This window comes from Pelistega sp. MC2 (genome assembly GCF_900099475.1).
Lineage (GTDB): Bacteria > Pseudomonadota > Gammaproteobacteria > Burkholderiales > Burkholderiaceae_B > Taylorella > Taylorella indica.
In genome coordinates, this window is the sequence record NZ_LT628276.1 from 257,523 (window position 1) to 369,577 (window position 112,055).

Annotated in this window: 95 protein-coding genes, 4 tRNA genes and 1 pseudogene (1 of these 100 only partly in view); 66 read left to right on the forward strand and 34 right to left on the reverse strand. The window is 38.5% G+C overall.

Going from position 1 to position 112,055, the window contains the following annotated elements:
* From BQ4443_RS11555 to BQ4443_RS11570, 4 genes are all read left to right on the forward strand, one after another.
* Positions 1 to 1,861 carry the 3' portion of a phospholipase effector Tle1 domain-containing protein gene (locus BQ4443_RS11555; protein ID WP_071059189.1) on the forward strand. 1,616 nt of this gene lie to the left of the window's left edge, so only the last 1,861 of its 3,477 coding nucleotides appear in the window; its start codon lies off the left edge, out of view; it ends in the stop codon at positions 1,859 to 1,861.
* Between the two features lie 88 nt (positions 1,862 to 1,949).
* Positions 1,950 to 3,632, forward strand: a complete 1,683-nt coding sequence (gene argS, locus BQ4443_RS11560) for an arginine--tRNA ligase (protein WP_023951662.1) — start codon at positions 1,950 to 1,952, stop codon at positions 3,630 to 3,632.
* An 8-nt stretch (positions 3,633 to 3,640) separates the two neighbouring features.
* On the forward strand, positions 3,641 to 4,495 hold the full coding sequence (locus BQ4443_RS11565; RefSeq protein WP_071059191.1) for an SPOR domain-containing protein: 855 nt from the start codon (positions 3,641 to 3,643) through the stop codon (positions 4,493 to 4,495).
* 130 nt (positions 4,496 to 4,625) lie between these two features.
* On the forward strand, positions 4,626 to 5,246 hold the full coding sequence (locus BQ4443_RS11570; RefSeq protein WP_023951656.1) for a thiol:disulfide interchange protein DsbA/DsbL: 621 nt from the start codon (positions 4,626 to 4,628) through the stop codon (positions 5,244 to 5,246).
* Between the two features lie 147 nt (positions 5,247 to 5,393).
* Here the strand turns inward: BQ4443_RS11570 and BQ4443_RS11575 are convergent, their stop codons facing one another.
* A complete protein-coding gene (locus BQ4443_RS11575) occupies positions 5,394 to 6,590 on the reverse strand; it encodes a trans-sulfuration enzyme family protein (RefSeq protein WP_071059194.1) in 1,197 nt (398 codons plus the stop codon).
* 62 nt (positions 6,591 to 6,652) lie between these two features.
* Between BQ4443_RS11575 and BQ4443_RS11580 the strand changes: the two genes are divergently transcribed.
* Positions 6,653 to 7,276 carry a LysE family translocator gene (locus BQ4443_RS11580; RefSeq protein WP_023951652.1) on the forward strand — a complete coding sequence of 208 codons (624 nt, stop codon included), beginning with the start codon at positions 6,653 to 6,655 and terminating at the stop codon, positions 7,274 to 7,276.
* Between the two features lie 63 nt (positions 7,277 to 7,339).
* Here the strand turns inward: BQ4443_RS11580 and BQ4443_RS11585 are convergent, their stop codons facing one another.
* Positions 7,340 to 8,404, reverse strand: a complete 1,065-nt coding sequence (locus BQ4443_RS11585; protein WP_071059196.1) for an MBL fold metallo-hydrolase — start codon at positions 8,402 to 8,404, stop codon at positions 7,340 to 7,342.
* A gap of 84 nt (positions 8,405 to 8,488) precedes the next feature.
* Here BQ4443_RS11585 and BQ4443_RS11590 point away from each other — a divergent pair, with 84 nt between their 5' ends.
* The 5 genes from BQ4443_RS11590 (at position 8,489) to BQ4443_RS11610 (ending at position 15,118) form a co-directional block, all read left to right on the forward strand.
* Positions 8,489 to 8,869 carry a MerR family transcriptional regulator gene (locus BQ4443_RS11590; RefSeq protein WP_023951648.1) on the forward strand — a complete coding sequence of 127 codons (381 nt, stop codon included), beginning with the start codon at positions 8,489 to 8,491 and terminating at the stop codon, positions 8,867 to 8,869.
* Positions 8,870 to 9,062: 193 nt separating this feature from the next.
* Positions 9,063 to 10,241, forward strand: coding sequence for an isovaleryl-CoA dehydrogenase (locus BQ4443_RS11595; protein WP_023951646.1), 1,179 nt, complete (start codon positions 9,063 to 9,065; stop codon positions 10,239 to 10,241).
* A 36-nt stretch (positions 10,242 to 10,277) separates the two neighbouring features.
* Positions 10,278 to 11,459, forward strand: a complete 1,182-nt coding sequence (locus tag BQ4443_RS11600) for an acetyl-CoA C-acyltransferase (RefSeq protein WP_023951644.1) — start codon at positions 10,278 to 10,280, stop codon at positions 11,457 to 11,459.
* A gap of 25 nt (positions 11,460 to 11,484) precedes the next feature.
* Positions 11,485 to 13,092: a carboxyl transferase domain-containing protein gene (locus BQ4443_RS11605; RefSeq protein ID WP_023951642.1), complete on the forward strand. Its 1,608-nt coding sequence runs from the start codon at positions 11,485 to 11,487 to the stop codon at positions 13,090 to 13,092.
* Between the two features lie 13 nt (positions 13,093 to 13,105).
* Entirely contained in the window at positions 13,106 to 15,118 is a 2,013-nt protein-coding gene (locus BQ4443_RS11610) for an acetyl/propionyl/methylcrotonyl-CoA carboxylase subunit alpha (RefSeq protein WP_071059199.1), read from the forward strand.
* 122 nt (positions 15,119 to 15,240) lie between these two features.
* On the opposite strand, the gene BQ4443_RS11615 is transcribed toward BQ4443_RS11610, so the two are convergent.
* Genes BQ4443_RS11615 through BQ4443_RS11625 form a run of 3 tightly spaced genes read right to left on the reverse strand, consistent with a single transcriptional unit; the run spans position 15,241 to position 16,978 of the window.
* The gene (locus BQ4443_RS11615) at positions 15,241 to 15,483 is read right to left on the reverse strand and encodes a hypothetical protein (protein WP_023951638.1); all 243 of its coding nucleotides are present in this window, start codon (positions 15,481 to 15,483) and stop codon (positions 15,241 to 15,243) included.
* Positions 15,476 to 15,766, reverse strand: a complete 291-nt coding sequence (locus BQ4443_RS11620; RefSeq protein ID WP_023951635.1) for a hypothetical protein — start codon at positions 15,764 to 15,766, stop codon at positions 15,476 to 15,478. The genes BQ4443_RS11615 and BQ4443_RS11620 overlap by 8 nt, the downstream gene beginning before the upstream one ends.
* Before the next feature lie 18 nt (positions 15,767 to 15,784).
* Entirely contained in the window at positions 15,785 to 16,978 is a 1,194-nt protein-coding gene (locus BQ4443_RS11625; protein ID WP_071059201.1) for an acetylornithine transaminase, read from the reverse strand.
* Between the two features lie 180 nt (positions 16,979 to 17,158).
* Between BQ4443_RS11625 and gluQRS the strand changes: the two genes are divergently transcribed.
* From gluQRS to BQ4443_RS11645, 4 genes are all read left to right on the forward strand, one after another.
* Positions 17,159 to 18,037 (forward strand): tRNA glutamyl-Q(34) synthetase GluQRS, encoded by an 879-nt coding sequence (gluQRS, locus tag BQ4443_RS11630; RefSeq protein WP_071059203.1) that lies wholly within the window; start codon positions 17,159 to 17,161, stop codon positions 18,035 to 18,037.
* Between the two features lie 198 nt (positions 18,038 to 18,235).
* A complete protein-coding gene (locus tag BQ4443_RS11635; protein WP_071059205.1) occupies positions 18,236 to 20,854 on the forward strand; it encodes a DNA topoisomerase III in 2,619 nt (872 codons plus the stop codon).
* 153 nt (positions 20,855 to 21,007) lie between these two features.
* Positions 21,008 to 22,372: an oxygen-independent coproporphyrinogen III oxidase gene (gene hemN, locus BQ4443_RS11640; RefSeq protein WP_071059208.1), complete on the forward strand. Its 1,365-nt coding sequence runs from the start codon at positions 21,008 to 21,010 to the stop codon at positions 22,370 to 22,372.
* An 8-nt stretch (positions 22,373 to 22,380) separates the two neighbouring features.
* Entirely contained in the window at positions 22,381 to 23,220 is an 840-nt protein-coding gene (locus BQ4443_RS11645; RefSeq protein WP_071059210.1) for a class I SAM-dependent methyltransferase, read from the forward strand.
* A gap of 4 nt (positions 23,221 to 23,224) precedes the next feature.
* Here the strand turns inward: BQ4443_RS11645 and ilvB are convergent, their stop codons facing one another.
* Complete coding sequence (gene ilvB / locus BQ4443_RS11650) at positions 23,225 to 24,958, reverse strand: biosynthetic-type acetolactate synthase large subunit (RefSeq protein WP_071059212.1); 1,734 nt, start codon at positions 24,956 to 24,958, stop codon at positions 23,225 to 23,227.
* Between the two features lie 127 nt (positions 24,959 to 25,085).
* On the opposite strand from ilvB, the gene panB reads away from it, so the two are divergent.
* Positions 25,086 to 25,916 (forward strand): 3-methyl-2-oxobutanoate hydroxymethyltransferase, encoded by an 831-nt coding sequence (gene panB / locus BQ4443_RS11655; protein WP_071059214.1) that lies wholly within the window; start codon positions 25,086 to 25,088, stop codon positions 25,914 to 25,916.
* The gene (locus BQ4443_RS11660) at positions 25,909 to 26,400 is read left to right on the forward strand and encodes an SET domain-containing protein (RefSeq protein ID WP_071059216.1); all 492 of its coding nucleotides are present in this window, start codon (positions 25,909 to 25,911) and stop codon (positions 26,398 to 26,400) included. Before panB ends, BQ4443_RS11660 begins: the two co-directional genes overlap by 8 nt.
* 22 nt (positions 26,401 to 26,422) lie before the next feature.
* On the opposite strand, the gene BQ4443_RS11665 is transcribed toward BQ4443_RS11660, so the two are convergent.
* Positions 26,423 to 26,899: a nucleoside 2-deoxyribosyltransferase gene (locus BQ4443_RS11665; protein WP_023951625.1), complete on the reverse strand. Its 477-nt coding sequence runs from the start codon at positions 26,897 to 26,899 to the stop codon at positions 26,423 to 26,425.
* Between the two features lie 83 nt (positions 26,900 to 26,982).
* On the opposite strand from BQ4443_RS11665, the gene BQ4443_RS11670 reads away from it, so the two are divergent.
* Positions 26,983 to 28,581, forward strand: coding sequence for a DUF945 family protein (locus tag BQ4443_RS11670; protein WP_071059218.1), 1,599 nt, complete (start codon positions 26,983 to 26,985; stop codon positions 28,579 to 28,581).
* Between the two features lie 165 nt (positions 28,582 to 28,746).
* Here BQ4443_RS11670 and BQ4443_RS11675 read toward each other — a convergent pair whose 3' ends face one another.
* From BQ4443_RS11675 to BQ4443_RS11690, 4 genes are read right to left on the reverse strand one after another with little or no spacing between them, the layout of a single operon-like run.
* Positions 28,747 to 29,484: an ABC transporter ATP-binding protein gene (locus BQ4443_RS11675; RefSeq protein ID WP_023951621.1), complete on the reverse strand. Its 738-nt coding sequence runs from the start codon at positions 29,482 to 29,484 to the stop codon at positions 28,747 to 28,749.
* Between the two features lie 10 nt (positions 29,485 to 29,494).
* Complete coding sequence (locus tag BQ4443_RS11680) at positions 29,495 to 30,241, reverse strand: ABC transporter ATP-binding protein (protein WP_023951619.1); 747 nt, start codon at positions 30,239 to 30,241, stop codon at positions 29,495 to 29,497.
* 11 nt (positions 30,242 to 30,252) lie between these two features.
* A complete protein-coding gene (locus BQ4443_RS11685) occupies positions 30,253 to 32,154 on the reverse strand; it encodes an ABC transporter permease (protein WP_023951617.1) in 1,902 nt (633 codons plus the stop codon).
* The gene (locus BQ4443_RS11690) at positions 32,151 to 33,335 is read right to left on the reverse strand and encodes an ABC transporter substrate-binding protein (protein WP_023951615.1); all 1,185 of its coding nucleotides are present in this window, start codon (positions 33,333 to 33,335) and stop codon (positions 32,151 to 32,153) included. The genes BQ4443_RS11685 and BQ4443_RS11690 overlap by 4 nt, the downstream gene beginning before the upstream one ends.
* Before the next feature lie 148 nt (positions 33,336 to 33,483).
* Here BQ4443_RS11690 and BQ4443_RS11695 point away from each other — a divergent pair, with 148 nt between their 5' ends.
* A complete protein-coding gene (locus BQ4443_RS11695; RefSeq protein ID WP_071059220.1) occupies positions 33,484 to 34,260 on the forward strand; it encodes a ferredoxin--NADP reductase in 777 nt (258 codons plus the stop codon).
* Positions 34,261 to 34,421: 161 nt separating this feature from the next.
* Here the strand turns inward: BQ4443_RS11695 and BQ4443_RS11700 are convergent, their stop codons facing one another.
* Entirely contained in the window at positions 34,422 to 36,353 is a 1,932-nt protein-coding gene (locus tag BQ4443_RS11700; RefSeq protein ID WP_023951613.1) for a UvrD-helicase domain-containing protein, read from the reverse strand.
* Between the two features lie 103 nt (positions 36,354 to 36,456).
* Between BQ4443_RS11700 and BQ4443_RS11705 the strand changes: the two genes are divergently transcribed.
* On the forward strand, positions 36,457 to 37,224 hold the full coding sequence (locus BQ4443_RS11705; protein ID WP_071059222.1) for a phosphodiester glycosidase family protein: 768 nt from the start codon (positions 36,457 to 36,459) through the stop codon (positions 37,222 to 37,224).
* Between the two features lie 332 nt (positions 37,225 to 37,556).
* Here the strand turns inward: BQ4443_RS11705 and BQ4443_RS11710 are convergent, their stop codons facing one another.
* Genes BQ4443_RS11710 through BQ4443_RS11730 form a run of 5 tightly spaced genes read right to left on the reverse strand, consistent with a single transcriptional unit; the run spans position 37,557 to position 42,986 of the window.
* On the reverse strand, positions 37,557 to 39,137 hold the full coding sequence (locus tag BQ4443_RS11710; RefSeq protein WP_071059224.1) for a peptide ABC transporter substrate-binding protein: 1,581 nt from the start codon (positions 39,135 to 39,137) through the stop codon (positions 37,557 to 37,559).
* 34 nt (positions 39,138 to 39,171) lie between these two features.
* A complete protein-coding gene (locus BQ4443_RS11715) occupies positions 39,172 to 40,158 on the reverse strand; it encodes an ABC transporter ATP-binding protein (RefSeq protein ID WP_071059226.1) in 987 nt (328 codons plus the stop codon).
* Positions 40,159 to 40,160: 2 nt separating this feature from the next.
* Positions 40,161 to 41,084 (reverse strand): ABC transporter permease, encoded by a 924-nt coding sequence (locus tag BQ4443_RS11720; RefSeq protein WP_023951605.1) that lies wholly within the window; start codon positions 41,082 to 41,084, stop codon positions 40,161 to 40,163.
* Between the two features lies 1 nt (position 41,085).
* Positions 41,086 to 42,015 (reverse strand): ABC transporter permease, encoded by a 930-nt coding sequence (locus tag BQ4443_RS11725; protein ID WP_023951603.1) that lies wholly within the window; start codon positions 42,013 to 42,015, stop codon positions 41,086 to 41,088.
* 2 nt (positions 42,016 to 42,017) lie between these two features.
* Positions 42,018 to 42,986 carry an ABC transporter ATP-binding protein gene (locus BQ4443_RS11730; RefSeq protein WP_071059228.1) on the reverse strand — a complete coding sequence of 323 codons (969 nt, stop codon included), beginning with the start codon at positions 42,984 to 42,986 and terminating at the stop codon, positions 42,018 to 42,020.
* Positions 42,987 to 43,081: 95 nt separating this feature from the next.
* On the opposite strand from BQ4443_RS11730, the gene BQ4443_RS11735 reads away from it, so the two are divergent.
* Entirely contained in the window at positions 43,082 to 44,014 is a 933-nt protein-coding gene (locus BQ4443_RS11735; RefSeq protein ID WP_071059230.1) for a pseudouridine synthase, read from the forward strand.
* A gap of 22 nt (positions 44,015 to 44,036) precedes the next feature.
* Here the strand turns inward: BQ4443_RS11735 and BQ4443_RS11740 are convergent, their stop codons facing one another.
* Both BQ4443_RS11740 and BQ4443_RS11745 read right to left on the reverse strand, forming a co-directional pair.
* Positions 44,037 to 44,795, reverse strand: coding sequence for a metallophosphoesterase family protein (locus BQ4443_RS11740; RefSeq protein WP_023951599.1), 759 nt, complete (start codon positions 44,793 to 44,795; stop codon positions 44,037 to 44,039).
* 126 nt (positions 44,796 to 44,921) lie between these two features.
* On the reverse strand, positions 44,922 to 45,680 hold the full coding sequence (locus BQ4443_RS11745) for a Rossmann-fold NAD(P)-binding domain-containing protein (RefSeq protein ID WP_071059232.1): 759 nt from the start codon (positions 45,678 to 45,680) through the stop codon (positions 44,922 to 44,924).
* A 122-nt stretch (positions 45,681 to 45,802) separates the two neighbouring features.
* Here BQ4443_RS11745 and BQ4443_RS11750 point away from each other — a divergent pair, with 122 nt between their 5' ends.
* The gene (locus tag BQ4443_RS11750) at positions 45,803 to 46,666 is read left to right on the forward strand and encodes an NAD(P)H-hydrate dehydratase (protein ID WP_023951597.1); all 864 of its coding nucleotides are present in this window, start codon (positions 45,803 to 45,805) and stop codon (positions 46,664 to 46,666) included.
* On the opposite strand, the gene BQ4443_RS11755 is transcribed toward BQ4443_RS11750, so the two are convergent.
* From BQ4443_RS11755 to dnaA, 4 genes are all read right to left on the reverse strand, one after another.
* Positions 46,649 to 47,182, reverse strand: a complete 534-nt coding sequence (locus tag BQ4443_RS11755; RefSeq protein WP_023951595.1) for a gamma-glutamylcyclotransferase family protein — start codon at positions 47,180 to 47,182, stop codon at positions 46,649 to 46,651. The genes BQ4443_RS11750 and BQ4443_RS11755 overlap by 18 nt on opposite strands.
* A 90-nt stretch (positions 47,183 to 47,272) precedes the next feature.
* Complete coding sequence (gene gyrB, locus BQ4443_RS11760) at positions 47,273 to 49,717, reverse strand: DNA topoisomerase (ATP-hydrolyzing) subunit B (RefSeq protein ID WP_023951593.1); 2,445 nt, start codon at positions 49,715 to 49,717, stop codon at positions 47,273 to 47,275.
* Between the two features lie 96 nt (positions 49,718 to 49,813).
* Positions 49,814 to 50,926 carry a DNA polymerase III subunit beta gene (gene dnaN / locus BQ4443_RS11765; RefSeq protein WP_031274683.1) on the reverse strand — a complete coding sequence of 371 codons (1,113 nt, stop codon included), beginning with the start codon at positions 50,924 to 50,926 and terminating at the stop codon, positions 49,814 to 49,816.
* 2 nt (positions 50,927 to 50,928) lie between these two features.
* A complete protein-coding gene (dnaA, locus tag BQ4443_RS11770; RefSeq protein ID WP_071059234.1) occupies positions 50,929 to 52,518 on the reverse strand; it encodes a chromosomal replication initiator protein DnaA in 1,590 nt (529 codons plus the stop codon).
* Between the two features lie 436 nt (positions 52,519 to 52,954).
* Here dnaA and rpmH point away from each other — a divergent pair, with 436 nt between their 5' ends.
* The 6 genes from rpmH to BQ4443_RS11810 all read left to right on the forward strand — a co-directional run bounded on the left by rpmH (position 52,955) and on the right by BQ4443_RS11810 (position 57,778).
* A complete protein-coding gene (gene rpmH / locus BQ4443_RS11775; RefSeq protein WP_023951589.1) occupies positions 52,955 to 53,089 on the forward strand; it encodes a 50S ribosomal protein L34 in 135 nt (44 codons plus the stop codon).
* A gap of 42 nt (positions 53,090 to 53,131) precedes the next feature.
* Positions 53,132 to 53,491: a ribonuclease P protein component gene (gene rnpA, locus BQ4443_RS11780; protein ID WP_023951587.1), complete on the forward strand. Its 360-nt coding sequence runs from the start codon at positions 53,132 to 53,134 to the stop codon at positions 53,489 to 53,491.
* Positions 53,491 to 53,736, forward strand: coding sequence for a membrane protein insertion efficiency factor YidD (yidD, locus tag BQ4443_RS11785; protein ID WP_371128789.1), 246 nt, complete (start codon positions 53,491 to 53,493; stop codon positions 53,734 to 53,736). Before rnpA ends, yidD begins: the two co-directional genes overlap by 1 nt.
* Positions 53,737 to 53,807: 71 nt before the next feature.
* Positions 53,808 to 55,457: a membrane protein insertase YidC gene (gene yidC, locus BQ4443_RS11790; RefSeq protein ID WP_071059236.1), complete on the forward strand. Its 1,650-nt coding sequence runs from the start codon at positions 53,808 to 53,810 to the stop codon at positions 55,455 to 55,457.
* A gap of 955 nt (positions 55,458 to 56,412) precedes the next feature.
* Complete coding sequence (locus tag BQ4443_RS11800; RefSeq protein WP_071059238.1) at positions 56,413 to 56,625, forward strand: hypothetical protein; 213 nt, start codon at positions 56,413 to 56,415, stop codon at positions 56,623 to 56,625.
* 74 nt (positions 56,626 to 56,699) lie between these two features.
* A protein-coding gene (locus tag BQ4443_RS11810; protein ID WP_176752480.1) for an IS3 family transposase occupies positions 56,700 to 57,778 on the forward strand; the annotation gives its coding sequence in 2 pieces (ribosomal slippage) (positions 56,700 to 56,961 and positions 56,961 to 57,778; 1,080 coding nt in all).
* Positions 57,779 to 58,187: 409 nt separating this feature from the next.
* On the opposite strand, the gene BQ4443_RS11815 is transcribed toward BQ4443_RS11810, so the two are convergent.
* Positions 58,188 to 58,616, reverse strand: coding sequence for an HIT family protein (locus tag BQ4443_RS11815; RefSeq protein ID WP_023949573.1), 429 nt, complete (start codon positions 58,614 to 58,616; stop codon positions 58,188 to 58,190).
* A gap of 265 nt (positions 58,617 to 58,881) precedes the next feature.
* A complete protein-coding gene (locus BQ4443_RS11820; RefSeq protein ID WP_071059242.1) occupies positions 58,882 to 60,048 on the reverse strand; it encodes a methionine aminotransferase in 1,167 nt (388 codons plus the stop codon).
* A gap of 283 nt (positions 60,049 to 60,331) precedes the next feature.
* Between BQ4443_RS11820 and mnmG the strand changes: the two genes are divergently transcribed.
* From mnmG to BQ4443_RS11915, 19 genes are all read left to right on the forward strand, one after another.
* On the forward strand, positions 60,332 to 62,227 hold the full coding sequence (mnmG, locus tag BQ4443_RS11825; protein WP_071059244.1) for a tRNA uridine-5-carboxymethylaminomethyl(34) synthesis enzyme MnmG: 1,896 nt from the start codon (positions 60,332 to 60,334) through the stop codon (positions 62,225 to 62,227).
* 13 nt (positions 62,228 to 62,240) lie between these two features.
* Positions 62,241 to 62,900: a 16S rRNA (guanine(527)-N(7))-methyltransferase RsmG gene (gene rsmG, locus BQ4443_RS11830; RefSeq protein WP_071059245.1), complete on the forward strand. Its 660-nt coding sequence runs from the start codon at positions 62,241 to 62,243 to the stop codon at positions 62,898 to 62,900.
* Position 62,901: 1 nt separating this feature from the next.
* Positions 62,902 to 63,684, forward strand: a complete 783-nt coding sequence (locus BQ4443_RS11835) for a ParA family protein (protein ID WP_023953054.1) — start codon at positions 62,902 to 62,904, stop codon at positions 63,682 to 63,684.
* On the forward strand, positions 63,681 to 64,634 hold the full coding sequence (locus BQ4443_RS11840; RefSeq protein ID WP_071059246.1) for a ParB/RepB/Spo0J family partition protein: 954 nt from the start codon (positions 63,681 to 63,683) through the stop codon (positions 64,632 to 64,634). The genes BQ4443_RS11835 and BQ4443_RS11840 overlap by 4 nt, the downstream gene beginning before the upstream one ends.
* A gap of 452 nt (positions 64,635 to 65,086) precedes the next feature.
* Positions 65,087 to 65,172 (forward strand) — tRNA-Tyr (locus tag BQ4443_RS11845).
* Positions 65,173 to 65,237: 65 nt separating this feature from the next.
* A tRNA-Gly gene (locus BQ4443_RS11850) sits at positions 65,238 to 65,311 on the forward strand.
* A gap of 9 nt (positions 65,312 to 65,320) precedes the next feature.
* Positions 65,321 to 65,395: transfer RNA gene (locus BQ4443_RS11855), tRNA-Thr, on the forward strand.
* A 57-nt stretch (positions 65,396 to 65,452) separates the two neighbouring features.
* Positions 65,453 to 66,643: an elongation factor Tu gene (gene tuf / locus BQ4443_RS11860; protein ID WP_023950739.1), complete on the forward strand. Its 1,191-nt coding sequence runs from the start codon at positions 65,453 to 65,455 to the stop codon at positions 66,641 to 66,643.
* 72 nt (positions 66,644 to 66,715) lie between these two features.
* Positions 66,716 to 66,791: transfer RNA gene (locus BQ4443_RS11865), tRNA-Trp, on the forward strand.
* A 33-nt stretch (positions 66,792 to 66,824) separates the two neighbouring features.
* On the forward strand, positions 66,825 to 67,208 hold the full coding sequence (secE, locus tag BQ4443_RS11870; protein ID WP_023953112.1) for a preprotein translocase subunit SecE: 384 nt from the start codon (positions 66,825 to 66,827) through the stop codon (positions 67,206 to 67,208).
* A gap of 9 nt (positions 67,209 to 67,217) precedes the next feature.
* Positions 67,218 to 67,757 carry a transcription termination/antitermination protein NusG gene (gene nusG, locus BQ4443_RS11875; protein WP_023953114.1) on the forward strand — a complete coding sequence of 180 codons (540 nt, stop codon included), beginning with the start codon at positions 67,218 to 67,220 and terminating at the stop codon, positions 67,755 to 67,757.
* Between the two features lie 69 nt (positions 67,758 to 67,826).
* Positions 67,827 to 68,258: a 50S ribosomal protein L11 gene (rplK, locus tag BQ4443_RS11880; RefSeq protein WP_023953116.1), complete on the forward strand. Its 432-nt coding sequence runs from the start codon at positions 67,827 to 67,829 to the stop codon at positions 68,256 to 68,258.
* A 2-nt stretch (positions 68,259 to 68,260) separates the two neighbouring features.
* The gene (gene rplA / locus BQ4443_RS11885) at positions 68,261 to 68,959 is read left to right on the forward strand and encodes a 50S ribosomal protein L1 (RefSeq protein ID WP_023953118.1); all 699 of its coding nucleotides are present in this window, start codon (positions 68,261 to 68,263) and stop codon (positions 68,957 to 68,959) included.
* Between the two features lie 225 nt (positions 68,960 to 69,184).
* Complete coding sequence (gene rplJ / locus BQ4443_RS11890) at positions 69,185 to 69,685, forward strand: 50S ribosomal protein L10 (RefSeq protein ID WP_023953120.1); 501 nt, start codon at positions 69,185 to 69,187, stop codon at positions 69,683 to 69,685.
* A gap of 57 nt (positions 69,686 to 69,742) precedes the next feature.
* Positions 69,743 to 70,117 carry a 50S ribosomal protein L7/L12 gene (gene rplL / locus BQ4443_RS11895; protein ID WP_023953122.1) on the forward strand — a complete coding sequence of 125 codons (375 nt, stop codon included), beginning with the start codon at positions 69,743 to 69,745 and terminating at the stop codon, positions 70,115 to 70,117.
* Positions 70,118 to 70,308: 191 nt separating this feature from the next.
* Positions 70,309 to 74,424 (forward strand): DNA-directed RNA polymerase subunit beta, encoded by a 4,116-nt coding sequence (rpoB, locus tag BQ4443_RS11900; RefSeq protein WP_071059248.1) that lies wholly within the window; start codon positions 70,309 to 70,311, stop codon positions 74,422 to 74,424.
* Positions 74,424 to 78,683 carry a DNA-directed RNA polymerase subunit beta' gene (rpoC, locus tag BQ4443_RS11905; protein WP_023953124.1) on the forward strand — a complete coding sequence of 1,420 codons (4,260 nt, stop codon included), beginning with the start codon at positions 74,424 to 74,426 and terminating at the stop codon, positions 78,681 to 78,683. Before rpoB ends, rpoC begins: the two co-directional genes overlap by 1 nt.
* Positions 78,684 to 78,877: 194 nt before the next feature.
* Positions 78,878 to 79,270: an IS66 family insertion sequence element accessory protein TnpB gene (gene tnpB / locus BQ4443_RS11910; protein ID WP_083331814.1), complete on the forward strand. Its 393-nt coding sequence runs from the start codon at positions 78,878 to 78,880 to the stop codon at positions 79,268 to 79,270.
* Positions 79,271 to 79,356: 86 nt separating this feature from the next.
* Positions 79,357 to 80,970 carry an IS66 family transposase gene (locus tag BQ4443_RS11915; RefSeq protein ID WP_143000618.1) on the forward strand — a complete coding sequence of 538 codons (1,614 nt, stop codon included), beginning with the start codon at positions 79,357 to 79,359 and terminating at the stop codon, positions 80,968 to 80,970.
* Positions 80,971 to 81,100: 130 nt separating this feature from the next.
* Here BQ4443_RS11915 and ggt read toward each other — a convergent pair whose 3' ends face one another.
* Positions 81,101 to 82,870, reverse strand: coding sequence for a gamma-glutamyltransferase (gene ggt / locus BQ4443_RS11920; RefSeq protein WP_071059250.1), 1,770 nt, complete (start codon positions 82,868 to 82,870; stop codon positions 81,101 to 81,103).
* 547 nt (positions 82,871 to 83,417) lie between these two features.
* Between ggt and BQ4443_RS11925 the strand changes: the two genes are divergently transcribed.
* Genes BQ4443_RS11925 through BQ4443_RS11940 form a run of 4 tightly spaced genes read left to right on the forward strand, consistent with a single transcriptional unit; the run spans position 83,418 to position 86,980 of the window.
* Positions 83,418 to 84,323, forward strand: coding sequence for a siderophore ABC transporter substrate-binding protein (locus BQ4443_RS11925; protein ID WP_071059252.1), 906 nt, complete (start codon positions 83,418 to 83,420; stop codon positions 84,321 to 84,323).
* Between the two features lie 11 nt (positions 84,324 to 84,334).
* Positions 84,335 to 85,294, forward strand: coding sequence for an ABC transporter permease (locus BQ4443_RS11930; RefSeq protein WP_023951769.1), 960 nt, complete (start codon positions 84,335 to 84,337; stop codon positions 85,292 to 85,294).
* Entirely contained in the window at positions 85,281 to 86,225 is a 945-nt protein-coding gene (locus tag BQ4443_RS11935) for an iron chelate uptake ABC transporter family permease subunit (RefSeq protein ID WP_023951767.1), read from the forward strand. Before BQ4443_RS11930 ends, BQ4443_RS11935 begins: the two co-directional genes overlap by 14 nt.
* On the forward strand, positions 86,222 to 86,980 hold the full coding sequence (locus BQ4443_RS11940; RefSeq protein ID WP_023951765.1) for an iron ABC transporter ATP-binding protein: 759 nt from the start codon (positions 86,222 to 86,224) through the stop codon (positions 86,978 to 86,980). Before BQ4443_RS11935 ends, BQ4443_RS11940 begins: the two co-directional genes overlap by 4 nt.
* Positions 86,981 to 86,993: 13 nt before the next feature.
* Here BQ4443_RS11940 and BQ4443_RS11945 read toward each other — a convergent pair whose 3' ends face one another.
* On the reverse strand, positions 86,994 to 87,890 hold the full coding sequence (locus BQ4443_RS11945; RefSeq protein ID WP_023951763.1) for a helix-turn-helix domain-containing protein: 897 nt from the start codon (positions 87,888 to 87,890) through the stop codon (positions 86,994 to 86,996).
* Between the two features lie 160 nt (positions 87,891 to 88,050).
* Here BQ4443_RS11945 and BQ4443_RS11950 point away from each other — a divergent pair, with 160 nt between their 5' ends.
* The 6 genes from BQ4443_RS11950 to BQ4443_RS11975 all read left to right on the forward strand — a co-directional run bounded on the left by BQ4443_RS11950 (position 88,051) and on the right by BQ4443_RS11975 (position 94,556).
* Positions 88,051 to 90,171, forward strand: a complete 2,121-nt coding sequence (locus tag BQ4443_RS11950) for a TonB-dependent siderophore receptor (protein WP_023951761.1) — start codon at positions 88,051 to 88,053, stop codon at positions 90,169 to 90,171.
* Between the two features lie 131 nt (positions 90,172 to 90,302).
* The gene (locus BQ4443_RS11955; RefSeq protein ID WP_071059254.1) at positions 90,303 to 91,109 is read left to right on the forward strand and encodes an alpha/beta hydrolase; all 807 of its coding nucleotides are present in this window, start codon (positions 90,303 to 90,305) and stop codon (positions 91,107 to 91,109) included.
* A 125-nt stretch (positions 91,110 to 91,234) separates the two neighbouring features.
* Complete coding sequence (serA, locus tag BQ4443_RS11960) at positions 91,235 to 92,464, forward strand: phosphoglycerate dehydrogenase (RefSeq protein ID WP_023951759.1); 1,230 nt, start codon at positions 91,235 to 91,237, stop codon at positions 92,462 to 92,464.
* Positions 92,465 to 92,910: 446 nt separating this feature from the next.
* Positions 92,911 to 93,825, forward strand: a complete 915-nt coding sequence (gene rocF, locus BQ4443_RS11965) for an arginase (RefSeq protein WP_071059256.1) — start codon at positions 92,911 to 92,913, stop codon at positions 93,823 to 93,825.
* Positions 93,826 to 93,844: 19 nt separating this feature from the next.
* Positions 93,845 to 94,279 (forward strand): PACE efflux transporter, encoded by a 435-nt coding sequence (locus BQ4443_RS11970; protein ID WP_023951755.1) that lies wholly within the window; start codon positions 93,845 to 93,847, stop codon positions 94,277 to 94,279.
* Between the two features lie 16 nt (positions 94,280 to 94,295).
* Positions 94,296 to 94,556: a DUF1289 domain-containing protein gene (locus tag BQ4443_RS11975; protein ID WP_071059258.1), complete on the forward strand. Its 261-nt coding sequence runs from the start codon at positions 94,296 to 94,298 to the stop codon at positions 94,554 to 94,556.
* 14 nt (positions 94,557 to 94,570) lie between these two features.
* Here BQ4443_RS11975 and BQ4443_RS11980 read toward each other — a convergent pair whose 3' ends face one another.
* Positions 94,571 to 95,926, reverse strand: a complete 1,356-nt coding sequence (locus tag BQ4443_RS11980) for an MmgE/PrpD family protein (protein ID WP_071059260.1) — start codon at positions 95,924 to 95,926, stop codon at positions 94,571 to 94,573.
* Between the two features lie 8 nt (positions 95,927 to 95,934).
* Complete coding sequence (locus tag BQ4443_RS11985; protein WP_071059263.1) at positions 95,935 to 97,095, reverse strand: acyl-CoA dehydrogenase family protein; 1,161 nt, start codon at positions 97,093 to 97,095, stop codon at positions 95,935 to 95,937.
* Positions 97,096 to 97,216: 121 nt separating this feature from the next.
* On the opposite strand from BQ4443_RS11985, the gene BQ4443_RS11990 reads away from it, so the two are divergent.
* From BQ4443_RS11990 to BQ4443_RS12005, 4 genes are all read left to right on the forward strand, one after another.
* A complete protein-coding gene (locus BQ4443_RS11990; protein ID WP_071059265.1) occupies positions 97,217 to 98,152 on the forward strand; it encodes a LysR family transcriptional regulator in 936 nt (311 codons plus the stop codon).
* Positions 98,153 to 98,347: 195 nt separating this feature from the next.
* The gene (locus BQ4443_RS11995) at positions 98,348 to 99,178 is read left to right on the forward strand and encodes an HTD2 family dehydratase (RefSeq protein ID WP_371128790.1); all 831 of its coding nucleotides are present in this window, start codon (positions 98,348 to 98,350) and stop codon (positions 99,176 to 99,178) included.
* Between the two features lie 39 nt (positions 99,179 to 99,217).
* Positions 99,218 to 100,396, forward strand: coding sequence for a CaiB/BaiF CoA transferase family protein (locus BQ4443_RS12000; protein WP_023951743.1), 1,179 nt, complete (start codon positions 99,218 to 99,220; stop codon positions 100,394 to 100,396).
* Complete coding sequence (locus BQ4443_RS12005; RefSeq protein WP_071059267.1) at positions 100,396 to 101,208, forward strand: HpcH/HpaI aldolase/citrate lyase family protein; 813 nt, start codon at positions 100,396 to 100,398, stop codon at positions 101,206 to 101,208. Before BQ4443_RS12000 ends, BQ4443_RS12005 begins: the two co-directional genes overlap by 1 nt.
* On the opposite strand, the gene BQ4443_RS12010 is transcribed toward BQ4443_RS12005, so the two are convergent.
* From BQ4443_RS12010 to BQ4443_RS12020, 3 genes are read right to left on the reverse strand one after another with little or no spacing between them, the layout of a single operon-like run.
* Positions 101,174 to 103,501: a CHASE2 domain-containing protein gene (locus BQ4443_RS12010; RefSeq protein ID WP_071059269.1), complete on the reverse strand. Its 2,328-nt coding sequence runs from the start codon at positions 103,499 to 103,501 to the stop codon at positions 101,174 to 101,176. The two genes, BQ4443_RS12005 and BQ4443_RS12010, sit on opposite strands and share 35 nt — an antisense overlap.
* An 18-nt stretch (positions 103,502 to 103,519) precedes the next feature.
* Positions 103,520 to 104,599, reverse strand: a complete 1,080-nt coding sequence (locus BQ4443_RS12015) for a FecR family protein (RefSeq protein WP_071059272.1) — start codon at positions 104,597 to 104,599, stop codon at positions 103,520 to 103,522.
* A 32-nt stretch (positions 104,600 to 104,631) separates the two neighbouring features.
* Positions 104,632 to 105,327, reverse strand: coding sequence for a response regulator transcription factor (locus tag BQ4443_RS12020; RefSeq protein WP_071059274.1), 696 nt, complete (start codon positions 105,325 to 105,327; stop codon positions 104,632 to 104,634).
* 461 nt (positions 105,328 to 105,788) lie between these two features.
* On the opposite strand from BQ4443_RS12020, the gene rpsL reads away from it, so the two are divergent.
* The 5 genes from rpsL to rpsJ all read left to right on the forward strand — a co-directional run bounded on the left by rpsL (position 105,789) and on the right by rpsJ (position 110,653).
* Positions 105,789 to 106,166, forward strand: a complete 378-nt coding sequence (rpsL, locus tag BQ4443_RS12025) for a 30S ribosomal protein S12 (RefSeq protein WP_023950745.1) — start codon at positions 105,789 to 105,791, stop codon at positions 106,164 to 106,166.
* A 158-nt stretch (positions 106,167 to 106,324) separates the two neighbouring features.
* Positions 106,325 to 106,795: a 30S ribosomal protein S7 gene (gene rpsG / locus BQ4443_RS12030; protein ID WP_023950743.1), complete on the forward strand. Its 471-nt coding sequence runs from the start codon at positions 106,325 to 106,327 to the stop codon at positions 106,793 to 106,795.
* 15 nt (positions 106,796 to 106,810) lie between these two features.
* Positions 106,811 to 108,916, forward strand: a complete 2,106-nt coding sequence (gene fusA, locus BQ4443_RS12035) for an elongation factor G (RefSeq protein WP_071059277.1) — start codon at positions 106,811 to 106,813, stop codon at positions 108,914 to 108,916.
* A gap of 84 nt (positions 108,917 to 109,000) precedes the next feature.
* A complete protein-coding gene (tuf, locus tag BQ4443_RS12040; protein WP_023950739.1) occupies positions 109,001 to 110,191 on the forward strand; it encodes an elongation factor Tu in 1,191 nt (396 codons plus the stop codon).
* Between the two features lie 150 nt (positions 110,192 to 110,341).
* A complete protein-coding gene (gene rpsJ, locus BQ4443_RS12045; RefSeq protein WP_023950737.1) occupies positions 110,342 to 110,653 on the forward strand; it encodes a 30S ribosomal protein S10 in 312 nt (103 codons plus the stop codon).
* A 189-nt stretch (positions 110,654 to 110,842) separates the two neighbouring features.
* Here the strand turns inward: rpsJ and BQ4443_RS12280 are convergent.
* Positions 110,843 to 110,962, reverse strand: a pseudogene (locus tag BQ4443_RS12280) (transposase domain-containing protein); the annotation flags it as partial.
* Between the two features lie 79 nt (positions 110,963 to 111,041).
* Between BQ4443_RS12280 and tnpB (BQ4443_RS12050) the strand changes: the two are divergent.
* Positions 111,042 to 111,434 carry an IS66 family insertion sequence element accessory protein TnpB gene (gene tnpB / locus BQ4443_RS12050; protein WP_083331814.1) on the forward strand — a complete coding sequence of 131 codons (393 nt, stop codon included), beginning with the start codon at positions 111,042 to 111,044 and terminating at the stop codon, positions 111,432 to 111,434.
* A gap of 516 nt (positions 111,435 to 111,950) precedes the next feature.
* Here tnpB (BQ4443_RS12050) and BQ4443_RS12285 read toward each other — a convergent pair.
* Positions 111,951 to 112,055, reverse strand: a 105-nt coding sequence (locus BQ4443_RS12285; RefSeq protein ID WP_143000619.1) for a transposase domain-containing protein, incomplete at its 5' end; no start/stop codon positions are given.

Genomic DNA, 112,055 nt, shown 5'->3' on the forward strand with positions numbered 1-112,055 from the left:
CTATGCGATTGATAAACAAACAACAGTGCCAGTAATCATACGAGATAAGCAGGGTTTACCACTTGTTTATAATGATTGGCAGCTACGATATGGCAGTCATAAGCGTATTAGTGAAGTATCAAAAAATAATCAATTATATGCTCGTTATGACTATGATAAATTAGGGCGTCGTATTCAAAAAGAAACATCAAATACCACGACTACATTTAGCTATGCTAGCGGTAAACTTGTAAGCGAAAAACAAATCAATCATTGTTCTACTCATAATAAGCAACCTTGCTCCACACTCACACGACAAAGAGACTATATTTATTCAGGACTAATGCTTGTTGCTTTTACAGATACAGTCATCGATAAAGAAGGTAAACGTACACAGCAACTGTTTTATGTGCACAATGATCATCTTGGACAAGTGAATTTAATCACAGACAAGCAGCAACACATAGTTTGGGCAGCCCATTATTCACCGACTGGAGAAGCAACAATTTTTGTGAACAAAATTGTCTTTAACCTTCGCCAGCCTGGGCAATATTTTGATCAAGAAACAGGGTGGCACGATAATTATTTACGTACCTATGACCCCAAAGCTGGGCACTATTTAGAGCCAGATCCCATGGGTCCTACTTATGCCAATGATCCTTTTGGTTATGTCAGACAACAACCACGCCATTTTATTGATCCACTAGGATTGCTATTATTTGCCTTTGATGGCACCACTAATAGTATTGCATCCAATACCAATGTATGGAAATTCTATCAACTTTATAATGGCCCAAAGTTTTATAAAGAAGGTCCGGGAGGCATTCCTGGAGAAAGCTTTTTAGACAAAGTAGGTGGTGCATTATTTTCAACGACTACAGAAAAAATTCTAGATGAACATAAGCAGAATTTAATTAACTATATGCGTAGCAAAAACCAGCAGTTTGATGACCCAATTCCAATTGATATTGTGGGGTTTTCAAGAGGTGCCGCTATTGGCATGATATTTTCCAATTATGTGAAAGGCTTAGTGAAAAATGGACTTTTTCACTACCGACAACAATATGAAGTCAATGGACTTGAATATATCCAAGATATACAAACCTGTGTAGATCTACGTTTTATTGGACTATTTGATACTGTTGCTCAATTTGGTGCCAATGGACTTGGCAATTTTAACTATAACTACACAGCTGCTCCTGAATGGGAATTGATTAGCCATGCCGTAGCACTTAATGAATACCGCTATCTATTACCATTAACTAGCTATGCTCCTCTAATCTCTGAAAAAAACAATAACAATACAAATGTCATTGAACAAGGTTTTTTAGGTAGTCATACCGAAGCAGGAGGTGTTCATGTTGAAGGTGATGCAGCAAGCCCCAAAAACCCTCATAAAAATAAACTCTATGGTGATCTAAGTCATATTCCTCTTGCATGGACATACACTCAAGCAAAAAATCTAGGCATTGACTTAAAACCTCTTTCTTCCATTACAAACAAAAACAATATGCCATTAGATGAAATCCATAATGCCCTTATGCATAACACTTATGGCGAATACTATACACAGTCTCCAATTCGTCAAAAAGGTATAGATATTGGGGGATTAAGCTCAACACAAGCTATTCGAACTCGTGATAGAAATATAGAAACGGCTGGATCAATTACTACCCAAGAAAAACAAGGTACAACGGTACATATTGGCGATGATGTTCGAAAAAAACATCTAACCGCTGGTGAAGTTAAATTTATTGACACCAAAAATTCTGAATTACATATGGGTAGTGTTGGCATCTATGGCATTGTCAATGCACAGAAATATTTATCCTGGTTAGAAAACACCCTAAACTGGACTGCTTCTATTAAAAGCTCCCCTTAGCAAGACCAATAATATGGTATTATTTAGCTTATTTCTTTTTAAAAACAACCCCCTATATACGATAGGGCTTAATAGGTAATATCAACGTATGCTCCCAGAGCTCCAGAATAAACTCAGTCAGCTATTAGCTGATGCTGTAAAAACTCTTCTACCAGAACAAGAGCCAGTCATCAAACTTGAACGTCCAAAACAAGCAGAACATGGGGATGTCGCAAGCAATATTGCTATGCAATTAGCTAAGCCAAATAAACGTAATCCCAGAGAGCTAGCTCAAGACATTGTAGATACACTAATGAGCAATCCCTTGGCAAAAGAGCTTCTCGCTTCAGCTGAGATTGCTGGCCCAGGTTTTATTAACCTTCGATGCACCCCTGCCGTACACCAAGAAGTAATTAATTACATTCAAGAATCAAATAAAGATTTTGCTAAATCACCAAGTAATGGTGAGTCATTAATGGTTGAGTTTGTTTCTGCAAACCCTACAGGTCCATTACACGTAGGTCATGCAAGACAAGCGGCATTAGGTGATTGTATCTGTCGTTTATTCTCTGCTGCAGGTTATAAGGTACACCGTGAGTTTTACTATAACGATGCTGGTAATCAAATTAACAATTTAGCCATTAGCGTACAAGCTCGTGCCAAAGGAATAGATCCCGATGACCCCTCATACCCAGCTGATGGTTACCGTGGTGATTATATTGTTGATATTGCAAATGACTTTATTGCTCAAAAAACAGTTTTTGCCGATGGTAAAAATGTACAAGCGAATGGTAATCTTGATGATTTAGAGAATATTCGCCGTTTTGCTGTTGCCTACTTACGCAATGAACAAGATTTAGACCTTAAAGCCTTTAATCTCGTTTTTGACCAATATTATCTAGAAAGCTCTCTTTATACAGATGGTAAAGTTGAAGAAGCTGTATCTTTATTAACTAAAAATGGTCACACCTACGAAGAAGATGGCGCCCTTTGGTTACGCACGACAGAATTAGGTACTGGTGATGATAAAGACCGTGTTATGCGTAAAACCGATGGTAGTTATACCTATTTTGTTCCTGATGTGGCTTATCACCTGAGCAAATGGAACCGTGGTTTTAAACATGCAATTGATATTCAAGGAAGCGACCACCATGGGACTATCGCACGTGTCCGTGCCGGTTTACAGGGCTTAGAATTAGGTATTCCAAAAGACTTCCCCTCTTATGTCTTACATAAAATGGTCCGAGTAACTCGTAATGGCGAAGAAGTCAAAATTTCTAAGCGTGCAGGTTCTTATGTAACTATGCGTGACTTGATTGACTGGGTAGGACAAGATGCCACCCGTTTTTTCCTTATCCAACGTAAAGCCGATACAGAGTTTACGTTTGATATTGACTTAGCTCTATCAAAAGGCGAAGAAAACCCTGTTTATTATGTGCAATATGCTCATGCTCGTATCTGTAAAATACTGCGTGATGCCGCAGAATTAGCACATCAAGTGGAGCAAGCAGACATTAGTTTATTAACGGCTCCAAGTGAAATTACGCTGTTAAAGCGTCTTGCTGAACTACCAAGTATGATTCAGTTAGCAGCAAAAGATTTAGCACCTCACTATATTGCTTTCTGGGTTCTGGACTTAGCTAAAGACTTCCACTCTTGGTATAACGCTGAACGTATTATGATTGACGATGAAGCATTAAAATTAGCTCGCCTAGCCTTGGCTGACAGCACTAGACAAGTGATTGTTAATGCACTGGATTTATTAGGTGTTTCTGCACCCGAACAAATGTAGTAAAACTTATGGCAACAACAAAACGTAAACCAGCTACTCGACGCTCAACCAAGACAAATTCTCAATCAGCTACAACCCCATTCGGCTATATCATTTTTGGTATTGTAATGGGGTTGGGGCTTGCTGCTGCTCTCGCATACTATTTGCGTGAAAAAAACCATACAACCACACCACCACAAGAGCCTGCTCAAAAGCTAACTAGTCCTGCAGCAACCTCCGTGGAAAAAACACCACCAAAAGTTATTGTCACTGAGCAAAAACCTAGTGTATCCACTCTCCAAAATCAACCGGCTCAACCCACTCAACCTATAAATAACACAACGAGTCAAACTAGCTCAAACATACCTTTAAGAACAGAGGAAATTCCTCAAAGTATTGCTCAGTCAACTGGTACAAAACCCACTACGGAACCAACCACTCCAGTTGTGCCCAAGGAGCCTACTCAGCCTCAAAAAACAGCTGAACCTAAAAACTCAGTCACACCAAACACAAAACCTGAGCACCCCAAAAAAGATGATGCTATCGGTAATTTAATTCAATCAATGAATAACTCGCAAAGCAGTAGTACTGCTAAAGCGGCACCTAAAATACAAGCCATCACTTCGCAGGCAACCACAGAAATCAATAAAAAACCATCAGCGACATTCTTACAAATTGGTTCCTTTAAAGATGCTAATGAGGCTGATGCAAAACGTGCTGAGCTATTAATGCACGGCATTTCCAATGTAACTATCAGCCAAACAACTATTAATAATACCGAGTTTACTAGAGTAAGAATTGGGCCTTTCACTAGTGAAAGTGAGCTTAAAAAAATGCAAAATTTATTGAAATCTAAAAATATTAATTCAACGCTTATTCGCTAAAACCCAACAAGCCTTTTCATCCGTAACAATTTGAAGTACAAAACATATCCCTGTGATGTAGGTTGCATTACAGGGATAATTTTTTATGTCATCATAGAGGAATCAATAAAAAATTTCCTAAGGATAAAAGATGTTAACCCTAAAAACCCTAAAGACTTTAATCCCAGCTCTTGGTTTTGTCGCTTTATCTACATTTTCTACAGCACAGGCTCAAGAAAAATACATTACATTTAATCCAGCTTTTGCTTCTCAAACACCAGCAAAAACAGAAGTATTAGAGTTTTTTTCCTATGCATGTTCCCACTGTGCGGCTATGGAACCAATGGTTGAAAACTTAAGCAAGGAGTTACCTGCATCCGCTGAATTATTGCCAGTACCTGTTGCTTTTAATGCCTCTATGGAACCGATGCAACGTTTGTTCTATACCCTAATGGCACTTGATCGCAAAGACTTACATCCCAAAGTATTTGAGGCTATACATAAGGACAAAAAGCGTTTATTTACTCGTGATGTGATTGTAGATTGGGCTGTATCGCAAGGTATTGACAAAAAAACATTTGAAGAAACATATGACTCTTTTGGGGTAAACACCAAAGTTCGCCGAGCAACTGAAATGACAGATCAATACAAAGTGGATGCCACCCCATCTTTTGCTGTAGCGGGTAAATATCTAACATCTCCTGGTATGACAGGTGATTATGAAAGTGCTATTGTTTTAGTCAAACAACTTGTAGAAAAAGAAGCTAAATAAATCCTCAACATAAGCACTGTAGATAGTGGAAGGCTCTCTAGCAAAACGACTAGCCTTCACCTTCACTTTAATTCTGTACATACAAATAAGCTCCCTTTCTATCAATTTCAATGATAAAGGGAGCTTATATTTTTGACACTGTATTTTTTACACCTTGTGGTGGCGAGCCTTATCTAACGCTTGTGATAAGTCAGCAATCAAGTCCTCCACTGACTCTAAACCAATATGTAATCTGACCAGACTAGGGTAAGAAGCGTTCCAGTAGGCATGATTTTTAAGGAAACTCACATCAACCATATCTACCAGACTTTCATATCCTCCCCAAGAATAACCAATACTAAATAACTCTAGTGTCTCCACAAAAACCTTTGTTTGTTCGGGAGTGAAATTCAAGGCAACAGACATCATGCCATTTGACCCCCGGGCATCTCTTTTCCATAATGCATGATGACTATCTTTCTCATAAGCCGGATGGAAAATTTGCAAGGTTTCTGGCTGTTGATCAAAAAACTCACATACTTTTAAAGCATTTTCTGCATGACGTTTCATGCGAACATCAATTGTTCTCACCCCTCTAATTGCTAACCATACATCATCTGCACTGGTTGAGAAACCTAAAGCATATTGATTAATATCTAATGTTTTAATAACTTTCTCATCCTTGGCAACTACAGCACCCATTAATAAATCTGAATGTCCACCAATATATTTGGTGACAGCAACCACTGAAATATCAGCTCCAAGCTCTAAAGGACGATAAGCAATCCCTGATCCCCATGTATTATCCGTAACTAGCAAAATATTATGTTTTTTAGCAATAGCTGCAATAGATGGTAAATCTAACATTTCAAACAATAACGATCCGGGTGACTCGATATACAATACTTTGGTATTAGGCTTGGTTTGAGCTTCTATTTCATCAGCATTACGCATAGAGCAAAAAGTGCTTTCAATATTCATCCGTTGTAAAACGGTTTTATCCATTTGACGAACTGGTCCATACACACAATCAGCAACTAGCATATGATCGCCAGCACTTAAGAAACTTAACAGTACCATTGCAATCGCATTTAACCCTGAGGGCGCTAAAAAGGCTCTTTGTCCTCCCTCAAGCTCGCACATAATTTCTTCGAATGCAGCATGGGTATCCATCCCCATTCGTCCATATCCTACAATTCTTTCACCACTAGATTGGCGTTTATATGTATCATATAAGTCATGAATGGTATTGAACCGAACTGTGCTCGTTCTAATAGCAGGTAATGCAACTGGAGCACGAGGATGTTGTTCATCACAAGGGGCGGTACCAAGATGAGAAAGTTTGGTGAATAAGGATTTAGACATAATTATTTGCTTAATTTAATCAAAACAGTAACACTACTCAGTATACTAGCAAAAGAGTTTTTATGCCTTTAGATATTCTTATAAGCTTTTTCGGTGTCAGCATATTGCTGGCTCTTTCTCCCGGCCCAGACAATATTTTTGTATTATTACAAAGTGCTCTGTATGGTGCTAAAGTGGGGTTTTTTATTATCCTAGGCTTATGTACTGGGTTAATCTTTCACACATTATTAGTGACTTTTGGTGTTGCTACACTTATTAAAACTTCTCCAACAGCCTTTTTAATACTAAAAATTATTGGTGCAACCTATCTGTTGTACCTTGCTTATTTAACAGCAAAATCTAAACCGATGACACTAGATAGTTCATCCCAGAAAACAAATTCTCCACTGTCTTATGGGCAATATTATCGTCGTGGTATTTTGATGAATGTGACTAATCCCAAAGTAACCCTATTTTTCTTAGCTTTTTTACCCCAATTCCTATATTCATCCAGTATTACTGCTACTCAACAATTAATATCACTAAGTGCCCTCTTTATGTTAGCAACCTTTATTACATTTAATACGATTGCTTACTTCAGTGGCACGTTTGGACGCATCATTAAACAATCACCAAAAGCACAATATATATTAAATATTGTTACCGTGATTGTGTTTGTAGGATTAGCTATAAAGTTATTTTTCTAATAATTATCAGATTTCCTATTACTACAAGATAAGAAATCTGATTTCCCCATACGATAAAATAAGTCAATTAATCTGTTGGAATCTGTAAATGCCTTGTTCATCAACCAAACGTTTTAACTTACCTTCAAAATAAAGTGCATTTAAATGAGCAAGCGCCTCACCCATAGCAAATGTCAATTGATGTAAATCCAATTCACGTTTAAACATTTTTGGTACGATTTCACTGACGGTCGCAGGTGTCTCACACATACTCCATACCTCTTCCAAACGCTCTTTATGATGCTCATGTTGCTGACGAATACGCTCATGGATGCCTCTAAAGGGACGACCATGTGAAGGCAACACCAACACATCTTCAGGTATATGGTCATATTTATTTAGTGATTCCAAATAAAGTGGTAATGGATTTGCTTCAGGCTCATAATCAAATACACTCACATTAGTAGATATTTTCGGTAAGATCATATCACCAGAAATCAATAAATTGAGTGATGGACAAAATAACGCTATATGCTCTGGTGCATGGCCATAACCCGAAATCAACTCCCATACAAAATCACCTAATTTAATCTGCTGACCATCCATCAACCGACAATAAGAGCTTGGCGGTTTTGATACTAATCCTGGGTAATAATTTGCACGCTGCCTAATTTTTTCCTGAGCCTCTTTATCTATAAGACCATGTCTAGCAAAATGCTCAACAGCCATCTCTCCACCAGTCCCTGCACCTGCTGTTGAGTTTGCCGTCCAAAGCTTGGATACCATATAATCCGTCATGCTCATAAATAGAGGCACTTGCCATTTCTCACATAACCACCCAGCAAGTCCAACATGATCTGGGTGCATATGAGTCACAATAACTCGTGTGACAGGCAAGCCTTCTAGTTCTTGCTCAAATATTTTTTCCCATAATTCCTTTACAGGATCTTTGGCTATACCACAGTCAACTATGGCCCAACCCTTTTTCCCTTGAAACTCATCCTTGACTAACCAAAGATTAATATGGTTTAAAGCAAAAGGGAGTGGCATTTTAATCCATTTCACCCCCGGCAAAATTTCAAATGCATTGCCTGGACTAGGTTCAATTCCATCGAATGGATAACTAAGTTTTAATTCATTCTGATTCATTATCACTAACATCCTCTATTGACAATATGACCATAATAATGGAAACTTTACGCAAACGTAAACTAGTATTTTCGATAGGCTACTATGAGCAACAAAACTTGGAGCATTTCAGAACTGGCGCAGGAATTTGGTGTGACACCTCGTACGCTGCGCTTTTATGAAGACCACCATATTCTTAATCCTATTCGAGAAGGTCAAAAACGTATCTATACTCATAGGGATCGCACCAGACTTAAGCTAGCCCTAAGAGGAAAACGTTTAGGGTTTCCTTTGAGTGAGATTTGCTCGCTCATTGATATGTATGACGGACCTGGTAGCACCGATACGCAATTAAAAACCTATCTGGATGCCTTACAAAAACACAAATCACAACTACTCCAACAAAAAGCGGATATAGAGCAAACATTAGCGGAAATTGATTACCAAGAAAAGCAGTGTTTCGCTCTGCTTCAGCATCATTCGTAAATTATCTTCATTAGCTAATTTCGTTCAAACAACATTATTCACATTATTCCATAAGCAAGCTTAAGGAAAAATATATAAGTACTAAGGAAAACCCTAGGTTTACGTTAACGTAAACTAACCGTTACAATACTGTTATATTCATTTGCTATATTTATCATTTGCAGATATACCCTATTTTTCTGAGGAGAATACTATGACTCTGCCCGGTTTAAACTTTGATTTAGGTGAAGATTTAGACACCCTTCGTGATGCTATTTACCAATTTGCTCAGGCGGAAATTGCTCCTCGAGCTCAAGAGATTGACCATTCTGACCAATTCCCTATGGATTTATGGAAAAAATTTGGTGAAATGGGACTCTTAGGTCTAACGGTTGCAGAAGAATATGGTGGCACTAATTTAGGCTACCTAGCTCATATGATTGCCATGGAAGAAATTTCTCGTGCAAGTGCTTCAGTAGGTTTATCTTATGGGGCACATTCTAACCTTTGTGTTAACCAACTCCACCGTAATGGCACAGAAGCTCAAAAGCAAAAATATTTACCCAAACTCGTTTCTGGTGAGCATATAGGTGCTTTAGCCATGTCAGAGCCAGGTGCTGGTTCTGACGTTGTGAGCATGAAACTTCGAGCAGAGAAAAAAGGTGATAAATATATTTTGAACGGCAGCAAAATGTGGATTACTAATGGTCCTGACGCTGACACGTTAGTCGTCTATGCAAAAACTAATCCAGAAGCCCATTCAAAAGGCATCACTGCTTTTATTATTGAGAAAGGATTTAAAGGATTTTCAATTGCACAAAAACTAGACAAAATGGGTATGCGAGGTAGCCATACAGGTGAGCTAGTATTCCAAGATTGTGAAGTTCCTGAAGAAAATATTCTAGGTGAATTAAACGGTGGTGTTAAGGTATTAATGAGTGGACTTGACTACGAACGCGCTGTTTTATCTGGTGGACCATTAGGCATTATGCAAGCAGTTATGGACGTAACAGTTCCTTACATCCATGATCGCAAGCAATTTGGTCAATCAATTGGCGAATTCCAGTTAATTCAAGGTAAGATAGCAGATATGTATACAGCGCTTCAAGCGTGTCGTGCATTCTGCTATACCGTAGGGAAAAACCTAGATCGTGCTGGCGCAGCTCATGTCCGCGAAGTTCGTAAAGATTGTGCAGCCGTGATTCTATATTGTGCAGAAAAAGCGACTTGGATGGCGGGTGAAGGCATCCAAATTCTAGGTGGTAATGGTTATATCAATGAATTCCCTGTTGGACGTCTATGGCGTGATGCTAAATTGTATGAAATTGGTGCCGGCACTAGCGAAATCCGCCGTATGCTTATTGGTCGTGAATTATTCAACGAAACCAAATAATTCTCCTCGTTAATTTTAAACTTAAAGGAATTTACTATGTCAGATCCAATCGTAATCGTATCCGCTGTACGTACTCCAATGGGAGCTATGTTAGGTAGTTTGTCGGGTCTAGCAGCACATGAATTAGGCGCCATTGCGATTAAAGCTGCTGTGGAACGTGCAGGTCTTAAAGCTGAAGATGTTAACGATGTTATCATGGGTAATGTTTTACAAGCAGGTCAAGGTCAGGCGCCTGCTCGTCAGGCTACTCTTGGTGCTGGTCTTCCCAAAAGCGTTGCTTCTTTAACTATCCATAAAGTATGTGGTTCTGGTTTAAAAGCCGTGATGTTAGCCCATGATATGTTACTTGCCGGTAGCACTGATGTGGTGGTTGCAGGTGGACAAGAAAGCATGTCAAACGCCCCTTACCTATTATTAAAAGGTCGCCAAGGTTATCGCTATGGCAATTCTACTGTTTATGACCATATGGCTTTAGACGGTCTAGAAGATGCTTACCAACGTGGCACGGCAATGGGTGTATTTGCTGAACAATGTGTAGATAAATACAAATTTACTCGTGAAGAGCAAGACGCATATGCTATTGAATCATTACGCCGAGCTAACCAAGCAATTGCTGATGGTAGTTTTAAATGGGAAATTGCTCCTGTGACAATCAGTGGTCGTTCAGGTGATACCGTTGTAGATACTGACGAAGCACCAACAAAAGCAAAACCAGAGAAAATCCCATCATTACGTCCTGCCTTCAAAAAAGACGGTTCAGTCACTGCAGCAAACTCATCTTCAATTTCTGACGGTGCTTCTGCTTTAGTATTAATGCGTGCCTCTACAGCTGAAAAATTAGGTGTTAAACCTTTAGCCAAAGTAGTTGCCCACACTCAACACTCACACGAACCAGAATGGTTTACAACAGCTCCAGTTGGTGCTATTCAAAAATGTGCCGATAAAGCAGGTTGGGCACTTAACGATGTTGACTTATTCGAAATTAACGAAGCCTTCGCTGTTGTGACTATGGCAGCAATGAAAGACCTTTCTCTTGACCATGCCAAAGTAAATATCCATGGTGGTGCTACAGCATTAGGTCATCCAATCGGTGCCTCAGGTGCTCGTATCCTAACAACATTAATTGGTGCATTACGCAAAACAAGTGGTAAAAAAGGCATTGCTTCACTATGTATTGGTGGTGGTGAAGCCGTTGCACTTGCTGTAGAAATGTACTAAAACATTCAATAACTAGGAAAGACCTATGCCAGTAATTACGTCAAAAATTAATACTCGCTCGCAAACATTTCTTGAAAATGTGGCAAGTATGCAGGCACAAGTTGATGACCTCAAACAACAACTACACAAAACATCTCTAGGTGGCAGTCAAGCATCTCGTGATAAACATACGGCTCGTGGCAAACTCTTACCTCGTGACCGTGTTGAACGTTTACTTGACCCTGGTAGTGCTTTTTTAGAGCTATCTCCTCTTGCTGCCCATGGAATGTATGATAATGAGGCACCCGGTGCGGGTATTATCACTGGTATAGGTCGTGTTTCTGGTGTTGAATGCATGATTGTATGTAACGACCCTACAGTCAAAGGTGGGACTTATTACCCAATGACTGTAAAAAAACACCTTCGAGCACAAGAGATTGCTCAACAAAACCGTTTACCATGTATTTACTTAGTTGACTCTGGTGGTGCTAATCTTCCTCGTCAAGATGAAGTATTCCCCGATAGAGATCACTTTGGGCGTATTTTCTTTAACCAAGCGCAAATGTCAGCATTAGGAATTGCTCAAATTGCAGTGGTAATGGGGTCATGTACGGCTGGTGGTGCTTATGTTCCAGCCATGAGTGATGAATCTATTATCGTTAAAAATCAAGGTACTATCTTTTTAGGGGGACCTCCTCTTGTAAAAGCCGCAACAGGTGAAGTTGTTACCGCAGAGGACCTTGGTGGGGGTGATGTACATACGCGCTTATCAGGTGTTGCAGACCATCTTGCCAACAATGATTTACACGCCTTAGAACTAGCAAGAGAAGCTGTTGCACGTCTTAATCTTAAAAAAAATAATCCTCTCAGAGTAATTCCTGTACGAGAGCCTCTATATAATCCTGAGGAGCTCAATGGCATTATCCCTGTAGATACTCGTAAACCATTTGATGTTCGCGAAGTCATTGCTCGTATTGTAGATGGCTCTGAATTCGAAGAATTTAAAGCGCGTTTCGGGACCACACTTGTTACAGGTTTTGCTCATATTCACGGTATGCCAGTCGGTATTATTGCTAATAACGGTATTTTATTCTCTGAAGCTGCCCAAAAAGGTACACACTTTATTGAATTATGTTGCCAACGAAAGATCCCTCTTGTATTTTTACAAAACATTACTGGTTTTATGGTTGGTCGTAAATACGAAAATGAAGGTATCGCACGTCATGGTGCAAAAATGGTAACTGCTGTTTCTACGGCGTCTGTACCTAAGTTTACCGTTCTGATTGGCGGCTCTTTTGGTGCAGGAAACTATGGGATGTGTGGTCGAGCATTCGGTCCAAGAATGCTATATATGTGGCCAAATGCCCGCATTTCAGTTATGGGTGGTGAACAAGCAGCAAGCGTTCTGTCTACGATTAAACGAGACCAATTTGAAGCCAAAGGCGAACAATGGTCTACTGAAGACGAAGAAGCATTTAAAGCACCTATCCGTGATAAATATGAGGTTGAAGGTCATCCTTACTATGCTTCGGCGCGCCTATGGGATGATGGCATTATCCAACCAGCCGATACTCGTCGTGTGCTCGCTTTAAGCCTATCAGCAGCCTTAAATGCCCCAATCGAAGATACTAAATTCGGTGTATTCCGTATCTAAAGGAGACCACGTAATGTTTACAAAAATTCTTATTGCTAATCGTGGTGAAATTGCTTGCCGAGTAGCGTCTACAGCCAGAAAAATGGGCATTCGTACAGTGGCCGTATACTCCGATGCTGATGCCAACTCAGCTCATGTTGCCGCATGTGATGAGTCTGTCTATATTGGAGGATCAGAGCCTCGTCAAAGTTATTTACGAGCTGATGCGATTTTAGAGGCCGCCAAAAAAACAGGCGCTCAAGCTATACACCCAGGTTACGGATTCCTATCAGAAAATGAATCTTTTGCTAATGCCTGTGCTAGTCAAAATATCGTGTTTATTGGCCCTCCAGCTTCATCGATTGCAGCGATGGGAAGTAAATCAGCGGCCAAAGCCCTAATGGAAAAAGCTGGTGTTCCTCTAGTTCCTGGTTATCATGGTGATAATCAACACCCTGATTTTCTCCAACAAGAAGCTAACCGAATTGGTTACCCTGTCTTAATCAAAGCCAGTGCTGGTGGCGGTGGTAAGGGGATGCGTATTGTACAATCTGAGGCTGACTTTAAAGAAGCACTCAGCTCATGCAAACGTGAAGCTATCAGTAGCTTCGGTGACGATAAAGTTCTAGTTGAGCGCTACCTTAGTAAACCTCGCCATATCGAAATTCAAGTTTTTGCAGATAGTTTAGGCAATACTGTTTATCTATTCGAACGCGATTGTTCTGTGCAACGTCGTCATCAAAAAGTCATTGAAGAAGCACCTGCTCCGGGTATGACACCTGAACGTCGTGCTGAAATGGGTGAGGCTGCAGTTGCTGCTGCCAAAGCTGTTGGCTATGTAGGTGCAGGAACAGTAGAGTTTATCGCTGAACCTGACGGTCGTTTCTATTTTATGGAAATGAATACTCGACTACAAGTAGAGCACCCTGTAACAGAAATGATTACTGGATTTGACCTAGTAGAGTGGCAACTACGTGTTGCCGCAGGAGAACCTTTACCAGCAAAACAAGACGATCTAACGATTAAAGGGCATGCCATTGAATCACGCATTTACGCAGAAAATCCTGACAATGGTTTCTTGCCATCAATCGGGCAATTACAGTATTTCCACTTACCTGACCATGTCAAATTTGAGTTAGGAGATATTCGTGTTGATGGCGGAGTAAGACAAGGTGATACGATTTCTCCTTTCTATGACCCAATGATTGCTAAATTGATTGTATGGGGCAATAATCGTGAACAAGCTATTGCGAGAATGAAACAAGCTTTAGCTAATACACAAGTAGTAGGTGTTAGTACAAATATTGATTTCTTAGGTCGTTTATATAGTAATAATGCATTCACCACTGCTGACCTAGATACAGGCTTAATTGAGAAAAATCAAGCTCAGTTACTACCTCCTATACAGGCAGCTAGCACCGATAAACTTGCTCATTTAGTCGCAGCACTCTTAGCTAAACGAGGACAAGTTTCCTCTACAGCACACTCTCAGCAAGCATCTGTTGATCCTTGGGACTTAACAGATGCATGGCGCATAGCCTCTCAGTATGCTGAAAACATCCATCTCATAGACGGAGAAGAAACACGAGAGATTAAACTAAGCCGAGAAAATAAACAATGGACAATGACTATTGGCGAGCAACACCAATCATTTACATGGTCTGTTAAAGAGGAAGATGGTCGCTACTTGACTAAGATTAGCCTAGATCAAGTTAACTCTAGTGCTGTGGTTGTCCTCAATAAGGAAGAAGCTTATATCTTTGACCAAGGGAAAGTGACTACATTACGCCTACCTGACGACTTACACCATGCAGGCGATGATCAAGGTCATGGCGGAGGCTTAGTCGCACCTATGCCCGGTAAAATCATTTCTTTAGCCGTTAATACTGGAGATGTAGTCAAGGCTGGTCAAGCATTGCTTGTTATGGAAGCAATGAAAATGGAACATACCATTACAGCACCCAAGGATGGCAAAGTAGAAGAAGTTTTCTATGCTGTAGGTGACCAAGTCACTGAAGGTGCTGAGTTGATTAAACTCGGGGAATAAGCACCTAAAATACAAAAAAGCCGAGATATCACTCTCGGCTTTTTTATACCCAATTCGCTAGGAACATTCTCTTTAGATATCTTCCTAAGAATATAGCCTATCATATTTCATCAAGAACTCTTTTAATTTAAACCTAAAAAATGCTCTTGAGCCTGTTGTGCTAGTTTAGCTAATAGTTTTTGTGCTTGTGTTGCTTGCACGCCTTCTTTTTTTAAGTTTTGAATAAATGTTCCTAAGGTTTCACTAACAATTTCTACATCACCATTGAGAATTTTTTTGAACATCAATCCACTGATATGCTCTAAGCGACCATCTGGTAACCTTCTCCAGCCATTGGCTGAAAAAGACACTGTTATATTAGTCATTCGTATCTCCTAGTATATCAAGATACTCATCAATACTTTCTTGATAGTAGTCTGTTAATTCAGTGTCCTGGTCTATGTCCTGAGCATAAGCCAAATAAGCAGAAGCACATTTCTCCACATAGTACTTCACCTCGTCTTTACTCTCAATTGTTTGCAGCAAACTCATCAACACGTGTTGAGTAGCATTTAGCTGCATAGTTAGACGATTATTCGCAGCGACTAAACTCAACAGTAACTCCTGTTGATCATCATCTGCACTATGTTCAAAAAATGTGTCTGCCATTACTGCTCACCTCTTTAATTATTTACGAACTTCAGCAATTAGTGCATCCAACCATACCAGCATAGTATTCATATCATCTTCTGAGATATTTAGAGCAGGCATAAAGCGTAGTAAATTAGCTCGTGGAGCATTTAATAATAAGCCTTCTGGTGCTCTCTCACGTGCTGCTAGTACTAAATCATTGCCATAGTCACCATCAAGTATTAAAGCACGTAATAAACCTAAACCTCGTTCACCTTTGAGCCCATACTTAGCCGAAAGAGTTAATAAGCCTTGTGATAATTGTTCTGCACGTGCATTAACACTCTCTAAAAAGCCTGGTGCAGTTAAGGCATCAAATATCGCCACACCAACAGCCGTCATCAATGGATTACCATTATAAGTACCCCCTTGATCACCATACTCAAATACTGATACTTCTTCTGTTGAGAGTAATGCTGCTAACGGTACACCTCCACCAATCCCTTTACCCAAGGTCATAATATCTGGAGCGATTCCATAGTGTTGGTGAGCAAATAAAGTACCACAACGCCCGTAACCTGTTTGCACCTCATCAACAATCAGTAAAAGACCTTTTTCTTTGGTTAAAGCACGTAACCCCTGCATAAACTCAGGTGTAGCAGGAATAACGCCTCCTTCACCTTGTACTGGCTCTAACATCACGGCAACTGTTTGCTCATCAATTAAAGCCTTAACAGAGTCCAAATCATTCATAATCGCCTTAGGGAATCCATCTACTTGTGGTGGAAATTTTTTATCCCACCCCTCTTTACCTGACGCTGACATAGTTGCAATAGTACGTCCATGAAAACTATTTTGCATCGTGATAATTTTGTAAGCCCCTTGGCGTTTCTTTTGACCCCATTTACGGGCTAATTTAATCGCTCCCTCATTTGCTTCTGCCCCACTATTGGCAAAAAACACTCGATTAAAAACACTTGAATTAACAAGACAATTTGCCAAATCAAGCGAAGGTTGATTATAAAAAGCTGGAGATGGATTAATTAATAACTGACTTTGCTTACTGAGTGCATCAAGCATAACCTTAGGATTATGCCCTAAACAATTTACTGCCCAGCCTTGAATCACATCTAAATAACGCTTACCAGCATGATCTTCCAACCATGATCCTTCGCCTTTAACAAAGACAAGTTCTGGACGAGCCGTAATATCCATTAAGGCTTTTGTTGATTGCACATTAAATGATGACATAAAAACTCCTAAGCGTAAGAAAGTAGCTAATGATGATTGAATAACTTATTTTAAAGTGTTTTAAGCCTTAAGCTAATATTTGTGCGTTTTCTATCTATAAAAACTCTATCCTATCAATAGTACCCGTTATTTATTTGGTAACTGTTAAAATAATTTATCTTTTCTTGCCTATACCCCACTATGCAAACACTTTCAGCGTACACTGGCCGCTTTGCTCCTAGTCCTAGTGGTCCGTTACACGACGGTTCATTAGTAGCAGCAATGGCTAGCTATCTTGATGCCAAAGCCCATCATGGTCGTTGGTTACTACGCATTGAAGATATTGATACTCCTCGCACTGTTACAGGAGCGGATAAGGTTATCATGCAACAATTACAAGCTCTCGGTATGCATTGGGATGGAGAAGTGATTTATCAATCACAGCGCCTTAATCGGTATCAAGAATGCTTTGATTTACTCAATCAACAAGGTTTGATCTACGGCTGTTCTTGTACACGTAAAATCATTACTGACAATGCTATAGCACTTGGCATACATAAATCAGGACAATATCCCTACCTTGGTACCTGTCGGCAAGGAGCTAAAGGCATACCTCGTGCATGGCGACTTATTATGCCAGAGGGTCTATTTAGCTTTGAAGATAGGTGGTTAGGTCGACAAGAACAAAATATCCAACAAGAGATTGGTGATATTATTATTAAACGTGCTGATAAGCTTTTTGCTTACCAATTTGTCGTTGTTATTGATGATTTTGATCAAGGTGTAACCGATATTGTTCGAGGACAAGACATTTTAGACTCAACATTACGTCAGCAATGCATTGGACACTATCTAGGCTTTTCTTCTATTCGTTATTTGCATGTACCCTTAGTAATGGATAGTGAGGGTCGAAAATTATCTAAACAAAATCACGCCAATCCTATTAATTTATCCAACGCCTTACAAAGCTTAGACAAAGCATGGAGAATCTTAGGGTTTAACTCTTTTCACCCCAAAAATATTGAGGCATTCTGGTCTGAAGCAGTCGTTCACTGGGCACAACGATTTGTAAAACACTAATATTTCATAGAAAAAATTTTTTTCCTATTTATTAATGTAAAATCAAATAGTTAGAATGTTATTTGCTTGCTTTAATCTTAAAATTAACAAAAGAATATTAAGGCATTTATGGATTTTCACTTGCAAAATACATTTTCCCTCTCTTATTATCCAAAATTATTGTTTATTTAATTTGGCTTTTACTAACACGAGAAAAGAATGACTAAGACTTTAATTATTGCCGAAAAACCTTCTGTTGCCCAAGATATTTCTCGGGCTCTCGGTGGCTTTGAGCGACACGATGGTTATTTTGAAAATAATCAATATGTCTTATCGTCCAGTGTTGGACATTTATTAACTCTGTTTAACCCTGACGATGTGGTGCGTGGTAAATGGTCTTTTACTCATTTACCTGCCATTCCTAAAAATGGTTTTGATATTCAGCCAGCTGACAAAAAGTCAATGGAGCGTTTAAAACTCTTAGTCAAATTACTCAAACGAAAAGATGTATCCGCCGTAATTAATGCCTGTGATGCGGGAAGAGAAGGTGAATTAATCTTTCGTTATATTATTCAATATGCCAAAGTAAATAAACCCATCCAACGGTTATGGCTCCAATCCATGACAAAGCAAGCCATACTGGATGCATTTAATAATCTTCGTTCAGATGAAAGCATGAAACCTCTAGAGGCGGCTGCACGCTCTCGTGCCGAAGCTGATTGGCTTGTTGGCATTAATGGTACTCGTGCCATGACTGCCTTCAATAGTAAAGACGGTGGTTTCTTTAAAACGCCTATTGGTCGAGTACAAACACCAACACTAGCTATTGTTTTTGATCGTGAGCAAAAAATTCGTCAATTTGAATCCAAAGACTACTGGGAAGTCATTGCTACTTTTGTCGCTGCAGCAGGTATCTATGAAGGCCGTTGGATTGATAAAGACTTCAAAAAAGATGCCAACAATCCAGAGAAAAAAGAAAATCGTTTATGGTCTGAATCTGAAGCACGAACCATTATTATGGCGTGCAAAAATAAAACAGGTACAGTCTCTGAAGAGTCTAAACCCCTCTCACAATCCTCTCCTGCTTTGTATGATTTAACTTCTTTACAACGTGAAGCTAACTCCCGATTTGGCTATTCGGCAAAAACAACACTGGCTCTAGCACAAGCACTTTATGAGCGCCATAAGGTCATCACTTACCCACGTACTGATTCACGTTATTTACCTGAAGACTATGTCAACACTGTCAAACAAACATTAGGTGAGATTAGCGAAAGTAGCTCTGCTATCAATAAATCACATGTACCGTTTGCTAAAAATATCTTAACTAAGTCATGGATAAAACCAAATAAACGCATTTTTGATAATAAGAAAGTATCTGATCACTTTGCAATTATCCCAACCTCGCAAGTACCTAAAGAATTAAGTGAAGCTGAAGCAAAGATTTATGATTTGATTACAAAACGCTTTATGGCAATCTTTTATCCAGCGGCAGAATACCTAGTAACAACTAGACTAACTCAAGTCTCAGGGCATTACTTTAAAACAGAAGGTAAAGTACTTGTTTCTGCTGGTTGGCTAGAAGTCTATGGTCGAACCACCCAAGAAGGCGATGATCATTTAGTACCCATTGCCCCAAATGAAAAGGTTCATACTGAAGATATTCGTATGGAAACTCATGCTACCAAGCCTCCTCCACATTACACTGAGGCAACATTACTCAGTGCCATGGAGGGAGCAGGTAAGCTTGTTGAAGATGATGAATTACGCGTAGCAATGTCTGAACGTGGTTTGGGTACGCCTGCTACTAGATCAACTATTATTGAAGGTTTAATCACTGATCAATACCTACGTCGTGAAAACCGTGACCTTATCCCAACCACAAAAACACGTCAATTAATGACGCTATTAAATGGTTTAAATATAAAAGAATTAACCTCGCCTGAATTAACAGGCGAATGGGAGCATAAACTCAAACAAATTGAGCAAGGGTCACTGGATAGAAACCTATTTATGCAAGAGATTGCACAAAACACTCAAGTCATTGTAAAACGTGCCAAAGAATATGAACATGACACAATACCAGGGGACTATGTTACTTTAACAGCACCTTGCCCTGTTTGTGGTAATCAAGTAAAAGAAAACTATCGCCGTTTTGCTTGTACTCACTGTGACTTTTCAATTACGAAAAACCCTGGTGGTCGTAATCTCGAAACAGAAGAGGCTGAAGAACTACTACGCAATAGATCTATTGGACCATTAACAGGCTTTATTAGTAAATTAGGACGTCCTTTCTCGGCTATTTTACGCCTGACAGATGAAAATAAACTTGAATTTGATTTTGGTCAGAATAATGATGAAGATAAAGAGGAGATTGATTTCTCTACCTTAAAAGCATTAGGCAAATGTCCAAAATGTGCCACTGGTCATATTTATGATGTAGGCATGAACTATATCTGTGATCAGTCTAACAATCAAGATAAGCCTTGTGATTTTAAATCTGGTAAAGTCATTCTGCAGCAGGAAATTTCATCTGAACAAATGCAAAAACTACTGGAAACTGGCAAAACTGATTTACTTGAAAACTTTGTCTCTAATCGGACAAATCGTAAATTTAAAGCTTATTTGGTGTTAGATAATAAAGGTAAAATCGGTTTTGAGTTTGAAGAAAGAGGGGCAGCAAGCAAAACAGCTACCAAAACAAGCTCAAAAGCAGCGACTAAAACAGCAGCTAAAAAAGCGACAAAATCGGTAACAAAAACAGGGCGTAAAGTTGCTACTAAATCAGCAGCAAAAACAACTACTACAGCTACTAAGAAAAAAACTAAGAAAGAATAAGCCCTTGTATTTTTGAACTCTAGCCACCCTGATAATATGCCATTATCAGGGTATTTTTATGTCTTATGCCATTCCTCATGAACAAAAGAAAACAGCTAAACTAGACTATCTGCTAAACTATCCCTATTAGTTGTTACCTTAGGTTTTTACCTTATGAAAAACACATTGATCAATAAATATAATATTCCTGGCCCTCGTTACACAAGTTATCCTACTGTGCCATATTGGGATGAAGAAAGTTTCAGCAAAGACAGATATATTGAGACGCTTAAGCGCAGTTTTGAAGAATCAAATGATAATGAAGGCATTAGTCTATATCTACATTTGCCTTTCTGTGAAAGCCTATGCACTTTCTGTGCCTGTCATAAACGTATCACAAAAAAACACGAGGTAGAGGATCCTTATATCCAAGCCATCCTAAAAGAGTGGCGTATGTATTTGGATATTCTTGGTCGCAAGCCCAAAATAAAAGAAATTCATTTAGGTGGAGGCACACCGACTTTCTTCAGCGAAGCAAATCTTCATCATTTACTTACGACTATTTTTTCCACAGCCGACTTAGCAGAACACCCAGAGCTTAGTTTTGAAGGTCACCCAAATAATACTCGTCGTACCCACTTACAAACACTTTATGATCTAGGTTTTCGTCGTGTGAGCTTTGGTGTTCAAGATTATGATCCAATAGTTCAAAAAGCTATTCATCGTATCCAACCAGCTGAAAACGTATTAAATGTTACTAATGCCGCTCGCGAAATAGGATATACCAGCGTTAGTCATGATCTTATTTTTGGGCTACCTTTCCAGACATGGAAATCTATGGAAAATACTATTCGCCGTACTATTGCTCAAAAGCCAGACCGTTTAGCTTTCTACTCGTACGCTCATGTTCCTTGGATTAAAGGTAATGGACAACGTGGATACGATGAGAACGACTTACCCTCTGGGGAAGAAAAACGTGCTTTATACGAAAATGGTAAAGCTTTGCTTGAAGAATTAGGTTATGTGGAAATAGGGATGGATCATTTTTCCTTACCGTCAGATGACTTATATCAATCAATGCTCAGTAAAAAAATTCATCGTAATTTTATGGGATATACCTCGTCATCAACACAATTAATGATTGGTCTTGGCGTATCAGCAATTGGTGACTCATGGTACGGTTTTGCACAAAATGAAAAAGTTCTTGAGGACTATTATGCACGCCTTGAAGCAAATGAACTACCTCTTTATCGCGGTCACTTACTCAATCAAGAAGATTTAATCATTCGTCGTCATATTCTAAACCTCATGTGTTTATTAGAAACTCATTGGGATAAGCCCGATATGCAATTTCCTGAACTTCCTGATGTTCTGAATCGTTTGCAAGAAATGCAAGCCGATGGCCTAATAGAAATAGGCTCTAATTACCTAAAAATTACCGATTTAGGTCGTACTTTCGCCCGTAATATCTGTATGTCTTTCGACCTCCGTATGTTACGCAATCAACCAGAAACTCGTATTTTCTCTATGACGGTGTAGGTAATCACATGAGCCAAGCCCAGATTATTCCTGAAATTAAACCACAGCAAAGTATTGAGCTACTAAAAGAGCTACATATTTTGACTCGTGAAGGCAAGCTAAACCAAGACACACGTCGTAAACTTAAACAGGTATACCATCTTTATCAATTTATTGAACCATTAATGGCAGATATTATTGAGCATAAACATAGCCTTAATTTAGTCGACCATGGTGCTGGAAAATCTTATCTTGGCTTTATCTTATATGATTTATATTTAAAACAATTTGAAAATGCTCATGTTTACGGCATAGAAACACGAGCTGATTTAGTTAAAAAATCTATTGATTTGGCTAATCGTTTAGGATTTAGTCAAGGCATGCATTTTATGCAAATGACGGTGGAAGAATCCATTATCACCAAAGAGCTACCAGAAAAAATTGATATTGTGACAGCTTTACATGCATGTAATACCGCCACTGATGATGCTATTCGTTTTGGTTTTGGTCTTGCTCATAATGCACGTTACATGGTGCTAGTGCCCTGTTGCCAAGCTGAGGTGGCTTCCATTTTCAGAAAAGAAAAAAGTTCTGTTCTTGGTAAAACTCCCCTATCAGAATTATGGCGTCACCCTATTCATACCCGTGAATTTGGTTCTCATTTAACCAATGTGTTACGTTGTCTACAACTTGAAGCACGAGGCTATCAAGTGACAGTCACTGAATTAGTAGGTTGGGAACATTCCATGAAGAATGAGCTAATTATTGCCAAAAAAGTAGGTGGATTCAAAAAAAGTGCTCGAGAACGCCAACTGGCTATTCTCGAGCAATATCATTTATTAGCTTTGCGTGATAGATTTGCTTATTAGCTGATTATTCTTCTACGTACCAATTATCCTCTGATAACATCACTTGTTGATGTCCATAACCAGCCGGCATCATAGGGAAACAATTCTCCTGTGCCTGAACTCGCACATCTAAAAAATATGGTCCTGTTGCTTTAAAACACGCCTCCAGAGCCTCTGCTAAGTGACTTGGATTAGACACTTGAGTACCTTCCCAACCAAACGCTTTAGCTAAGGTGACAAAATCAGGCATACACTCATTATAACTATGACTATAGCGTTCACTATGAATGAGTTCTTGCCATTGACGTACCATACCCATATGTTGGTTATTACATAAAATCACCTTAATATTCGCTTTGTGCTGCATCGCTGTCGCCATTTCTTGGATATTCATCAGAATTGATGCATCTCCCGTAATACATACCACTGTTGCATTAGGATTGCCTATCTTGGCTCCAATAGCAGCAGGCATACCATAGCCCATAGTACCTGCTCCACCAGAGGTTAGCCAACGATTAGGGCGATTAAACTGCAAGTATTGTGCTGCCCACATCTGATGTTGGCCAACATCAGTACTAACAATAGCCTCTGTTGCTTGAACCCATTGATTTACTTCAGTCAATAAATGCTGTGGCAAAATAACTTCCGTAGAAGGATTAAACGATAAACATTCTTTCGCCTGCCATTTGGCAATCCGCTGCCACCATTCCGTCAAGCGTCCTGTATCTTGCTCTAATGATTTGACTTCATTGAATAAATCACAAAGCACCTCATAACAGTCTCCTACTAGCGCCACATCAGCACGAACAACTTTATCAATAGAAGCAGGGTCAATATCTAAATGAACTTTTACAGCATGAGGACAAAAATCTGATAATCGCCCAGTAATACGATCATCAAAACGCGCACCAATACAAACAATCAAATCAGCATGATGCATAGCTAGATTTGCTTCCAACGTACCATGCATTCCTAGCATACCTAAGAACTGCTTATCACTAGACGGAAAGGCTCCTAGTCCCATTAGTGTTAGCGTGCAAGGTGCGCCAGAGTAACTCACCAAATTACTAAACACTTCACATGCTTTTTTGCCTGAGTTAATCAGTCCACCACCACCATAAAAAACTGGACGTTTAGCATTAACAATTAATGATGCTGCTCGCTTAATCGCAGCCTGTTGAATAGAGGGAGATACTTGTAAAGGTTTATCTAATGGCACAGCTTTACTACCCTCAGCCGGGACTATCGCCATTTGAATATCTTTAGGAAAGTCTAGCAATACAGGCCCTGGTCTACCTTGTGTTGTTAATTGATAAGCTTTAGATGTTAACCCTACGACATCTTCACTACGTTTAATCTGTGCATTCCATTTAGTCACAGGGCGTGAAATACCTACCGCATCACATTCTTGGAAAGCATCTGTACCAATCGCACTAGTCGCTACTTGACCACTAATGCATAGCACAGGGATAGAATCACACATTGCATCTAATAACCCTGAAGTGGTATTTGCCATTCCTGGTCCTGACGTAACTAATACCACTCCTGGTTTGCCTGTTGAACGAGCATAACCTTCTGCAGCATGTATTGCTGCTTGCTCATGACGAACTAAAATATGACGAATCCGTTTTTCAGAATACAAGGCATCATATAGAGGTAATACTGCACCACCGGGATAACCAAAAATAGTATCTACACCTTGTTCAATTAAGGTATTTAAGAGCGCTTGAGCACCTGACAAAGTATTTTCTGAAGACATAATAGTAAAAAAAATTTAAAAAATAGTCATACCATTGTAGCCTATCTATTGAGATTGTTTTATACATCTTACTAACAATTTAGGGTATGCTATTAGATTATTGACATCCCTTACAAAAGGAATATAAATGAGTACCCCTATTATTGTTAAACGCAATACTGTTCCCCAAATTCAAGCGATGAAAGGACAACAAAAAATTGTGTGTTTAACTTCGTATTCAAGCCCTTTTGCACGTATCCTAGATGAATTTGTAGATCTTATTCTAGTGGGCGACTCTACGGCTATGGTGGGATACAATATGGAAAACACCTTAGCCATTACACTTGAACAGATGGCCGCTCATGGTCAAGCCGTTATGCGCTCTACCCAAAAAGCCTGTGTTGTGGTTGATATGCCGTTTGCCAGCTACCAAGAATCCAAAGAACAGGCATTCCGTAATGCCGCTTATTTATTAAAACAAAGTAATGCTCAAGCCGTCAAAATGGAGGGTGGCGCTTTCTTAGCAGAAACAACTCGTTTCTTAACGGAGCGAGGGATTCCTGTCATGGCACATGTAGGCCTAATGCCACAATATTTCAATACGATGGGAGGATTCAAAGCCCAAGGCTTATCCGAAGAAATGGCGGAGCGTATTTATCAAGATGCAATTGCTCAATCTCAGGCAGGCGCATTCAGTCTTGTTATTGAGGGAAGTGCCGAATCTCTTGGTCGCCGTATTACTGAGAATATTGCTATTCCAACCATTGGTATAGGTGCATCACCCTCTTGTGACGGTCAAATTTTAGTCACCGAAGATATTCTCAACTTAAGTGGTCCACGCATCCCAAAATTTGCCAAACAATTTGCTGATGTGCAAGCTATCATTCGCAAGGGTGTCAAAGCTTATGCCGAAGAGGTACGCAACGAGACCTTCCCTACTCTTGATCATTGTTTTGGAGTAGCAAAGAAAAATGCCTAAAACGCTTAAACCTCTTCCTATAGTAGGAGAACCATGGCATAGTGTCCGCCAATCAACATTACATGGGCAAGGGGTTTTTGCCCTTAAAGATATTCCAGCTGGTACAAAAATTATTGAATATGGTGGCAAAAGAATTACCACTGAACAGGCTGATGCTCTTTTTCCTGTGAATCCCGATGATCCTTTTCATACATTCTTTTTTGCTACATCAAATGGTTTGATTATTGACGGCGGTCAACAAGGTAATGATGCACGATGGATTAATCATAGTTGTACACCGAACTGTGAAACACAAGAAAATGAAGAAGGTACGCGTGTCTTTATCTACGCCATCAAAGATATCAAAAAAGGAGAAGAGTTATTCTATGACTATAGCCTTATCCTTGATGGACGTATCACTAAAAAACGTAAAGCAGAATATCGGTGCTTATGTGGGACACCTAACTGCCGAGGTACCATGTTAGCCTTAAAAAAATCTAACTAATTAATCGTGTAGACCTCACTACTTAAACATGTTTTTGAAGCCATTGTAAACATTGCTCAAAAGTTTCTGCTTGATAATCAACACTACAAGCGATCATCAAGTTTAAATTTAAACCAAAATCCTCAACTTCATAGCCTTGAATATCCTTACCATGCTGATGAGGAATTTGTGAACGCAGTGTAATCTGCTGTTGTGTGTAAACAGCCACTGTTTTCCCTTTTGCCTTAGCATAACCAATTTCAAAAACAGTGCCCGAGTCTGGCTCAAACCCTCTAAATGGATTTACATTCGCCACCACAATATCTGACTGATTAATTAGGTTTATATTTGCTTGGTAAATCCAATGAGCTAATTCAGCACCTGATAATCCCTCTGGTGCATGATTATCCAACGGATATAATCCAGTGAACCCATACTGTGTGCAGAGTTGTTGCAAATGTTCACCATGTTTAATCGCATCTATCCTAAATACATCAAAGCCTGCTAAATAAATGTTCATTTTTCTCTCTATTCTCTCTATGAAAAGACAACGAGTATTTTAGATTATAATTAGCTCGATTCTATTTTTTTATAGGTTTATCCATGCGTGTAAAATTTATCATTGGTGGTCTTATACTAGCTCTAGGTGCTATCTACCCGTTAGCCAGCAAAGTCCATGGCGATAAGACTCAATCTCGCCTAGAAAACGAAATAGCAGAAGTTAATCAATACATTCAAAATACATTGAACATCAAAGACTTCTCTTTTACCTACAAAAAAACCGAATCTGATATTTTTTCTACCCACTATATCTGGAGTGTTAACTATCAAGGAAAAAACATTGATTTAGTTGAACAAGATATTGAGCATGGTCCTTTACCATTTAGTCGACTTAAACAGGGACTACTTGCCCCTGTTAGCTATAGTAGTGAGTTAAAACTTATCAGAAATAGCAATACTGAACCTTTCTTTAACGCCTTCCAACAAGAGAATCCTATCGTTGTTAATTATCGCTATGGTTACGATAAAAAAATCAAAGGAACAGCTACGATTGCTCCTTTGAGCATTAATGACACAGAGAAAAAATTCAAGCTCACTTCTGAACAACATGAACTATCATTTAACACCAACCGTGAGCTAACGGACTCAACTGTTTCGCTAAATTTTTCAGGAATGAATCTTTCATCTCTTGATAAAGAAAACCCTTTCAGTCTTATCATTAGTCCAGGAACAATTTCTTCACAGAGTCATGCAACGAAAGAGGGTAAGTTATATCTAAGTAATACTGACTTAGATGGTATGCAACTCAAATTCGATGAAATTGATGTTGCCTATAATAAATTGAAAAGCCATACAAATATGAATGACGATGGTAAACAAATTTCAGTTCAGCAACAAGATGAATACCAAGAAATCGCTATTAATGATGTACCTTTTGGACAATTAACCACTAATATTGGCTATAACCGCCTAGATTCTGCCGCAACCAAGCAACTATTCTCTCAACTAGCGCAAATCTTAAAAGAGAACTTCATTTTGGCACTCAAGAATCCTAGTGAGATGGGCAATAGTGAGGATATTTTTGCAAAAAATGCTCTACGATTAGGAGCATCCTCCCTTGCATTATTTAACCAAAAGCCAGAAATTAATTATGGTCCTATCCGTATTCGTAATAAAGGCGGGGAAGCTAGTATTACTGCTGATGTAGGAATGATTTTACCTGAACTAAACAAAACGGTGACTGAAGACGTTGTTTTTTCCATGCTGTCAAAAATCAACCTTGATATTCAAGTAGAACCTTCTACGCTGAGTCAATTATTATTTGATTCATTTACACTTAGTGCAAAAATAAACCATCTAAATCTCCCAACCAAAGATGATAAAACAGAACTAGATGCAATTACCCATGACATTGAGAAAGCATTATTAGAAGCTAAGTTGGCAGAAAAAAAAGGGAATGCATTATCTTTCACTATTCAAGCCGAAGCACCTAATGGCAAATCAATTAAAGAAGTAGAAACTATTAATTTTAATGGCACATCATTACCATTGACTGAATTACTCTTGGATCTTAATACAAAAGCTGAAAAGGCTACTACCTTATTGGAACAAACAAATATTGAGCAACGCCTTACCCTTTTATCAAGTAAATTTATCAAGGATGAAGACATACCTGATGAAACTAGTGATGAAAAACAGTAAATTCATCAAGCTTTCTAACCAAACTTTCCAAGTACAATAATGCTTTAGACGAAAAGGTGTTTCTTTATGTATAAAGAAACACCTTTTATTAACTTATCCACCCTTTTAGCTCTGACTCTACCTAGTAGCTACCTGAGACTTAAAATCAACACTTCCTACGTACTCCTAAGAAGCTGTTTCCAACCCCAAATACTGTGCTTTAATCGTCTCATCAGCATAAATCTGCTCAATACTACCCGAAAACTTAATCTCACCCTTTTCTAAGACATAGGCCCTATCCGCCACATCTCGTACAAAATCCAAATTTTGCTCAGACAGTAAAATGCCAATATCCTGCTCTTTTAAGGTTAATACCATATTTTTTAACTGATCAACAATGATAGGAGCAACACCTTCACTAGGTTCATCTAATAATACTAAATAGGGATTTCCCATCAATGTTCTTGCAACACTTAACATCTGTTGCTCCCCACCACTCATCTTAGTACCAGGTCTATCTAGCATACGTCCTAAATTTGGAAATAGCGTAAATAATTTTTCAGGTGTCCACTCCACTACAGGGCGACCATCTTCCCAAACTCTTGCAGATTGTTTTCCAGTTAATAAATTCTCTTGTACATCCAAATCAGCAAAAATTCTTCGCTCCTCAGGGACATATCCTAGACCTAAGCGAGCTATTTTATAAGCAGGTAAACCGAGTATAGGCTTATTCATGAATACGACGTCACCTTGCTTATGCTCCACCAACCCCATAATTGTTTTTAAAGTAGTAGACTTACCTGCTCCATTACGCCCCATCAAGGCGACCACTTCGCCACGATTAACCTGTAAGCCAACATCAAATAAAATTTGTGCTTGCCCATACCATGCATTTAAATGGCTTACTTTTAGTAATTCACTCATTAATAACCCTCTAGACCTTGTTATTGCCAAGATAAATTTCTTTGACTAAAGCATTATTTCTTATCTCTTCAGGTGTCCCTGTCGCCACAATGCTACCTGCTGCCATCACGATAATTCGATCAGCAAACTTGAATACCACATCCATACTATGCTCAGTAAATAGCACGGCCATATTTTTTTCTTGAGCGATCTTCTTAGTCAACGCCATCATAGCTATTCGCTCTGTTGGAGACATACCCGCTGTTGGTTCGTCCATTAATAATAACGTTGGATGATTAGCTAACGCCATAGCTAACTCAAGCCTTTTAACATCGCCATACGCAATTTCACTTGCTGCTGTATGAGCATTTTCCACCATGTCCACTTGTTTCAGCAACAGTAATGCCTCATCTTGTAAATCTGTATCACCATGGTTAAATAAGGCTATCTTGTTTCTCAACGCTATTTGCAATGCTAATTGCACATTTTCTAATACAGTAAGTGATGAAAAAATCTCCGCTATTTGAAATGTTCTTCCAATACCTAGAGCCCAAATTTTATCGGCACTTAAGCCAAGCAGACTACGATTTTTAAATAAAATCGAACCATTATTGGGTTGAGTTTGACCTCCAATCATATTAAAGGTGGTGGACTTACCAGCTCCATTAGGACCAATCAAGGCAAGCATTTCACCCTCTTGAAGATCAAAACTAACATGATTAACTGCCCAAAAATCACCATAGGATTTATTAATATCTTCTATTTTTAACAAACTCATGAATAAATCCCTTAACCATGTAATGTGGTTTGTTTTCGCTTTTTGAAGAATCGGAATTGTTCAAACACCCCAGTAATACCCATAGGGAAAATCAGCACCAGTATGATAATCATCGCACCGAGTAAAGCTTTCCAATACGAGGTTAATTGAATAGCTGTGTCATGTAGTACGGTATAAGCAATAGCACCAACAATAGGCCCAGTAAGCGATTGAATACCGCCTAGTAATACCATCACCAACCCATCCACAGATTTAGCCACACTTAATTCTTCAGGAGAAATACTTCCTTTAGAAAAGACTAATAAAGCACCTGCCAACCCTGCAAAAAAACCAGCAATAATAAAGACAGTCCATTGCACACGACGTATGGGAATACCAATTGCCTGTGCTCTTGTGACGGAGTCCCTACTTGCCCGAATAGCATAGCCAAAACTAGAAAAAATAAGTTGCCTTAGTACAAAAATACAAATGAATACGACTAATGCAGTGAAATAAAAATAATGCGTTTCATCTGCTAACCAACCATCAGCCCATATACCAACAATACCATTTGATCCCCCTGTAAAACCATCCCATTGGAACATGATTGACCAAATCAATTGAGCGAATGCCAATGTCAGCATAGCCAAATAAATACCAGTTAAACGGATACAAAACCAACCAATCACGACAGCTAATAAACTAGATACTATCGGTGCTAAGATAAAACTAACTGACAAAGGTAGACCTAGCTGCTGAATACCAATAGCTACAGCATAGGCCCCCATACCGAAATAGACAGCATGTCCAAAGGTATGCATTCCAGCCGTACCCGCCATAAAAAACAAACTAAACGCAAATAGAACAGCAATTAAAGCATCTTGGACTAACAGCATAGTGTAGTCACTATCAATGACGGGAACCAAACAAATAAGGGTTGCTCCGATAATATATAAAAGCTTAGTTAATCCTTGTAATGGTTGCAAAGGCTTTTCTACAATGCCTATATTGCGTGATTTCTCTTGTGCTTTACCAAAAAATCCCCAAGGTTTGATGACTAACACAACAGCCATTAAAACGAATTCTAATATTAAGGTTAAACGGCTAAAATTTACCGTGACTCCCCAAAAATCAACCGCTCCTAACCAATTAGCTAATGCTTTAATTTCAGCAATAGATAATGCCGCAATTAAAGCACCCGGTATTGAGCCCATACCTCCAATAACAACAACAGCAAAAGCATCTCCGATTAAACGTAAATCCAAACTAAGGCTCGCAGGCTCATTAGGTAACTCTAATGCTCCTCCTAATCCTGCTAAAAAAGTTCCTAAGGTAAATACCCCCGTAAATAGGCAAGCTTGATTCACTCCCAAAGCACCAAGCATTTCTTTATCTTGTTGTGCTGCTCTTACAAAAACTCCCCATTTCGTCTTATTTAATAAAAACCATAAACAAAATAGCACTACCCAGCCAATAAAAATTTGAAACAGCTGATAAATAGGAAATAATTGTCCTAAAATGTTAATAGAACCATTTAAATAAGGGACTGGTTGCCCTAATAGGTCCTCTGCCCCCCAAATCCATAACACACCATCACTAATTACCATCACTAATGCAAACGTAACTAATAATTGGAATAATTCAGGGGCTTTATAAATACGCCTAAGAATAATTATTTCTATTAAACCGCCTACCACACCGGTTAATAATGAAGCTAAGACAATACCTGTAATATACCCAAGACCAGAAGTTACCCCAAAATAATGCGTTAATGAATAGGCTAAATAAACACCAAGCATGTAAAAAGAGCCATGGGCAAAATTAACCACTCTAGTTACGCCAAAAATTAATGACAAACCAGCAGAGACCATAAATAATGAGCTAGCACTTGCTAGCCCATTAAGTAATTGTAGTAACAACGCCTCTACATTCATTTTACTTGTGGCCTTAACTTTAATACTTCTTCATCACTTGGTAGCACGTCTTTTCCGTCTACATAGCGAATATCAGTCATAATTCCTTTGCCATCTTTAACATCTAAACGACCAATATAACTGCCCATCGTTGATTGATGATCAATAGAGCGATAAGAAATCTGCCCCAATGGCGTACTCAATTCAAGCCCTTTAAACGCTTCTATTAAATCTTCCGCCTTAGTACTTTTCGCCTTACGTAGACCAGCTGCTAATGACTGTATAGTCATATAACCAACAATACTACCTAAGCGTGGATAGTCATTAAATTTTGCTTGATAGGCTTTTAAGAAAGCATCATGTTCTGGTGTATTAATGGCATACCAAGGATATCCTGTCACTATCCACCCTTTAGGCGTATCGCTACCTAAAGGATCCAAATATTCAGGCTCACCAGTTAAGAGACTAACGACGGAAACATCCTTGAATAGCTGACGAGTATTACCGGCTCTTACAAATTTGGTCAAATCAGTACTAAAAAGTACGTTGAAAATAGCATCTGGTTTTACATCAGCTAACGCTTGAACAACACTATTCGCATCAATATTATTAAATGGAGTAGCTTGTTCCATAACAAACTCAATATCTGGCTGACGTTCTTTCATCATTTTTTTAAAACTTTCTACCGCTGACTGTCCATACTCATAATTAGGATAGACCAATGCCCAACGTTTCTTCTTCAACGCAACAGCATCGTCAATAAGCATCGCCACTTTCATATACGTTGAGTCACGTAACCTAAAAGTGTACTCATTACCATTCTCCCACACCATCTTGTCAGTAAGTGGTTCACCCGCCAAGAAAAAAACCTTTTTATTCTTAGCAAAATCAGCAAGCGCTAAAGCAATATGGGATAAAAAACCACCTGCCAATAAATCAACCTTATCGCGTCGTAATAAGGTTTGGGCTTCTCGAATGGCATTATTTTGCGTACCACCATCATCTCTTAAAATCACTTCAAGTTTTTTGCCATTAATGCCATTATCTGCATTAACTTGTTCAACAGCTAACTCAATTCCTTTACGATATGGTTCTAAAAAAGCGGGGATTGTTTTATAAGAATTAATTTCCCCAACTCTAATGACATTTTCCGCATAAACAGCAGTGCTAGAACAAATGGTTAATACTGCACTACACATCATGAATGATTTTCTAATAAATGTTCGCATTTAACTTTTATCCCAAAAGATTAGTTTGATAAACCTTTAATATACCAAAAAATACTATAATTTCATTTAGCATAATCAGATTTCCTGATGAAACTTCTCTTTTTAATTCTTAGGTTTTAGTATGGCGTCAGCATTTTTAGAAGAAAAAGTACTTAGTGTTCACCATTGGACTGACCGTTTATTTAGTTTTACTACTACTCGCGACCCTGCACTACGTTTTAGTAATGGCCACTTCACCATGATTGGTTTAATGGTTGATGGTAAGCCTCTATTGCGTGCTTATAGTATCGCTAGCCCAAACTACGAAGAACATCTCGAGTTCCTCAGTATTAAAGTCCAAGATGGTCCCTTAACATCTCGCTTACAACACATCAAAGTGGGCGATTCCATTATCGTTGGTCGTAAGCCTACGGGTACATTATTGCTTGATTATCTCTTACCTGCCAAACGTCTATATTTATTAGGTACTGGTACTGGTCTAGCGCCATTCTTGAGCATTTGTCGTGATCCAGAAACCTATGAACGTTATGAAGAGGTTATTTTGGTTCATGGCGTTCGCCAAGTAAATGAGTTAGCTTACTACGATTTATTCACCAAAGATCTACAAGCGGATGAATTTTTAGGTGAAATGGTAAGTAAACAACTAAAGTATTACCCAACTGTCACTCGCGAACCTTTCCGTAACCAAGGTCGTATTACCACTCTTATTGAAAATGGTAAATTATTCACTGACTTGGGTGTTCCTCCATTAAATCCTGCCGAAGATCGCGTGATGATTTGTGGTAGTCCTGCTATGCTAGCGGATTTAAAACGAATGTGTGAAGAGCGTAATTTTAAAGAAGGAAATACCTCTACTCCTGGCGATTTTGTGATTGAGCGTGCATTCGTTAGTCAATAATATTTTCTTGAAAATCGAATAGATTCTTCTTCCACAAATCTTGTGTGAATGACTCTCAAGGTATCAGCTTTGTGAATAACCCCTTTATTTTAAATAAAGGGGTTAATTTTTGAACAATTATTTTTAATAAACAGGTCAGTTTATAACAGCTACTTTTATCATTAATGTTGAATTCTTTTAAGTAGCTGTTGCTTAATCTGTACAAGCTCTTTTAGCGCATCTTCTTTTCTCGTATCTATCATGTTGGATGGTCCTTGAGGCTCAATATCTTCATCCTCAGTAATAGGCATGATAGGTTTTAAATCAGGCGTATTATCTACATAAAAATTAAGCTGCTTTCGTGCACGTGTTATGCCAACATAAAATAAATTACGTTGTAGATCTTCTTGTTGGTGCAATAGTGAATGAGTAAAACCCTCTTGTGTCGCCCCATATATCAGCACATTATCATACTCACGTCCCTTGGCTTGTGCAATCGTTACAAACCGTATGCCTTGCGTCATATTCCAACGTTTGCGTAATAATTCAGCCTGTTGCGGCCACTGATTCCATAGATAACGATGGCGATACGCATCTTGTTTTAACGCATCCCAAGATGCCTTAGCTACTTGATCATAAAGCCGGTTTGATTGTATAGCCCAGAGCCCCGAACTTTGCTCAAACCACTGCATAATATCATATACGTTCTGATGCTCTCTATTACTAGCACACCATTCTAATAGCGATTTTTTAAATCTTGATTCAAATGCAATATTACCCTCTTGTTGTAATTGCATCATAGTATTTTTAACAAAATTTTCTAAGCTTATTTTATTCAGTATATCTTGCTGAATTTCTTCACTTAAACGACACGCTGATAACTGATAAAACTGTGCTAAATCAAGCGCAAAATTTTTTAGAAATTTTGTAGATTTACCATCTAACAAATAACCATAACGAAGAGCACAAAGTACATTCAATATCACTGGTCCCATAGTATGATGAATACCGATACTGATTTTTTGCTTAGTCCTGCTAACAATATCAAAAGCAGCTTTAATTTGCTCTGGATAATCCTCAGTAATGACTACCTCTTCTTTTCCAAGTTTACCTAAATCATTTTCGGTTAGTTGCTTCACCGTAGTTTTATGAGTGGCTTTTGAGTCAATGGGTCTATGAATAATATTAGTCGCAATATTCGCCAAATTCTGAGCATAACGATAGGAGTGATTTAGATACACTGTCTCAGCATGGAAGCGCTGTTTAAATTGTTCAAACACAACTTCAGTATTTGTACCACGCCACGCAAAAATATTCTGAAACCGGTCGCCTACGGCAATAACCTCTGGCACAAAGTGCGCTAATTTAAATAAAAATTTTAATTGTAAAGGAGTCGTATCATGAAATTCATCGATACAAATCAGAGAATATTTTCGCCCTATTTTTTCTAAAATATCACTATCATCAGTATAGTCTAATAGATCAAAAACAGCTTCACCTAATAATCTAAATCCTTGTTCCCCTGACTGATAAATAGACGTTGAAGTATCCTCCTCATATAAATCATGATTATCCACAACTCGAGGTTTCCACGTTTCACGATAGTGATCATAGGCATAAAACATTCGCTTGACCAGTCGCCAATCATGATTGAGCTTACCTGTTAGAATTTCTTGCAAAATATCATCATCATCGTATTCATAAGCACCTGATGCACGGAAAAAATCGATATCGCTCATCATCTCTTGCATGGCATGCGGTGTAATCTGAGGAGCATCAATCGGCTCTGTGCCTGTAATTAGTGCGTATTGCTGCGCCTGTTCGATAACATATTCATATAATTGAGGCAATAACTCTCTTTCGACATGATTACGTTTAACGGTATAACGTGTATCACCAAGTTGATTAAGTACTCCTGCCGCAAATCCATCTATTGTATGAATAGATAATTGAGGAAAGCCACGCTTTTCCATATAAAACTGCATGACATCCTTACCAGTGCGACTAAATGTTAGCAATAAAGCTTTTTTAGGTTGCAGGCTCTTTTTCACATAATCGGCGATATAGCTCGTTTTACCACTACCTGCCACACCTTCTACCAGCGTATATTTCATAAACACAATCAAATCATTTACTGTTCACAAAAGATTAGCATAGAAACCGTTATACTCATACTTAAACTAGATTTTTTTATCATCTTATTTTGAGTGTCTTTGCATGTTTGTTAAGCTACTGCTTACTTTATTTATCGCTTTTTTTTCGTTAATACCTAATGTGCACGCTATTGAGCAGGTTTCTCCTTGTATTACCTATGACAATCAAAAGCCTATTCACATTACTAAGGTAGATTTAAGCTGCCCAAGCATTAAGCTGATTGGTACATTGCCACAGCATAGTGATACTACCAGTAATTTTGCTCGTGATAATGAAGCAACCGTAGCGATTAATGGCGCTTTTTATGATGAAAAAAGAAATCCTTTAGGATTAAACTATTCTCATCAGCATACATGGCACAGGAGTAAGGATTACCGACAATATGCTTTTTTTGCCTGCACAAAAAATAATCAATGTTTTATTGAATCCTATAATAAAAGCACTATATATCAGCCACAATGGGATTTAGTCATCAGTGGTTGGCAAAGCTTGCAGAATGGTAAGTTCCTATGTGCTCCAAGTAGTACAGGTATTTGCTATCGTAATGCACAGACAAAACATCCTCGTACCGCCATAGGACTTACCGCTGATAACCGTTTCCTTTATATGGTGGTGGTAGAAGGTAGACGAGAAGAATTTCAAGGCTATACCCTTACACAATTAGCTACATTATTTAAGCAACTTAATGTGCCACATGCAATTAACTTAGATGGTGGTGGCAGTAGCACAATGATTATTAATCATAACCGCGTTAATGCACTACCAGATAATCAATTATTTTTTGAGCGTAGTGTGGCCAATCATCTTGGTATTAAGGATGAAAAAAAGTAAGCTTTCAACTCTTTCAAAAACCTAATGCCATTCACCATGAATGACATTGCGTACTTTTTTTATTTTTTGACATGCAGTTTTTTAACAAAAACTGCATGCCGAAAATGCTACCCTTATTAAGCATGCTTTTTTTTATTTTTTGACATGCAGTTTTTTAGCAAAAACTGCATGCCGAAAATGCTACCCTTATTAAGCATGCTTTTTTTTATTTTTTGACATGCAGTTTTTTAGCAAAAACTGCATGCCGAAAATGCTACCCTTATTCATAGCTTAATGCCATTCACCATAAATAACATGGTGAATGGCATCATACTCTATACTAATTGTTATAGTTAGTCTTTTGTTGCATTTTTCAAATCGAGGTAGCCTACTGGATGACGTAAAATACCTTTTACGTTTTCTTTTTGTAGGAAGATTTGATTATAGAAATACAATGGGAAAATAGGTGCTTCATCAATTAAAATTTTCTCTGCTTTTAATAACGCATCCCAACGCGCTTGGGCATCTGTTGCTTGTTGAGCAGAACTAATCAACTTATCATATTCGGCATTAGACCAACCGGTACGATTCATTGAAGATCCCGTGATAAAGCTTTCTAAAGAGTTGTAAGGATCCGCATAGTCGTTTAAAAAGGAACTTCGTGAGAATTGTAACTCTAGACCTCGTTGTTTTGCATAAAATACTTTACTTTCCATGCTTTGCAATTTCACATCCACCCCAAGCACTTCTTTATACATATTTTGCAAGGTTTCAGCTACTTTCTTATCATTAGGATTATTAATATAGGTCAGCGTCACTTCAGGAAGCGTTGTATATTTTTCTTCTTCCATACCCTTAGCTAAAAGCTCTTTAGCTTTTGCCTTATCTTGTTTAATTAAATCGCCGCTTTCTTCACGAAAGTCTTTACCATTTGGTCCTGTAAATCCAGGAGCAACAAAGCCAAATGATGGTTTACGACCTTGTTTCACGACAAAATTTGCAATATCCTCTTGATTAACAGCTAATGCAAACGCCTTACGGATATTTTGATTTTGGAAAGGAGCAATTTTGGTATTTAAGCGATAAAAATATCCACCCGCTTGAGGGATATTATTAAAGTCTTTTCCATCTTTAATCTTGTCGTAAATACTTGCTGGTAATGTGGTAGGAGTCGCATCGAGTTCACCCGTTTTATACATTTGGTAGAACGTATTTTGGTCATTCACCATTGCAAACTCAACTTTGTCAATTTTCACATTAGCTGCATCCCAATAATTTGGATTCTTAACAAAAACTAAGTTCTCCGCATGTTTCCACTCTTTTAATGTAAAAGGACCATTACCAACATAGCTACTTGCCTCTGCATACCACTTAGGATTTGCCTCAGCTACTTTCTGATTGACTGGTGCAAAATTAGGATTAGTCAAAATATTTAAAAATGCGATGCTAGGATTCGCTAACGTTACTTCAAGCGTATGGTCATCCACTGCTTTTAAGCCTAAATCAGCTTCTGTTCCCTTACCTTCGTTAAACGCTTTAGCACCAGCAATATCGTAAGCCAAAAAAGCGGCTGGTGAAGCAGTATCTTTGCTAAGCATTGTCGTCCAACCATAAACGAAATCTTTGGCAGTTACAGGATCACCATTAGACCATTTAGCATTCTGACGTAGTTTGAATGTATATTTTTTACCATCTGGAGAAACCGTCCAACTTTCAGCCGTGGCAGGTGCAGCAACATGCTTCTCATCTAGTCGAACAAGACCTTCTACAAGATTATTCAACGGCTCCCAAGAAATAGCATTAAATCCTTGTGAAGGATTCAATGACGTTGGTTCTTCTTGGTTATTAAGATATAACGTTGTCTCAGCCTGTGCTAACGATGTAACACCAAATAAACAAGACACTAAAGTTAAACGAAGTAAGGTAGGTTTCATAATTTTGCTTCCATAGAAATTAATAGTTGCTTTACTATACGTTACACTGAGTCCGAGAATCTTGCAACCAGCATAAAACCGTATGTTCCTCTGTTAATACACTAAGCTCCGGGGGTATTTCCTTACAAACCCTCATAGCTTTTTTACAACGTGAAAAAAATCCACAACCTTTAGGAGGAGCAAATAAATCGGGGGGATGACCTTCAATTGGCTTTAAACTATCTTTTTGCATATCCAATCGAGGAATAGATGCCAACAACCCCTGTGTATACGGATGTTGAGGATGATAAAAAATATCTCTTCTATTTCCTGTTTCAATACACTGACCGGCATACATTACTGCTATCGTATCTGCGATCTTGGCTACAACACCTAAATCATGAGTGATAAGAATGATTGAAACACCTGTTTGCTGTTGAATTTTTTCGAATAATTCTAATACCTGTGCTTGAATTGTCACATCTAGAGCAGTTGTAGGCTCATCAGCAATCAATAAGTCAGGATCACTCATCAACGCCATTGCAATTACGATGCGCTGACGCATGCCGCCAGAAAACTGATGCGGATACTGTGACAAACGTTTTTCAGGCTCAGCAATACCGACTAAAGTTAGCATCTCACTCGCCTTATCCAACGCATGCTGCTTACTAAGTTTCTTATGCTTCATCACCCCTTCAATCATTTGCTCACCAATAGTGAGGGTGGGATTTAACGCTGTCATAGGATCCTGAAAAATCATAGCAATTCGATTTCCACGGATCGTATTATTTTTCTCTAGCCGGGTAATATCTAGACCATCAAAAATAATTTCTCCCTGAGGAATAAAGCCACTTGGCTTTTGTATTAACCCCATAACGGCATGACAAGTGACCGATTTTCCACAGCCTGATTCACCAACAATCGCTAACGTTTTACCTTTTTCTATGGTCAGGTTTAAATCACGAACAGCCTGAACAATTCCACCATGAACTTTGAATTGAACCGATAAATGTTTAATCGTTAATAAAGGATTTTGAACCATGATTACTTCCTTAACTTAGGATCTAATGCGTCTTGTAATCCATCACCCAACACATTAAATGCAAACATGGTTAAAGAAATACACAAAGCAGGAAAAAATAATTGCCACCATTCACCTGATAAAATAACGCCTAAAGCATCATTTGTCATTACGCCCCATGACGCAAATGGTGCTTGTATACCTAACCCTAAAAAACTTAAAAAAGCCTCTGCAAAAATCGCACTCGGAATGGTTAAGGTCATTTGAACAATAATGGGTCCCATCGTATTAGGAAGTAAATGTTTACGTATTAACCTCCATGGGCTTGCCCCAAATAGGCGTGCTGCAGTAACATACTCATAATTCTTAAGCTGAAGGATCTGCCCTCTTACAATACGAGCCATACTTATCCAGCCAGTAATAGAAAGTGCCACAATAATTGTCAATAAGCTGGGCCCTAACACTACCATTAATAAAATCACAATCAACAGGTAAGGTAAGCCGTACAACACTTCCACAATACGCATCATAATGGCATCGGTACGTCCACCCATTAAACCACTATAGCCTCCATAGATAACACCAATAAAAAAGTCTATTAGCGCTGCCATAAAGCCGACAAAAAGAGAGATCCGTGCACCATACCAAGTCCGTACAAATACATCCCTACCTAAATCATCAGTTCCAAACCAATACTCTGCTGATGGGGGTTGATTTTGAGCACTCAATGATTGTGTTGTGACTGAATGTGTAGATAACATTGGCGCAAAGATAGCCATCAAAATCAGAATAGTTAACATAAACAATCCCAACATGGCTAATTTATTTTTACGTAATCTAACCCATACATCAGCCCAATACGATAAGCTAGGACGCACAATACTTGGGGCGGACTTTCGTTCTTCTACGGTTAAGGGGGTAAACCAATCATTAGGTATTTTTTGCATATTACTCCCCTGCCTTATCTAAACGAATCCGAGGATCTAGCCAACAATAAACCATATCTACCAAAAACAGCATCAGCACTAGCACACTACTATAAAATACTGTCGTACCCATAATAACCGGGTAATCCCGATTACTTATAGAGTCAATAAAATAACGTCCCATACCAGGTATAGCAAAAATCTTTTCAATCACAAAAGTACCAGTCAAAATAGCCGCCATTAGAGTACCTAATAGTGTTACAACGGGCATTAAGGCATTTTTAAGCGCATGTCTAACGACAATTCGCCACATACTCAACCCCTTAGCTTTTGCTGTTTTTATATAATCTTGTGTTAATGTTTCTAACATACTTGCCCTAGTTAGACGTGCAATAACCGCCATTGGTGTTGTTGCCAAGGCAATGACGGGTAAAACCATATGTTTAGGTGTTCGCCATGTTGCTGCAGGAAACCACCCCAAGTTTACTGAAAGCTCTTGTATTAATAATGTAGCTAATACAAAATTCGGAATAGAGATACCAACCACAGCAATTGCCATCGCCGCATAATCAATCCAACCATTATGTCGTAATGCCGCTAGTACCCCTAATGTAATACCCGATAGAATGGCAACAATAATCGCTAATATACCAAGGTGAAAAGAGACTGGAAAACCTCTTTTTAATAACTCAACTACATTTGTATCAGGATTACTAATTGACGGCCCAAAATCTAACGTAAAAATATTGCTCATATAATGTAAGTACTGCACATATAACGGTTGATCTAATTTGTAGAATGCTTTTAAATTTTGCTCTACCGCAGGATTAAATGAACGGTCCGAATCAAACGGAGAACCCGGAATAAAATGCATCAAAATAAACGTTAATGATGCAATGATTAGAATGGTTAATAACATTAAGAGGAATCGTTTAACTATATATTTTTTCATTACTACACCCTCTTATCCATTAGATGACATGCAACATAATGCCTATTGCCATATTCCTTTAACTTAGGTTTTTCTTGATAACACCTATCCATTGCTTGAGGACATCGTGCATGGAACACACAGCCACTTGGTAAATTCATCGCACTAGGTAACTCTCCATGCAACAATACTCGATGACGTTGATCTTCTATATCAGGGTCTGCGATTGGAATGGCAGATAATAACGCTTGTGTATATGGGTGCTGTGGCTTGTCATAAAGCTCATCACTATCCGCTAACTCTACTAAATTACCCAAATACATTACTCCTACCCGATTAGAGATATATTTAACCATTGATAGGTCATGAGCAATAAATAAATAAGTAAGTCCTTTTTCTTCTTGTAATTTTTGCAAGAGTAATACGATTTGGGTTTGTATAGAAACATCTAGCGCAGAAATAGGTTCATCCGCTACAATAAATTTTGGTTCGAGTGCTAATGCTCGAGCAATACCAATACGCTGTCGTTGCCCACCTGAAAACTCATGAGGATATCGATTAGCATGCTCTCTACGCAAACCAACCTCCTCTAATAAGGCATAAATTTTTTCTTCCAGTGCCTTTTCATCTTTATATAAGCCGTGAATTTCTAAAGGTTCAGCGATAATTTCAAATACTGTAGAGCGTGGATTTAAACTAGCATAAGGATCCTGAAAAATCATTTGTGCTTGGCGAATTAAGGCTTTTTTTTCATCTCCTTTGATGGCATGAATATTCTTACCATCAATTAATACTTCACCAGCATCTGGGCGATAAAGACCTAAAATAACTCTTCCTGCCGTAGATTTACCACATCCTGACTCACCTACCAGACCTACTGTTTCGCCTGGAAAGATATCCAGACTGAAGTCACTCAATGCTTTAACCTTTTGATGATGCCCTACGTCAAAAGTTTTACTAATATTTTTAATTGAAACTAATGCTTCAGTCATATTTTTAACGCTAAAATATTTGAAACGTTTATTCTAACTGATTGCCGAAAAGTTATACCCTCTTTTTACCTCAATTCTACTAAGAAAATTACACTATGCAGAAAAACCCTTTACCCGTTAAACAAGGTATTACCGCCAGTCGTTTATACCTACCCAAGGGGCAATGGCATACTCTCTTTGATTTCTTAGTAGAGCGTTTTCCTCATATGTCAAAAGAGATTTTGCTCGAGCGCTTACGTAAAGGGGATATACTCGACAGTAATGGCTTAGCTTATCAAGAAAATAGCCCTTATCCTGCAGAGTCTTGGCTCTGGTACTACCGTGAGGTAGAAAAGGAAGTTGTCGTCCCTTTTGACATGCCTATTTTGTACCAAGATGAATATTTAATTGCTGTCGATAAACCACATTTTCTAGCTAGCGTCCCTGGGGGAAGGTATTTACAAGAGACTGCATTGATCCGTTTGCGCACACAATTAAACAACTATGATATTTCTCCAATTCATCGTCTTGATAGAGATACAGCAGGCGTGTTAATTTTTTGTGTGAATCCTATTTACCGAGGTAAATACCAAAGCCTTTTTCAGTCAAAAATGGTAAAAAAAATATATGAATGTATAGCCCCTTTTTCTGAGCTATTACGCTTTCCATTAATTAGAGAAAGTTATATTGAAAAAAGTTCTAGTTACTTTACTATGCAAGAAAAACAGTTAGATAATAATCTCTTTAATAATAATTGGAATAGTCGCACCGAAATTGAACTAATTCACCATAATGATTATTTCGCTCACTATCGACTCAAACCTCATACAGGCAAAAAACATCAATTAAGAGTACATATGAACGGCTTAGGCTTGCCTATCTTAAACGATGAGTTTTATCCTGATCTTTTACCTGCGAGAAAAGAAGATGATTTTAGTAATCCTTTACAGTTACTTGCTAAATCAATAGAGTTTATTGACCCAATAACAGGCAATCAGCGCTTTTTTGAAAGCCGACAAACGTTAAATGGACTAGAACTTTTTAAATAATTACTCTATCAATAAAAACTAACTAAGATTTGGGATGACAACTTCTGTCTTTTAAGACCGCAACTCTATCTGCAAATTCACCATCCATTTCGCCCGGACGAATCACTTCGCCAGCTAGATTACAAGCACCACGGTAACCAACAGCATAAGCTTCAAAATGCATTCTTGGAAAGTGTGCCTGATAAGCATAAGTATCATGATGATGCCCATGAAAAACTTTTTTAACACCCATCTGCCGAGCTAAACGATCTATCGCATAAAAACCAAACTTATTACAAGAGGGGGCTTCGTGAGTCACCAAAATATCACTCTGCATATTTCTCATCATCATATACGTTTCTGGGAAGATAGAGCTTCTTTGCTTTAAACTTAAACCATTTCGAAAATGAGTCCTAGGATGTGATTTTTTAAAAAATTCTTCTTGAGAATAATAATTCCACTCATCCTTATGCGGTGACCAGATACGTCCTCTAAAAACGCCTCCTAAACCAGCAATTCTAATTCCTGCTATCGTTTCTACACGACCATGTAAGTTCTTATCTTTTAATTGACTTGAGAAAAGATTATCATAATACTCTTCGTTATCGGTATCATGATTCCCCGGAATCCACCAGACATCTGTCAGTTTAATCACATCATGGAGAATTTCATCAAGGGGCTGTGGTGCTTGCAAATCTCCAAGAAATACAATTGCCTTAGGTTTTACTTGCTGCACAATATCTAGGCAGTGGTAAAACCCTCCATGCGTATCTCCGAAGAAAAGAATATCATTTGCTTGCATCAGTCACTCTACTAATCGTTATGTAGGGTATTGTATAACTATCCGATACCTATTGACAAACTAGGACTACGCTAGAAGCTAATTACGCTCTATTTTTATCTAGTAATTTTATTGCTTAGAGATACTTTACATCCCTATACTTGGCACAGGAAAATCATCATAGGCAGTTGCAAAAACTTTACCCGTTATCCGAGAGGTATACTGAAAATCTGCTAATCCAATATTAAGTCGTTTTGCCTCGGCTTGATAAAAATCTTGGCGAGTAGGGTGGTGGGGATTCACGATATGACGAATCAGTTTTCCTTTAGGATTCTTTATAGCATATCGTAAGGCATTCACAACATCTTCCCGATGTACCATATTAACGTATTGTGAACCATTCGGTAGTGATACCTGTTTAGCTAAACGATAAACAGGGTGTCTTTCATCATCAAATAGACCTGCCAGCCGTAATATAGTGATATGTTCAATCTGACTATTTAAAAAAGCCTGCTCTACTTGCGCAATTTTTTGAGCACTTTCCGTCACAGGATAAACTACATCATGTTCCGTATAATGTCCTTCCTGCTGACCAAATACACTACTACTACTAGTATAAATTACGTGATTTACGTTACTTTGCTGTGCATATTGAATCCATTCTCTTAATAGACTGACATATAAATCTGAAGAAGAGGGTGGCAATAAACAGACCCATGTAGAATAATCTGCCCATTGTGATGGAAATTTATCTCCTAAGCTATACGGCATAGCCATAAACTGAGGATGAACAAGATGTGGGTTATATGTTTGATACGTTCCTAGCACAGAACAATTCTCTACTAGCACTCTAGCGAGTGCTGTACCTACATACCCCATGCCAAGTATCAATACTTTTGTTTGCATATTCGCTCCTTTAGTCATATTATGTCTTAAACTAGTGACTTAGTGCCATAGAATTTTTCTAACGTTTAAAATACTTATACTCGTAATATTCATACGCATTACTGGCCTTACTATTTACTATTATGTCTATTGAACAAATGCTCACGTATGCAAAACAACATTTTCCTGCATTAATCCAGCCTCGATCCTTGGATAGCCACAAAGGGTCATTTGGTAGCATAGGTATTATTGGAGGCGCACAAGGTATGACAGGTGCTGCATTGTTATCTGCTAGAGCAGCTCTATATCAAGGAGCAGGGCGTATTTATATTGGCTTTGCCCAACCATCCTTACCTTTTGCTGTTGATTTCAATTATCCTGAGTTAATGTTAAGGACTGCCTCTGATATTTTAAATTTAAACCATATAACTGCATGGGTGATTGGATGTGGACTTGGCGTTGATAATCATTCGTTAGAGATTCTAGAAAAAACCTTAACTCTACATCCATCTATTCCAAAAGTAGTGGATGCTGACGCACTTAATTTGATAGCTAAAAATAATATAGATTTACCACATGAGGAGGGTGATATTGTTATTACTCCTCATCCTTTAGAAGCTTCTCGATTGCTTAATTTATCTGCCATAGATATTCAGAATAATAGAGAAGCGACAGCAAAAGCCTTAGCGACTAAATTCAATGCATGGGTGGTATTAAAAGGATATCAAAGTGTGATTTGCTCACCTAACGGAGTAACCACTCTCAACAACAGTGGTAATCCTAGTTTAGCAACTGGAGGGACAGGTGATGTCTTGGCTGGTATGATAGGTGCTTTAATTGCCCAAGGCATACCTATAGAGCAAGCCGTCCGTGGGGGAGTATGGCTACATGGTGCCAGTGCTGACTATTGCTCACAACATTTCACTCAAGGCCAAATAGGTCTCACTGCGAGTGAGGTTGCCCTCCATGCTCGTACGATTAGGAACTTATTATTTCAAGTGGCCTGAAGCATTATGTGTAGGGGGAATATACCCAGAATGAGTTTTTTCCCATTCCACTACCCCTTGCTCATTCAAAGAGATTCTGCGTCCCTCATGTTTACCAGCACGCATGATATACGTCCAAGCATTTGATAAACCTTCTTCTGTTTTTACCGTAATCAATACTCTTTCGTATAAATTATTTGGTTTGTTTGGATCGAAATCTTCTAATAGATCAATTTGAGGAATCTCTTTTTCAGGAAATTGAAACAACATCAACTCGCCTGCTACCATATCCCAATCACCTCTCGGCTGATCAAAATTCAGTAATTTTCCTTTGTTATTGCCATCCAAACTGTAAGCGGTTGTTCCTCTAGCCTGAATAGATTCGGCAGGGATTTCCATAGCTGGATAGCCAGCATCCAGATCAAATAATCTGCCCCAGCAATACGCCTTTTCAATTTTAATAGCAGTGGCACAGTGGCGAGGATAATTTTGGTAGCCTTTTTTTAGGGTGCCATAAACAAATAAAGGAAAATACATGATAAAACTTCAATATTGCAATGCAACAAAACATTATTGTACAGAGTGCAATCGTAAAGATATATCCGTATTTTCCATAGGTTGTTTAAATCAGACGTCTAGTTCTTCTACGCTGAGCGCATTTGTCTCGATAAACTCTCGACGAGGCTCTACTTTATCACCCATTAAGGTTTCAAAAATTTGATCTGCCGCAATAGCGTCCTCAATTTTTACCTTTAATAGGCGACGAACTTTAGGATCCATTGTTGTTTCCCACAACTGATCAGGATTCATCTCACCTAGACCTTTGTAACGTTGTTTATTTACCGCTGCTTCAGCCATTTTTCTAAGCCAAATAACAACATCACGGAAGTTATCCACATTTTCCTCGTCAAGCTTATCACCTTTAGCGCGATAGACAACTGCTCCCTCAGTAATAAGGCCCTTAAATGTTTCTGCTGCACGTGATAACACACGGAAGTCAGCACTGGCTAGGAATTTATTATTTAATAATGTGATACGCACATTACCATGGTGGATACGGCGTACCACTAGTTGCAACGCATCTGTATTAGGCTCAACTTCTGCCGTTACCGTAACTGCCTTCGGATTACGTTCATCAAATAAAGCTTCTTGTAATGTTGTTGCACTTACTTGTGCGGCCTCTAGCGAAGATAAGTCTATTTTAACCCCTTCACTAATAGCTGTTAGTGTATCCTCATCCATGATTCGAGATAAGCGCTTAATCACTTTGTCAGCAGCAACATACAGATCAAAATATTGATTCAACTCTTCGTCTTTAATTTCTTTATCACCGACTCTTACCCCTGCATTTCTTAGGGCAATTTCTTGCATAAATACAGCTTCCTCTATCTCATCTTTGAGATAACGTTCTGTTTTGCTACCCTTCACTGTTACTTTGTAAAGCGGTGGTTGTGCAATATAAATATGACCTGATTCAACTAATTGCGGTAATTGACGGTATAAGAACGTTAATAGCAATGTACGAATATGAGCTCCATCAACGTCGGCATCGGTCATGATAATAATACGATGATAACGTAATTTTTCTAGGCTGAACGTTTCACCAATTCCTGTGCCCAAAGCGGCAATTAACGTTGTGATAGCATCACTAGCCATCAATTTATCAAACCGTGCTTTTTCTACGTTTAATACCTTACCTCGTAAAGGAAGGATTGCTTGGAACTCACGACTACGACCTTGCTTTGCGGAACCTCCTGCAGAGTCACCCTCGACAATATACAATTCACATTTCGCTGGATCACGTTCTTGGCAATCGGCTAATTTACCTGGCAACGTATTACCAGAAAAGGCACTCTTACGCTCTTTTTCTCGTGCACGACGAGCAGCTTCCCGAGCACGTGCAGCCGAAATAATTTTTTCACAAATAATTTTGGCATCATTAGGGTTTTCTAAAAGCCATGTTTCTAAGGCATTTGCTACCACTTCTTCTACAGGCGCACGAACTTCACTAGACACTAATTTATCTTTTGTCTGACTACTAAATTTTGGCTCTGGTACTTTGACCGATAATACGCAACTTAGTCCTTCACGCATATCATCACCAGAAGTTTCGACCTTATCCCTACCTTTTTTAATCAGTTCGTTATCTGCAATGTATTTATTGAGTACTCGTGTCATTGCTGCACGTAAACCGGTTAAGTGTGTACCTCCATCTCGCTGAGGAATGTTATTGGTAAAGCATAAAACTAATTCGCTATAACCATCATTCCATTGCATAGCAACGTCAACACCCACTTCAGTACCACCCGCACTTGATGAACTAGAAGTATAGAAAATATTATTATTTAATGTATTTTTATTTTCATTGATGTACTGAACAAAGCCTTTTACTCCACCTGAAAACGCAAAATCCTCTTCTTTGCCCTGACGTTCATCAACTAAACGAATGCCAACACCATTATTCAAAAAAGATAATTCTCTTAAACGTTTTGAAAAAATCTCATACGTATATTCAATATTGCCAAAGATTTCCCTATCTGCTAAATATTGAACAGTGGTTCCTTGTTTATCAGTAGCTCCAACTACTTTTAACGGTTCAACTCTTACACCACGATTAAACTCCATTTCATGAATTTTTCCATCACGATAAATGGTTAATTTAAGCCATTCAGATAAGGCATTCACACAAGAAACACCCACACCATGTAAACCACCTGAAACTTTATAAGAATTCTGGTCGAATTTACCGCCTGCATGTAATTCAGTCATAACAATTTCTGCTGCACTACGTCCATGCTCATCGTCCTTATGAATATCTGTTGGAATACCACGTCCATTATCTCGCACAGAAATAGAGTTATCTGAGTGAATTGTCACTACGATTTCATCACAATGGCCTGCTAAAGCTTCGTCAATGGCATTATCAACCACCTCAAATACCATGTGATGCAAACCTGTACCGTCAGATGTATCTCCTATGTACATGCCAGGACGTTTACGTACTGCTTCAAGTCCTTTAAGCATTTTAATAGAATCGGCACCATAGCCTGGAGTATGTGTAGAATCAGTCATAGTAGAGTAACTTTTTAATAAATAATAAACTGACCGTCACTAACTACTCATTGTTTTCGCTTAGTGACGGATGTACGCAGATATTTAATGCAGGTATTAAATACGCAATGGCATAACCACATAACGGAAATGCTCATTATTTGGTAAAGAAATGAGTACTGATGAATTCGATTCTCCTTTGAGAGAAATCACAACGCTATCAGTTTTAGCCATATTAAGTACATCTAGTAAATAGCTAACATTAAAACCAATATCTATTGGGGCACCTGTATAATCAAGTGCTAAATCCATCTTGGCTTCTTCTTGCTCAAGATTAGAGGCGGAAATACTCAATAAATTTTCACCAAAATGCAATTTAATGCTTTTTAGCTTATCATCAGACGCAAGAATCGCTGCTCGCTGTAAGTTTTGTAAAAACTCTTCGCGATTAATTTGTAAATGGATAGAGTAATCTGTTGGAATAACGCGTTTGTAATCTGGAAACTTACCTTCTACCAATTTAGAAATAAGCTCCACATCACCAAAACGAAAACGAATTTGAGAATCAGCAATACTAATCTGAACCTCAGCATCACTATCATCTAGCAAGCGCATCATTTGATCCACCGTTTTACGAGGAATAATAACACTCGCCTCACTATTAACGCTTTCTACTTCTTCTGCCGCATGTGCTAAACGGTGACCATCAGTAGATACTGCACGTACAAGACCTGACTCTAATACTAATAGCATACCATTAAGGTAATAACGAATATCCTGATGTGCCATCGCATAGTGAATCATGTTCAATAAACGACGAAGTGCACTTTGCGTCATCGTAAAATGATGATGCCAATTTTCAATTTCTGGTAATAATGGAAAATCAACGCCAGGTAATGTTTGAAGTGAAAAACGGCTACCAGAACATTGTAAAGTCATTTTCTGATCTTTAACATTGGCACTCACCTGACCAGCGGCTGGAAGTGCACGCAAAATATCCTGTAGTTTACGTGCAGCAACTGTTACTGCTTCCACATCATCACCCACGCCAAAGTTTGCATGGGTAGTGATTTGGATCAGCATGTCATTTGCCACAAAAGCCATTTTATCGCCTTCTTTTTTGAGAAGAACATGCGACAAAATAGGCATTGTTGTTTTCCTCTCCACAATACCAACTACAGTTAGTAGTGGCTTTAGTAATGCATCAGTACTTGCTTGGAATAATTGCATCATTATCCTTTTATGGTTTGTTCTAACACTTTCAATTCATGATTGAGTTGTCGATCAGTCAAACGATCACTAGCAATTTTACTAACCGCATGATGAACTGTTGAATGATCTCGCCCACCAAAAGCCTCCCCTAAATCAGGCAAACTTTGACGAGTTAATTCTTTGGACAAATACATAGCGATATGTCTTGCTCTTACCATACTCGCTTTTCTACTCTTAGAGTATATATCGGATACTCTTATTTTATAAAAATCTGCGACAGTTTTCTGTATATTTTCTACAGTAATCAAACCGTTAGCAACTCGAAGCAGATCTTTTAGGGCTTCTTTGCACATTTCAACAGTAATTTCTTTTTGATTTCTGAACTGTGCAAAAGCAACAACCCTATTTAATCCACCTTCTAATTCACGGACATTACTTTGAATATGCTTCGCAATAAAAAAAGCGGCCTCATCCGTTAAGGTCAGGTGAGAATAATGAGTGTCTGCTTTTTTCAACAAAATTGCTACGCGCATTTCTAACTCTGGAGGTTCAATAGCAATCACTAATCCTGAGTTAAATCGCGTAATCAATCGCGAATCCATTTCTTCTAACTCTCGTGGATATGTATCTGAGCTTATCACCACTTGTTTATTTTTATTGATCATCGCATCAAATAAATAAAAGAACTCTTTTTGCGTTGATCCTTTCTTTGTGAAAAACTGGATATCGTCAATTAATAATAGGTCTAGTTGTTCATATTCTTGCATATCCTGCATGCGATAATCGACTAATTCCCCATTACGCATTCTTTTTACAAAATCCGTATAATACGTCTCAGCATGAATATAACGCATACGCTCATAGCCATATTTATTAAATAATTCATTGCCTATTGCGTGCATTAAATGCGTTTTACCTAAACCAGAACTACCATAAATAAACAAAGGGTTATAACCTTTCTGACCTACGTGTCTCACCACATTCTCAGCTGAGGCATGCGCCATTTCATTAGATTTACCTACCACTAAATTCTCAAACGTTAAATAAGGATTTAAGTTAGTGAATTTATAGCTTTCCTTAACAACCACTTCAAGATTGGGAGTATTGACTTGTGATCTACCTGTAGATAGAGGTTTAGTTTCTTGTTTGGAAATAGAAGGGGGAGTTACGACTACAGTATCATCTTCATTTTCAATACTAACTTCAATACCTGAAATAATTTCAGGCTCAGCGATAGGTTCATGTGCATCGACAGTTGTAACTGAAGAAGTAGGGGCAGTCATAAGCTCTGGTAATTCAGCAGCTTCCTGTTCAGCGCTAGACGAACTAATTGGCTCAACAGAAGTTGTTACAGGTGTTGATGTCGGTTTTTTAATTAAAACTTTAACAATAACATCGTGATTAAAACGATTTTTAATTAATTGCTGAATTTTAGGCGCATAATACTCCGTCGCCCAGCTCTGTTTTAATATACTAGGGGCAGAAATATGAAATTCTGTTTCATCATCATTAAAACCTATAGGCTTTAACGGTAAAATCCATTGCTTTATCTGCTCAGGAGCTAATCCATCTGAGAGATATTCAATACATTGTTGCCAAAATTCTTTCATTTAATCGTAGTGATTTATTGTTATAAAGCAGGCTGTTGACTAACCTTTATTTTAATGTTGACATGCAAGTTTTCGGCTTAGAGCACAAAAAAGCAATAACCTATGCTTGATTATAAATACCTGCACGTTAGCAATATTATTTTATCAACAGTCCGATTTATTGTTTATAAAGTCTGCTTATTTTAACCGATTTCAATTCAACTTACCTTGAACTTACCATCATTTATAAAAGCTATTTTTTTATGATCTTCTATCAATTATTTCTATTTTCTAACTTAAATAAGACACTTTTAGCGAAAATATTAAAATAAAATCAAACACCTATTGACTAAAGTGATTTTTTTTGTTGAAATGTAAGGCTTGCTAAACAATTTTTATAATCTATGGTGCTTTTTAAGCATCTAAATTAACTAAGCTCTTTATTTTTGGGATTATCATGAAACGTACTTTCCAACCTTCAGTTACTCGCCGTAAACGCACTCACGGTTTTCGTGTGCGTATGAAAACACGTGGTGGCCGTGCAGTTATTAATGCACGTCGTGCAAAAGGTCGTAAACGCTTAGCTGTTTAACCCTTTAAATTCCTACTGGATTTATCCAATAGGCTAAAAAGCATGTCAAGCGCCAACTATCCCAAAGAGGCGCGCCTACATAGCCCCTCTGAATTTGCTAAAGTTTTTTCAAATAAACGTGCAATCCGAGGGGTTTTATTTACCCTGCATTTTTGTCCAAATCAACAAGGATATGCTCGTTTAGGTTTGGTTATTGCCAAACGTAATGCTCGTAGAGCAGTCACTCGTGCAACGATTAAACGCGTTATTCGTGAATATTTTCGTCATATTCGGATGCAACTGCCACATCAGGATATTATTTTTCGTTTGCATAAAAATATCCCTTTTTGTTCACTAACTGAGTTAAAAAAAATGGTTAGGCAGGATATAGATATTCTCGTGACAAAATTAGGGGGTAAGTAATGAGCATTTCTGACTTGCTTAAATCAATTCTTATTGCTCCTATACGGTTTTATCGCTTTTTTATCAGTCCATGGACAGGGCAATCGTGTCGATTCACACCAACTTGCTCTATGTATATGATACAAGCGATTGAAACTCATGGATCAGCTAAAGGACTATATCTAGGAATGCGTCGCCTTTGTCGATGCCATCCTTGGTCACCTGGGGGACATGATCCTGTACCTCCTATAGCAAAAAAACCATAAGTTTATCTATATAAGGCTTTTCTAAGGTAAACTTATGACTTTCGTAACCCTGTTTTTTAAGAATAACTTAAATGGATATTAGACGCTCCATCCTTTGGATGATATTTATTTTTTCAGTATTCATGATCTGGAACAACTGGCAAATGTACAATGCGCCAGTAAAGCCAGTCACAACAGCTAGTACTACTAGCACTACTGAACAGCATCCTTCTGCTCCAGCCACAATGGCAGGAAATACCACTGTTCCATCAAACGCTGCAGCAACTCAGCAAGCATCGGAAAAAATTACTGTTTCAACCGATGTATTCAACCTAACTTTTGATACATTAGGTGCTCAATTAGTTCGCGCAGAGTTGGTTAAATATCATGATGCAGAGGACAAAACTAAACCAACAATTCTTTTAGAAAGTGGGGAAAAAACCTATACAGTACAAAGTGGTTTAATTGGCCCTGCTAATTTACAAAAGTCTTATCCAAAACAAGACACTGTATTTACTCTAGTTTCTGACCAAAAAACATTATCAGGTGATACGCTTGATGTGATTTTTAAAGCAGAAGCTGATGGTTTAGAGGTTACTCGGACCTATACTTTAACTAAAGGTAATTATGCTATTGCGGTAAAAGATAATATCGTCAATAAATCTACACAGACACAAACACCATCACAATATTTACAAATCACTCGTGATCATCACGAACCAACTGGTGGTGTTGCCATGGCACCTACTTATAATGGTTTTGCTGTCTATTCCGATGCTGAGCGTTTCCAAAAAGTGACACTTGATGAAATCGAAAAAAACTCGGCGGACTATGTAAAATCAGCACCTGATGGTTGGATTAGTTTTATACAACATTTCTTTGTCACTGCTTGGGTTCCTCAACAAGGCAAAGATCATGCGGTACAAATACGTAAAGCAGGACAAAACCTTTATGCCATAAGTACAGTTGAATCCCTAGGTAATATTGCACCAGGTGCCTCAGCAAATACTGCGGCAACTCTTTGGGTGGGTCCGCAAGATCAAAAAGCATTATCAAAAATTGACCCTACACTTGACCTTGTAGTGGACTACGGTTGGTTAACCTTTTTGGCTCGCCCAATGTTTGCCCTAATGAGTTGGTTGCATAGCTGGATTGGTAACTGGGGTTGGACTATTGTTGTCTTAACTATCCTTATTAAGCTCTTATTATTCCCATTATCTGCAGCTAGTTATAAATCAATGGCGAAAATGAAAAATATTAGCCCACGTATGCAAGCTTTACGTGAGCAATACGGTGATGATCGCCAAAAATTAAATGCTGCCATGATGGAAATGTATAGAACCGAGAAGATTAATCCTCTTGGGGGTTGTTTACCAATCCTATTACAGATACCAGTATTCTTGACCTTATATCGCGTGCTATTAGCAAGCGTAGAAATGCGCGGAGCTCCTTGGATTGGTTGGATTACTGACCTTTCAGTACATGACCCATATTACATCTTACCTGCTATTATGATGGCGACTATGTTCTTCCAAATGAAGATGAATCCTACGCCACCAGATCCAATGCAAGCACGTATTATGATGATTATGCCATTAGTATTTGGTGCTATGATGTTTATGTTCCCAGCAGGTTTAGTTCTATACTGGGTAGTAAATAACATCTTATCAATTATTCAACAATGGTTTATTACTCGTAATTTAAATAAAGCGGCTAATGAAGAGATATTAACTCATCGTTGATATTGTCATATTCCCTTAGCAATTAGCACATGAGCCAGACCTTAGGGTCTGGCTTTTCTATGATAAACTGAAAAATAGAAGAACGAGTAAGAAATCTTATGTTTAAAACCGTAAAGGCTGCCTAGGATTTTATTAAAATGGACACTTTTTTCTTAATAATAGGTTGTGGAATGTTAGTCCTTATAGGGCTGTTATTTTTATTTTTTTTACTTCCCCCGCTATTATATCTTCTAATCATCATGGCACTTCTTGGTCTACCACTTTATTTAGGGATAATATTCACTTGGTGGTATTTATTACTGTATATCCCTGTTTTTTATTGTTTAGATTTTTTAACTAGATATATGAAATCACCTTTTGAATAATGATATTTTTGTACCTACTATAAAGTAATAAAACACTGCTAATCAATTTTTATCTTTTTATTTTAGAAAATTTCTACTGTTTTATAACAATACTTATCTTCAGCATAAATCCTATCTTCATTCTATACTTTATTTGAATCTAATAAAAAATAATACTGTTTTTTCTAATAAAGTAAAGGGTGATAAAAAATAAATGATAGCTATTAAAAAGAAGGCTTTTTTAATTACAACGTTCATGTCGCAATGCTTATCGACGATGGTAATTCTCCATATGTATACATTGCTTGTACACCTGACTTTACTACGTATAACAAACAATGATGTTAAGGATGATTGTGTGTTATTCGTTTAAATACTATTTTAAATAGTCTCACAAATAAAGGAGAGCTATATATCTTAACTTGTGAATGCGATGACCCTGAAGATGTTGGTATCACAGGGTTTATAATTATATCTAGTACAAATACTTCTACTGCATTGACTCTGAATATAAACGATTACGAAGATATTATTAGACTAGAAAACTTCACGGAAAATATTCAATTAAGTTTAATTTTTGATAAACACCAATACACTGAAAAATTATAGCTATGGTTCATGATATTCAACAAAAAATTCGTGAGGGAATAGCATTAAGATCATTATCTAAAGAAAACTTTACACGTAGCTATAAATCCTTTGAGATAGCAAAAGAAATTTGTGATAAATACCCCAATATTCTCTATTTTGACGTTGAAGAAGTTTTTCCTAATAATTATACAACTGAGGATATTTTAAATATAAATATTAAGGATAAGAGGTAATACTCCCCTAAAATCGAAACACCGATGAGTGGAAAATTTCGTTAAACTATTTGTTAAATTTAAAGGAATTTTTCATGCGTAGAAAACAATTTACCGAGCGACAAATCTTATCTATTTTTAAACAGCATGAGAGCGGCGTGAGCGTTGCTGATTTGTGTCGTGAGCACGGCATGAGCCAATCTGCTTTTTACAAATGGCGTAGCAAATATGCCGGCATGGACTCGTCAATGCTCAATGAGCTAAAACGCCTACAGGAAGAGAATGCGAAGCTTAAGAAGCTTTACGCTGAGGAGCGGCTAGTTTCCGAGGCGCGAAAGGAGCTACTTGAGGGAAAGTGGTAAAGCCATCGCTACGAAAAGCGATGGCAAGAACACTTGTATCACGTCAAGGCTTTGCTGTCAGGTTAGCTTGCCGAACGGTGGGTATTAGCACATCAAGTTATTACTATCAAAGTAAAGGAAAGGCTGAGGACGAGCAGATTGTCGATTGCTTGATTAAACTTACCCAAGCCAATAAGCGCTGGGGCTTTAAGCTATGCTTTTTCTATCTTAGAAATGTCCAAGGCGCTGTTTGGAATCATAAGCGTGTTTACCGCATCTACAAGGAGTTAGCATTGAACTTACCTATTAAACCTCGTCTACGCCTTCAACGAAAGCAGCCAGCGCCACTGGCTGTGCCCACAGCTGCTAATCAGGTATGGTCAATGGATTTTATGAGTGATGCACTAGCCGATGGCCGTAGACTACGTTTATTGAACGTCATTGATGATTTCAACCGAGAAGCGTTAGCCATGGATGTTGCCTTATCTATTCCGAGCGAGCAGGTGATTCGATACCTAGAGCGCACAATTGAGCAGCGTGGAAAGCCTAAAGAGATACGAGTTGACAATGGTCCTGAGTATATCTCAGAACGACTGATCTCATGGACTGAAAGTCAAGGCATTCGTCTGAACTACATTCAGCCAGGCAAGCCCTATCAAAATGCCTATATTGAGCGATTTAACCGAACTGTCAGGGAGGAGCTTTTAAATATGTATATCTTTGACTCATTGGAGCAAGCTGAGTTGCTAGTCACCCAATGGCAATGGCAGTATAATAACGTACGGCCTAACATGGCTATAGGAGGTGTACCCCCGCGACTTAAAGCGGCTTAAAATCCATATCATTCCACTAAAAGGTGTTCCTAAAAATGGGGGTCATACAAAGATATTCTCTTAGTAGTGGTTTAATTTGATGCGTTTAATCTAAATACCGTTATAGATATTAGTAAGTATTGATTTACTCTATTTACTACAGTAATTATTATACTCTTTAGCTTCTAAAATAATGTTGATCGCTGATGATATTTTATATTTAAAGCTTTATCAATTTCAGATAGTAAAATTACATATGATATTTATTCAGATGTGAATTTATTTATTTTTTTAAAGGAACAATAAATTTATTATTTTGTTCAATGTATCATCACTCTAGTCATTAAAAGAATAGTTTTTTAATATCTTATTTTTACTAAATAGAATATTTTCATATCCTATTTAGTTTAAATTTGAACTAATTTAATAATTAATTATCTAACTCTTGCTTTAGTTGTTCTGCTAAAGCTTTAATTTCTTCCATATTTCCCGGTGTATGAGAATGTTTTGCTACTGTTTGACCAATATAATGTGGTACTAAGTGAAAATGAACATGAAATACTGTTTGGCCAGCACATTCATGATTAAACTGAGAAATAACAAGGCCATCTGCACCTGTTACTTTCATGAGAACAGGTGCAATTTTCTTAGCTGTTGCAATACAAGCCTCTGCAGCTTCCTTAGATAAATCAAAAAATGTAGGGGCTGGCTCTTTCGTCAATACAAGAAGATGCCCCTTTGTCTGCGGCATAATATCCATCATAGCAAATGTTTTATCATCTTCATAAATTTTAAATGAAGGTAATTCTCCTCGCAAAATTTTAGCAAAAACGTTATTTTCATCATACTGAATAGACATAATAATTTCCCTCATTTAATTTATTTAGGTAAAACTATAACAAATAAAAGTAAAAGTTCAAATAGAATAATTTAGTTGATACTATGTTGAAAAAATTTGAATAAATGTATTTTCACTATAGAAAATAAAAGTTATTCTATTCAATTAAATTTTAATATTGATACTAATCAAAAGAAATAACTGCTATAAGATCTTATTTTTAAAGATAAAATAGCAGTTATTCTAGTTATCCACAGAGTATTATTATTTTTATTAATTAAATATATTAAATAGCTATAAGTCTATTAATAGCTTCATTTAAAGTAGCATCGTATTTAGCAAAACAAAAACGAACTAAATAATTATTTGCTTCTTCGCTAGTAGAATCTTTATAAAAAGCAGAAACAGGGATCAATCCAACTTTATGTTTTTTAGTGAGTTCAGTCACAAAATCGTATTCTGATTGCCTTGATATATCCGAATAGTTTGCTAATAAGAAGAAAGTACCATCACTTCTAATAGGTTTAAATTTTGTTTTTAATAAACCGTTATAAAGTAATTCGTGTTTTTCTTGATAAAAACTGGCTAAATTAATATAGGTAGAAGAATCTTTCATAAATTCGGCAAGAGCGTATTGCATTGGGGAGCATACTGTAAAAACCATAAACTGATGTATTTTTCTAAATTCATTACTTAATGCCTTGGGTGCACAGCAATAGCCAACTTTCCAGCCAGTTGTATGAAATGTTTTACCAAATGAAGAAATGACGAATGTTTTAGCTGAAATAGCCGGACGAGAGGATAGACTTAAAAAAGGCTTATTATTAAAAACAATATGTTCATATACTTCGTCAGCTAATATTAAAATATTATGCTTATCAAGAATACCTTCTAAAATATTTAAATCATTTTCTTTAAGTGTAATTCCTGTAGGATTATGAGGAAAATTTAGAATAAGTAATTTTGTTTTTTCAGTAATAGCTGATTCAACCCTTTCCCAATCAATACTAAAAGATTCCCCTTCATTTTTTGGAGCAGTTAAAGGCACAAAAATAGGCGTACCTCCTGCTAAACGAATGCTAGGAACATATGAATCATAACAAGGCTCTAATACAATAACTTCGTCGCCTACGGATACAGTGGCAAGAATAGTAGCCATAATAGCTTCAGTTGCTCCATTAGTAACTGTAATTTCAGTTAAAGGATCATATTTTGCCGCATATAGAGTAGACATTTTTAAGGCTATTTCTTCTCTTAGTGGAGCAACACCAGGCATATATGGATATTGGTTATAACCATCTTTCATCGCTTTATCAACTAAAGCAATTAATTTTTCGTCAGGATTAAATTCAGGAAAACCTTGACCTAAATTTATCGCTTTTTGTTCTGCGGATAATTGGCTCATTATGGTAAAAATGGTTGTACCAACATCAGGAAGTTTAGAATTAAGCATAGCAAACCTTTTAATTATTTAATAATCACTGTTAGGTAAGTGTAGACTAGTTTTCCTTTGAAAACAATTATATTATTAACAAATTATCTAACCTTTATTCATAAGATATTCACAGAGTTATCCACAAATTGTTCCACGTGGAACATTAATAAATTCTATAAAAATTAAAAAGTGATATTTTGTTTTAATAAATTGGGTAAATTAAGCAAAGAATGTTAAAATAGCGAAAATGTTCCACGTGGAACAACTTCATAATATCTTCTTTGTTCATCAAATCTAATTCATGAATTATCCAGACGAATTTGACGTCATTGTAGTGGGTGGCGGTCATGCTGGTACTGAGGCGGCATTAGCGGCTGCTCGGACTGGCTCAAAAACTTTATTATTAACACATAACATTGAAACCTTGGGTCAAATGTCATGTAATCCTTCTATTGGTGGGATTGGGAAAGGGCATTTGGTTAAAGAAATCGATGCTTTGGGTGGTGCAATGGCGCTTGCAGCAGATGAAGGGGGGATTCAATTCAGAATATTGAATTCATCAAAAGGTCCTGCAGTTAGAGCTACTCGGGTGCAAGCCGACAGGTTGCTATATAAACAAGCAATTAGAAGTAAGTTAGAAAATCAAGAAAATCTTTATCTATTTCAGCAAGGTGTTGATGATTTGATTCTAGAAGAAGATAAAGTTGTTGGTGCTGTAACGCAAATTGGTTTAAAGTTTAGATCAAAAACGGTTGTATTGACAGCAGGTACTTTCTTAAATGGCTTAATTCATATTGGGCTGCGTAATTATTCGGCTGGGCGGGCAGGTGATCCTCCTTCAATAAGTTTGGCTCACCGCTTAAAAGAAATGAATTTACCTCAGGGAAGGTTGAAAACAGGTACTCCTCCACGTATTGATGCCAGAACAATTGATTATTCTAAACTTCAGGAACAACCGGGCGATACTAACCCAATACCTGTATTCTCATATATGGGTAATGAGTCAATGCACCCTAAGCAAGTATCTTGCTGGATTACTCATACAAATTTAAAAACTCACGATATTATTCTAAATGGATTAGATAGATCACCTCTCTATACAGGTGTAATTGATGGTGTGGGTCCACGTTATTGTCCTTCTATCGAAGATAAAATCAAACGATTTGCTGATAAAGAATCTCATCAGATTTTTTTGGAACCAGAAGGGTTGCTAACGAATGAGATATATCCAAACGGCGTATCTACTAGTCTTCCATTTGATGTCCAATTAGATCTAATACATTCTTTGCCGGGCTTGGAAAATGCACATATTTTAAGGCCTGGATATGCTATTGAATATGATTATTTTGATCCTAGAGGCTTAAAAGCAAGTCTAGAAACAAAAGTGATAAAAGGTTTATTTTTTGCTGGTCAAATTAATGGAACCACTGGTTATGAAGAAGCTGCTGCACAAGGACTGTTGGCAGGGCTAAATGCGGCTCGTTATGCCAAAGATCTTGAGCCGTGGACGCCTAGACGTGATCAAGCTTATCTTGGTGTGCTGGTTGATGATTTAATTACCAGAGGAGTTACTGAGCCTTACCGTATGTTTACATCTCGTGCTGAATATCGTTTAAGCTTGCGAGAAGATAATGCTGATTATCGTCTCACTGAAATTGGTCGTAGCTTAGGTTTAGTTCCAGATGATCGCTGGGATGTATATTGTAGGAAGCGTGACAACATTGAAAAAGAAATTCAACGATTACAAAGCATTAGAGTAAGTCCTCGTACATATCAAGAAGAAGATGCTATAGCGGCATTTGGTAAACCTCTCGAACGTGATTATTTGCTTGCTGATTTGTTGAAGCGCCCTAATGTTACTTATGATCAGTTATTAAGTTTGCCTTCAGAAAATAATTATTTACCAGAAACTGTTTTGTCAAAAATGGAAATTGAGCAAGTGGAAATTCAATTGAAATATGCGGGTTACATTGCTCGACAGCAAGAAGAAGTTAGCAGGCATATGAATAATGAAAACCAGAAAATTCCTTCCTCGATTGATTATGATTCAATGACAAATCTTTCTTTTGAAGTAAGACAAAAATTGAAAGAACATCGTCCAGAAACAATTGGTCAAGCAAGTCGAATTTCAGGGGTAACTCCTGCTGCAATTTCTTTATTATTAATTCAATTAAAACGTATGCAAACTACAGTTTAAAGATTTGTATATTATGGATGATATTTTAGAAAGGCTTGAATTAGGCGCAAATGCTTTGGGTTTAGAGTTATCGGAACAGCAAAAGCATCATTTAATGGAGTATATGGAATTATTGCTTAAATGGAATAAAACCTATAATCTCACTGCGCTTAAGACTAAGCAACAAGTATTGGTTCATCATATTTTAGATAGTTTATCTGTCGTTAAACCCATCAGGCAATTATTTGAATTAGATCAAACTATTCGAATTTTAGACGTAGGGTCTGGTGGTGGATTGCCAGGTGTTGTTTTGGCGATAATGAATCCTACTTGGCTGATCGAATGTATTGATGCTGTTGAAAAAAAGACTAGTTTTATTACTATGGTTGCTGGTATCTTAAAGTTACCTAATCTGAAGTCTAATCATATTCGTATTGAGAATTATGATATAGAACCAGTGGATATAGTTATCTCTAGGGCATTTGCATCACTTGCTGATTTTGCTAATCTAGCAGGTAAGCATGTAGCTCCTCATGGGGTATTATTAGCGATGAAGGGACATTATCTGGAAGAAGAAGTACAAGAGTTAAGAGAAAAGACTTCATGGCGAATTGAAAAATGCATACCTATCACCGTTCCGCAATTAGAAGCAGAGCGTTGTTTAATCTATCTACGACACGTTAAGGAAGACTAAGTTGGCTAAGATTTTTTGTATTGCAAATCAAAAAGGTGGTGTGGGTAAAACAACCACAGCGATTAATCTTGCAGCTAGTTTAGCTGCACATAAGAAAAAGGTATTGTTGATTGATCTTGATCCTCAAGGGAATGCAACAATGGGGAGTGGTATTGATAAAAATACTGTTAAAGCGACTATTTATCAAGTTCTCATTAATCATGCAACTGTAGAAGAGGCGAGAGTACGCTCTGAAACAGGAAACTATGATGTATTACCTGGAAATAGAGAATTATCTGGTGCTGAAATTGATTTAGTTAATTTGGATAATCGTGAGCACCAACTCAAAAATGCATTGGCACTAGTAGATTCGCAATATGATTTTATTCTTATCGATTGCCCGCCAACATTATCCTTGTTAACATTAAATGGACTTGGATCCGCACATGGTGTAATTATTCCTATGCAATGTGAGTATTTTGCGCTTGAGGGTTTGGCTGACTTAGTCAGTACAATTAAGCGAGTGCATAAGAATATAAATCCAGAATTAACTCAAATAGGTATTCTTCGAGTCATGTTTGATCCTAGAATAACTCTGCAGCAGCAGGTTTCGGAACAGTTAGTCGCACATTTTAAAGAAAATGTGTATAAAACTATTATTCCAAGAAATGTTCGTTTAGCCGAAGCTCCAAGTCATGGAATACCGGGCATTATTTATGATAAATCTTCGCGTGGCGCTAAATCTTATGAAGCATTTGGTGCTGAACTTATTAAACGTGTAAAAGCAATGGATAAAAAACAATGAGCGTAACTAAAACAAGTAAAGCATCAAAAACTGTAGCTAAAAAAGTTGCAACAGCCAAAAAACCTCAAAAAGGATTAGGAAGAGGTTTGGAAAATCTACTTGGTGAGGACAAGGACGTTTTTGATGCATTGCAAAACAAGCCGAGTGCTGAAACAAGTAAGTTAGCATTGGATGTGTTACAAGCAGGTAAATATCAACCTAGAAGCCATATGGACGAAACGGCTTTAATAGAGCTAGCAGACTCCATTAAAGAACAGGGGTTAATGCAACCTATTTTAGTTCGTCCTATTGCAAATGGTCGCTATGAGATTATTGCTGGAGAGAGACGTTATAGAGCAGCAAAATTAGCTGGATTAACAGAAGTCCCCGTATTAATCAAAGATGTTAGCGATCAAAATGCTGCTATCATGGCGCTTATCGAAAATATGCAGCGTGAGGACTTAAATCCATTAGAAGAAGCAAGAGGAATTAAAAGGCTTATTGATGAATTTAAGTTTAGCCATGAAAAAGCTGCCCAAGCAATTGGTCGTTCTCGGTCATTAACGACTAATCTATTACGTTTATTAAACCTAGCTGCTCCAGTTCAAACAATGCTTAATGCTGGCGATATTGATATGGGGCATGCTAGAGCATTATTATCCCTAGATAATGCTCAGCAAATTATCGTGGCAAATCAAGTTCACGCAAAACAATTATCGGTTAGAGAAACCGAGAAATTAGTTAATAAAATTCTAGCTGGGGAAGAAGCTAAACCAGCAACTAATAAAAAGAAAGCTGTTAATAGAGATTTAGATCGTTTACAAGAAAATTTATCTGATTATTTAGCCACAACTGTTAGTTTTAAAATGGGCAAAAAAGGTAGTGGACAATTGATTATTGACTTTAGTAATAGTGAACACATTAATTCTTTACTAGAAAAAATGGGTTTATCAAGTGTATTTGATGAATAGGCGTTGTTGTTCTCTCATCGCTTTTACATCGGGATATATGGTAAATAAAGTTCTCATATTTACTTAACCCGATGTAAAAAGTAGTAGGGAACAACACATGCTGAAACTTGGAAATACTCAAAATGATTTTTATGATTTATTAATGATTATCAATATACATAAAGTCTATAGAAGTGGGCTGGAAGTTTAGAGACAAGTGGTATTCGTAAACAAGTTATTTTTTTAGGCATTTAAACAACTAATAAACTATTTAAAAAGATGAAAATAGAATAATTAAAAGAATATTGAGAAGTGTTTATTAAAAAGGCTTGTAATTTTTGTGAAATTTGATAAAATTTCATTCTTGCAACAAAAATACAACACAAAATTTTGTTCGCATCCCATATATGAGGATTTCTTACAAGCTTCTTGACAAGCTATAGAAATCAGTTCATAATCTCAAATTCCTTTGGGGTAGAGTGCCCGAGTGGCTAAAGGGGGCAGACTGTAAATCTGTTGGCTAGCGCCTACGTTGGTTCGAATCCAACCTCTACCACCAATTTGTTTATTTCCTAAAGTAAATTTTCATATTTAGTTTATAAATAAATTAGGGCTTAGAATTTTGCGGGCGTAGCACAATGGTAGTGCAACAGCCTTCCAAGCTGATGACGAGGGTTCGATTCCCTTCGCCCGCTCCAAATTAACTTGCCCATGTGGCTCAGTGGTAGAGCACTCCCTTGGTAAGGGAGAGGTCGCGGGTCCGATTCCCGCCATGGGCACCAGAGCAAGTTTTCATTATTCATTAATTTCCACAAAGACATTTTCAGGAGTCTTGGGTCATGGCAAAAGAAAAGTTTGAACGTACCAAACCGCACGTAAACGTAGGTACAATTGGTCACGTAGACCACGGTAAAACCACATTAACAGCAGCGATTACTACTGTCTTATCGAAAGAGTTCGGTGGTGAAGCGAAAGACTATGCGGCGATTGATGCGGCACCTGAAGAGCGTGCACGTGGTATTACGATTAATACTTCACATGTAGAGTATGAAACAGCGACACGTCACTATGCACACGTAGACTGCCCAGGTCACGCTGACTATGTAAAAAACATGATTACAGGTGCAGCGCAAATGGACGGAGCGATTTTAGTATGTTCAGCCGCTGACGGTCCAATGCCACAAACACGTGAGCACATTCTATTATCACGCCAAGTAGGCGTACCTTACATCATCGTGTTCTTAAACAAAGCCGACATGGTAGATGATGAAGAGTTATTAGAGTTAGTGGAAATGGAAGTGCGTGAGTTGTTATCAAAATACGACTTCCCAGGTGATGATACGCCAGTCATTAAAGGTTCTGCGAAATTAGCGTTAGAAGGCGACGAAGGTCCATTAGGTAAACAAGCGATTTTAGCGCTAGCGGAAGCATTAGACTCATACATTCCAACACCAGAGCGTGCAGTGGATGGTACATTCTTGATGCCAGTAGAGGACGTTTTCTCAATTTCAGGTCGTGGTACAGTGGTAACAGGCCGTATTGAGCGTGGTATCATTAAAGTGGGTGAAGAGATTGAAATTGTTGGTATTCGTGAAACAGCGAAAACAACATGTACAGGCGTAGAGATGTTCCGTAAGTTACTTGACGAAGGTCAAGCGGGTGACAACGTTGGTTTATTACTACGTGGTACAAAACGTGAAGACGTAGAGCGTGGTCAAGTGTTAGCGAAACCAGGTTCAATCAAGCCACATACAAACTTCTCAGCAGAAGTGTATATTTTATCGAAAGAAGAAGGTGGTCGTCATACCCCATTCTTCCAAGGTTACCGTCCACAGTTCTACTTCCGTACAACAGACGTAACAGGTACAATTACGTTACCAGCGGATAAAGAGATGGTATTGCCAGGCGATAACGTAGCGATGGATGTTGAGTTAATTGCGCCAATCGCGATGGAAGAAGGTTTACGCTTTGCGATCCGTGAAGGTGGCCGTACAGTCGGTGCCGGTGTGGTTTCTAAAATCACTAAATAATTTATTTTATAAATTATTGTTGTAAAATCCCGAGTAGTCGTGTAGACTACTCGGATGCTTTTGAAAAGCAATAGGGGTATAGCTCAATTGGCAGAGCGTCGGTCTCCAAAACCGAAGGTTGTAGGTTCGATTCCTACTGCCCCTGCCACAAATAGAAGCGGAACAATCCGCATAGAAAAATATGTCAAACAGTAGCCAAGTCGAAACCGTTTCTAATTCAGGTGATAAAGTTAAAGTTATTCTAGCCATCGTTGTATTGGTAGCTGGAATTTTTGCTTATTCATTTTTTACTGATTATAGTATTTATGCCCGCTTAGGGATGTTTCTTGTTGGTCTAGTAGTGGCTATAGCTTTATTAGCAATAAGCGATACTGGCAAGAGAATATTGGGCTTTGCAACAGGATCATATGCTGAGCTAAAACGTGTTGTATGGCCAACACGTAAAGAAACTATCCAAATGACAGGGATTGTATTTGCTTTTGTCGCAGTAATGGCTATTTTACTGTGGATAATTGATAAATTAATTACTTGGATTGTGTATGGCGTCGTTCTAGGTTGGAACTAAGGACAGCTTATGAGTATGCGTTGGTATGTAGTACACGTTTTCTCTGGTATGGAGAAAAAAGTTCATAGTTCTTTATTAGAGCGAATTGAACAACAAGGTTTACAAAATTCTTTTGGTCGCATCCTTGTGCCTACAGAAGAAGTTGTAGAGAGCCGTGGTGGTACACGAGCTGTTAGTGAACGTAGAATTTTTCCTGGCTATGTATTAGTTGAGATGGAATTCTCTGATGAAGCATGGCACTTAGTTAAGAATACTAATCGTGTAACAGGCTTTTTGGGTGGTGGTCCAAATTCACGACCTACACCTATTCCACAACATGAAGTTGATCGCTTGTTATCTCAAATTCAGGAAGGTGGTGAGAAACCACGTCCTAAAATTTTATTTGAAGTGGGTGAGTCTTTGCGTATTAAAGAAGGCCCATTCGCTGATTTCAATGGTGTTGTTGAAGAAGTTAACTACGAAAAAAATAAAGTTCGTGTGAATGTAATGATTTTTGGTCGTAGTACACCTGTAGAATTAGATTTTAGCCAGGTTGAGAAAACAGTTTAATATTGTTTTTTTGATCTGATTTATTAACCCCGGGGAGCCTTTGGCGTATAACCCGTAAGGAGCAAAAAAATGGCGAAAAAAATCGTCGGCTTTATCAAGCTTCAAGTACCTGCTGGTAAAGCAAATCCATCACCACCGATTGGTCCTGCATTAGGTCAACGTGGTTTGAACATTATGGAATTCTGTAAAGCATTCAATGCTAAAACACAAGGCATGGAACCTGGTTTACCAATTCCAGTAGTGATTACTGCTTATGCAGATAAATCATTTACGTTCATTATGAAAACACCTCCAGCGACTATTCTTATTAAGAAAGCTGCTGGCGTTCAATCTGGTTCTGCACGTCCTCACTTAGATAAAGTAGGTAAATTAACACGTGCTCAAGCAGAAGAAATTGCAAAAACAAAAGCCCCAGACTTAACAGCAGCTGATTTAGATGCAGCTGTACGTACTATTGCAGGTAGTGCGCGTAGTATGGGTATTACTGTTGAGGGTGTATAATTATGGCAAAATTATCTAAACGCGCTGCAGCTATTGCAGCAAAAATTGATCGCAATAAATTATACCCAGTGACAGAGGCATTAGCTTTGGTAAAAGAAACAGCTACAGCTAAATTTGATGAATCTATCGATGTAGCTGTACAATTAGGCATTGATCCTAAGAAATCTGACCAATTAGTACGTGGCTCTGTTGTTTTACCAGCTGGTACAGGTAAAACAGTACGCGTAGCTGTATTTGCTCAAGGCGAAAAAGCTGAACAAGCTAAAGCGGCTGGTGCAGATATCGTTGGTATGGAAGATTTGGCTGAGCAAGTTAAAGCTGGTAATATCAATTTTGATATTGTTATCGCTTCACCAGATACAATGCGTGTAGTAGGTACATTAGGTACAGTATTAGGTCCACGTGGTTTAATGCCTAACCCTAAAGTGGGTACAGTGACTCCTGACGTTGCAACAGCAGTAAAAAATGCAAAAGCAGGTCAAGTACAATACCGTACAGATAAAGCGGGTATCATTCACGCAACTATCGGTCGTGCTTCTTTCAATGTAGAACAACTACAAGAAAACTTAGTTGCTTTAGTTGATGCATTAAATAAAGCTCGTCCTGCTGCTGCTAAAGGTGTGTATTTACGTAAATTAGCCGTATCATCTACAATGGGTGGTGGTGCTAAGGTTGATACAGGCTCAGTAGCAACAAACTAATTCTTTAGGTGGTGGGCTTTTATAGCTTACACCACTTAAAATGGGCTACTTAAATTTTTAAGTAGATGTCCAAGACCGTAGGGATCATTGATTTAATCCGCTTCGGCCCTACGCAGACGGTAGTCCTGAATAAGAAATAAACAAGTTATCTTGTCTGTCTTTTTAGGTTGCCGCGCTGGTTGAAATACATTTTGTATTTCTCTTATTAACAGTCGGAGGTAGACCTTGAGTCTCAATATTGAAACCAAGAAAGCTACGGTAGAAGAGATTAGTAAAGCAATTGCTAATGCTCAAACTATGGTTGTAGCTGAGTATCGCGGTATTAGTGTTGCCAGTATGACTGAATTACGTGTAAATGCTCGTAAAGAAGGCGTATATTTACGTGTTCTTAAAAATACATTAGCACGTCGTGCAGTTGAAGGTACTCCTTTTGCAAACTTATCTGATCACATGGTTGGTCCGTTAGTTTATGCTGTATCTGAAGATGCAGTTGCAGCAGCAAAAGTATTGCACCAATTCGCGAAGCAAGAAGATAAAATCGTCTTGAAAGCAGGTTCTTATAACGGCGAACTTTTAGATAGTGCTAAAGTAGCAGAATTAGCTTCTATCCCAAGTCGCGAAGAACTATTGTCAAAACTATTGTTCGTTATGCAAGCTCCTTTATCAAGCTTGGCGCGTGGTTTGGCTGCTTTGGCAGAGAAAAAAGCTGGCGAAGAAGCCGCTTAATTTCAGATTTTATTCAATTTAAAAATTTAGATTATCAATATTTAGGAGTTTAATAGCATGGCTATTACTAAAGAAGACATTTTAGAAGCCGTTGGTTCATTAACAGTAATGGAACTAAACGAATTAGTTAAAGCATTTGAAGAAAAATTTGGTGTATCAGCTGCTGCAGTTGCAGTTGCTGCTGGTCCAGCTGCTGCAGGCGGTGGCGCTGCTGCTGAACAAACAGAGTTCACAGTAGTTCTAGCTGAAGCTGGTTCTTCTAAAGTTAACGTAATTAAAGTTGTACGTGAAATCACTGGTTTAGGTCTAAAAGAAGCTAAAGACTTAGTTGATGGTGCTCCAAAACCATTGAAAGAAGGTCTAAGCAAAGCTGAAGCTGAAGAAGCTAAGAAAAAATTAGAAGAAGCTGGTGCTAAAGTAGAATTAAAATAATTCTTCCTTAGAAATCCCCCGGAGAGAGCAATTTTGCCCTCTTCGGGTTTTTGCGTCTTTCGAAAAAAACATTTTATTTAAGCTAAAATCCCCTAATAAAGGGTCAGAAAGTGATTTTTTCTGAAGTCGTAAATCCCTATAGAATTATGGAATCACCATAATATCTACAACCCTCTCGAGTCGGAGTGCTCATGCCTTACTCGTATACAGAAATAAAACGTATCCGTAAAAGCTTTGCTAAACGTGAAGAAGTTCAGGATGTCCCATACCTGTTAGAGACGCAGTTACATTCATACCGTACATTTTTGCAACAAGATATTGGTTCGCAAAAACGTAAAAATGAAGGTTTACAAGCTGCTTTTAATTCAATTTTCCCTATCGAAAGTGCTAATGGATTAGCTCGCTTAGAGTTCGTTGGTTACACTTTACGTGACCCTGTATTTGATGTGAAAGAATGTCAATTACGCGGTCTAACTTATCATTCATCTCTATACGCTAAAGTTCGCTTAGAATTACTTGATCGTGAGGCTAGCAAGCCAACGGTTAAAGAAGTGAAAGAAGAAGAAGTTTATATGGGTGATTTACCCTTAATGACTGATACTGGTTCTTTCATTATCAATGGTACTGAGCGTGTGATTGTATCTCAGTTACATCGTTCTCCAGGCGTATTTTTTGAGCATGATCGTGGTAAAAATCACAGCTCAAGCAAGTTGTTATTCTCTGCTCGCGTGATTCCTTACCGTGGTTCATGGTTAGATTTTGAATTTGATCCAAAAGATTACTTATACTTCCGTATTGACCGTCGTCGTAAGATGCCGGTGACTACGTTATTAAAAGCTATTGGTTTAAACAATGACCAAATTCTAGCAACATTCTTTGATTTTGAAAGCTTTGAGCTACGTGAAGACGGTGCTGTTATGGCATTCGTACCTGAGCGTTGGAAAGGTGAAATCGCTCGTTTTGATATTACTGATAAGAAAGGTAATGTCCTTGTAGAAAAAGATAAGCGTATCAATGCTAAAAACATCAGAGATATCTCTAATGCGAAATTAGACAAAATTTCAGTACCTGATGATTTCTTATTAGGTCGTGTGATTGCTAAGACAATTACGGATCCAGAATCTGGTGAAGTCTTAGCACAGGCTAATGCTGAAATTACAGAAGCATTATTAGCAAACTTACGTGCAGCTGACATTAAGAAATTTGAGACTATCTATACCAATGAATTAGAACATGGTGCTTATATTTCAGCTACCTTAAGTACTGACGATACAGCGGATCAAATGGCTGCTCGAGTAGCGATTTATCGTATGATGCGTCCAGGTGAACCTCCAACCGAGGAAGCTGTAGAAGCCTTATTCCAACGCCTATTCTATAGTGAAGAAAGCTATGACTTATCGGCAGTTGGTCGTATGAAAGTCAATAGTCGCTTAGGTCGTGGTGCTAATCCAGAAGGTCCATTAACCTTAACAGACGAAGATATTTTAGATACTATCAAAGTGCTTGTTGAATTGCGCAACGGTCGCGGAGAGATTGACGATATTGACCACTTAGGTAATCGTCGTGTTCGCTGCGTAGGTGAGTTAGTAGAAAACCAATTCCGTGCAGGTTTAGTTCGTGTTGAGCGTGCCGTTAAAGATCGTCTAGGTCAAGCAGAATCAGATAACTTATTACCGAATGATTTGATTAACTCTAAACCAATTTCAGCGGCTATTAAAGAGTTCTTTGGTTCTAACCAATTATCTCAATTCATGGATCAAACAAACCCATTATCAGAAATCACTCATAAACGTCGTGTATCTGCATTGGGTCAAGGTGGTTTGACACGTGAGCGTGCAGGCTTTGAGGTGCGAGATGTGCACCCTACACATTATGGTCGTGTATGTCCTATTGAAACTCCAGAGGGTCCAAACATTGGTTTGATTAACTCTATGGCGTTATTTGCTCGTCTAAATGAATATGGTTTCCTAGAAACACCATATCGCAAAGTGAATGATGGCAAAGTAACAGAAATTATTGAATACTTATCAGCTATTGAAGAAAATAAATATGTTATCGCTCAGGCGAATGCTGAATTAGATGAGAAAGGTCATTTTGTTGATGACTTAATCGCTTGCCGTGAAGCAGGTGAGACAATGCTAATGTCTCCAGATAAAGTTCAGTATATGGATGTTGCTCCATCGCAAATCGTTTCAGTGGCTGCTTCGTTAATTCCTTTCCTTGAACATGATGATGCGAACCGTGCACTGATGGGTGCCAACATGCAACGCCAAGCAGTTCCTTGTTTACGTCCTGAAAAACCATTAGTGGGTACAGGTATTGAACGTACGGTAGCTGTTGACTCAGGTACAACAGTTCAAGCTGTTCGTGGCGGTATCATTGACTATGTTGATGCGGAGCGTGTTGTTATCCGTGTGAATGATGATGAGAACAAGAGCGGTGAAGTTGGTGTAGATATTTACAATTTAACGAAATACACTCGTTCTAACCAAAATACAAATATTAACCAACGTCCTATCGTGAATATTGGTGATCATGTTCAACGTGGGGATGTACTTGCAGATGGTGCTTCAACTGACTTAGGCGAATTAGCATTAGGTCAAAATATGTTGATTGCGTTTATGCCATGGAATGGTTATAACTTTGAGGACTCTATTTTGATTTCCGAAAAAGTTGTGGCCGACGATCGCTATACATCTATTCATATTGAAGAACTAAGCGTTGTTGCTCGTGAAACTAAGCTAGGTGATGAAGAAATTACACGTGATATTTCTAATTTACCAGAAGCACAACTAAATCGTTTAGATGAGTCTGGCATCGTTCACATTGGTGCCGAAGTTCGTGCGGATGACGTGTTAGTGGGTAAAGTGACACCTAAAGGTGAAACTCAATTAACACCAGAAGAAAAACTTTTACGTGCAATTTTCGGTGAAAAAGCGTCTGACGTGAAAGATACATCATTACGAGTTCCATCTGGCATGGTGGGTACTGTAATTGACGTACAGGTATTGACTGGTAAAGGTGTTGAGCGTGATAAACGTGCGCAATCAATTATTGATGAAGAACTACGTCGTTACCGTCAAGATTTGAATTCACAATTAGCTATTGTGGAATCAGATATGTTTGATCGTTTACACAAAGTATTGCTAGGTAAAAAAGTAAATGGTGGTCCTAACCAATTAGCAAAAGGATCTACTATCACAGCAGATTATCTAGAAAAAGTAACACCATGGCATTGGTTTGATATTCGTGTTGCTGATGAGGATGTTGCTATTGTTCTTGAACAAGCAAAAGAATCTATCGAACAAAAACGTCATGAGTTTGAATTAAACTTTGAAGAAAAACGCAAAAAACTAACACAAGGTGATGAGTTACCTCCTGGTGTACGTAAGATGGTTAAAGTATTCCTAGCTGTTAAACGTCGTTTACAGCCTGGGGATAAAATGGCAGGTCGTCACGGTAATAAAGGTGTGGTTTCTCGCATTCTTCCAGTTGAAGATATGCCACATATGGCTGACGGTACTCCAGCAGATATCGTATTGAATCCATTAGGCGTACCTTCACGTATGAACATCGGTCAAGTATTAGAAGTTCATTTAGGCTGGGCGGCTAAAGGTGTAGGTCAGCGTCTTGCAGATATGTTAGCGGATGAGCGTAATGTTCAAATTAAAGAAGTACGTAAATTCCTAGAAACTGTCTACAATACAACCGGTAAACACGAAAACTTAGCTAATATTCCAGATGATAAATTGCTTGCTATGGCACGTAATTTAACAAAAGGTATTCCTTTTGCTACACCAGTGTTTGATGGTGCTACGGAAGAAGAAATTACACGTATGCTTGAAATTGCTTATCCTGAAGATGTGAAAGAACGCTTACATCTAACAGATTCACGCACACAAGCTTACTTAATTGATGGTCGTACAGGTGAACCATTTGAGCGTCCAGTGACTATTGGTTACATGCACTATTTGAAACTACATCACTTAGTTGATGACAAAATGCATGCTCGTTCTACAGGACCTTACTCACTAGTAACACAGCAACCATTAGGCGGTAAAGCACAGTTTGGTGGTCAACGTTTCGGTGAGATGGAGGTATGGGCACTTGAGGCTTATGGTGCATCTTATACCTTACAAGAGATGTTAACCGTGAAGTCAGATGACATTACTGGCCGTACAAAAGTTTATGAAAACATTGTTGAAGGCGATCATATGATTGATGCAGGTATGCCTGAATCATTCAATGTGTTAGTGAAAGAGATTCGCTCTTTAGCATTAGATATGGAATTGGAGGGTAAAAAATAATGAATGGATTAATTAACCTCTATAAACAAATTTCAACGGATGAACAGTTTGATGCCATTAAAATTGGCATCGCTTCTCCGGACAAAATTCGTTCTTGGTCATATGGTGAAGTTCGTAAACCAGAAACCATTAACTACCGTACATTTAAGCCTGAACGCGACGGCTTGTTTTGTGCAAAAATCTTTGGACCAATCAAAGACTATGAGTGCTTGTGTGGTAAATATAAGCGCTTAAAACACCGTGGTGTTATTTGTGAAAAATGTGGTGTTGAAGTTACTGTGACCAAAGTGCGTCGTGAACGTATGGGTCATATTGAATTAGCTAGTCCAGTAGCACATATTTGGTTCTTAAAAAGCTTGCCTTCTCGCTTAGGTATGGTGCTTGATATGACATTGCGTGATATTGAACGCGTGTTATATTTTGAAGCATGGTGCGTTATCGACCCTGGTATGACTCCGTTAAAACGTGGTCAAATCATGAGTGACGATGAGTACTTCACAAAAGTTGATGAATACGGTGATGACTTTACTGCGCTTATGGGTGCAGAGGCTGTGCGTGAATTATTACGCACTATTGATATTGATAAAGAAGCGGAATTATTACGTTCTTCTTTAGATACGACTAAATCGGACGCTAAAGTTAAGAAAATTTCTAAGCGTTTAAAAGTTATTGAAGGCTTCCAAAAATCAGGTTTAAAACCTGAATGGATGATTATGGAAGTATTACCAGTACTTCCTCCAGACTTACGTCCATTAGTGCCACTAGACGGTGGTCGTTTTGCGACTTCTGATCTAAACGATTTATATCGTCGTGTGATTAACCGTAATAATCGTTTAAAACGTCTTCTTGAGCTAAAAGCACCAGAAATTATTCTACGTAATGAAAAGCGTATGCTTCAAGAAGCAGTTGACTCATTATTAGACAATGGTCGCCGTGGTAAAGCTATGACTGGCCCTAATAAACGTCAATTGAAATCTCTTGCCGATATGATTAAAGGTAAGGGTGGTCGTTTCCGTCAAAACTTATTAGGTAAACGTGTTGACTATTCTGGTCGTTCAGTAATTACTGTGGGTCCACAATTGAAATTACATCAATGTGGGTTACCAAAATTAATGGCATTAGAGTTATTCAAGCCATTTATCTTCAATCGCTTAAAAGCGATGGGCTTAGCATCAACATTCCGTGCGGCTAAGAAAATGGTAGAAACTCAAGAGCCAGTCGTTTGGGATATTCTAGAAGAAGTCATTCGTGAACACCCTGTAATGCTTAACCGTGCGCCTACATTGCACCGTTTAGGTATTCAAGCATTTGAGCCGCAGTTAATTGAAGGTAAAGCAATTCAGTTACACCCATTAGTATGTGCAGCATTCAACGCCGACTTCGACGGTGACCAAATGGCTGTTCATGTGCCTCTATCATTAGAAGCACAAATGGAAGTTCGTACATTGATGCTAGCATCTAATAACGTCTTGTTTCCTGCGAGTGGTGAGCCATCAATCGTGCCTTCTCAAGATACGGTATTGGGTCTTTACTATACTACTCGTGAACGTATCAATGGCAAAGGCGAAGGTATGTTCTTTGCGGATATCCAAGAGATGTTGCGTGCTTACAATAGCGGTGAAGTGGGACTACAAAGTCGTATTACCGTACGCTTAAACGAGTATGCAAAAGATGAAAATGGTGAGTTTAAAGCGACCCTAAAACGAGTTGAAACTACTGTTGGCCGTGCCTTATTATCAGAAATTTTACCTAAGGGCTTACCATTCAGTGTGTTGAATAAGCCATTGAAGAAAAAAGAAATTTCGCGCTTAATTAACCAATCTTTCCGCCGTTGTGGTTTACGTGATACGGTTATCTTTGCAGATAAATTACTACAATCAGGTTTCCGCCTAGCGACTAAAGCAGGTATTTCAATTGCTATGGGCGATATGTTGATTCCTAAGGCAAAAGAAGAAATTCTTGCTCAAGCCAGTGCTGAAGTAAAAGAGATTGATAACCAATATTCATCAGGTCTTGTAACAGCACAAGAGCGTTACAATAACGTGGTTGATATTTGGGGTAAAGCAGGTGATAAAGTTGGTAAAGTGATGATGGAACATCTATCAACTGAGCCTGTGGTGAATCGTTTTGGTGAAGAAGTTCGTCAAGAGTCATTTAACTCTATTTATATGATGGCTGACTCTGGTGCCCGTGGTTCGGTTGCTCAGATTCGTCAGTTAGCAGGTATGCGTGGTCTAATGGCAAAACCTGACGGCTCTATCATTGAAACGCCAATTACAGCGAACTTCCGTGAAGGTTTGAACGTACTTCAGTACTTTATTTCAACTCACGGTGCTCGTAAAGGTCTTGCTGATACGGCGTTAAAAACAGCTAACTCTGGTTATTTAACTCGTCGTCTAGTTGACGTGACTCAAGACTTAGTGATTACTGAACAAGATTGCGGTACATCTAACGGTTATGTCATGAAAGCCTTAGTTGAGGGTGGTGAGGTAATCGAGCCATTACGTGATCGTGTATTAGGTCGTGTAACTGCTACAGATGTTGTTAATCCAGATACCCAAGAAACAGTGATTTTCGCTGGTACATTACTTGATGAAGATAAAGTGGAACTCATTGATAAATTAGGTATCGATGAAGTGAAAATCCGTACTCCATTGACGTGTGAAACTCGTCGTGGTCTATGTGCACATTGCTATGGCCGTGATTTAGGTCGTGGCTCATTAGTAAATACTGGTGAAGCCGTTGGTGTGATCGCTGCTCAGTCTATCGGTGAACCAGGTACACAGCTAACCATGCGTACGTTCCACATTGGTGGTGCGGCATCTCGTGCGTCTTTAGCTTCTGCTGTAGAAACAAAATCAGCTGGTCACGTAGGGTTCGCTGGTAGTATGCGCTATGTAACCAATGCTAAAGGTGAGCGTATTGCTATTTCTCGTTCAGGTGAGATTGTTGTATATGATGATCAAAACCGTGAACGTGAACGTCATAAAATCCCTTATGGTGCAACCGTGCTTGTAGGTGATGGTGAACAAGTTAAAGCTGGCGCTCAATTAGCGACATGGGACCCATTAACTCGTCCAATCGTATCAGAGTACAAAGGTGCTGTTCGTTTCGAAAATATCGAAGAGGGCGTTACTGTTGCGAAACAAGTGGATGAAGTGACAGGTCTTTCAACACTTGTAGTGATTACACCTAAGACTCGTTCAGGTAAATCAGCTTTACGTCCACAAATCAAGCTTCTAAACGAACAAGGTGAAGAAGTGAAGATTATTGGTTCAGAACATTCAGTAAATATTACATTCCCAGTGGGTGCATTGATTACTGTACGTGATGGACAAGCAGTAGATGTAGGTGAAGTACTTGCTCGTATTCCTCAAGAATCACAAAAAACACGTGATATTACCGGTGGTCTTCCACGAGTTGTTGAGTTATTTGAAGCACGTTCTCCGAAAGATGCAGGTATTCTTGCTGATGTTACAGGTACTGTTTCATTTGGTAAAGATACTAAAGGTAAACAACGTCTTGTTATTACTAAAGTAGATGGTACAACACATGAATTGTTGATTCCTAAAGAGAAACAGGTTTTAGTTCATGACGGTCAAGTGGTTAACCAAGGTGAATTAATTGTAGACGGCCCAGCTGATCCACATGATATTCTTCGCTTGAAAGGTATTGAAGCGTTAGCTCAATACATTGTGAATGAAGTACAAGACGTTTATCGTTTACAAGGTGTGAAGATCAATGACAAACACATTGAAGTGATTGTTCGTCAGATGTTACGTCGCGTGAATATTGTTGATGCTGGTGATACCTCATTTATCCCTGGTGAACAAGTTGAACGTTCTGCAATGCTTGATGAAAATGATCGTGTACGCACAGATGATAAACGCGAAGCAACTTATGAAAATATCTTATTAGGTATTACTAAAGCTTCTCTATCAACTGACTCATTCATTTCTGCAGCATCATTCCAAGAGACAACTCGTGTCTTGACTGAGGCAGCCATTATGGGTAAACGCGATGAATTACGTGGTCTAAAAGAAAACGTTATTGTTGGTCGACTCATTCCTGCAGGTACTGGCTTGTCATATCATAATGCTCGCCATGCTAAGGAAGAGGCTGAACAGCAAGATCGTTTAGCACAACGTGCTCAAGAAAACCCATTTGCGGATAGTACTGAAACAGCGCCAGTTTCACTAGAAAGTGCAATGGCTCCTTTCTTTACAATGCCAAGTAGTTCATCAGATAACGAAGAGTAATTAAACATATTCAACCTTAGTTTTTTAAGGTTTGTGCTTAGTATTAAATACCCTCTAAGGTTGCAATCTTAGAGGGTATTTTTATGCTTACTAGCAATGATTCGTAAGGTAAGCGGTAAGCGTCCGGTGAACACATGTATTCATTCCTGCTAAATTGCGCGACACTATGGTTTTGTGTATGTTAGGAGAAATCAATGCCGTCTTTAATGCGTATTGAGACCGCCCAACGAGTGGGAATTCAAGAGCAAGCGTCTAGCCTACTGGCACTAGATAAAATCATCCTGGTGAGTGAGGCGACAGATTTACGAGCGGGGATGGATACCTTGCGCACTAAGGCAATTCAGCGCTTTGGTCAGGTGGCACCTCACGAAGCCTATGTGTTTATGAATCGCACGCACACGCTTCTTAAATTACTCATGCACGATGCGATGGGGTCGTGGCTATGTGTTCGTCGACTACATGAAGGACGCTTTCACGGTGCAGGCTCACGGATGAATCCGGCGCTGTCAGCAGAACAACTGCAGGCCTTAGCCTTGGGGCTGCCTTGGCATCGTTTAGGTGAAGCCGGTATCTATCGTTATTGTTAGTTTGATCGTGAACTAAATGGGGCGATCTTGTCAATTAGGTATTCTCGGGATCGCTTCTTTTATCGGCATAAGGCATACTACGTCTTATGCCGAATTCTTTTGCTTTTCTTTCCTCTGATTTATCCCAGTTAACTGCTGAGCAGTTGCGCGAACTCGTGCTGCAACAACAAGCCTTAATTGCTCAACAAGACGCATTGATTGTAAAAAAAGCAGCACAGGTGGAAGAAAAGGATCTGGCCTATCGTCGTGTTCTGAGCGCTTACGAACAAGTGAAGATGGAGTTGGCGATCTTAAGACGTATCAACTTTGCTAAACGTAGCGAACAGCTCCCTGACCTACAAGCGAAACTTTTTGAAGATGACGCCCATGAGGATTTGGCTGAGCTAGAAACGATGTTAGACAACATCGGTCAGCAATTAACGTCCATGAGTGGTCAAGAGCACACACCTCGCACACCGTCTCGTATGCGTTTGCCGGCGGAATTGCCCTCGGTGGATATTCATTATACGTTGGAAAGCACGACCTGTGGTTGTGGTGCTGAGATGCGTCATCTTGGGGATGATGTGAGTCAGAAACTGGATTATGTGCCCGGTACTTTTAGCGTGGAGAATCACATTCGTCCGAAATACGTGTGTGATTGTTGCAAGACCCTCAATCAAGCGCCGGTACCTCCTCACATCATTGATAAGGGGTTGGCAACGACCGGACTGCTGGCGACAGTACTGATCATGAAGTATGCTGACCATCTGCCGTTGCACCGTCAAGAAGCCATCTTTGAGCGCAGCGGTGTACGCATTGCCCGTTCTACGCTGGCGGATTGGGTAGGCACCTGTGGCGCACAGTTACAACCGCTCGTTGATGCTTTACGCCAAGAGGTGCTCTCGCATTCGGTATTGCATGCCGATGAGACCCCCATCACTTACATGCACCATAAAAAGGGCAAAACGCAACGTGGTTATTTCTGGGTCTATGCCCCGGGTGCTTATGAGCAGATGAAAGCGGTGATTTATGACTTTAAGCCAGGTCGCTCAGGCGCTCATGCCCGCGAATTCTTAGGCGATTGGCGCGGTAGTCTGATGTGTGATGATTACGCCGGTTATAAAGCCCTCTTTGCCGATGAGCAAGTGATTGAGGGGGGATGTTGGGCGCATGCGCGTCGCAAATTCCACGATATTTACCAAGCCAACGGCAGCTCAGTGGCTGAACAGGCCTTACAACAAATCCAACGACTTTATCACTACGAGGCCGAGGCCAGGAACTTAAGTCCACCGGAGCGATTAGCCCATCGACAACGCCACATGGAGCCGGCACTTAAGCAATTAGAAAGGTGGTTGCGTAGTCAGTTTGAGCTGGTGCCGCCGAACTCGGCGATCGCCAAAGCCATTCGTTACAGCCTGAACAATTGGCTTGCCTTGACGCGCCTCTTGGAAGACGCTCAACTGCCGATGGATAATAATGCGGTAGAGAATTTGATACGTCCACTCGCGATTGGTCGCAAGAATTGGCTCTTTGTAGGTTCAGAGAAAGCGGGTCGACGTGCGGCTGCGGTGATGTCGTTAATTCAATCGGCTAAGCTCAATGGCCATGACCCTTATGCTTACCTTAAGGATGTGTTGGAACGATTGCCGACACAGAAAGCGAAGGACATTACTGAGCTTCTGCCTCATCGTTGGCAAGCGCCAAACGACACCAAGAATTAACACAATGCCCCGACAAAATCGGGGCATTGAACGTTTAAAAACGGAAGTCAATCGGAGTTCACCGGACGCTTACAAAGTGAGATGGAGGATATTAAAAATACCCTTTTAATTTCAACTTACAACAATTATTTTAATAACCTAGTGTTTTTCCATCAGGATTACGTGGGTCGGAATAGCCATAAAATCCACCGTCTCTAGCTTGAATAATTTGGATGCGTCCCATTGGGGCTTTGAGGCTTATTTTATGTCCTTTACTTGCCAAAATAGCTAATGTATCAGGACTGATACCTTCTTCGATACGTAACTCATCAGGTAACCATTGGTGATGAACGCGAGAGGTTATAATGGCTTCTGCTGGATTCATGCCGTGGTCAATCGTATTTAAGATACTCTGTAGTACAGTAGTAATAATTCGTGCACCACCAGGACTGCCAGTAACTAACCAAGGCTTATCTTCTTTTAAGACTATAGTTGGGGTCATAGATGATAGGGGGCGTTTTTTAGCTTCAACAGCATTAGCATCACCACCAATTAAACCAAATGCATTTGCGACGCCAGGTTTGGCAGAGAAATCATCCATTTCATTATTTAACAAAATCCCTGTTCCTTCAGCAACAATACCACTGCCAAAATTCAGATTTAGGGTATAGGTCACAGCTACCGCATTACCATTATTATCCATGACAGAATAGTGTGTAGTTTGATCGCTTTCATAGGCCTGTGGTTTACCGGGCTTAATTTCAGCGGCGACACGAGCTTTATTCTCATTAATATGCTGGATTAATTCTTTGGCGTAGTCTTTTGAGGTTAAGCCTTTAACAGGGACTTTGACAAAATCAGGATCACCTAGATATTCAGAACGATCAGCATAAGCTAATTTCATTGTCTCTGCTAAATAGTGAATAGTTTTTGCACTATTTGATCCATATTCTGCTAGAGGATAATTTTCCAGCATATTTAAAATTTGAACTAAATGTACTCCTCCTGAGCTGGGAGGTGGCATAGTGACTATTTTGTAGCCACGATACTCCCCCTCAATTGGTTTACGCTCTACTGCCTTATAGTTTTTCATATCTTCTAGGGTGATTAACCCTTTATGCTTGCTCATTTCAGCGACAATTTTTTCGGCAATTTCACCCTCATAAAATACTTTAGATCCATTTTTAGCAATCAATTTTAAAGAGTTTGCTAAGTCTTGTTGGATCAATCGCTCACCAGCGGAAATGGGATTCTCACCATTAAAAAAAATTTTCTTAGTACTATCCCATTTGCCTAGATTATCTTTTTCTGTTTTTAATGTGTCGGCTAAAGTTTGGCTGACAATAAACCCATCTTCTGCTAATTTAATTGCAGGAGCGATAACTTCTTCTAAAGACAAACTACCCCATTTTTTTAAAGCTAACTCCATGCCCGCAACAGTACCAGGCACTCCTACGGCAAAATGGGTATATAAAGACTTACCATCAATGACATTACCTTTTTCATCTAAATACATATCTTTTGTGGCCTTTGAGGGAGCCATTTCTCTGAAGTCAATAGTCATATTTTGATGAGATTTAGCATCGTGTACAACCATAAAGCCACCACCCCCAATATTGCCAGCATTAGGTAAAACAACCGCTAATGCAAATCCCATAGCAACGGCAGCATCCACAGCATTACCTCCCTTTTTAAGCATTTCAACACCGGCTTGAGAGGCGAGTTCTTGCTCTGAGGCTACCATACCGTGGACACCATAGATGGGATGGAAAATATCTTTACTGCTATCATAACGTTCCGCTGCAACTTGGGTTTGGGTCATGGAAGGGGGTACTTTGGCATAAAGCGTAATAGGCGTACCAAAAGCCAAGGTAATTGCCAAACTACCAAGTAAAAATTTTCTCTTAAATTGAGTTTCCATAGCTGTCTCCTTTTTATAGATAAAAATATTTTTTAAGTTATAGTTAAAAGTTTAAATATAAACTTTTATAGTTGAAGCTTTATATTAGAATAGTTAAAAGATTGTTTTTAAACTAGTTTTTGTTGCTTGAATAGGTTATCAACCGTCGAGGCTAGATATTAGTAATTAGGAACTTAATTTCCACTTATTATTATTACACAATGTGCCGATTGTTGCACTATAGGTAGTTGTGACAAAGAGTAGTTATTTTTTCTGCTTATACGTGGATAGAGTATATGGCTATTCATGAAGCATTATTTTTTATTCTTAATAATCCCTTTATGAAAGATATGATGCATAGTACGGCTCAATTTAATCTGCTTAAGTAAAGTATTTATGTCTGTACGACTGATAAGTGACATTATTAGACAAAAAAGTGTAGATATTTTTGCGAAGTCTTTTTTATTACTAGAATTATAAAATTTTACATCTTATAATAAGAAATATTCTCATTTCTATTTTTATTTATTGAGATTTTAATTAGTTAATTAGTGATGGATTGTTAGTAATGAAAGCATTATTTTTTAGAACAGTTGCCGCTACTGTAATGGGGTTGGCGGCGATTAGTGTGCAAGCGGTAGAAGTCCAAACAGCACATGGTAACGTTAAATTTGATAAGCCATTAAGCGATAACATAGCAGTATATGATGTAGGTGCATTAGATAGTATTACTGCTTTAGGCATAACACCAAAAGGAACATCTGATGCAGTTGGGGTAAGTTATTTACAAGATGTTTATAAACAATCAACAAAAGTAGGTACATTATTTGAGCCAGATTTAGAGAAGCTAAATGCATTAAAACCAGAAGCTGCTTTTATTGGTGGTCGTATGTCACCTAAATATGAAGAAATTCAAAAGGTAGTTCCTGTTGTTGATATGAGTAATCCTAAAGGTGTTGTATACAATATCAGTCGGACAAAAGAGGTTTTAACTGAATATGGTAAGTTATTTGCTAAAGAAGACAAAGCAGCAGAGTTAAATAAAAATTTAGATGAAGAACTAGAGAAAACTAAGCAATTAACTCAAGGCAAAAAAGCGTTGATGATATTAGTCAATGGACAAAAAGTATCTTCTTATTCAGAGGGTTCTCGTTTTGGATATTTATTTAGTGATTTGGGATTTATTCCTTTAGATGAGAAAAAATCTGAAGGTCGTCATGGTAATCCTGTTTCATTTGAGTTTATTAAAGAAAAAAATCCTGACTGGTTAATCGTGATGGATAGAACGACAGCAACAAATGGTAAAGGGGATAGTGCAAAAGTTGTACTAGAAAACGCTTTATTAAAAGATGTTGCCGCATTTAAAAATAATCATGTAATTTACTTAGATAGTTCATCGTACCTTGCATCTGGTGGCTATCAACAAATGATGCTTGAACTTAAATTATTAAGAGAAGCGACTATAAATAAGTAATTAACTAGTCTATGGTGTGGCGTTTTTTGGGAGTAGGCTTATTATGCCTACTCTTTGTTATTAGTCTTTTTGTTGGCGTTAGTAATGTCTCAATAAATAATTTATTGAGTGATACTGATGCTATGCAAGTCTTTCTCAATAGTCGCTTACCACGTACATTGGCTATTGTATTGGTAGGTATGGCGGTGGCCAATGCAGGTCTTATTATGCAAATGCTAATGAGAAATCGTTTTGTTGAGCCCAGTATGACAGGCACAACAGAATCTGCTGCTCTAGGTCTATTATTAGTTACTTTACTTTTTCCAGAAAGTAGTATTGTGATAAGAATGATAGTTGCTAGTGGTTTATCCATCATTGGTTTAATTGGTTTTATGTTGATAGTAAAACGATTACCACCTACGGCGACTTTATTGATTCCATTAACTGGGATTATCTATAGTGGAATTATTGGGGCGGTGGGCTTATTCATTGCCTACGAAGCAGATATGATGCAAACCTTAGTTGCTTGGCTTATCGGTGATTTTGCTAGTGTGCTCGCTGGGCGCTATGAATTATTGTGGCTGACAGGGGTACTTTGTTGTATCTCTTTCTTTTATGCCAATCAATTTACTATCGCTGGTTTAGGTAAAGATATCAGTATTAATTTAGGATTAAATTATCAACAAATTACTAGAATTGGACTGATAATTATTGCATTGATAGCAGCAATTGTTGTTGTCACCATTGGTGGTATTCCCTTTATTGGTTTGGTAGTGCCTAATATCGTGAGTCGTCTCATGGGGGATGATGTTCGTAAGACGTTACCTTGGATTATGATTTTTGGGGCAAATTTAGTATTGGCTTGTGACATTATGAGCCGTATTGTCAACTATCCTTATGAAATTCCTGTTGGTACTATTATTGGTATTGTGGGATCAGTAATTTTTCTATATCTACTCTATGTAAAACCAAGTAAGCATGCAAAAAAATAAATTATTCTTGCTGGGCATAGGCTTAGTGATATCTATCATTCTCTTTATGACAGTTAATGCCAATGGGCAATGGAGCTTTGTCTTGTCATTTAGAGGAGAAAAATTAATTGCTTTATTAGTAGTAGCGTACGCTATTTCTGTGTCTACAATATTATTTCAAACCTTGACAGCGAATCAGATCTTAACGCCTTATATCATGGGGTTTGATTCTATTTATGTGTTGATACAAACAGGTCTAGTATTTTTATTGGGAGGTATAGGTTATGCCACATTGGGCGCGTATACTAAGTTTTCCCTTGAAGTAGTGTTGATGTTAATAGTTGCTTTTTTATTGTTTTCATCATTATTTTCTTCTTCACAAAAAGACTTATATCGTTTGGTGTTGACAGGTGTGATCTTAGGGGTATTGTTCAGGAGTACTAATAGTTTTTTACAGCGCATGATTGACCCTGAAGAGTTTTCTGTTGTCCAAAGTGTTAGTTTTGCACAATTTAATGTAATTAAGACGGCTTTATTATTACCAAGTAGTGTAATTGTATTGTTAGTCAGTTTGGTAATATGGCGCTTACAGCATGTCTTAGATGTAATTTCTTTAGGACGTGAGCAAGCGATTAACCTAGGGGTAAATTACCGTAAAACATTAATGCTAGTCTTATGTTTAATCGCTATTTTGGTGTCAATTTCAACGGCATTGGTTGGTCCCGTAACGTTCTTTGGATTGCTTGTGTCAGGTATTACTTATGCTGTGTTTAGAACTTATGAACATCGAATATTGATTCCTGCTTCATTTTTAATTGGGGCGATTAGTTTGATATTGGGTCAAGTTATTTTTGAGCATGTGATTGGTTTTAAAGGTGTATTAAGCATTGTTATTGAATTCCTTGGTGGGATAGTATTCATTATCTTCTTGTTAAAAAGAAAAGCGTTATGATTGATATAAAAAATTTATCCTATGCTGTAGATGGCGTAAATATTTTGCATAATATTTCTGTACAAATACCTAAAGGAGGGATTACCGCATTGGTTGGCTCTAATGGTGCTGGTAAATCGACGTTGTTTTCTCATATCGCTCGTTTAGAAACTATCCAACAGGGACAAATCACTATTGATGGAATGGATATTAGTCATACCCCCAATAGAGACATGGCTAAACTTATTGCTATTTTGCGACAAGATAATGTCATAGCGAGTCGTATTACTGTTGAAAAAATGCTAATGTTTGGACGTTATCCTTATCATCAAGGGCACCCAAAAGTCGAAGACTATGAAATTGTTGAGTCGACGCTCAAACAGTTTCAGTTGGATGCGTTAAGAGAGCGGTTTATTACTGACCTGTCAGGTGGACAACGCCAACGAGTGATGGTGGCAATGGTATTTTGTCAAACAACTGATTATTTGCTTTTAGATGAGCCTCTAAATAATTTAGACATGTATCATTCGAAGCAGTTAATGAAGCAATTAAGACAAATTGCCGATGATTACCAACGAACTATCGTTATGGTATTGCATGACGTGAATTATGCTTCTGCTTATGCTGATTATATGATTGGCATGAAAAATGGTGAGGTTTTATTGCAAGGTGCACCAGCTGCATTATTAACAGAAGATAATTTAAATAATTTATTTGGTGTAAAGGCGCCTGTTGTTGAGGTCAATGGTCATAAGATGGTAATGCATTATTTATAACGGAGCACATGATTTAATATTTCACTTCAGTTGGCGTATAGTGAAAATATTGTTTGAATGCCTGTGTGAAATTTGAAACATGCTTATAACCACATGCGTAAGAGATTTCTCCAATACTAAGATTTGAGTGCTTAAGAGCATGTAGTGCATATTTCATTTTTTTATGTTTTAACCATTCGCTAATACATAAACCAAAATGTGCTTTAACTCGTCGCTGCAAAGTACGTTCACTGATATTTAATCGTGTGGCTAAATCACTGACTTGAATATTTGGAGTGAATACTTGATTGATTTGCTGAATAAAGCTCTTAGCAGGATTGATAAGTGTATTTTTATGAGAAGTATTTTTTATTTGAGATTCAAAAATTTGCCATAAGGAGGCAAGTAATTGTAGCGCATTTGCCTCTTGGCATAATTGACCATAAATGCTGTTCTCAGGTAATGCCAAAAATTGTTTACTTAATGTTCTGATAGTCTCATCCATTTGCCATATACGTACGGTATCTTCAAAAATTGTAGGGTAATTTTTTCCTGGATAATAATCATATAGCCATTTTTCAATGCCTTTAATAGCAACTTTTTGGCAATAGTCCCCTTCAATTAAATGACGGCTAAATAGGCTTTCTTCTTGAATGGAAACCATAACGATAGAGCCGTTGTTCGCAGGAATTGTGTAATTGTCTTGATTAATACTGAAGCGTAATGTTCCTTCAAGCAGGATAATGAAGTTAATATAGCTATCTACGAGTTGGCTACTGCGCATATTTTTTCGTGCATATAAGGTTCCTCCATGGATATGAATACCACTCCTCAATGGGCTAAAAGAATAATTACCTTCTACCCACTCTTCTGATTGATTGTTATGGACGAGTTGAATAAATTGCTCGCTATTTAGCTGTTCTATTTGCATTGAAAATTGAGACTGTCAGAAAATCAATAAAGAATGTCATATTTAAATAAGAATCATTTCTATTTAAAAATTATTTTAACTCTAAAATACTCATTAACCAAGCAAATTTTGAAGAAATACAAATTTTGCTTTGATGTTATTTATAGGTGAGGATTTAGAGATGAAACAATTTAAGTTAAAAAAAGAAGTGTTGTTACTTACAATGCTCTTTTCTACGACAGCGTATGCACAAGAGAAAGCAGATGTGACGACATTGGATACTGTGTATGCGGTGAATGAACGAATTTATAATGCCATTGTTACTGAAAAAACACGTGATTATAGTTCATTCGCTTCTACAGTAGGTACAAAGAGTCCCGCATTGGTGCGTGAAATTCCACAATCCATCAGTATCATTACTAATCAACAGATTCAGGATAGAGAGGTAAAGACATTTGATCAGTTGGCTGCAAAAACGCCAGGATTACGAGTCCTTGCTAATGATGATGGACGCTCTTCAGTATATGCTCGAGGCTATGAGTATAGTGAATATAATATTGATGGGTTACCCGCTCAAATGCAGAGTATTGTAGGGACATTACCCAATCTTATTGCCTTTGATAGAGTTGAAATTATGCGAGGGCCTAGTGGGCTTTTCGATAGTAGTGGTGAAATGGGTGGGATTGTAAATTTTGTGCGTAAACGTCCAACACAAGACTTTCAAGGCAGTTTAGGTGCAGGCTTTGGTACAGCTAAAAGATACAATCTAGATGGAGATATTTCTGGATCGCTCAACACATCAGGCACGTTACGTGGTCGTTTAATTGCACAAACAAATGGAGAATCTCCTAAGCCAGCGAAACAAAATAATCATCACGAAACATTGTATGCAGCATTGGATTGGGATTTAACGCCTCAAACAACAGTAGGTCTTGGTTATCTTTATCAACAACGAGAATTAACACCAAATAATGGTCTCCCTGCTTTTATTGCAGATAATCGCTTATTAAGTTTGCCAGAGTCAGCTTTTATTGGGGCCGATTGGAACAAATTTTCTATGCAAAGCCATGATGTTTTTGCTGATTTAAAGCATTACTTTGCTGATGATGCACATCTAAACATAGGTATGCGTTACTCAGATCGCCAAGCAGATTCTAATTATATTTTTGCGGGTACAGGGATTAACGCAGCAAATAAAGTAAGAGCAACAGGACTGGGTACAGATATTAAACAGAAATCTTTGGCATTTGATGCGAGTTATAGTCGGCCATTTAAGTTGGGAAATACAAAAAATGATCTTGTTGTAGGGGTGGATTATAACCATTTTGATTATGACTATGATCAAGCACGAGTAACTAACTTAGGCATGGTAGATTATCGACAATTTAATACAATCTCTTATGTAGATATCATGAAAAATGCACGTCTAGGTACTAGCGGTTATGCACTTACACAAACTCGAGAGGAGCTAACCGAGAAAGGTATTTATGGTAAGTTAGTGCTACGTCCAATTGACCAACTGTCATTAATTGTAGGAGGTCGTTTAGGTCACTATGAAATTAAGGCGGGTGATGGTTTAACACAAGCAAAAGCGAGCAAAACAAACTTCACGGGTTATGCAGGAGCAGTATTTGATATTGTCCCTAACCATAGCTTATATATCAGTTATTCAAGTTTATATACCCCTCAATCAGATACGGATGCAGAGGGGCGTATCTTAAAAGCACGTCAAGGAACACAAATAGAAGGTGGTTATAAGGGGAGTCTTTTTGATGATAAATTAAATATGCGTTTATCTGTTTATCGCTTACGTGATGTGAATGCAGCTGCACCCATCATTCCGGGTGATTCAAGATCGTCTTCAGTAGCTTTAGGAAAACGGGTGATGCAAGGATTTGAAGCAGAGGTGAGTGGTAATATCACTGATAAATGGCGTATTCATGCAGGGTATAGCTACTTAGATACCTCATTAGTCATACCAACAAAGTCTGATGTGGCTATTTTTTTGATGCCCCGACACAGTGCAAATTTATGGACAACATATGATATTACTGATAAGTTGACTGTGGGTGCTGGTGTGAATGCTATGAGTAAGATTAAGTCTTCTCAAGATATCAGTGCTGGAGGATATACCTTATTTGATGCTATGGTGTCGTATCGTTTTACACCTCAACTAAAAGTACAGCTTAATGTAGATAATGTATTTAACCGGCATGCATATATACGTGTAGGTAGTACCAATACTTTTAATATCCCCAGTAAGGATAGAAGCATTTATGCTAGCGTACGTTACCAGTTCTAATAATTTATCGTAGATTTATTAAGGTTAATGCTGGGCTTAGGCTCAGCAGCATATTTTAGAAGATGATGAATATAAAGAAATTATTTTATTTAGGAAGTTTTTTCTTATTAAGTTTTATGAGAACTATCGCGATGGCTTCAGATATACAGCTGGCACAATTACTACATACGAAAGAAACTATTTTATATACATCTGAGACTCCGCACCCATATCGAATCCAATGGATGACGATAGGAGACATGCCTAAAGAAGGTTATCCTGTGCTTTATCTACTAGATGGAGATATGACTTTTCCTGTAGCGAGTGTTGCTGCTCATACGTTTATGGTGAATAAAGTGGCAAAAAAGAATGCACCAGTGATGATTGTAGGGATTGGTTATGGGAGGGAAGAATTATTAGACTTAAAAAAGAGAGCGCTAGATTATACGCCACCTACTAGAGATAATCGTGCGGATATTGATTATGGGGGAGCAGATAAGTTTACTCTGTTTATAAGCAATGATTTATTGCCTTTTTTAGCAAAACAGACCAAGATTAATATTAAAGAGCAAGCTATTTTTGGACACTCGTTTGGTGGACTTTTTGCTAGCTACAATCTTTTAGGAAAATCAAATTTGTTTAAATATGCTGTTATTTCTAGCCCATCTCTCTGGTGGGACGATAAACGCGTGTTTGATTTTTTTTCAAGTCAAATGCTTAGTGATAGGCATATCAGATTGAGTTTAGGTGAATTAGAAATTCCTAAAGAAACTGCTGACACTAGACGGCAACAGCGGGATATGTGGGGTAATCTTGAAAAATTTGCACATTATTTGGGAAATCAAGGAGTTACTGTTCAGTTAGAGCGCTATGAGGGTGAAAATCACGGAACTGTTATGTATCGTGCTTTGTTAGATGGAATGAAGTTTTTGCAACCATATTGGCAGAAGGAACAATAGTTTCTTTATCGAATAATAGGTAAAAAAGTTTCTTTTGAAAGTTCTAAATATATATATCTTTGACGTAACCTGATATGATAGTTTCTTTAGGTTTTGATTTTCTCACCGTAATGTAGGTTCTTAGAATGGAAAAACTCTCTCTTGATAAAAGCAAAATTAAAATTGTATTGCTTGAAGGTGTACATCCTAATGCACTAGATGTGTTAGCAGCAAATGGTTATACCAATATTGATTTTCATAAGAAAGCCTTAGAAGGGCAAGCACTCATTGATGCAATTAGTGAGGCTCACTTTGTAGGTATTCGTTCCCGTACTAATTTAACAGACGAGATTTTAGAACAGGCTAAAAAGTTAATCGGTATTTTCTGTTTTTGCATTGGTACTAACCAAGTGGATTTAGATGCTGCCGCTAAAAGAGGTATTCCTGTATTTAACGCGCCATTCTCTAATACCCGTTCAGTAGCTGAATTGGTATTAGGCGAAATGATTTTACTTATGCGCAAAATTCCTGAGGCTAATGCTCAAGTTCACCGAGGTGAATGGAAAAAATCGGCTGATGGTAGCCATGAAGTTCGTGGCAAAACATTAGGCATCATTGGTTATGGGCACATAGGTACTCAAGTAAGTGTGTTAGCCGAAGCCTTAGGAATGGATGTTATTTTTTATGATATCGAAACAAAACTTCCTCTAGGTAATGCTCGTCCTGTGTCGAACTTAAGTGAGTTGCTCGCTAAAAGTGATGTTGTTACGCTACATGTGCCAGAAGATGACAGCACCAAAAATTTAATGAGTGCTGAACGTATTGGTCAAATGAAGCAAAATGCAATTCTCATCAACGCATCAAGAGGGACAGTCGTTGATATTGATGCACTGGCAGCAGCTTTAGAAGCGGGTAAGTTAAATGGGGCTGCGCTTGACGTTTTCCCTGTAGAGCCTAAGTCTAATCAGGAAGAATTTGTATCACCATTACGTAAATTTGATAATGTGATATTGACCCCACATATCGGTGGTTCGACTGTAGAGGCACAAGGCAATATTGGTATCGAAGTGGCGAGTAAAATTGCGCGTTACTCAGATAATGGATCAACATTGTCTGCTGTCAATTTCCCAGAAGTATCACTACCAGAGAACAAGGGAGCAAGCCGTTATATGCATATCCACGTGAATAAGCCCGGTGTATTAACTAGTCTTAACAAAGTATTCACTCAAGATGGTGTGAATATTGTGGGTCAATATTTGCAGACTAATGCTCAGATTGGCTATGTGGTCATTGATGTTGAGAAAAACACAAAAGCCAACCTTCTTGAACAGCTAAAAGAAATTGACGGCACAATTAAGACCCGTGTTTTGTATTAGTGTTTTCGGCATGCCGTCTATATGAGACGGCATGTCAAAATTAAAAAAATAGAAGAGCACAGAGGTTAATTTGTAGTGTTTTCGGCATGCCGTCTATATGAGACGGCATGTCAAAATTAAAAAAATAGAAGAGCACAGAGGTTAATTTGTAGTGTTTTCGGCATGCCGTCTATATGAGACGGCATGTCAAAATTTAAACAATAGAAATTTACTAATATTCTGGAAAGCCCCTATACTACAAAGAGGTTTGCTTTTTTAATGAAATAATATATTTCATTTGCTATTTAATCATTAAGATGATTGGCATTAATTGACATTTTGTAAAAGACAAAAATCTATGCCTATGTCACAATATACGTAATTTTCATTCAATATAATAAGTTAGCATGTTGATTTATTTAGTCTAATTGCTTTTTGAATATTACATACAGTTATAGATAGAGATTATGAACAATAAAATTAGTTTAATTGGTGTACCAACGGATGTTGGAGCGGGACATCGTGGTTCAAGTATGGGGCCAGAAGCTTTACGTGTGGCAGGAATTACGCAAATGCTAGAGGGTATGGGGTTGGAGGTTCATGATATGGGGAATCTTCACGGCCCAGCGAATCCTTTTACAACCCCTAAAGATGGTTATCGTCATTTAAATGAAGTTATCCAATGGAATCAGTTAGCACATGATGCTATTTATACTGAACTAAAAAGAGGTCACTTACCGATTATGTTGGGAGGCGACCATTGTCTAGGTGCAGGCTCTATTAGTGCAGTAGCTCGTTATTGTCGTGAACAGGGGAAAGAACTCCGTATCATTTGGTTAGATGCACATACAGACTTTAATACAGCAGAGATTACTCCTTCAGGCAATATGCATGGTATGCCAGTTGCTTGCTTGTTTGGACATGGTCCCAAAGAATTAGTTGAAATGTCAGGTCAGGTACCTGCATTAGCAGCAAAAAATATTTATCAGATTGGTATCCGCAGTGTAGATGAGGGTGAAAAACAATTTATTCATCAGGCGGGAATTAATGTTTTTGATATGCGCTATATCGATGAGGTTGGTATGCGCCAAACGATGGAAAAAGCGTTAACAGATCTGAATGATAACGTACACTTGCATGTTAGTTTTGATGTGGATTTTTTAGATCCTGAAATTGCTCCTGGTGTGGGTACAACAGTGCGAGGAGGTCCTAACTACCGAGAAGCACAACTATGTATGGAGATGATTGCTGATACAGGACGTATGGCATCATTAGATATCGTTGAGTTAAACCCCGCATTAGATGTTCGAAATTTAACAGCGAATATTGCTGTTGAGCTAGTGGAAAGCTTATTCGGAAAAAATACCTTGGTACGACCTTAGCGCTATATTGTGATAACCTATGAGTAATACAAATACGGTTTATCGTAAAAGCGTTTTAGAGCGGTTTTTTTATGCTTTTCTTTTTGAAGTACTAGGAATAGGTATATCAACTCCATTGGCAGCATGGTTATCTGATCACGAAATGATGTCTATGGGAGTGGTAACTGTTGTGATTGCCATCATGGCGTTATTGCTTAATATGGGCTATAACGCCTTATTTGACTGGTACTTAAAAAAGAACCATTTTACGAAAACGACAAAAGTGCGCATTGTGCATGCAGTAGGATTTGAAACTACACTATTTATGATGACGATTCCATTTATCTGTTGGTATTTGGGAATTGGTGCTTGGGAAGCTATTGTTTTAGATATAGGATTAATATTATTCTATTTGCCATATACCTATTTATTTAACCTCTGTTACGATATTGTGCGTAGTAAAATTGTTCGCTAACTACTTGAAGACAGCCATGGAACAGCTTGAGTTTTTTGAAATTCCTAGTCCTTGTGTTGGTGTTTGCCAAGCAAATGCTAAAGGATATTGTATGGGATGTTTCAGGACAAGAGATGAAAGATTATATTGGCAGAAGCTTAGTAATGGGCAAAAACAAGATGTGTTAAAAGCTTGTCGTATTCGTAAATTACGTGCAATCAAGGCACAATTGCTTAAACAAGAGGAGTTACCGCAGTCTAACTCACTTAGTACAAGCCAAGATGAGTTAGACTTTTGATAGATAAGGCTTAATTACAATAATGAATTTATATGTTCATTCGTTTGTAATTCCCATACCCACTGGATAACTTTTTGTATTTCCTCTACAGTGGCAACACCACGATATTGCATTAATCGGGTCACTTTAGCTTCAATTTCAGGGCGAGAAAGGGTATTACCCGGATCTCCTTTAGGATCTTCAATAAACTCACTGAGTGTCTTGCCATTATTCAAAGTCACGGTAACTTTGCCTAGCCACTTATTAGGATAGGCATCATCAATTTGTTTATCCAGAACCATGTGAACTTTTTCTCTAAAGGCGTGAATGTTAGGATCATTAAGCGCTTCATCAAATTCAGTTAAACCAGCAAACTTCTTATATGCCACAATACCTAGTACTGTCCCCATTGAGAATTTTGATTGATGTACAGTTGTTGGGACATTAACGGCTCCTAAAACATCAATAGCGGCTTGATGGACATGGGCGGTAACTTGGACGATATCCTCAATAGCTATGTCATGCTTTGTAATGAGAGAAAGTAGAGCATCTGCAGCAGGATGGGTATGGCGGCATGATGCATGATATTTAAAAGATGTCTCAAGTAATGCCCAACGGGTACCCAGCTGATTATTTAATTTATCGTAGGCGGGTGATTCACTAAAGGCAACCCCCATACCTTGTTTACCATCAAAAATAGCTTCTGCGCCTGTAAATCCATCTTTAGCTAGCATGGCAGCCATTAATCCGTTTGCAGCCGCTTTGGCCGTATGCAATTGTTTTGAGTCAGCCGCTGTGAGTAGGAATTCCCATAAACCAGCAGCTTGCGTACCAGCAGAGCCTAGAGCATGTAGCATTTGATTCGGTGTGAGTTTAAGAAGATTGCCCACAGTTGCCGCTGCAGCGATTGTTCCTGCCGTTGCTGTTGTATGGAAAATCTTATAATGGCTACGCCCCAAAAACTCACCTACTCGAATTCCTATCTCATAGCCAACAACACAAGCAGTTAGAAATTCTTTGCCACTAGCCCCTATGCTCTGAGCAATCGCAAGTGCAGGGGGAAATACGACACAAGCAGGATGAAATACTGAGCTATTATGTAAATCGTCTTGCTCTACCATATGTGAGGCAGCTGCATTTACCATAGCCGCAAAGTATGGACTAGATGTTCCTGCATGAGGTAATAATTGTGCTGAACCTTGCAATGGACCTTGTGATTGAGCGAAAGCTAAAATTGTTTTTACAGGTCGTTCTGTTGAGCCTGCATAAATTGATCCTAGAGTATCTAGCAGTAGCTCTTCACAGCGTAAAATAACATTATCAGGTATTTGCTCAAAAGAGAGTTCAGACGCAAATTTGGCAACTTGATGGTTAATAGATTCTGTTGACATTATTGCTCCTAGAAACTGCGAGGAAGACCTAGAATATGTTCAGCCACATAAGAATAAATCAAGTTAGTAGATATAGGAGCAACTTGATATAGGCGAGTTTCTCTGAATTTTCTTTCTACGTCATATTCATTGGCAAAGCCAAAACCACCGTGGAATTGCAGACAAGCGTTAGCGGCTTCCCAAGAGGCTTCTGAGGCAAGAAGTTTTGCCATATTTGCTTGTGCTCCCATCGGTAAATGGGCGTCAAAACGCTTACTTGCTTCGTAACGCATCAAACTTGCCGCTTCAATATTGATAAATGCTTTGGCAATAGGAAATTGTACGCCTTGGTTTTGCCCAATAGGACGACCGAATACAATGCGTTCTTTTACATAAGCTGAAACTTTATCAATAAACCAATAACCATCACCAATACATTCTGCGGCAATAAGTGTACGTTCAGCATTCAGACCATCTAAAATATACTTAAAGCCTTTACCTTCCTCACCAATTAGGTTCTCTTCTGGTATTTCTAGATTGTCAAAAAATAGTTCATTAGTTTCATGATTAACCATATTAGGAATTGGCTGTACACGCATACCATTTTTCATTGCATCGGCAATATCAACGATAAAAATTGACATTCCTTCGGATTTTTTAGTCACTTTATCAAGTGGTGTTGTACGTGCTAATAGAATCATTAAATCACTATGCTGAATACGTGAAATCCATACTTTTTGACCATTCACAACATAGCGACCATCTTTTTTGACAGCAGTGGTTTTTAGCTTAGTAGTATCAGTTCCTGTTGTTGGTTCAGTAACTGCCATGGATTGTAAGCGTAATTCACCAGTAGCAATTCTAGGTAGGTAAAGTTGTTTTTGTTTTTCTGAACCATGACGTAGTAAAGTACCCATATTGTACATTTGTCCATGGCAAGCCCCTGAATTGCCTCCCTGACGATTGATTTCTTCCATAATAACAGTAGCTTCGGTAAGACTTAAACCAGAGCCACCATATTCTTCAGGAATAAGAGCAGCTAGCCAACCCGCATGAGTTAGTGCATTGACAAAATCTTCAGGATAGGCTTTTTCTTCATCGATTTTACGAAAGTATTCAGCGGGGAACTGAGCCATCAAGTCACGGATAGCATCACGAATTTCTTGATAATTATTCTCTACACCACTCATCATATATCCTTAATTCTATTTTATGAAAACTTTACTATGCCAAAAAATCTTTTATCTGCCTATTATAAAATTGTTAAGCTAGGCTTAATCAAAAGTTTAAGATTGAAAAAAGGATGTTGGTATGGCAATGCGCTTTGATATTGCAGATATGCAATTAATGGTTAATATAAGTGAAGTGAAGAGTTTAACAAAGGCAGCTGAGCGTAGTTTTTTGTCTTTGCCCGCTGCAAGTAACCGTATTAAGAATTTAGAGAATAATCTGGGAACTGATTTACTGTATCGAAGCAGTCAGGGCGTGACATTGACACCTTCAGGAGAGGCATTTGTTAAGCATTCAACAAATGTATTGCGACAGTTAGAACATCTGAATGCAGATATGAGAGAGTTTGCCCAAGGTATTAAAGGTAAATTAAGAGTATTTGCTAATACCACAGCAATGAGTGAATTTATGCCTAATTTATTAAGTCAATATTTACATAAGCATCCTGATGTTAATGTTGAGCTTAGGGAACGTCTCAGTTATAGAATTGTACAAGCAGTGTCTGAAGGGCTAGCTGATATTGGTGTGTTAGCTGGTATTGATCCTAGCAATGTTGATGCGACTAATTATGAGCATCTAACATTTATCCCTTATCGTAAAGATAATTTGGTATTAATAACACCGTTGGATCATCCTTTGGCACAGCATAAAGAAGTCAGTTTTGTCGATACATTAGGGTACGACTATATAGGTTTATCTGAATGGAGTGCCATTCATCATTTTTTACGTCAAGCAGCAGATAATCTAGGTATGCCACTGAAGTTTAGGGTAGAAGTGGGAGGATTTGAAGGGGTGTGTCGGATGGTAGCCGCTCAAGTAGGAATTGGTGTTATTCCAGAGAGTGTCGCTTATAGACAGAAAGAGTACAATCAAATAAATATTATCCATTTAAAAGATAAATGGGCAATACGGCAATTGCAGGTATGTGTAAGACAGTTAGATTTTTTACCGCCTTTTGCACAGGATTTAGTTCAGCTAATGAAAGAAGATGCTAAAACCGAATCCCAAAGGCCTTAACTCATTAAACAATAGCATATTGAGAGAAATATAGAATCGTTATTAGTGATAACACGATAGTGTTTGCCAATGGTTTGTGATACTTCCCTTTAAAGATATAAAAGCCCCCTTTCATAGAATCAAAATGGCTATTAAAAAAGGTACGTGCTATCGTTACTAAATAATTTTCTATTATTAATAAGAATTGAGAGAACTATAATGAGTATAGAATTTGAAAAATGGATAGGCAAACAAGAAAGTTGTCGTGAAATAATTAGTTCAAGCCATGTTAAAAAAATTGCCTTAAGTTTAAATGCACCTATTCCTCAAGAGGGTGAGGCGTTACCTTTCTTATGGCAATGGGCTTTTTTTATTAATCCTTTACCATTAAATGAGCTAGGTACTGATGGGCATCCTAAGCGTGGTGGCTTTTTACCTCCTGCTGATAATAGGAATCGTATGTGGGCGGGGGGACGCTTAAGTTTTATTAAGCCGTTGATTATTGGTCAAGAAGGAATGCGTGTTTCAACCATTCAAGCGATAAAAGAAAAAGAAGGCAGTACAGGTAAATTATTATTTGTGACGGTATTACATGAATATAGTCAACATGGTGAGTTATGTATTCGTGAGGAGCAAGATATTGTTTATCGTGAACCAAGTCCACCTAAGTTAATCGGTACTGAAATAGCTCCTTCTTCTAAATGGTCAGAAGATATTGAACCTAGCAGCACAATGTTATTTAGATATTCTGCAGTGACGTTTAATGGACACCGCATTCATTATGATTATCCTTATTCAACTCAGCAAGAGGGCTATCCAGGTCTTGTCGTGCATGGACCAATGATTGCTACTTATGTCTTAGATGCTTTTGTGAAAGCAAATCGTGATAAAAAAGTGAAAAGCTTCAAATTTAAAGGATTAAGACCATTAATTTGTCCTAAACCATTTAAAGTAGAGGGTACTTTTAATGATGATGGTAAGACAGCTCAATGCTGGGCACAGCAAGACGGTACTTTAGCTCAGTTAGCAGAAGTCAGTTTTGAATAAATCATTGTAATTAGAGAAGCATACAGTTAAGGAATAAGAATGAGACCGTTAGACGGAATTACAGTATTGAGTTTTGAGCATGCTATTGCCGCTCCTTTTTGTACACGACAATTGGCTGATCTTGGTGCTAGAGTAATCAAGGTAGAGCGTCCGAGAGTGGGCGATTTTGCTCGAGGTTATGATGAAAGAGTAAGAGGCATGGCATCACATTTTGTCTGGACCAACCGCTCAAAAGAAAGTCTGACTTTAGATTTAAAAGGTGAGGGTGCTAGAGAGGTTTTGGATAGGTTATTACCAGAAGTAGATGTATTAGTTCAAAACCTTGCTCCTGGAGCAGCGAAGCGATTGGGCTTATCCTTTGATGAACTACATCAGACGTACCCTAAATTAATTGTTTGTGATATCTCTGGTTATGGTGAAGGTGGTCCTTATGAGAAGAAAAAAGCCTATGATTTATTAATTCAAAGTGAATCAGGCTTTATATCCACTACAGGAACGGAAGCTGAAATGGCAAAAGCAGGCTGCTCAATTGCTGATATCTCCGCGGGTATGTATGCTTATAGCAATATTTTGTCAGCCCTATTGCTTCGACAAAAAACGGGACAGGGTAGCCATATTGATGTCACTATGCTTGAGAGTATGGTGGAATGGATGGGCTTTCCTTTGTACTATTCTTTTGATGGTGCGCCACCACCAAAACGAGCAGGGGCTTCTCATGCAGCTATTTATCCTTATGGTCCTTTTGAGGTTGCGGGAGGTCAAACAGTGATGTTAGGGTTGCAGAATGAGCGGGAGTGGAAATCATTTTGTGATAATGTATTAGAGCAACCCCAGTTGGCAACCGATGAGCATTATGCAAGCAATAGTTTACGTCACAAAAATAGACAAGCACTTAGACAAGAAATTGATAAGGTCTTATTAACACTTAGCAAAGAAGACGTTATTGATCGTTTAGAAAAAGCAGGGATTGCTAATGCGAGTGTTAATGATATGCAAGGTGTTTGGAAACATCAACAGTTAAAATCCCGCAATCGTTGGGTTGAAGTAGAAAGTCCAGTCGGTGCATTACCTGCCTTATTGCCCCCAGGTTTAAATAATCAATATAGCTACCGCATGGATCCAATACCAGCATTAGGGGAACACACGGAACATATTTTGTCATCTTTGGGTTTTTCTGCACAGCAAATTGCCGATTATCAAGAAAAAGGGGTTATTTAATGTCGTTAATAAGAACTGCTTTATTTGTACCAGCAACTCGTACAGATAGGATATTAAAAGCCAAAAATAGTGGTGCTGATGCCGTCATTGTGGATTTAGAAGATGCTGTAGCGATAGAAGCTAAAGCAAGTGCAAGACAAGCTTTACAGCAGTTTATACAAGAGAACCCACAACAAGCTATTTGGGTTCGAATTAATTCTGTACAAACAGAATGGTTTGAAGAGGATTTAGCTTTTTGTGGTCAATATTCAGCCATTGAAACAGTGATGTTGCCCAAAGCGGAAAATGCTGAAGAAATTACTAAAGTCGCTGCACTTGGCAAACCAGTTTATCCAATTATTGAAAGTGCAAAAGGGATTGTAAATATGCTGGAAATTGCTCAGGTGAGTGGTGTCGCTCGTTTGTCTTTTGGTGCACTTGATTTAGGTGTGGATTTAAATATGGATGAGGGCACAGAAGGCTCTGCTTTTCTACTAAATCAAATGCGTGCACAAATGGTTGTTAATAGTCATGTGGCTGGTATTGAAGCGCCTCTTGATGGGGTTTATCCAGATTTTAAAAATCTCCAAGGGTTGCAAACATCAATGCAATTTGCCAAATCGATGGGGTTTGCGGGTGCTCTTTGTATCCATCCTAGCCAAGTTGATGTGATACATAAAGTATTTGAGCCGAGTGAAAAAGAGATTACGTGGGCACAGGGTGTATTAGCCAAAGCTCAGGAAACAGGTCTAGCGGCTTTTTCGTACGAAGGAAAAATGGTTGATATGCCTGTTTTAGCTAAAGCAAAACAGATTCTTCGTCATGTAAAATAGGTAGGTATATATGAAAGGTGGTACCTACTCCTTGAGTACTCTCAAGCGTAACTGAACCTTGGTGACCAACAATAACGGTATGTACAAAAGCTAAGCCTAGCCCTAACCCAGAGATACGCTTAGTTTCCATCTGAGGGGCACGGCCAAATACTTGGAATATGCGCTCAAAATCTTCCTGAGCGATACCAATCCCTTGGTCTTTGATGCTAATATGCCAATAATTATTTTCCTCGGTGATAGCTAAGGCAATGTGCATACCATCCTTACCATACTTAATGGCATTATCAATCAGATTATTAAAGGCTCGACTAAGCAGTGTTCCATCTGCCATGATGTAGCAACTATCAGGGGCGCTTTCAATCGCAAGTGTAATTTGTCTGGCTTTAGCAATAGACCAAAAATTATCTACTACGTTTTGCAGTAAATCAAGTAAATTGATAGGGAGTAACTGATAAGAGGTATTTTTTGCTCTTGCCAAATATAGGAAATTATCAACAAGATTAAGTGTATTACGGGAAAGTAAATTTACTTGCCGTAAGAAGTCCTCTAGCGATAGTGCTGTTTGAGGATTTTGTTGCATTTTGATTAAGGCTTGAATCGCACTTTGAGGGGCTCTCATATCGTGAGAAAGAAAGTGTAATGTTTGCTCGCGCTGACGCTCTTGCTCACGAATTCGGCTAATATCAATTAGGGTCAAGATAAAGCCAGAGTATTGCCCTAGCGAAGTATAGGTATTAGCAATACGGATTAATATGTCATTATTTGCCCTATCTTTGAACTCAATATCCTCTTTCGATTCAATCACTGTATCACTATTATCAGATACCATTGTGGATGTTTCAATAATTCGTTGAATGACAGAATTAGTGATATTTTCATTAGCTGTTATTAAGAGAATAAATTCTTTTAAATTTAAAGGGTTTTTATAACTAACCCCTAGTTCGGCTAAATACTTTTCAGTAATAGCTGTTGAGTATAAAAGTTGATTGTCTGCATCAAATACTGCTGTAGCATAGGGCATTCCATCTAGGCTGTCAGTAATAAATTGGCGTAAGTTTCGAACTCTTGCTAGTGCTGAACGTAATCTATTAATATGCTCATCAAAGGTGTTATAACCAGATAATGTAGTCGTAATTGGTTGATATGATTGTTCCATAGTAATAATGGATTTTTCGGCGTTCAAATTCTCAATTTCTTTTTGCATTTGTTTAAGGAGAATCTCTTGAGAACGCCAAGTCCACAAAGGATACACAAGAGTAGCACCAATAATAGCAGGATCTAAACGAACCCATAAATTCAAATATTGTAAGATCAGAAAATGAGTTACTAATGCTGATGTTGCCAATAAAATAGAGGCAAAAAATACCATGCGAGGTGATAAGATTAATACCACCACACAATAAATTAATACCCATACTAAAGAAAAGATTAAGGTGATAGTAGGGCTTACTTTATGAATCCATTTGCCTTCTATTTCTGCTTGTAATGCATTCGCTAAGATTTCTACCCCCGACATATTAATACTGCTACGACCTGTGGGAGTGGAAAATTTGTCACCGAGCCCTGTTGCCCATGCACCCACTAAAACATATTTATTATCAAACATATCCTCAGGGACTTTAAAATTTAACACATCACTATAAGAAATTGTTTGGTAATGATTTGGTGGTCCTGAGAATGGTATATATGCTTTAAGTGCAGTGTCAGAATTATTCTGTAGCTCTATATCTTGACCTGCCGCCAATAACATAGCCAAACTAAAGTGATATTGGTTCTCATATTCATCAGGGATATAACGCTCAATTTGTCGAACAAGGCTATCGGATTCAAGAGGCACATTAATATAGCCTAGTTTGTTAGCTTCCTTTGTTAAAGGATCATGAGGGTAGCTTGGAGAGTGGTTTTCATTGTTAAAACTTGCTAATACGACACGTCCATGTTGTTTTATAGCACGAGCGAACTCTTGATCATCTTCTGGATAATGGGATGGGCCCAAAAAAGAAATATCAAACCCAACGGATTTTGCCTTTTCTAGATGTCTTAATAACTGAGCGTGTAACACTCGTCGCCAAGGCCAAGTCCCTAGTTCCTGTAGACTTTTATCGTCAATAGTGATAATAACGATATCTTTAGATGCTGGTCTTAGATGTGACTGTCTCAGGAAAGAATCATACAAAATATTATCCATTTCATTGATGGGTAAAAAGAAAGTAATCAATGAGGTTATAATACTAACAAATAAAGAAACCCCTAAAAACTCACGTTTGTAACGGGTACTTAGGGATTTAATCATGACGATAAACAGTGAAAATTATTGTGCCGCTGGTAAAGAGGCGCCTGCTTTAGAGTCTGATTCCGATTTAACGGGAATACTGACTAACGTTGCTGTATCAGCACCAGATAAGCCTTTTTTATCAATCGCTCGGACTTGCACATAGAATTTGTTCACATTTGGTAGTTCTAGGTGATTAATCGTTGCTGTTGATTGTGAACGAGCTAATTCAAGTATTCCTTTCTCATCCAGTGTAAAGCGAATTAGGTAGTATTGGGCATTACTAATAGGATTTAATGTCACTGTTAAGTCATTAGTGCCTAACTCTGTTTGATATGAGACAGTATCTGGTAGTTGGTTTTTGATGATGCTACCTTTTGCTGAAATTACAGCGCCTTGATTGGCAGGAACAATAGTTTCTTTTGCTGGGCGTTTAGAGCTTGCTACAGCAGCTTTACCGCTTAATAATTCAACAATCACATGACCGTTTTCGTCAACGCGGCTACGTAAAGAAGTTCCTCTAACACCAGTAATACTGACCGGCGTTCTAATTTCGAAACGTCCTACTCCACCATTATTACTTTCTACATTTGCGGCAAACTCACCTTGTTCAGTTTTAAAAATAGCGTCTACTAAGCCCGTACCACAGAATTGGCGTAGGTGTTGAATATAGATAAGGCTATTTGGAGAAATAGCGATGACATTATCATTACTAAGCTTAAAAGTGACCGTACTGTTATTACCCGTTTCAATGCGATCATTCTCTTTAATTATTGAACCAATTTGGATAGTTTTATTATTGATGGTTACCTCACCAGAAACACCAATCACCTTGCCCTCATCCGGTAGTGTGTCAATTAACTTAAAGGGGACAAGAATCTCTTTTCCTACTGGAATAGTAGTGTTCTGACTAATTTTGTTATATGCCTTGATTTTTCGCCAATTGCCTGGTTTTGATGTAAAACGCTCAGCAATAATCCCTAAGGTATCACCTTCTTGCATAATATAAATGAAATTGTCACCTCGAGCTCCAGCTGGTTGAGCCAAAGAGATAGAGCTAGAAAAAAGGCTTGTTATAATTAAAACTGCAAGAGCTAGATGTCTGGTAAGGCTAAACATATAAAAACGAAATCCTTTGTGAAGGAGAAGATTTATTCTTGAACAAGTTCTAAACGGTAGCCAAGAGCATAAGAAGCAACAATCTGTACGCCATTTTCTGGATGGATTTTTAACTTTTGTCTAACGTTCGATAAATGTGTGTCTAGTGTGCGAGAAGTAGCTGGAATTTCTCGGTTCCAAATTGTAGAGCTTAAGGCGTCGCGAGAGAATAAACGACCAATGTTTCTAAAGAATAGGCTAGCTAATTCAAACTCTTTTGGTGCTAATACGATGGGCTCACCATGTAAGTAAACCTTACGGGCATTATTATCAAAGCGATAAGGACCTACCACAACCTCAGATTGAACTTGTGTTGTGGCTGTATTGCGACGTAAGTTTGCATTCACACGAGCGCTTAAAATAGCTGGGCTAAATGGCTTGTTAATATAATCATCAGCACCTAATTGAAATGCTTGTAAGAGGTCTGCATCTTCAGTGCGGTTAGTCACAAAAATAATAGGCACTTGAGGACCAATATTATTGCGAATCCATACTAATAACTCCACGCCTGTGACATCAGGTAGCTCCCAATCTAGTAGAAATAAGTTATAGCGATTTTTATTGCTGTTAAGTGCGCTTAAAAACTCTTTCCCTGTGACAAATTGCTCTACTTGGTGACCACTTTGAGTGAGAGTTTGTTTAACTAAATTTGCTTGAATTGGATCATCTTCTACTGACGCAATTAACATATTGCCTTCCTCTTACTTCCTCTTATTTAATTACTCATATTTTGCATGTGAATATATAGATTTTTTTTATGGAATCTAAAAGCCATTGGCATTTTAACATAGATTGATTTTATCCAGTAACTATTAGTAATAAATTTACGGTTATTAAAAATATGGGAGAGTGGCTTAAGATTAAAAGTAACCATAACAATTATTTGCAGAGCTCAGCAAAAGTAGTGAAAATTTAGCCAAGACTTTGTTTTATAGGAAAAAAAGAGACATAAATATTGACGTATGCACGAAAAAATGCTAATTTAGTGGGCTACTAGTAAAAAATGCTAGTAGTCTACTTAAAATCTTAACCCAGTTTTAAGTGTTTGCATTGTATTTGTAAAAATACCGTAGCAATCGTGCATTAAAGTCAGCACGTAAAACAGACATTATATAAACTCGTACAACACAGTACATTAATAGGATAAGACATGCCTACCATTAGTCAACTCGTGCGTAAACCGCGCGAAACTAGCCGCGTGAGCAGCAAGAGCCCAGCTCTAGAAAATTGCCCACAACGCCGTGGTGTTTGCACTCGTGTGTATACCACTACTCCAAAAAAACCTAACTCAGCGATGCGTAAGGTTGCTAAAGTTCGTCTAACTAACGGTTTTGAAGTAATTTCATATATCGGTGGTGAAGGTCACAACTTACAAGAGCACAGTGTAGTTCTTGTTCGTGGTGGTCGTGTAAAAGACTTACCAGGTGTACGTTATCACATCGTTCGCGGTTCTTTAGACCTTCAAGGTGTTAAAGATCGTAAACAAGCTCGTTCTAAATACGGTGCTAAACGTCCTAAGAAAGCTTAGTAGTTAGTTTTTAATGCTTCCTGCCCATGGGTGGTTAGCGTGCAGCCGCAGCTGCGTAAAATTTATACTGCGGTATGTAAGGGGTTGCTCTTGTTAATAGGCAGCCGTGGCCACGTAAGTGGTTCAACTGAAATAGACACAATTAAAGGAAGTAAAAGATGCCTCGTCGTCGCGAAGTTCCCAAACGTGAGATTCTACCTGATCCAAAATTCGGTAGCGTAGAACTTGCAAAATTTATGAACGTTGTAATGCTTTCAGGTAAGAAAGCTGTTGCAGAGCGTATCGTTTATGGTGCGTTAGAGCAAGTAGCTCAAAAAACAGGCAAAGAGCCTATCGAAGTTTTTAATCTAGCAATCAACAACGTAAAACCTATCGTTGAAGTTAAGAGCCGCCGTGTTGGTGGTGCTAACTATCAAGTTCCTGTAGAAGTGCGTCCAGTTCGTCGTCTAGCGTTGGCTATGCGTTGGGTGCGTGAAGCTGCTAAAAAACGTGGCGAAAAATCAATGGATTTACGTCTTGCAGGTGAATTAATTGACGCATCAGAAGGTCGTGGTGCAGCAATGAAAAAACGTGAAGATACGCATAAAATGGCAGAGGCCAATAAAGCGTTCTCTCACTTCCGTTGGTAATCAAAGGACTCTACAATGGCTCGTAAAACCCCAATCAATCGCTACCGTAATATCGGTATTTCAGCGCATATTGACGCTGGTAAAACTACAACATCAGAACGTATTTTGTTCTACACTGGTGTAAATCACAAAATTGGTGAGGTACATGACGGTGCGGCAACAATGGACTGGATGGAGCAAGAGCAAGAGCGTGGTATTACCATTACCTCTGCTGCAACAACGGCTTTCTGGCGTGGCATGGCTGGTAATTATCCAGAACACCGTATTAACGTTATCGATACCCCAGGACACGTAGACTTTACGATTGAAGTAGAACGTTCTATGCGTGTACTTGACGGTGCATGTATGGTTTATTGTGCTGTGGGTGGTGTTCAACCTCAGTCTGAAACTGTATGGCGTCAAGCAAACAAATATCGTGTTCCTCGTTTAGCATTTGTTAACAAGATGGATCGTACCGGTGCTGACTTCTATAAAGTTTACAACCAATTAAAAACACGTTTACGTGCTAATCCAGTGCCAATCGTTATTCCTATCGGTTCAGAAGATTTATTTAAAGGTGTTGTCGACTTAATCGAAATGAAAGCGATTATTTGGGATGAGGCGAGCCAGGGTACTAAATTTGAGTATCAAGACATTCCTGCTGACTTAAAGGATAAAGCAGAAGAATTCCGTAACCTAATGGTTGAATCTGCCGCAGAAGCTAATGAAGAGTTGATGAACAAATATCTTGAAGAAGGCGATTTGTCTAAAGAAGATATTATTAAAGCCTTACGTCAGCGTACGATTGCATGTGAAATTCAGCCGATGTTATGTGGTACAGCGTTCAAAAACAAAGGTGTACAACGTATGCTAGACGCCGTTATCGAATTTTTACCATCACCTGTTGATATTCCTCCAGTACAAGGTGAAGATGAGGACGGTAACAAACTAGAGCGTAAAGCGGATGATAAAGAAAAATTCTCTGCACTTGCGTTCAAATTAATGACTGACCCATTCGTTGGTCAATTAACGTTCATTCGCGTTTATTCTGGTGTATTAAATAGTGGTGACACTGTTCTTAACTCTGTTAAGGGTAAAAAAGAGCGTATTGGTCGTATTCTACAAATGCACGCAAATAATCGTGAAGAAATCAAAGAAGTATTGGCTGGTGACATCGCTGCTGTTGTTGGTTTAAAAGAAGTGACAACAGGTGAAACACTATGTGACTTAGACGCACCAATTATTCTTGAGCGTATGGAGTTCCCAGAGCCAGTTATTTCTCAAGCAGTAGAGCCAAAATCTAAGGCTGACCAAGAGAAAATGGGCTTGGCATTATCTCGTTTAGCGCAAGAAGACCCTTCTTTCCGTGTACGTTCAGACGAAGAATCTGGTCAAACAATTATTTCTGGTATGGGTGAGTTGCACCTAGAGATTATTGTTGACCGTATGAAACGTGAATTTAACGTTGAAGCTAATGTCGGTAAACCACAAGTAGCTTATCGTGAAACAATTCGTAAAACTGTTGAAAACGTTGAAGGTAAGTTCGTTAAACAATCTGGTGGTCGTGGTCAATATGGTCACGTAGTTCTAAAACTAGAACCACTAGAACCAGGTGGCGATGGATACCAATTTGTTGACGAAATTAAAGGTGGTGTGGTTCCTCGTGAATACATCCCAGCCGTTGACAAGGGTGTTCAAGAAACATTATCAGCAGGTGTGGTAGCAGGTTACCCAGTTGTTGATGTTAAAGTTACGTTAACATTCGGTTCATACCATGACGTTGACTCAAATGAGAATGCGTTCCGTATGGCTGCTTCTATGGCGTTCAAAGAGGGTATGCGTAAAGCAAGCCCAGTGCTTTTAGAGCCTATGATGGCAGTTGAAGTAGAAACTCCAGAAGACTATGCTGGTACTGTAATGGGTGATTTATCATCTCGTCGCGGTATGGTTCAAGGTATGGACGATATGGTTGGTGGTGGCAAAATCATCAAAGCAGAAGTTCCTCTAGCTGAGATGTTTGGTTATGCTACTAACTTACGCTCTCTAACTCAAGGTCGTGCAACATATACAATGGAATTCAAACATTATGCTGAAGCTCCAAAAAATGTTGCTGATGAAGTAGTTAGCGCACGTAGCAAGTAATTTACAAAACCGTAAGCCTTCTCTGTTATAATACGAAGGCTTACACTTAATTAATTTATACATAATTTATTGGAAATATAAATCATGGCAAAAGAAAAGTTTGAACGTACCAAACCGCACGTAAACGTAGGTACAATTGGTCACGTAGACCACGGTAAAACCACATTAACAGCAGCGATTACTACTGTCTTATCGAAAGAGTTCGGTGGTGAAGCGAAAGACTATGCGGCGATTGATGCGGCACCTGAAGAGCGTGCACGTGGTATTACGATTAATACTTCACATGTAGAGTATGAAACAGCGACACGTCACTATGCACACGTAGACTGCCCAGGTCACGCTGACTATGTAAAAAACATGATTACAGGTGCAGCGCAAATGGACGGAGCGATTTTAGTATGTTCAGCCGCTGACGGTCCAATGCCACAAACACGTGAGCACATTCTATTATCACGCCAAGTAGGCGTACCTTACATCATCGTGTTCTTAAACAAAGCCGACATGGTAGATGATGAAGAGTTATTAGAGTTAGTGGAAATGGAAGTGCGTGAGTTGTTATCAAAATACGACTTCCCAGGTGATGATACGCCAGTCATTAAAGGTTCTGCGAAATTAGCGTTAGAAGGCGACGAAGGTCCATTAGGTAAACAAGCGATTTTAGCGCTAGCGGAAGCATTAGACTCATACATTCCAACACCAGAGCGTGCAGTGGATGGTACATTCTTGATGCCAGTAGAGGACGTTTTCTCAATTTCAGGTCGTGGTACAGTGGTAACAGGCCGTATTGAGCGTGGTATCATTAAAGTGGGTGAAGAGATTGAAATTGTTGGTATTCGTGAAACAGCGAAAACAACATGTACAGGCGTAGAGATGTTCCGTAAGTTACTTGACGAAGGTCAAGCGGGTGACAACGTTGGTTTATTACTACGTGGTACAAAACGTGAAGACGTAGAGCGTGGTCAAGTGTTAGCGAAACCAGGTTCAATCAAGCCACATACAAACTTCTCAGCAGAAGTGTATATTTTATCGAAAGAAGAAGGTGGTCGTCATACCCCATTCTTCCAAGGTTACCGTCCACAGTTCTACTTCCGTACAACAGACGTAACAGGTACAATTACGTTACCAGCGGATAAAGAGATGGTATTGCCAGGCGATAACGTAGCGATGGATGTTGAGTTAATTGCGCCAATCGCGATGGAAGAAGGTTTACGCTTTGCGATCCGTGAAGGTGGCCGTACAGTCGGTGCCGGTGTGGTTTCTAAAATCACTAAATAATTCTTAGCTTGTTTAAAGTTTTGAATTAGCAGTAAAATAGTTGGCTACCCCTGATAAGGGTAGCCAATTTATCCATGACCATAAATGGTTTACGATGTTCTTTAATTTCATCGTTCTTTTTAACTCGTTCTTTTAAGGTTGTATTTTCAAATGAAAAACCAAAAAATCCGTATTCGTTTAAAAGCTTTTGACTACAAATTAATCGACCAGTCAGCAGCTGAAATCGTAGAAACAGCAAAACGCACAGGTGCTGTTGTTCATGGTCCAGTACCATTACCTACACGTATTAAACGTTATGATGTATTACGTTCACCACATGTGAACAAAACATCACGTGACCAATTTGAAATTCGTACACACTTACGTCTAATGGATATCGTTGATCCTACAGATAAAACAGTTGATGCATTAATGCGTTTAGACTTACCAGCAGGTGTTGACGTAGAAATCGCGTTACAATAATTTGTAGCGAATAAAGTTATATGAGGGCGAACTTTGTGTTCGCCTTTTTTATTGGCTTATGAGTTGAAATTTTCTAATAAATGAATGTGTTGATGCCATATGAACAAAACTCATAAGTAAGCGTCCGGTGAACTCCGATTGACTTCCGTTTTTAAATGTTCAATGCCCCGATTTTGTCGGGGCATTGTGTTAATTCTTGGTGTCGTTTGGCGCTTGCCAACGATGAGGCAGAAGCTCAGCAATGTCCTTCGCTTTCTGTGTCGGCAATCGTTCCAACACATCCTTAAGGTAAGCATAAGGGTCATGGCCGTAAGCGTCCGGTGAACACATGTATTCATTCCTGCTAAATTGCGCGACACTATGGTTTTGTGTATGTTAGGAGAAATCAATGCCGTCTTTAATGCGTATTGAGACCGCCCAACGAGTGGGAATTCAAGAGCAAGCGTCTAGCCTACTGGCACTAGATAAAATCATCCTGGTGAGTGAGGCGACAGATTTACGAGCGGGGATGGATACCTTGCGCACTAAGGCAATTCAGCGCTTTGGTCAGGTGGCACCTCACGAAGCCTATGTGTTTATGAATCGCACGCACACGCTTCTTAAATTACTCATGCACGATGCGATGGGGTCGTGGCTATGTGTTCGTCGACTACATGAAGGACGCTTTCACGGTGCAGGCTCACGGATGAATCCGGCACTGTCGGCAGAACAACTGCAGGCCTTAGCCTTGGGGCTGCCTTGGCATCGTTTAGGTGAAGCCGGTATCTATCGTTATTGTTAGTTTGATCGTGAGCTAAGTGGGGCGATCTTGTCAATTAGGTATTCTCGGTATCGCTTATTTTATCGGCATAAGGCATACTACGTCTTATGCCGAATTCTTTTGCTTTTCTTTCCTCTGATTTATCCCAGTTAACTGCTGAGCAGTTGCGCGAACTCGTGCTGCAACAACAAGCCTTAATTGCTCAACAAGACGCATTGATTGTAAAAAAAGCAGCACAGGTGGAAGAAAAGGATCTGGCCTATCGTCGTGTTCTGAGCGCTTACGAACAAGTGAAGATGGAGTTGGCGATCTTAAGACGTATCAACTTTGCTAAACGTAGCGAACAGCTCCCTGACCTACAAGCGAAACTTTTTGAAGATGACGCCNCGCACCTCTTATTCAAACGGGAAACTCTCTTTTTGCAACTCATTTGTCAGATTTGGTCTGAACTTCTACATATTAAAGTAAGCGTCCGGTGAACTCCGATTGACTTCCGTTTTTAAACGTTCAATGCCCCGATTTTGTCGGGGCATTGTGTTAATTCTTGGTGTCGTTTGGCGCTTGCCAACGATGAGGCAGAAGCTCAGTAATGTCCTTCGCTTTCTGTGTCGGCAATCGTTCCAACACATCCTTAAGGTAAGC

Bases quoted from the DNA above. Each gene is read 5' to 3' on its own strand.
- argS (WP_023951662.1), top strand. From the start codon at position 1,950: ATGCTCCCAGAGCTCCAGAATAAACTCAGTCAGCTATTAGCTGATGCT.
- BQ4443_RS11565 (WP_071059191.1), top strand. From the start codon at position 3,641: ATGGCAACAACAAAACGTAAACCAGCTACTCGACGCTCAACCAAGACA.
- BQ4443_RS11570 (WP_023951656.1), top strand. From the start codon at position 4,626: ATGTTAACCCTAAAAACCCTAAAGACTTTAATCCCAGCTCTTGGTTTT.
- BQ4443_RS11575 (WP_071059194.1), bottom strand. From the start codon at position 6,590: ATGTCTAAATCCTTATTCACCAAACTTTCTCATCTTGGTACCGCCCCT.
- BQ4443_RS11580 (WP_023951652.1), top strand. From the start codon at position 6,653: ATGCCTTTAGATATTCTTATAAGCTTTTTCGGTGTCAGCATATTGCTG.
- BQ4443_RS11585 (WP_071059196.1), bottom strand. From the start codon at position 8,404: ATGAATCAGAATGAATTAAAACTTAGTTATCCATTCGATGGAATTGAA.
- BQ4443_RS11590 (WP_023951648.1), top strand. From the start codon at position 8,489: ATGAGCAACAAAACTTGGAGCATTTCAGAACTGGCGCAGGAATTTGGT.
- BQ4443_RS11595 (WP_023951646.1), top strand. From the start codon at position 9,063: ATGACTCTGCCCGGTTTAAACTTTGATTTAGGTGAAGATTTAGACACC.
- BQ4443_RS11600 (WP_023951644.1), top strand. From the start codon at position 10,278: ATGTCAGATCCAATCGTAATCGTATCCGCTGTACGTACTCCAATGGGA.
- BQ4443_RS11605 (WP_023951642.1), top strand. From the start codon at position 11,485: ATGCCAGTAATTACGTCAAAAATTAATACTCGCTCGCAAACATTTCTT.
- BQ4443_RS11610 (WP_071059199.1), top strand. From the start codon at position 13,106: ATGTTTACAAAAATTCTTATTGCTAATCGTGGTGAAATTGCTTGCCGA.
- BQ4443_RS11615 (WP_023951638.1), bottom strand. From the start codon at position 15,483: ATGACTAATATAACAGTGTCTTTTTCAGCCAATGGCTGGAGAAGGTTA.
- BQ4443_RS11620 (WP_023951635.1), bottom strand. From the start codon at position 15,766: ATGGCAGACACATTTTTTGAACATAGTGCAGATGATGATCAACAGGAG.
- BQ4443_RS11625 (WP_071059201.1), bottom strand. From the start codon at position 16,978: ATGTCATCATTTAATGTGCAATCAACAAAAGCCTTAATGGATATTACG.
- gluQRS (WP_071059203.1), top strand. From the start codon at position 17,159: ATGCAAACACTTTCAGCGTACACTGGCCGCTTTGCTCCTAGTCCTAGT.
- BQ4443_RS11635 (WP_071059205.1), top strand. From the start codon at position 18,236: ATGACTAAGACTTTAATTATTGCCGAAAAACCTTCTGTTGCCCAAGAT.
- hemN (WP_071059208.1), top strand. From the start codon at position 21,008: ATGAAAAACACATTGATCAATAAATATAATATTCCTGGCCCTCGTTAC.
- BQ4443_RS11645 (WP_071059210.1), top strand. From the start codon at position 22,381: ATGAGCCAAGCCCAGATTATTCCTGAAATTAAACCACAGCAAAGTATT.
- ilvB (WP_071059212.1), bottom strand. From the start codon at position 24,958: ATGTCTTCAGAAAATACTTTGTCAGGTGCTCAAGCGCTCTTAAATACC.
- panB (WP_071059214.1), top strand. From the start codon at position 25,086: ATGAGTACCCCTATTATTGTTAAACGCAATACTGTTCCCCAAATTCAA.
- BQ4443_RS11660 (WP_071059216.1), top strand. From the start codon at position 25,909: ATGCCTAAAACGCTTAAACCTCTTCCTATAGTAGGAGAACCATGGCAT.
- BQ4443_RS11665 (WP_023951625.1), bottom strand. From the start codon at position 26,899: ATGAACATTTATTTAGCAGGCTTTGATGTATTTAGGATAGATGCGATT.
- BQ4443_RS11670 (WP_071059218.1), top strand. From the start codon at position 26,983: ATGCGTGTAAAATTTATCATTGGTGGTCTTATACTAGCTCTAGGTGCT.
- BQ4443_RS11675 (WP_023951621.1), bottom strand. From the start codon at position 29,484: ATGAGTGAATTACTAAAAGTAAGCCATTTAAATGCATGGTATGGGCAA.
- BQ4443_RS11680 (WP_023951619.1), bottom strand. From the start codon at position 30,241: ATGAGTTTGTTAAAAATAGAAGATATTAATAAATCCTATGGTGATTTT.
- BQ4443_RS11685 (WP_023951617.1), bottom strand. From the start codon at position 32,154: ATGAATGTAGAGGCGTTGTTACTACAATTACTTAATGGGCTAGCAAGT.
- BQ4443_RS11690 (WP_023951615.1), bottom strand. From the start codon at position 33,335: ATGATGTGTAGTGCAGTATTAACCATTTGTTCTAGCACTGCTGTTTAT.
- BQ4443_RS11695 (WP_071059220.1), top strand. From the start codon at position 33,484: ATGGCGTCAGCATTTTTAGAAGAAAAAGTACTTAGTGTTCACCATTGG.
- BQ4443_RS11700 (WP_023951613.1), bottom strand. From the start codon at position 36,353: ATGAAATATACGCTGGTAGAAGGTGTGGCAGGTAGTGGTAAAACGAGC.
- BQ4443_RS11705 (WP_071059222.1), top strand. From the start codon at position 36,457: ATGTTTGTTAAGCTACTGCTTACTTTATTTATCGCTTTTTTTTCGTTA.
- BQ4443_RS11710 (WP_071059224.1), bottom strand. From the start codon at position 39,137: ATGAAACCTACCTTACTTCGTTTAACTTTAGTGTCTTGTTTATTTGGT.
- BQ4443_RS11715 (WP_071059226.1), bottom strand. From the start codon at position 40,158: ATGGTTCAAAATCCTTTATTAACGATTAAACATTTATCGGTTCAATTC.
- BQ4443_RS11720 (WP_023951605.1), bottom strand. From the start codon at position 41,084: ATGCAAAAAATACCTAATGATTGGTTTACCCCCTTAACCGTAGAAGAA.
- BQ4443_RS11725 (WP_023951603.1), bottom strand. From the start codon at position 42,015: ATGAAAAAATATATAGTTAAACGATTCCTCTTAATGTTATTAACCATT.
- BQ4443_RS11730 (WP_071059228.1), bottom strand. From the start codon at position 42,986: ATGACTGAAGCATTAGTTTCAATTAAAAATATTAGTAAAACTTTTGAC.
- BQ4443_RS11735 (WP_071059230.1), top strand. From the start codon at position 43,082: ATGCAGAAAAACCCTTTACCCGTTAAACAAGGTATTACCGCCAGTCGT.
- BQ4443_RS11740 (WP_023951599.1), bottom strand. From the start codon at position 44,795: ATGCAAGCAAATGATATTCTTTTCTTCGGAGATACGCATGGAGGGTTT.
- BQ4443_RS11745 (WP_071059232.1), bottom strand. From the start codon at position 45,680: ATGCAAACAAAAGTATTGATACTTGGCATGGGGTATGTAGGTACAGCA.
- BQ4443_RS11750 (WP_023951597.1), top strand. From the start codon at position 45,803: ATGTCTATTGAACAAATGCTCACGTATGCAAAACAACATTTTCCTGCA.
- BQ4443_RS11755 (WP_023951595.1), bottom strand. From the start codon at position 47,182: ATGTATTTTCCTTTATTTGTTTATGGCACCCTAAAAAAAGGCTACCAA.
- gyrB (WP_023951593.1), bottom strand. From the start codon at position 49,717: ATGACTGATTCTACACATACTCCAGGCTATGGTGCCGATTCTATTAAA.
- dnaN (WP_031274683.1), bottom strand. From the start codon at position 50,926: ATGCAATTATTCCAAGCAAGTACTGATGCATTACTAAAGCCACTACTA.
- dnaA (WP_071059234.1), bottom strand. From the start codon at position 52,518: ATGAAAGAATTTTGGCAACAATGTATTGAATATCTCTCAGATGGATTA.
- rpmH (WP_023951589.1), top strand. From the start codon at position 52,955: ATGAAACGTACTTTCCAACCTTCAGTTACTCGCCGTAAACGCACTCAC.
- rnpA (WP_023951587.1), top strand. From the start codon at position 53,132: ATGTCAAGCGCCAACTATCCCAAAGAGGCGCGCCTACATAGCCCCTCT.
- yidD (WP_371128789.1), top strand. From the start codon at position 53,491: ATGAGCATTTCTGACTTGCTTAAATCAATTCTTATTGCTCCTATACGG.
- yidC (WP_071059236.1), top strand. From the start codon at position 53,808: ATGGATATTAGACGCTCCATCCTTTGGATGATATTTATTTTTTCAGTA.
- BQ4443_RS11800 (WP_071059238.1), top strand. From the start codon at position 56,413: ATGGTTCATGATATTCAACAAAAAATTCGTGAGGGAATAGCATTAAGA.
- BQ4443_RS11815 (WP_023949573.1), bottom strand. From the start codon at position 58,616: ATGTCTATTCAGTATGATGAAAATAACGTTTTTGCTAAAATTTTGCGA.
- BQ4443_RS11820 (WP_071059242.1), bottom strand. From the start codon at position 60,048: ATGCTTAATTCTAAACTTCCTGATGTTGGTACAACCATTTTTACCATA.
- mnmG (WP_071059244.1), top strand. From the start codon at position 60,332: ATGAATTATCCAGACGAATTTGACGTCATTGTAGTGGGTGGCGGTCAT.
- rsmG (WP_071059245.1), top strand. From the start codon at position 62,241: ATGGATGATATTTTAGAAAGGCTTGAATTAGGCGCAAATGCTTTGGGT.
- BQ4443_RS11840 (WP_071059246.1), top strand. From the start codon at position 63,681: ATGAGCGTAACTAAAACAAGTAAAGCATCAAAAACTGTAGCTAAAAAA.
- tuf (WP_023950739.1), top strand. From the start codon at position 65,453: ATGGCAAAAGAAAAGTTTGAACGTACCAAACCGCACGTAAACGTAGGT.
- secE (WP_023953112.1), top strand. From the start codon at position 66,825: ATGTCAAACAGTAGCCAAGTCGAAACCGTTTCTAATTCAGGTGATAAA.
- nusG (WP_023953114.1), top strand. From the start codon at position 67,218: ATGAGTATGCGTTGGTATGTAGTACACGTTTTCTCTGGTATGGAGAAA.
- rplK (WP_023953116.1), top strand. From the start codon at position 67,827: ATGGCGAAAAAAATCGTCGGCTTTATCAAGCTTCAAGTACCTGCTGGT.
- rplA (WP_023953118.1), top strand. From the start codon at position 68,261: ATGGCAAAATTATCTAAACGCGCTGCAGCTATTGCAGCAAAAATTGAT.
- rplL (WP_023953122.1), top strand. From the start codon at position 69,743: ATGGCTATTACTAAAGAAGACATTTTAGAAGCCGTTGGTTCATTAACA.
- rpoB (WP_071059248.1), top strand. From the start codon at position 70,309: ATGCCTTACTCGTATACAGAAATAAAACGTATCCGTAAAAGCTTTGCT.
- rpoC (WP_023953124.1), top strand. From the start codon at position 74,424: ATGAATGGATTAATTAACCTCTATAAACAAATTTCAACGGATGAACAG.
- tnpB (WP_083331814.1), top strand. From the start codon at position 78,878: ATGCCGTCTTTAATGCGTATTGAGACCGCCCAACGAGTGGGAATTCAA.
- BQ4443_RS11915 (WP_143000618.1), top strand. From the start codon at position 79,357: ATGCCGAATTCTTTTGCTTTTCTTTCCTCTGATTTATCCCAGTTAACT.
- ggt (WP_071059250.1), bottom strand. From the start codon at position 82,870: ATGGAAACTCAATTTAAGAGAAAATTTTTACTTGGTAGTTTGGCAATT.
- BQ4443_RS11925 (WP_071059252.1), top strand. From the start codon at position 83,418: ATGAAAGCATTATTTTTTAGAACAGTTGCCGCTACTGTAATGGGGTTG.
- BQ4443_RS11930 (WP_023951769.1), top strand. From the start codon at position 84,335: ATGGTGTGGCGTTTTTTGGGAGTAGGCTTATTATGCCTACTCTTTGTT.
- BQ4443_RS11935 (WP_023951767.1), top strand. From the start codon at position 85,281: ATGCAAAAAAATAAATTATTCTTGCTGGGCATAGGCTTAGTGATATCT.
- BQ4443_RS11940 (WP_023951765.1), top strand. From the start codon at position 86,222: ATGATTGATATAAAAAATTTATCCTATGCTGTAGATGGCGTAAATATT.
- BQ4443_RS11945 (WP_023951763.1), bottom strand. From the start codon at position 87,890: ATGCAAATAGAACAGCTAAATAGCGAGCAATTTATTCAACTCGTCCAT.
- BQ4443_RS11950 (WP_023951761.1), top strand. From the start codon at position 88,051: ATGAAACAATTTAAGTTAAAAAAAGAAGTGTTGTTACTTACAATGCTC.
- BQ4443_RS11955 (WP_071059254.1), top strand. From the start codon at position 90,303: ATGGCTTCAGATATACAGCTGGCACAATTACTACATACGAAAGAAACT.
- serA (WP_023951759.1), top strand. From the start codon at position 91,235: ATGGAAAAACTCTCTCTTGATAAAAGCAAAATTAAAATTGTATTGCTT.
- rocF (WP_071059256.1), top strand. From the start codon at position 92,911: ATGAACAATAAAATTAGTTTAATTGGTGTACCAACGGATGTTGGAGCG.
- BQ4443_RS11970 (WP_023951755.1), top strand. From the start codon at position 93,845: ATGAGTAATACAAATACGGTTTATCGTAAAAGCGTTTTAGAGCGGTTT.
- BQ4443_RS11975 (WP_071059258.1), top strand. From the start codon at position 94,296: ATGGAACAGCTTGAGTTTTTTGAAATTCCTAGTCCTTGTGTTGGTGTT.
- BQ4443_RS11980 (WP_071059260.1), bottom strand. From the start codon at position 95,926: ATGTCAACAGAATCTATTAACCATCAAGTTGCCAAATTTGCGTCTGAA.
- BQ4443_RS11985 (WP_071059263.1), bottom strand. From the start codon at position 97,095: ATGAGTGGTGTAGAGAATAATTATCAAGAAATTCGTGATGCTATCCGT.
- BQ4443_RS11990 (WP_071059265.1), top strand. From the start codon at position 97,217: ATGGCAATGCGCTTTGATATTGCAGATATGCAATTAATGGTTAATATA.
- BQ4443_RS12000 (WP_023951743.1), top strand. From the start codon at position 99,218: ATGAGACCGTTAGACGGAATTACAGTATTGAGTTTTGAGCATGCTATT.
- BQ4443_RS12005 (WP_071059267.1), top strand. From the start codon at position 100,396: ATGTCGTTAATAAGAACTGCTTTATTTGTACCAGCAACTCGTACAGAT.
- BQ4443_RS12010 (WP_071059269.1), bottom strand. From the start codon at position 103,501: ATGATTAAATCCCTAAGTACCCGTTACAAACGTGAGTTTTTAGGGGTT.
- BQ4443_RS12015 (WP_071059272.1), bottom strand. From the start codon at position 104,599: ATGTTTAGCCTTACCAGACATCTAGCTCTTGCAGTTTTAATTATAACA.
- BQ4443_RS12020 (WP_071059274.1), bottom strand. From the start codon at position 105,327: ATGTTAATTGCGTCAGTAGAAGATGATCCAATTCAAGCAAATTTAGTT.
- rpsL (WP_023950745.1), top strand. From the start codon at position 105,789: ATGCCTACCATTAGTCAACTCGTGCGTAAACCGCGCGAAACTAGCCGC.
- rpsG (WP_023950743.1), top strand. From the start codon at position 106,325: ATGCCTCGTCGTCGCGAAGTTCCCAAACGTGAGATTCTACCTGATCCA.
- fusA (WP_071059277.1), top strand. From the start codon at position 106,811: ATGGCTCGTAAAACCCCAATCAATCGCTACCGTAATATCGGTATTTCA.
- tuf (WP_023950739.1), top strand. From the start codon at position 109,001: ATGGCAAAAGAAAAGTTTGAACGTACCAAACCGCACGTAAACGTAGGT.
- rpsJ (WP_023950737.1), top strand. From the start codon at position 110,342: ATGAAAAACCAAAAAATCCGTATTCGTTTAAAAGCTTTTGACTACAAA.
- tnpB (WP_083331814.1), top strand. From the start codon at position 111,042: ATGCCGTCTTTAATGCGTATTGAGACCGCCCAACGAGTGGGAATTCAA.